Raw genomic sequence first — 115343 nt, 5'->3', positions numbered from 1 at the left:
GGACGTCTCGGCGCTGCTGGCGAGCCTTTTGCAGTCATCCCCCTGGGGGTGTTGCGCGACGGGGCGGCATCCGACGCCACTTTAGCCGGCTTGGCCTTGACGATGACCGGTTGCTTGCAGATTCTGCCTGAGCGCAGAAAGAGATCGCCGAGCAGTCCGACGCTCGGCTCAGTCGTTGCTGCGACCTGCTTGGTGTTTTTGTAGTAGTCAGTGAGAGCACGAGTTGAGCCCGTGCCCCAATCCCCATCAACCTGCATCCGGTAGCAGCCCAGGCGACGAAGTTCCGTCTGAACGTTGCGTGCAAGATCGGCCGTCTTGTCCTTGTCCCCCACGCCCGCGGACGCGCCGATTATAAGCGTTTCGAGGCCGGAGACGACACTTTGGCGAGCGTCTTCAACCCCTTCAGCGGGCGACAAATTGGCAACGTGAGTGCCAACAGGCTGCGCCAAACTGGACGACGGTGCGGGAATCTCGACCGACCGCAACGTCTGTCCAACGATGACCACGGCTGTTTGCAGGTCATTTGAGGCAAGTTCGACCTGCAACCTCTTCTTTGCTGTGGGATCTGCCAGGATGCGTGAAAGGCTTGCGCTCAACTGTCCCGGATCGAGCACCTGTTGCTCGGTGAAATAGAACTGCTCGCGCAGGTTCGATTGATCCCAAGGCACTTGACGGCCGACCGTCAGCGCCTCAGTTTCGTTGCGCACGCGGATCATCATGTCCGAAATGCTGAGCCCGGGGATCTCGACATTCTTCAGCAGTGCGGTGGTGAACGGGCTGTTTTCGCCGCCGCCATCTGCCGTGACATTTCCAGGCTGAGTGGCAAAGGCAACGAATGTATTTTCACCGACTTCAACTTGCGCCAGACCATTGCTCGCGCCGCTGCCGGAACCGAGCGGATTGTTGCGGCAGGCGTCCAGGAATATGAATGTCTGGCGGTCGCGTCGCGCGAACCGCGCGATCACATCATTTAGCTTGATGGCGCTGCCCGTCAGTTTTTCCAGGCTTTCAGGATCGGGCGAATCAACCGAGAGCAGGTAGTTTTCGCCATTCAGTTGGACGCCGTGACCGGCATAGAAAATCAAAACGGCACTGGCGCTCGGTAACCGCGCTTCAGCGTCTTGCAGGAGTTTGGCAAAACCTTGGGTCGAAAGATCGGTCCCAGTCAGGACTTCAAAATTCAGCCGCTTCAAGCTCCCTGAAAGCCTTATGGCATCGTTTGTTGCATTGGGGAGATGCTCAAGCCGGGTGCTTTGATAGTTCGAATTGCCAATGACGATCGCCAGCCGGTTGCGTGGTTGCGGCGACGCGGTCTGTTCGACCGCCGCGCGAGCGCCGGCCGAGCCAAGGAGCATCAGAAGCAGAAGCAGCGGGATACGAAACAAGAGTCTGAGGCGATGGGTCATGTCAGCATGCTCGGTCCGGCCTGCGTCAATGTTGATCTCGCAGCCTTCCAAACAGCGCAACACGACGCAAAACGCAATCCTGCCCGAGCGTCTGGACCTGCGCCCCCAAAGGCCAGCAGATTTTTATACCAAGAATCATATCAAAGATAGGTGAAAGGGATTTGTATGCGCTCAGTCGCTGGATTGTGGAGGACAAAATGCCAACCAAGATCAACCTTGCGCTACCGGTTTATGGGGCCGCCTACAAAAGCGTGTTCGTCCGCAGCCTGTTCGCGGCCCTGACCCACAAGGGCCTGTCCAGTTACGCCTTCACGCTGTCCGAAATCGAGTACACGGATATCCCATTTTCCCGGAATTATTTGCTGACGAATTTCTACTACAACAAACCGGATTGCAGCCACATCCTGATGATCGACAGCGATATGGGCTTTTCGCCTGATCTCATCGCCGCGATGCTGGCACTTGAAAAGCCGGTGGTCGGCACTTTGTATCCTCGGCGCCTGATCGATCTCCGCAAACTTCACTCGCTGTCGAAACTGCCCTTCCAAAAGGCCTTTGCACGGAGTCTGGAGTTCGTCGGCACCATTATCGAACCCCGCCAGGAGATGAGCGGCTTCGTCCGGGTGTCGCTATGCGGCACGGGCGTCTTTTTGGTGTCCCGCGACTGCGTCACCGAGATAATCGAGAAACTTCCAGAAACGGTGAACCGGTCTCGCTACAAAAACAACAAATACACCGCACAGTTCGACAGCTTTCTGACGCCGTTTTCAAAGATCGTGACGCCCGATGTGGATTTGCCGACCGATTTTTCTTTCTGCCACCGCTGGGCGCAGCAATGTGGCGGCGAAATATGGGCAAGCTTTGACCGCAAGGTCGCCCATGCAGGAGATATGACCGTTTCGGCAGCCTATTCTGAGCTGTAACAGTCTCCTCTGACGTTGATGTACTGCCATGTCAGCAGTTCGATCGGAGTTTTCGATAGTGACCTTGTCGCCACATATGGCGTTACAATGGTCTGAGGGCGAACGCCTTTCCATTGCCATAGGGCAGCGCGCCGCGTACACTTCCGGTCAGCAAGGCATCGAACCCACCAGATGGGTCGCCGAGCGATTTTAATAGCCTAATTTGTGACGGTATCGATTTCTCGTAAGTGAGGTCGAATGAGAGTGCCGCGCAGGGTTTATCAACTGGGGGGTGTCCCGTTGCTTGCGTTAGCGGCAGCGTCCACGTTCCAAATGTCTGGCGCGGCAGCCTGCACCGCAACCGCCGAGGGCGCCTCGACAACAGTCGGGTCAGGCACCTCCGCCGTAACGACCTTCCAAACGACGTCGGTCACGGCCTCGTGCAACACAGCCGGAACTGTCCAGGACGTCGGCGGCGTATTCACGACGGCGTTCGAGGGTTACCAAGGGCAAGACAACAGTTCGTCGACTGTCATCGTCAACGACTATGACGGCAATGGCGACGACGTTGTGAACATCGTTGGCGGCATCCTGAACAACAGTACGGCGACACCCAGCGTAAGTGGCCTGCCGCCGATAAGCTCGGAGGTAACGACCTCCTTGCAGCCGGGCACGGGGACCATTCAACTCCTTGGCGGCAACGACCGGTTCGAGATGTCCGATGGGGTTTTCAACAGTGAGCCGTTTGCGCCGCAAGTCGATGCCAACCTCGACGCTGGGGCGGGCGATGACACTGTCACCATCCACAGCGGCAGCATTCTGAGCATCTACCTTGGCGAAGGAAACAATTTGCTGGAGATGACCGGCGGTGAGATTGACGGCTCAGTCATAGGTGGCGGTGGCATCGAAACCATCACCATAGGAAACGATACAAGCGTCGCCGATGGCGATGGCGGCATTGTCGCGGGTTCTGTTTTGACAAATGGTGGCGCCGACAGCGTCACCATCAAGAATGGCGCCATTGTTCACGGCCATTCGGAAGGAGGAGGTGCCATCGGGCTTGGCGACGGCGACGACCATTTCACCATGACCGGGGGCGTCCTCGACGCTAGTCTGAGCGGTGACAATGGCAACGACACGCTGGCTATCAGCGATGGCACGGTCCACGGCTCCGTGACCGGAGACGCAGGCAATGATACGATCACGGTCTCAGGCGGCACCGTCGACGGCAATGTCAGCGGCGGAGCCGGGTTCGACCAAGTTTCGGTTTCCGGCGGCACCATCAAGGGTGGCATCGACGCAGACCACGTCCAGCTCTCCGGCGGAACCATCGGCGGTGACATCACCGGCCTTGGACCCGACACGCTCATCATCAACGGATCCGGCGCGGTCGATCCGCTCAATCTGAGCGATCACGTTCTTTTCAGCGGAACCAATGCCAATGGCACCGTCACCGATACCGACCTTGCTGCCGGCGGCAAAAGCCAGAATTTCGCAGGGTTCGATAGTTTCTCCGCCGACCATTCCACGCTCCGTTTCAGCGGTGGCACGCAAGGCATCAACCAACTCAATCTCGGCAATGGCTCGACGCTGTTCATCAACGGCAACGTCACTATGCCAGGTTCGATCATCGCGACGAATTCGCTGATCAACCTGACGGACGGTGCCGCCGATGACGTGTTGACGCTGGGCGGCCTCACCCTCAATGGAGCAAGCATCGGCCTCGACATCAATCAACAGACGCTGCAGTCGGATCAACTCGTCGCCAACGCATTTTCGGCCACCGGGGTCAACACAATCATCGTCAACCTGCTGGGCACGCCCCAATTCACGCAGGCGACCGATATTCCGATCATCGTCTCGACCGGCGGGCCGATTGCCGGGATTTTCAACATCCAAGGCACTCCAGGCACCCTGGGCTCACTTTTCACCTATGCGATCGTCACTGGCCCGAATGGGGGCTTGTTCCTGCGCGCAACGCCGGCCAATTTCGGTATTGCGGCGGCGCCGATCAGCGCCACCAACGCCGGGGCGGTGACGGTGGCAATCGATGCTCTCTACGGCATAAACCGCGACGCGATCGATGCTGACCTCCCCCTTTCGCCCGCATCGGGATCTGGAATGGTGCCGGTTTCGTCCAGCTTCGGCGTCTTTGCCTCCGGCCAATTCGCTCATACCGAGCATGACGGCTACACTATCAGTGGCGGCGTTTTGAATGGCCCCGGTCCGAGCTTCGATGCCAATGATTCTTCGGCCGCGATCAGCCTGGATTTTAATGCCGCCAAGCACTTCCAGTTCGACAATGAGTATGGTCTCAACATCGGTGTTTTCGCCGGCTATGCCTCGACAGATGTCAACCTTGGCGCGTTGCGAGGATTTGACGCCATAGGCGAAGGCACCAACAAGGCCGGCATGTTCGGCGGCTACGCGCTGTTGCGCAAGGACGCCAATTACGCCCTGGTCTCCGCCTCCGGTTTCTTCGGCGGAAGCGACGTGACCAACGGCGTGCTCGGCACCACAGGCAGCTATGACACCGAGGGCTATGCGGTTACGGGATCGGTCGGCCACATCTTCACCTTGGGCGAGCGCACCCGTTTCGACCTGCGTGGTGGCCTGCTTGGCGTGTCATTCCGCGGCGATTCCTTTACCGACAGCGGCGGCAACCAGTTCGGCAAGAGCCGGCTTTCCTTTGGCGCGTTTAAGATCGAGCCTGGGATCTATGGCGACTACAAGCTAAGCAACGGGATGGTGTTCAGCCCCTATGCACGGGCCGAATTGCAGCAGCGTTTCGGTTACAAGAACACGACCGAAATCGACACCAGGACGATCTCCTTTGACGATGCCGATTTTTCCGCGGCGCTGTCGGCCGGCTTCAACCTGAAGGTCTCGGAGTTGACGACCGTCAACGGCGAAGTCCGTGGTAAGGTGTCGTCCGACAGTTCCACCATCGGCGCCAAGCTCGGACTGAAGGTCGCCTTCTAGTCGCGTGACGTATCCGCGATCCGAATGACCGTGGCGCGGCGCGCGCATTCGCGCCAGCATTTCGCCACTGCTACCAGATCGCCACCTCCCACTGCTCATTGAGCCGCGCGAACCGATTGCTCGGCCTGCGGTGTCGCACCCGGGTGAAGGCGCAGGGATCAGCCGGGCGCTTACGCGTTGGAGGGAGAGGACGGCCCCCATGGTTCGAGCGCGTCCGTCGAGAGTGAACGCTGGTCCAGCACTGCTCAAGGGTGAGCGTATTTGTCTAGCGTCGATCCAGAGAACGAACATCATACGATACGAGTTACCGATGGCGCTCCTTTGTTCGTTGATTCTGTGACAGTGCGGAGAGGAATTGGGCTGAGGCTCGCCTGACGAATGAGACGCCGTTTCGGCCGGGATGCGAGCCGACAGTCCAAGCCGCAAAGGTGGCGGGCACATTGAACTGGGATGATTTGAGATTTGTGCTCGCGGTCGCCAAGCACGGCACGCTCTCTGCGGCTGCGCGTCATTTGCGGACCACGCAGAGCTCCGATTGGCGGCGAAGGTGCGTTGATCAACGGCGTCCGTGCCATGAATGGTGCTTCAAGATCTTAGATTGCGCGAATGCGTGACCGCGAATCTCATCTCAAGGTCTATTCGAACAAGTAGGTAAATCCTTGCGCCGAGGCGCCGACGGTGACTTTCGTCATCTTCTTGCCCTCGAGCGTGCGATTGAGCACGCTGCGGCTGAGTTCCGGCAGCAGCGTGTTGGTGAGAATGGCGTCGATCATGCGCCCACCAGATTCGATCTCGGTGCAGCGCGCCTTGACCATGTCCATGACACCCTCGCCGATCACCAGCTCTGCTTGGTTGCTGGCTTTGAGACGCCGCGCGATCTTGCCGAACTGGTGTGTGGTGATCGCCTCGATCATCGTGTCCGAAAGCGGGTAGTAAGGGATTGTCACCACGCGGCCGAGGAAAGCGGCCGGAAAAACTTTCAGCAGCGGACCGCGCAAAGCAGTGTCCAGATCGTCGATGCCGGTGCGCAGGGTGCCGTTCCTCGTGCGGTCCATGATGACCTCGGAACCGACATTCGAGGTGAGCAGGATCAGCGTGTTCTTGAAGTCGATCCTGCGCCCTTCGCTATCGTCCATCATTCCCTTGTCAAAGACCTGGAAGAAGATCTCGTGCACGTCGGGATGCGCCTTCTCGACCTCATCGAGCAGAATCACCGAATAGGGCTTGCGCCGCACGGTCTCGGTCAGGATGCCGCCCTTGCCATAGCCGACATAACCGGGCGGCGCGCCCTTCAGCGTCGAGACCGTATGCGCCTCCTGGAACTCCGACATGTTGATCGAAATCAGGTTCTGCTCTCCGCCATAGAGCGTCTCGGCCAGCGCCAGGGCTGTCTCGGTCTTGCCGACGCCCGAGGGGCCGCAAAGCAGGAACACGCCGACCGGCTTTTCCGGTGCGCCGAGACCGGCGCGGCTGGTCTGCACGCGCCGCGCGATCATCTCCATCGCATGGTCCTGACCGACCACGCGCTCGGACAAGGTAGCCGCGAGCTTGAGCGCTTTCTCGGTCTGGCTGGACAGCATCCTTCCGGTCGGAATGCCGGTCCAGTCCTGGACAACCGCCGCCACCGCGTTACGGTCCACCGAGGGCAGGATCAACGGCGTCTCGCCCTGCGCTGCGGCGAGTTCCGCCATCAATTCGCGAAGCCGCGCCAGATCAGCGGCCGAATCGGGCGCAGGAGCAGGCTCGTGGGCAGCCTGTGTCATAGGCGCCTTGCCCGCTGGGGCGTCGACAGCTTGCCCCGGAGCAGCTTGCCCGCTTTCCTGCGCCTCAAGGGGCATGCCCTCGCCACGGAGTTTGGCGCGCAGGTCGAGAATCGCGCTCACAAGCGCCTTCTCTCGGTCCCAGCGCTCTTGCGCTGCCGCAAGCGCGGTCTCGGCTTCCGCCAACCCGGCCTTTACGCGCGCCTGTCTGTCGGTCACGTCGATCCCGATCGCCGCCTCGCGGGATATGATCCCTTCCTCGACCTCGAGCGCCTGGCGACGGCGCAGAATGTCCTCGACCTCGGCAGGCGTCGCGTGCTGCGAGATGGCGACGCGTGCGCAGGCGGTGTCAAGTAGGCTGACCGCCTTGTCGGGCAACTGCCTGGCCGCGATGTAACGGTGCGAAAGCGAAACCGAGGCCTCGATCGCCTCGTCGAGGATCTGCACCTGGTGGTGCTGCTCGAGAACGCCGGCGACACCGCGCAACATCAATACGGCGACCGTTTCGGAAGGCTCGTCGATCTTGACGACCTGGAACCGACGGGTCAGCGCCGGGTCCTTCTCGATGTGCTGCTTGTATTCGGCCCAGGTCGTGGCGGCGATGGTGCGAAGCTCGCCGCGCGCCAGAGCGGGTTTGAGGAGATTGGCGGCGTCGCCGGTTCCCGCCGCGCCACCGGCGCCGATCAGCGTGTGGGCTTCGTCGATGAACAGGATGAGCGGGATCTCTGACTGCTGGACCTCGTCGATGACGGCCTTCAGCCGCTTTTCGAACTCGCCCTTGACGCTGGCGCCCGCCTGCATCAGCCCGACATCGAGCATGCGTACGCTGACGTTCTGAAGCGCCGGCGGCACGTCGCCCTGGGCAATGCGCAGGGCAAAGCCCTCGACGACCGCCGTCTTGCCGACGCCCGCCTCGCCGGTCAGGATCGGGTTGTTTTGCCGGCGCCGCATCAGGATGTCGATGATCTGGCGGATCTCCGCATCGCGTCCGACGACCGGATCGATCTTGCCGTCGCGGGCGCGCTGGGTGAGGTCAGTGGCGTATTTGGCGAGTGCCGAATCGCGCCCCGGGCCCCGATTCATCGACGTTTCGGCGGCGACTGCGGCAGGCGGTGAGCCGGCTTCGAGAGAGCCTTCGACGACATCGGAAAAGCGGGCGATAACCCCATCCGCGTCGATCTTGTCGAATTCGGCGCTGATCTTCGAAACCAGCCCTTCCAGCACCGGTGTCTTCAGGCATGCGAGAAGAATATGCGCGCTGCGCACCTCCTCGACCCCGAATTCCAGTGTGGCCACGTTCCAACCTTCCTGGATGGCGTGGAAGATGTGATCGGAGAATTCCTCCAGCGAGGTCGCGCCATAGGGCAGCTTGTCGACGGAACGGGTCATATCCGCGGTCAGCCGGCTGACATCCAGCCCCGCATCAGCGACGATCATCTGCACGTCCGAGCGCTCGGACAGCACCAGTTGCTGGACGAAGTGGACCAGCTCGACATAAGGGTTTCCGCGCAACTTGGCCGTGTCGGCGGCGGCCTTGAAGGCGCGCACCCCCGTGGGATTGAGCTTCGCAACGAGTTCCTTGCGCTTGAAACTCTGCGACGACCGGCGCTGTTCCATTCGAACCTGCCCCCGAAATCTGCTGACCCTACCCTGCCACAGAAGCGGCTGCTTGACAAAGCCATGTGAAGAGCGGGCCCTTTTTGCCCCGTTCGGGCGGCACCTTGTGGTTACACAAGGCTAGCAAACTCCCGCAAGGAACCAGCACTGCGATGCCAACGACGTGACCCATTGCGCATACCCGGTCCGCCGATCGCCCAGGGGTGTCGTTGAAAGATAACCGAGCATTCAGCTTCTGTGAGTTTTCGAGCATCTGCTCAATTGTCGTGGCACGGGACCGATGATAACGTTACGTCACATGGGGGGCACGGGGCGGCTTGCGGGGGGTAGGTGTGATTGATCTCGCACTCTGGCTGAATCCTCTGGACGGTGACAACCCGTCGGGAGCGGATTTGCGCAACGACCCGGCTTTTCACGAGCTGGAGCGGCTTACGGAAGCCCAGATCAAGGTCGTTCATGAGGGCGGCAACAAGGCTTCGCAGTCAACCATTTCGGTCGACTGGGCGACCGTCCTGCAAAAAGCCGAAGAATTGCAATCGCGCGGCCGGGATTTGCGCCTTCTGGTGATCGTCACGCGCGCGCTGGCCAACGAAGAGAGGCTCGCGGGCCTCGCCCAGGGGCTGAACCTGATCGCAAGGACGTTCGACCAGTATTGGGATACGATGCACCCGGCTTTGCGCACGGCCGCCACGCGGCGCGACGCGGCGCTGCGACGCGTCAATGCGCTGCTTGACCTCCAAAACGGCCAGGACGGCCTGTTGGCGAACCTGAGGCAGACCGTGTTCTTCTCACCGCGTGCGATCGGGCCGATCAGCGGGCGAGACCTCGAACAGGCCGCGCTCGACGAGCGCGTCATGCTCCAGGAAGCTGCCTCCGGCCTGGGGACGAGCGAAAGGGCGGCGCTGACTTCGGCCCACAACCAGATGCAGAACCGGGTACGCACGGGATGCGCGGCGCAGGCCGATCAGGACGCCGACGCCATCATGACGATTTTAAGCGATGCGCGCGCCGCCATTTCGGGGTTGGAGGCGGTGGATGCTGCGCTCAATGCCCGCATCGACGGCAATGGTGCAGCCGTTCCGGAATTGAAGAAGTTCCTGCAGCGACTGCTGACGACGCTGGAGTGGAATACCAGTGCCAGCGCGGTCGCCAACGGTGCCGCAAAGCTTGCAGCGCAGCCGTCTCAATCGGCATCGACGCCCACCCGAAATGGCCATGGAGCCGAGACGATGGCAAGTGTGGCAAGCTTGGCGGAAACCAGCATCGGTCTGCCTGAGCGCCTCAATTCGCGCGACGAAGTCGTCAAATGCCTCGACCTCGTGGTCGCGTTCTACGATCGCACCGAGCCGTCCAGCCCCATCCCGCATCTCGCCCGGCGCGTGCGCCGCATGGTGCATATGGATTTCGTGGAACTGATGGAAGATCTCGCCCCGTCGGGGCTGAAGGAATTCCGGCTGCTTGCCGGCGTTCCCGATCCCAAGAAGCCGGCCCAGAAGGATGAAAGGTAACAATCATGCCAGCAGAGAGCAAAGCGAAGGTCATCGAAAGAAACCGCGCCCCGCGCGTGCAGATCGCCTATGACGTCGAAACCTACGGCAGCCCGACGACCATCGAGTTGCCGTTCGTCATGGCTGTCATTGCCGACCTTTCCGGCGCCTCGCAGACCAAGGAAGCCTCAAAGTCGGTTCTGGATCGGAATTTCGTCGAAACCGACGCCAACCGGTTTCCCAAATTCATGGAAGCAATGGGACCGCGCGTGAAGGCGCGGGTGAAGAACACGTTGCCGCAGGCCGAAGGTGCCGAGCGTGACGAGGAAATGGCGATCGATCTCACCTTCTCCAAAATGGGTGATTTCGCGCCCGACAAGATCGCCGAGCAGGTGCCGCAACTGGCCGAGATCCTCAAGATGCGGCGGCAACTTGAGGAACTGCTGGGCTTCATGGATGGCCGCGTCGATGCTGAAAAGCGCATTGCGCAGCTTCTCAACAACGAGCCTTTGCTGAGCAAGATCGCCAGCCAGGCGATGTCCGACGGCAAGGGCGAGGAGTAAGTCATGGCTGAACAGCAAAAGACCGCAGTCGCAACCGCCGAGGCGGAAGCCATAGATCTGGGTGAATTCAGCGGCCTGCTTGAAAAGGATTTCAAGGTCAGGAAGGACGACACCGAGAAGCTGCAGCAACTGGTGCACAACCTGGCCCTGGCCGCTCAGTCCCGATCCGAGACGACCACCATCTCGTCCAACGCGATCAAGTCGATCAAATCGCTGATCGCGGGCATCGACAAGATGCTGACGACGCAGGTCAACGAGATCCTGCATGCCCCCGAAGTGCGGGAGATGGAAGGCACCTGGCGGGGCCTCTGGTACCTCATCAACAACACCGAGACGGATACCAAGCTGAAGATCCGGGTGATGAACATCTCCAAGGAGCAGTTGGCCGACACGCTGGAAGACTATGAAGGCCAGATGTGGGACCAGAGCCCAATCTTCAAGAAAGTCTACACCGACGAGTATTCGATGCTCGGCGGCGAGCCGATCGGCTGCATCATCGGCGCCTACGAGTTCTCCAACCATCCGCGCGACGTCGGCCTGCTGCGCAACATCTCGGGTGTCTGTGCCTCGGCGCACACGCCCTTCATCGCGGCCGCCTCGCCGCGGCTGTTTCGGATGGACAGCTGGCAGGAACTGCCGAACCCGCAAGACCTGCAAATGATCGTGAACAACCCGGCCTATGCCTCATGGCAGTCGCTGCGCGAGAGCGAGGACGCCCGCTATATCGGCCTCACCATGCCGCGCGTATTGGCACGCCTGCCCTACGGCTCGGAGACCGTTCCGGTGAAGGGCTTCACCTTCGAGGAAGAGGTAAGCGGCGACCACAACAAATATGTCTGGATGAACGCCGCTTTCCCGATGGGCGTCAACATCAACCGCAGCCACAAGCTCTATGGCTGGGGAACGCAGATCCGCGGCGTGGAGAATGGCGGCACGGTGCTCAACCTGCCGGTGCACGCTTTCCCGACGGACGACGGTTCAATCGCGATGAAATGCCCGACCGAAGTCGCCATCGACGACCGGCGTGAGGCGGAACTGGCGAAGCTCGGTCTGATGCCGATCTTGCACCGCAAGAACACCGATCTCGCAGCCTTCATCGGGGCGCACTCGCTTCAGGACGACGAGACCCGAGCCGGGCGTCTGGTCGACCCCGACGCCCAGTCGAACGAAAGGCTGAGCGCCAACCTGCCCTATCTCTTCCCTGTCTCGCGTTTTGCGCATTACCTCAAGGCGATCGCGCGCGACAAGATCGGCTCGTTCAAGGAACGCACCGACATGGAGACATGGTTGACCGAATGGATCAACCGCTACGTGCTGGCCAATCCCGCCTTTGCCGACGACAAGGCGCGAGCCAAGCGACCGCTTGCTGCGGCCGAGGTTCAGGTCGACAGCGTCGAAGGCAGACCCGGTTACTACAACGCCCGTTTCTACCTGCGTCCGCATTATCAGTTGGAGGGCATCAACGCCTCGCTGCGGTTGGTGTCGGAACTGCCGTCCGTGAAGGGCTGAAGCGCAGCGAAGTCATCATCCAGTTTCATTTAAAAGCGGTGGAGAAAGACAATGCCGACCACAGACAGAAGCGATGCTCCTTCAATGAAGATTGATGGTTTTTTGAAAGTTCCCGACATCAAGGGCCCCAGCAAACGCGACGGGCATGAAGACGAGATCGAAGTGCATGGCGTCGATTACAAGATGATGGCGCCTTATGATCCGAATTCGCTTTCGCGACGCGGCCGTGTGTCGATGGGAATGATCAAGTTCTTCAAGCACTACGACAAGTCGTCGCCATATCTGAAGAAGGCGTTGTTCGAGAACAAGGCGCTCGACGAGGTGGTGTTTTCGGCACGCCGCACCATTGACGGCGAAACCAGCGACTATCTGGTCGTGACCCTCACCGATGCTTCGATCATGGAATACGACATGCGGCAGGCTCCCGACGAGGCGGACCTGATCGAGGAAGAAGTCAGCTTCGCCTACAAGAAGATCAAGTTCGTCTACGACAAGGACGACGAGATCGAAATGGACGTCTATGTCGGCAAGTGAGACCAGGTGGGCTGGCGCGAGAGCGCAGCCTGGCGGCAGTTCGCGGGCAAGGCGCGAGGCGGTCCAGCCTTCCCTTTGGGATCGCCTCGTCAACGACTTGCCTGGGCTGACGTCGGAGATCGAGGCGCTGCGCCGTCTCTTGGATGAAGAACTCGGCGCCGAGCGCGTCGAGGCTCTTCTGGCCGGCAGCGCACGCGCCATCGACACCGACGCCGAACTCACATCCGAGCAAAAACGGCGCCTGCACCGGCTGGTCTTCCAGAGCCAGCATCGCGCCGAGATCGAAGGCCGCGGCGTGGTCGTTTCGGCACGAGTATTGAGAGAGGCCGTGCGCCGCGACATCGAGGCCCTGTTCAACACCGAGCGCTTCGAATCCGTACCGATGCTCTCCGACGCCGAACACGAACAGCCCCTGGACGAACTGCCCTCGCTCGCTGACTTTCCGCAGGTGCGCCGCAGCGTGGTCAATTTCGGGGTGCCGTCTTTTTCCGGCCGTTCGTCGCGAGATTTCGACCGCGATTCCCTGGCACGAGAGATCCGCGCGGTGCTGGCCACCTTCGAGCCGCGCCTGAAGGAGAGTGCCACGATCGTCAATGTCACGCTCGGCGACAAAAACATCGGCCTCAAGATCGAGATCGACGCGGTGCTGATCATGGCTCCCACACCGGAGCGTATGCGGCTGCGCACCACGATCAATCTCGACAACGGGCTGGCACGAACCGAATTCAGGGAGACCTGAGATGGATCGGGTCTTTGTGGAGTATTACGAAGAGGAGTTGACCCATATCCGCGCCCTGGCGGCGGAATTCGCAGACATGCATCCGGCTGTCGCCCGCAATCTTTCCCTCGACACGGTCCCATGTCCCGACCCTTATGTCGAACGGCTGCTCGATGGCGTCGCCTTCCTGGCGGCGCGGACCCGTCTGAAGGTCGACGCGGAGCGCTCGCGTTTCTCGCGCGCCGTGCTCGATGTGCTTTACCCCGATCTGGTCGCGCCAGCGCCAGCGACGGCGATGGCGGTCCTGAAACCCGGCCAGCAAGTGCAGTCGATGCTCGCAGGTCACGCCATCGCGCGCGGCACACGATTGGTCTCTGCCCTGCATCCAGGGCTTTCGACACGCCCCACCTTTACCACCGCGCAGGAGGTGACGCTGTGGCCGATCGCCGTCACCTCGGTCAGCTATTTCCAGGATCGCAGTGCGCTCGCCGCCGCCGCAATCACGCCGATCGGCGACGTCCGCGCCGAGGCGGCGTTCCGGGTCACGCTCGCCCGGACAGCAAAAGGCAAGCTCAGCGACTTGTCGCTTGACTGTCTCGACCTCTATTTCGCCGGGCGCGCCAAGGCGCCGGTGCTTTTCGATGCAATCTTCGGCGCCTGCTCGGCGCTCGGCGCGCGCGCGCAGGGCAAGGCCAATCCGCTGTCAGCGCTGCCCGACCCCGAAATGATAGGCATTCGCGACGACGAAGCATTGATGCCACGAACCCGTGCGACCTTCGAGGGCTATCGGCTGCTGCGCGAATATTTCATGATCCCGGAGCGCTTTCATTACGTACGGGTCGCTGGCCTCCAGCCGGTGGTGCGCACATGTGAGGCGGCGATCGAGATCATCTTCCTGTTCCGGCGTGCGGTGCCCGAACTCGCCGATGTGACGGCTGCCGATTTCGAGCTGTTCGTGACGCCGGTCATCAATCTCTTCGAACGCGAATGCAACGACATCGAGATCGATCCGCGCAAAACGCGTCAGGTGCTGCATGCGGACCGCACCCGGGCGCGGGATTTCGAGATTTTTCGGGTCACACAAGTCGAGGATGCCGACGCCGAAAGCAGCGAGGCGACGATTCCCGAATTGTTCAGCCTCGGGCAGAACCGCGGCAGCGGCTGGGTCTATTCGACCGAGCGGCGTCCGCGCCGGGCCACCGAGGACGAGCGGCGCGACGGCCTGACCCGCACCTCCTACACCGGCGACGACGTCTTTATCGCCGTCTCGCGGCCGGCAGGAAGCGTGCCAAACCGGCTGGTCAAGCGTCTCGGCATCGTGGCGCTTTGCACCAATCGCGACCTGCCGATCCTGGACGACACGCCGACGCTGACGCTGGAGACGGCAGATCCAGTCGAAGCGGTGCGCTTGCTTGGAGCGCTGCGGCCGCCGCAGCCGGCCATCCCCGCATCCCTGCCGGGCGGTGCAGAAGGTGAATCGCGCGCCGACAATCTCGCCTGGCGTCTGGTGGCCCAGCTCTCGCTCAACTTCCTCAGCCTTGCCAAGGAAGGCCGGGGTGTCGATCCGCTGCATGCCTTGCTCGACCTCTATGCCGATCGGGGCGATCCGGCCCTTGCCCGCAACGTGCATTCGATCGTGCGCATCGATTCGCGCCCGGTGATTGAGCGGCTGCAGATTGACGGGCCAATGTGTTTTGGACGCGGCACCGAGGTAACGCTGCATGTCGACCAGTCCGTGCTGGCGGGGCAAAGCTCACTGCTGCTTTCGGCCCTGCTTTCGCGGCTGTTCGCCCGCCATGCGGGGATAAACGGTTTTGTGCGGACCCGTACGCGGTTGCTGCAGAAGCAGGAGGATGTGCCATGGCCGATGACGCCCGGCAATCGCTACCTGATCTAGCGCAGCCCGCAACGGTCGCGGCCGAAATGTTGTCGGAGGACTTCGACTTTTTCGAGTTGCTGCGACGGCTGGAGCAGCGCCGCGGGTTGTTCGGCCATTCCGGAACGGCCGAGCGCGAGCCGGCGAGGCTGGGCCAGCATGTGCGGCTGAGCTTCTCGGCGCGCGACGTCGTCAAATTCCAGGAGGGCGGGGACAAGGCCCTGGCAAGGGTGACCGTCGCCAATCTGGGGCTGCTTGGACCGGAAGGACCGATGCCGCTGCATCTGACGCGCTGGGTGCTCGATCGGCTTTCGCAGCGCTGGTTCACCGGAGCCGACGCCGAGCAGACCAGCGACACGACCTTCGTCGATTTCGTCAACATCCTGCAGCACCGCATGATGGCGCTCTACTACCGCGCCTGGGCCGACGCGCATCCAGCGGTGCAGGTCGAGCGTTCCGTCGGCGGGCGCGTTCGCGCCATGCTGGAGGCCATGTCCGGCATCGGCCTGCCCGGCACGCAGGATCCCGAACTCGACGCTGTGCGACTGCGGCAGGCTGGGTCGCTGGCCAGTCAGGTCGACGGCGTGGAGCGGCTTACTTTGTTCCTTACCACCGCCTTCAAGGTTCCGGTGCGGATCAAGGAGTTCGTTGCCGCCTGGATCCCCGTACCGACCCCATTGCAGACGCGTCTCGGCAAGGCCTATGCCGGACTTGGACGCGGCGCGACGATCGGGCCGCGGGTGTTCAGCCCCCAGAGCAGGATCGAATTGCGCGTCGGTCCGTTGAGCCTCGACGAGTTCAAGTCGTTCTTGCCTGGCGAGCGGCGTCTCGGCCTGTTCAAGAAGGCGGTGCGCGATATGATCGGCGAGGCGCTCGATGTCGATTTGCGCATCGTGCTGGCGCGCGATGCCGTACCGCCGCCCCGGGTCGGGACCGTCCAGCTTGGCCGCACGGCCTGGCTGGAACGGCCCGCGAATATGGGCGACGCCGACGATCTGACATTGCACACTATCGTCGGCTGGCGGCCGCAAATGCCGGAGGCGGCCGCATGAGCCTGCTGCTGACCCTGGAACAGGGCCCCCGCTCGCAAGTGGTCCGGCAGAGCCGGCTCGACGAGGGCGAGTTGGTGATCGGGCGCAGCGCAGATGCGGGCTGGCAGATCGACGACCCGGATATGTTCGTCTCGCGCGCGCACTGCACGATCAAGGGCGACCGGGACGGCTATTTCGTGACCGACACGTCGAGCAGCGGATTGTTTGTCGACGAAGCCGACAGCCCTCTTGGACCTGGCAGGTCGATGCGGCTGCAGAACGGCATGCGGCTGCGCATGGGCGACTATGTGTTTCATGTCGAGGTTCAGTCCAAAATGAGCCAGACCGCAGTCGGCCAGGCCCCGGCCGCCAACCATCCCACGCCGGCATGGTCGCCTCCGGGAGCACGAACGCCAGCCAGCATCGGCGGCGACGACTTCTTCTCGGTCAAGATCGAGGAAGAGCCGCGCAAACCCCGCCCGGCGGATCTGCCGAACCCGTTCGAGCAGCCTGTCCCTGGGGCTTACGATCGCGCATCGAACCAGCGCAGTTCGCCTGCCTTCGATGACCCCTTCAGCCTCGATCCGGTGGCCACGCCGCAGGCCGGTGACGGCCCTGCTGCGGGTCAGCCGGATCCGTTTGGGCTGGGTGACATGTCTTCGCGCAACGATGCGTCCTGGCAGCCGGCGAAGCCGGCCAGCTTCGATGACGATTTCAGTTTCGGCCCCCCCGCTGCGCCGCCTGTCACCAACGGCGCTGATCCGGCAGGACGTGCCCGGCACCACGTTGAAAAGCCGCGCGCCGACAATCCTTGGGACATGCCGGTGCAGGCAGCCGCATCGCCGGCGCCGCGCCGCGCAGCGCCAGCGTCGAAGCCGGCGCCCGCTGCGCAGCCAGCGCAGAGCGATATGGCGCTTCGTGCCGCGTTCTTGCGCGGCATAGGCGTCGAGGAGGCTGATTTTCCCGGGCGCGATGCGATCGCCGAAATGGAAAAATTCGGGCGTGAATACCGGCTGATGCTGGATGGCTTGATGCAGCTGCTCCGCAAACGCGCCGAGGAGAAGGGAAGCGCGCGCGTCGCCCAGACTGTCGTCGGCGCCTCCGAGGTCAATCCGCTTAAATTCCTGCCGACGGTCGAGGATGTCGTCGTCACCATCATCTCCGAACGCAGCCCGGGCTTTCTCTCCGGCGAGGCGGCGATCAGCGACGCGGTGAAGGACCTTGCACAGCATCACGTACGCGCCTGGCGGGGCGTTCAGGCGGCACTTAGACGCATGATCGACCGTTTTGATCCTGCCGCCATCGAAGAAGAGCTTAAATCCAATTCCGCCATCGGCAATCTGCTCTCGGGCGGGCGCAACGCCAAGCTGTGGGAGCTCTATCAGAAACGCCATCGCGACATCGCCCAGAGTGCCGAATCGAGTTTTCTGGGCGAGATCGGCGCAGACTTCAGGGACGCATATGAGGAGGAGTAGAACATGATCGACAGACGCGAATTCGTCGTTGCTCTCGGCGCTACGGGGCTGCTTGCGGCGTGCCAGAGCGGCCCGCCTAAACCATCGGTCATCTCCGTCAATGTGACCGGCGGTGCGGGGATGAATCCAGGGCCGGGCGGCGGCGACCGGCCGGTAACGGTGCTGGTGATGCGGCTTGCCAGCACCGGCAAGTTCAACTCGGCCGACTATTTCGCGCTGCAGGGCGACGCGGGCTCGGCCCTCGGTGCCGACCTCATCGGCTCCGACGCCATCTCGGTTGCGCCTGGCAAAACGGTGGCCAAGACCATCACGGTCGAGCCGAACGCGACGGCGCTCGGCTTCGTGGCGCTGATCCGCGAGCCAGGCGGACGCAACTGGCGCACCACCAAGTCGGTGTCGCCAGGGTCGAAATTCACCGTCAACGTCAGCTTGGGCAAGGGCGGCATTTCCGCCTAGCGGCAAGGCAGCTATAGTTGCGTGCAGAAAGTAGCGGCATGAGCGATGCAAACAGGGTGCTGTGGTCGGAGGGCCTGTTTCTCAGGACCCAACACTTCCAGCAGCAGGATCGGTTCTTCGAAGGCATGGTGCGCGGCGCATTGCGGGCGGGCCAGCTCCATACTTTCGGGTTCCAGCAACTGACCCTCGACCAGTCGCTGCTCGACGCCGGTCAGGTTTCGATCGTGTCCGCCCGGGGCATTCTCCCGGACGGCACGCCTTTTTCCATTCCCGACCTGATGGATGCGCCGAAGCCGCTGCCGGTGACGCCCGACACGGGCGCTGGGCCGGTGCTGGTCGCATTGCCGCTCGAGCCCCCCGGAGGCGTGGGATTCGACCCGGCGCATGCGGCGTCGACGGGCGCGCGTTACCACGGCAAGATCGTATCGGTGCGCGATGCCGTCCAAAGTGGCGGCGATCCCGAGGAGATCGAGATCGCAAGGCCGCGAGCGGCGCTGCTTGCGCCCGGCAAATCGGTCGGCGGCTATACCGCCTTGCCGATCGCCGACATAAAAGGTGTACGCGCCGACGGCGGCATCTTGCTGGACGAGACGTTCCTGCCGCCGACGCTGATCACCGGCGCGGTCCACTGGTACAGGCAATTGCTGCAGGAGGTCGTCACCGGCCTCGAGCAAATCGGCGAAGCGCATGGCAAGATGGTGATGGGCGGCGCCGGCCGCAGCGTAGAAGACCTCTTGATGCTGCACCTGGCCAATGCCGCTCGCCCGCGCCTTGCCCATATGTTGGCGCAGGATGTCTTTCATCCCGCCGAACTCTATCTCGAACTTGCCGGACTCGCCGGCGAGATGGCAACCTACGGCTCGAGCTCGCGGCGGCTCGGCGACCTGCCGGCCTACGACCACATGGCCCCCGGCCCCGCCTATATGGCACTGGCCGACGCCTTGCGTTCGCTCATCCTCAGCCTGCGCTACATCGAACCGAAATCGCGCGCGCTGCCGGTCATGCGGCACGCGACCAATGTCTGGAAAGTACGCATCGACAACCCCAAGCTTTTGCTCGCCAGCCGGATCGTCATCCGCGTCGGATCGGAGCTTTCGGAAGACGCGCTGCGCAAGATCTTCGTCAACCAGGCAACAGTCGGCGCCGCGGACCAGTTCGAAGGGCTTTGGAAGTCGCGCCTGCCGGGCATTCCGCTCAAACCGCTCCATTCGCAGCCACGCGAGATTCCTTATGATGGCGACCGACTGTGCCTGGAGCTCGATCAGAAGAGCGAGCATTGGGCCTCCTTGCTCGACGCGCCCGGATTCGTCATTGGCGTTTCCGGTGTCCTGGACAGCGAGCCCCAGGTCGACTGCTATTCGGTGAACAGGTGATGAGCCGGGATGATCCTTTCGGCCTGTCGGAGGATCGCGAGCGCACGCGCATCAGGCTGGCGGGCGTTACGCCGCGGCCGCTGGCGCCCCTGACGCCAGGCGCACCGGTCAAGAGGGCGCGCGTCCATCCCAACCCGCTCATCAACATCTTCGCGCCACTGCTCGAATTCGCCCCCGAGCTCGAAAGCGCGCTGGCGCCGGAAAACCCCGAAGCAATGCGCACACGCCTGCTCGACGAGTTGGTTCAGGCGCGCGACGCCGTTATGGCAGCGGGCTCCTCGCTGGAGCGCGCCGATCAGGCGGCATGGGCCGTGGCGGCATTGCTCGACGACCTCGCGCTCAACACGCCGTGGGGCGGCGCCAGCGCCTGGCCGCGCCAGCCGCTGGTGGTCATGCTGCGTGGCGACGTCGATGCCGGCACCCAGTTTTTCACCCGCCTCGACGAGCTCGAGCGCCACCCCAACCGTGACCGCGAGATGCTGGAGCTTCAGTATTACTGCCTGGCGCTCGGCTTCCGCGGCAAGTATCGGGTGCCCGGCCGAGCCGGCGACCGCTCGCTCAATGGCGTGCGTGTGGCAGCCGCGCGCGTCCTGCGCAATGCGGACGCCGACAGCGCGCCACTGTCGCCGAACTGGAAAGGCGTGATCGCTTCCGACGAGCCACAGCGCTTCATCGTCCCGATATGGGTGATGGCCCTTGCTGCAATTGCCATTGCCGCCGCCGCTTATATCGGCCTATCGGTGAGCTTGAGCAGCCAGGCGGTTGAACTGTCGGCACTGGTCCGCACCCTGCCGCCGGCTTCTCGGCCGGACGTTACCCGCGCCGCACCAAAGCAGGATGCGCCCGAACCTGAACCGCCACAAGCGGTCGATTTCGCGCTTTTGCCCGCATTCAAGGCCGAAGCACCGGCGGGCCTTAAGGGCGCGCTCAGCGGCACCGAGAGCGTTTCGCTGGCCAAGCTGATCATCCAGTCCTCCAACCCAGAGCTCTTCCAGTCCTCCCGGCCGACACTGTCCCAAGGCTATGAGCCGCTGATCGCCTCGATCGCCAAGGTGATCCTCGCCAACCAGGAGCTGACTGGAAACATCACCATCATCGGCCATACCGATAATGTGCGCCTGCAGCGGTCAAACCCGCTGGCAAGCAACCAGCGACTCTCGGAGGCACGCGCGCAGACCATAGGAGACCTCCTGGTGCAGGCTGGCGTGCCACAGGGGCGCATCCATTCCGAAGGCCGCGCCGACACCGATCCAGTGGCCGACAACTCGACGCGCGAGGGCCGCGCGCTCAACCGGCGCGTTGAGGTCCTGGTCGAGAAGAGGCTCTGAGATGTTCATCCTGCGCTTCCTGTGGGCGGTCATCACCTCGCGATTTCTGTGGACCCTGATCGGCATTGCACTGCTTTCGCTGTTGATCTGGGTGTTCGGCCCGATCGTAAAGGTCGGTCCTTACGCGCCATTCGAATCCGACAATGTGCGCATCGCCATCGTGGCCGGACTGATCATCTTATGGCTGATCTGGCTGATCATCGCGCAGCGACGCGCCATCCGCGCCAATCGCATGTTCGTCGCCGAGATCGCAGCTCCGGTAGCCGAAAAACAGCTCACCCCTGGCGAGGAGAGCGTTGCAGCCGTCGGGGCCAAATTCGGCGAGGTGATGGCCGAGCTCAAGCGGCGCAAGCTCGGCGGACGCAAGTTCCTGCGCGAGATGCCGTGGTATGTGATCGTCGGACCTCCGGCCACCGGCAAGACCACGGCGTTGCGCCAATCGGGTCTCAATTTTCCGATCGACCTCACCGATGATTTGCAAGGCGTTGGCGGCACGCGCAATTGTGACTGGTTCTTCTCCGAAAACGCGGTGCTGATCGACACCGCGGGCCGCTACGTCCAGCAGGAGAGCCAGCCGGACGTCGATGCCGCGGAATGGCTGGGCTTCCTTGACCTTTTGAAAAAGCACCGCGGCCGCCGAGCGCTCAACGGCGTCATTGTCGCGCTGTCGATCGACGCGCTCTCGGAGGGCGAGGAAGCGATCAAGGCGCACGGCCGCAAGATCCGCCGCCGACTGGCCGAGCTGAATGATCGGCTGGAGATCCGCCTGCCCGTCTACCTGATGCTGACCAAGGCAGATCTGATCAAAGGCTTCGAAGCCTTCTTCGGTGGCTTGTCGACAAGCGCGCGCGAGCAGGTGTGGGGAACAACCTTTCCGCTCGAGGCCCAAGTCAACGCCGGCACGATCCAGGCGGAGCTATCCAGGCTCGCCACCGAGCTGGAGCGGAGGTTGGTGCCACGCCTGGAAGACGAAGACAAGCTCGCCTCGCGCGCCGAGATCTTCCGCTTTCCAGCCCAGCTGGCGACCCTCGGCGAGCCGATCAAGACATTGATCGAGGCAATATTCGGCGAAAGCCGCTATGAGGAAGCCGCCTGGTTGCGCGGCCTTTATCTAACATCGGCGACCCAGGAAGGCGCTCCCATGGACCGGCTGACCGCGGCGTTGTCGTCCTCCTTCGGCCTGCCGCCGCGCCGCGCCATGCCGGCGGCGCGCGTCGAGAGGCGCAGCTTCTTCCTCAGGAACCTTCTGACCGAGGTGATCTTCAAGGAGGCCGGCCTTGGTACATTCGATCCCCTGGCGCAGCGTCGCCGGGCCTGGATCTGGCGCGGGGCTGCCGCCGCCTGTGCGCTCGCGGCTCTGCTGGCTGGCGGCCTGTTCACCTGGTCCTACCTCGACAACCGCAATGCGATCGCCGAACAGGCCGGCCAGTTCGAAGCCCTGCAGCGGCCGCTCACCGAGGTGGCCGCCATGCCTGCTGCGGTGGAGCAGCCGACCTTGGATGGCGCGCTGGCGGCGATGGGCGCAGTGGCGACGGCTCGAACGCCGCCGCCAGACGGCGTCCATAACCTGCTCGGGCCGACCGCTTCGGCGGAGTTGATGCGCGCACAGACGGATACCTACGACCATGCGCTGCGCAACGTGCTCGAGCCGCATATGGTCGCCCTGCTCGAGGCTACGATGTGGCGGCAAATCCGCGATCCGGATTTCATGCTTGGCGCGCTGAAGACCTACCGGATGATGACCGGCCTGTCGCAAATGGACACCGATTTCGTCCAGAACTGGTGGGTGAACAGTCTGCCGCAATTCGCGCCGGCTCCGCCCTTCCCCACGGTCGACGCCGAAGAGCACCAGCTTGCCGCTATCGGCCGCATGGCAGTCGATGACAGCTACATCGCCCCCGACAAGCAACTGGTCGCAGAGGCGCTGAAGACTGTGTGCACGATCTCGCTGCCCGAGCGCGCCTACAGGCAACTCCTGGCCGACCCGGAAGTGGCAGCCGTCAAGGAATGGGTGCCGGCCAATTTCGCCGGGCCGAACGGCGCCAAGGTGTTCGCGCGCCGCTCCGACAAAACACTGCGTGTCGGCGTTCCAGGCCCCTATACCTATGCCGGCTTCCATGACGCGGTCCTCGACCGAGTCGAGGATGTCGCCGGCCAGGCCGCCTTGGACCGGGCGGTGTTTGCCGGCGGCTGCGCGGAGAATTCGGAGACGTCGGTCTCGGCGCTCTCCCAGGACATCCTGAAGCTCTACTACGACGACTATATCGCGCAGTGGGACTCTTTCCTGCGCGACATGCGGCTTTCACCGCTGACCGATCTCAACATTGCCAGTGAGAACCTCAAGGATCTGTCAAGCGCCGACTCCGCGCTGAAGCGCCTGTTGACGGCAGTGGTGCAGGAGACTGACCTCACCCGCTCCGACGAGGCGCCGGCCGAGGGCCAAAGCGGCGCTGCCGCCAAGACCGGTTCGAAGCTGCTGAGCAAGCTTGGCAAGCTCGGCAAGGTGGTGACCTCAGGCGCCAAGCTCCTGCCTCGCGCCGGCTCCGCCAACCAGGTGGACATGACCGGCAGCCTGGTGGCTGACCATTTCAAGCCGCTCAAAGGCACCATCGCACAGGTCGACGGCCAGCCGCCGGCGCTCGACGCGGCGATCGTCGCGCTTACGGCTCTGTCTAACGTTCTGCAGACGGTCACCGCCAATCCCAACCCCCAGGATGCGATCAAGAAGCAGGGCGGCCTTGCCGAACTGACGGGCGCGGTTGCGAGACAAGCACAGATCCTGCCCTCGCCGGTCAACGACTGGCTGGGAGGTATTGCCGGCGATACCAGTGGCTTGTCGCAAAGGGCTGTAACCAACGAGCTCAATGCCATCTGGCGGGCCGACATACTCCCCTTCTGCCAGGCGGCGCTCAACAACCGTTATCCATTCAGCGCCGACAGCGCAGTTGACGTCAACGTGCGCGACTTCCAGCGCCTGTTCGGGCCGACCGGCCTGATCGATGCTTTCATCAACGACCATCTGATCAACTATGTCGACACCGCCAGCGAGCCGTGGAAATGGCGGGCCGATTTCGGCCTCGACCCGGCGGCGCTCGCAGCGTTCGAGCAGGCCAGGCATATCCGCGACGACCTGTTTCCAGGCGGCACCGGCCCGGTGATGAATTTCACCCTGGAACCCAAGGACCTCGCACCCGGCGCGGCGCGGGTGACGCTCAACCTCGATGGCCAGAACCTCGTCTACTACAACAATGCGACCAGGCCGCAGCCGATGACGTGGCCCGGCAAGGATGGGACCGGGGTGATCTCGCTCGCCTTCCAGCCGGTCGACGGCTCGCCCGAAGTGATGCTCAACGAGACCGGCAGCTGGGCTTGGCTCAGAATGCTGCGCGGCGGCCGCTTCGCGGCGACCAAGCTCACCGATGTCTATAGCCTGCGGCTCGGCACGAAGGGGATGTGGGCCGACTTCGAGCTCAAGGCGGCCAGCGTCGAGAATCCATACACACTCGAAATGTTCAAGAAGTTTACATGTCCGCCGCAGATCTGATCATCGGCTTTTTTGGCAAAATCCCGGCGACAGGAGATTTCGTCGCCTGGAACCTGCCGCGGCTATTCATCGACCGCTGGGACCGATGGATGTCGATGGAATTGCGCGCGCGACCCGATGAGCACGAGGAGGTTGACGATCGGACCTGGCGGTTCGTCGTCCAGGGCGCGATCTTTGGCGAACAACCATGCGCCGGAGCCTGGCGCATGAGCCGGGACAAGGTCGGTCGCCGCTATCCGTTCGCCGTTGTGGGTGTCGGTGCGATGCCGGACACAGCCGACCCCTGGTTCGAGGGTATGGCCAACATCGCCAAGTGGGCGGTCAACGAACTGTGGGACCAGCAACATATCATTGCGCGCTTGAAGACGCTGGAGCCGCCAAGGCAATTCAGCACGCTCGACCGCATAGTGTTCTGGACGGACGACTGGGAGGTGCGTGAACTCGCCTTCGCCGACATTCATGACCTTGCCGACAACGCGCTGCCGGCCATGCGTTGGGCGCGCGCCGTACCTCAGGAGTTCTGACAATGGCTCTGAGCGTCTATGCCGAGAAAATGGGCTTCTTCCACAAGGGTAGCAACGGCCAGGGCATCGCCCCGGGCGACGTGTGCCTCTCGCCGCCCTCCCCGCCGGCGGGTCCTGTTCCGGTTCCTTACGTCAACATGTTGTCGTCATCGGACCTCACCAAGGGCACCAAGAGCGTCAAGATCGACGGCGAGCCGACGGCAATCGAAAATGCATCGGAAATCTCAACCAGCACCGGTAACGAACCGGCCACACAAGGCCTCGGTGCAGGCGTCATTACCCACAAGATAAAGGGAAAAGGCGTCTTCAAGCTTTGGTCATTCGCCGTCAAGGCGGAAGGCAAGGGCGTCGACCGCCATGGCGATACCATGGACCAGAATACTGCGAGCGACCCGCCGCCCAACTGCATCAACCCAGCCGCCTTCAACAAGTTCCTGGCTACGTTGACCAAGGATCAGAAGACCACGAAGTGTGCGCAAAAATATGACCGTGTAGCACACCGTCCCGCACGTACGGACGACCAGGCGGCCAAGGTGAACGGCAAAGCCTGCTGGCAATGCAAAAAAGCCAGACGGGGCCGCTATTCGAAGCTGGTTTCAACCCCACCGTCGGGCGAAATGAAACAGGAGATGGTCCATGATCATCAACCGCCTCTTTGCGTTGCGTGGGAGATGGGCGGATGTAACATGCAGAAATCACCGGACGCATTCCTGGCTCATTTTTCGACGCCACAATCGGTCAAGCCCCATTGTGGCAGGTGCTCAACGTCGCAAGGCTCCCCGGCAGCGAGTTATGCAAAGAACTTCATTGACGACGTCCCGGTGAAGATTGGATGACGCCCAATGCGCAGCATAGAGGAAATCAGAGACAGCTATATCGCCGAATTGCTCGCTATCCAGCCCGAGCTGGAGGATTGGTGGGATGACCTGATTGCCAAGGAAGGGGAGGCTGTCTGGAAGCGCTGGCCGACAGGAATAGCGGGGCACCCGCGGATCATAGCGATCTTTCGCAAGCATTATCTCGAGATTGTTGCCTGGAACAATGCGCAACGCGCCGAGGGCGACGAGCCGGAGGAGAAGTGGGGCATCGACAGCGGTGGCAAGAGCCAGAATTTCGAGTGGCCTATCGAAATCCTGATCATAAACGTCCGGCATTTTGCGCCGGAGCTCCAGCCCATTACCGATGGTTTGTGTTTCGTGCCGATGGCGATGAATCTCCAAGACGAGGTCGAATAATGGCTCTCATCACGCGCTACAGTTCCGAACTCGGCATCAGGCGCCTGCTCGCGCAGCCACTTGACGTGGCGCCACCGTCGGACGTCCGTGCCGTCCACAGTCACGGCGAGGCCAGCCCGGCGCACAGAACATTGTTCGTCGAGTATGTGGCGGAGCTGAGGGAAGCCTACGACGTCGCGTCCGATTGGTGGGCAGATATAGTTGCCACAGAAGAAGAGCGTCAAGGCGGGCGCGAGAAGGCTCTGGAGAAAGCCTTCGATGACCGAGTAGCCGGAGCTGCGTCCAGTCCCAATGTGGTGTGGGTCATACGCCGCTACTGGTTGAAATGCATCGCGGCCAACGACGCTGCAGGCGAGGAGGCCGGTGTGGCCGCCGAAATCTTCCTGCTGCAATGGCTTATCGACGCGGAGGAGAAGGAACTGGTCAAGCTGGTCGCCTGCATGCCGTATTGGCCGATTGGCCAGGACGAAAACGGCAACTGGTGCTGACCACATGTTTGCGGTTTGGGTCGAGAATCGCACGCCGTTCCTTGCCGGCACCTTTGTGCAAGCGAATGCCGAGGGCAACGAAATTTTCCTGGCCGTTTTCTCGGCCAGCTTCGATGTCGCGCAAGGGGCCACCCAATTTCAGCCGGCTGTCGACCAACTGCCCGTAAGCTTCGGCGACATACCGTTCGGCAACCCTGCTTGCTCGTCGGTCCGCTATGAAGGTGAGATCGCATGGGTTAAGCCGGGTGTCGATGTTGTCTTGAACGGTCAAGCACACGCGCCGCGCGACAGACCTGTCCATGAGATGCAAGTCGGGTTGAAGGTCGCTGGCATCCGCAAGGTGCTTAACGTGACCGGCGATCGCCTTTACGATACGGGCGCCTATAGCAAGCCATATCCGTTCACCAGGATGCCCGTCATCTACGAACGGGCGTTCGGCGGAACCGACGACAAGGGCAGGACCGATCCACGCAATCCGCTGGGCGTCGGCTTCAACCATGCCCGCTCCGCGGACAAAACAGTGAAGACGCATGCGCCCAATATAACTTACGTTAGTGAGCCGTTCCTCAGCGTATCCGATCGTCCAAAGCCGGCTGCGTTCGGGGTGATCGGCCGCGGCTGGCATCCAAGGCTGCCGCTGGCGGGCACATATGACCAGGCTTGGATCGACAATCAGTGGCCGCTGCCGCCGACGGATTTCGATCCACGCTATAATTTGTGTGCGCCAGCTGATCAGCAATTGCCGGGGCTGAACGACGGCGAAGACGTCAGCGTCATTGGCATGACGCCCGATGGTCGCTGGAACTTTCGTCTGCCGCGTGTCGTGGCGCCGATCCGCCTCCTTTTCGACGACCGAGCGGAGGATCGTGTCTTCCAGGTAGACACGGTCATCATCGAGCCGGACCTGCGTCGCGTCACGCTGAAGTCGCGCTTGGCAATGGTCACCAAGCGGAACGCGCCGGCGCTTAGGGAGATCATTTTCGGCCATGTTACACCCGCGTTTCTGCTCGCGCGGCGCAAGCGCAAGGTCTATGTCGGTCCACGCGGCGATGGCGGACTGACTGCGCGGAGGGCGACGTGGCTGGCCTAAAGGCCCCGATCTACGTCACAGGCGGTGGCGCGGTAACGCCCGCCGGTCTCAATATGCGCCAGACACTGGCCGCCATCCGGGCCAGTCTTTCGGCGTTCCAGCGGCGCACGCTCGCGGACCCGTTCGGCGAAGATCAAACCGTTTCGCGCATACCCTCGCATTACTCCCTTCGTCTCACGGAAAACGCCTGGTTAACCAGCATGGCCGCGCGTGCGGTCGAGGAGGCGCTGCAAAAGGGCGCCACAGCCGCCAGTGCTAGCGCCCTGCTGCTCGTGACACCTGAGAAATTCCGGGAACATCCGGCCTTTTGGGAGGTGCCGGCCAGCGGGTTCCTCGCAGGTCTGGAACGCAGTTTGGGCAAAAGCTTCCATCCTACTTCGCGCATTGTCGACGGGGGCGCCGCGGCTTGCCTCGGATTGCTGGATCATGCGGCGCGGCTCCTGGCATCCCCGGGCGTCGAGCAGGTTCTGCTGGGCGGCGTCGACAGCCTAGTCAACGACAAGGATATCGCCCGACTGATGGCCGCTGGCCGGTTGAAGAGGGAGGACAATGCGCAGGGTCTCGTGCCGGGTGAAGGCGCAGCCGTTATCTGCCTGCGCCGCACGCCTGGTCGCGATTTGACGGCCCAATGTGCCATTCACGGCGCTGGAGCAGCGCTTGAGGAGAACTCAGTGCTGTCAGAAAATTACAGCCAAGGTAGGGCCTTGGTGGCAGCCTGCCGCGCCGCTATGGAAGGCAGAGGGCCGACGGAGTCCGACATTGCATTCATCGTCAGCAACGACAATGGCGAGCGCTATAGCGCTTGGGAGGGATTGATAGGCCGTCCGCGCTTCTACCGCACGCGCCGCGAAACCCTACCAATGGCCTATCCGGCGATGACGGTTGGGGACATCGGCGCCGCGGCCGGCGCGCTCACATTGCTCATTGCCGCCGACAGTTTCGCCAAGGCCTATGCTCCCGGCCGTGTCGCCATGTGCGAGGCCACATCCGAAGCCGGCATGCGTGCCGCGGCGCTTGTCAGCGCGGTCGTCAACGCCTAGCCACAGCGCTTCGCTGTCACATGGCAAGCCGCTCTCCCTCTCTCCTTCCGTTTGCGCGCAATTCCGGGCGGAGATCCACGTCACACTCTCTCCGTGGTTGCCCAGGGCAGACCTTGTGGGACAACTCGCTTCGAGGCCCATAGTGGATTCTCTTATGCGGTCCTCACATCCACGCCGGAATCGGGCGCGAGTGGCGCCAGTTGGTCAGCGCCATCTCGGCATTCGCAAGCGCAGCTCTCATAGCGTCGAGTTTCAGGCGCCGCATCGAATGAAATCGGTCGAACCTGGACGGGCCTCTCCCCTCCTCCCACCAAGCTGCCGCCCGCGACGCGGAAGGTAGCGGCGTCGCTTCGACAGTGTCGAATTCCGGCCCGAGTTTGGCCGGATCCGTGACGAAAACGTCAGTGTCGTTGAAGTCGATCTCGACCAGGTCTCTCAACGCGAGCCCAGCCGCATAGGCAAGGTCTGGCGAGCGCATCATCTCGATCAGCCAAGGCATGATCCCCATGTCGCCCAGCAGCCCGCTGGAGGCCACGGCCACTTCCCGCGCAGCGGCATAGGAGATGCGTTTGTGCCACCACGATCGCGCCTCGATCGGCGGTGTGGCAAGCAGCCGGACTTCCATCGCTGCGGCCGCAAGCTCCGGATGATTGGTGAGCATCTTGTCGAGCACAGGTTGGGCCAGCCGGACCTGCCCGAGCAAACAGGCCGCTACAGCAGCTTCTAGCCGTTCCCGTGCGTCACGCGCTTCCAGGCAAGCAGCAACCTGCACTATCACATCGCGACGCCGTCGCGCACCCGCGAGCCTCAGAGCCCTGCGCCGCACTTCGCTGTCACCGTCGTTCAGCAACTCCTTAAGTCTGGGGCCGGGATTGGCCCCGTGATGATGCAGCGCGCCGACGGCCAGAGCTCGCTCCATCGCGACCGCCGAATCCAGCCAGCGCGCAACAAACGGCTTCAATCGATCCGGCGAGCTGCGAGCGACGGCGCCCGACAAGGCCGACAGTCCGGCCCCCCCAAGCAACATCGCGCTGTCAAAGACAAACTTGATGGCGGGAGCTGATTGCCATTCCAGCGCCAAGGCCGCCAACACGAACAATTCCGGTGGCTCCTGGTAATCGGCGAAGCGAGCCGTCGCGAGATCCCATGCCGCCCGGCCGGCGGCGAACAATCCGTCAAGATTGGCGTCGAGCCGTTGATCGATGCGGCCGATGTCGAACGCGCCCATCACGGGTCCGTCGATCTCGCGCGCGCGACGATGCCACAGGAACGCGGCATCCTCTAGATGCTGCTCGATGATCGATGGGATCGTCGCGGTCCGCTGCATCGACTTTTCAGTTGAGGTGGACAGCCGCACCCCGCACGCGGTTTACGCCGCTTGCCTGGCTGCTCAACTGACTGCCCCGGATCGAGATGCGGCCATTCTTCTCAAGAATGATCGAGGCCAGGCCGCAACGCAGTTCGATACGCTCCTTGGCATTTAGCGTCACCGCTTCGCCGTCGCGCATCACCTGCACCTGCTCGCGCGCGTGCACCGGATCCACAATGCGCCCTACGACGAGCGGGCGGCCCGGATCCCCGCCTTCGAACAGCAGCGCCACTTCAGCGCCCACAGCCGAGGCGTCGAGATTTGCCAGGCTGCGCGCCTTGAGCGCTGTCTCGCCGGGGTTGCCGACAAACACAACCAGCGGCGCCCCCTCCTCGAAGCCGATCAGGAGCCCGATGACGACGCCTTCGATGCATTGGACAGGTTCTTCGCGTCCCGTGATTTCAGTTGTTAAAGACATTGCTACCCTTGATCTTGACATCGCCGTCAGCCTTGACCTGGACATCGCCGCTGCCCTGGATGCGGATGTCCTTGCCTTTGATGGAAATCGTTCCGTCCTTCTTCATGTTGATCGACGCATCCCCGCATACCAGTGTAATCTCGTCACCGGCGTCGATCATCAGCTTTTTGCCGACCTTGTGGGTGCTGTCTTCCGCAATCTGAACGCCGCTGCCCTTGCCGACCTTCAGGGCATGAGCGCCGCCGACGTCGGTCACATCGTCGGCACCGATGGCGGCGCTCCTTGCCTTCCCGATCTGGGACGACTGTGCCCCGCCAACCGCGAAACTCTGATCCGCGCCGACATTGACGGTCTGCGCGGCACCGATGTCCCAGCTGTCCGCCGCGCCAATACTGTGACTTTGGCTGATACCTACGCTGACCGACCGCGAAGCCCCTATCGTGTTCGTCTGCGCTGCCCCGACGCTACGTGTCTCGGTGGCGCCCACCGTGTCCATGCGCGCTGCGCCCACCGTGACGGTCTGCACCAGGCCAACCGTCTGAGAATGGTTGGAGCCGATTGTTTCCGACGAATTGGCGCCGATATGGATGGTCTCATTGGCGCCGACCGTCAGCGAACGGTTCGCGCCCACCGTCTCTGTGTCATTGCTGCCGATGTTGGTGGTCTGGTCGACGCCGACCTTGACCGTCTTGTTGTTGCCGACGTCTTCATCAAGATTATGGCCGACAGAGTGCTTGGCGTCGTGGTCGATGCGGTCGGACTGGTCGTGCTGAACGGTCTTGTTGCGATCGTGCTTGATCAGCAGGTGGTGGTCCTTCTGCGCCTGGAAATTGACCAGCTCGGAACCAGCCTTGTCCTCGAACATCAGCTCGTTGTAGCCGCCGCCGCCTTTCGAGGAATTGGACTTCCAGCCTGATTGCGTGGCGTTGCCCGGCAGCGCGTAAGGCGGCATCTCAGCGGCGTTGTAGACGCGACCGGTGATGATCGGCAGTTCGGGGTCGCCTTCGATGAAATCGACTATGACCTCCTGCCCGATGCGAGGAATTTGGATGAAGCCCCAGCCGCTGCCGGCCCAGGTCTGCGACACACGCACGAAGCAAGACGAGTTCTGGTCTTTCTTGCCGAGGCGGTCCCAATGGAATTGCACCTTCACCCGAGCGTACTTGTCGGTGAAGATCTCCTCGCCCGACGGGCCTACGACGGTCGCGGTCTGCGGCCCGCGCATGATCGGTCGCGGCGTGATCCGCGGCGGCCGGTAGGGCAGTTTGGTGGGCGCGATGCCAAGCACGACCTTGAAATTCTCGCTGTGGGCTTCGTTTTGGGTCCGGTAGCCCGGATCGAACAGCCGGTATTCGGCGCTGATCACGAGATAGTCCTGGTTCTGGTCGTCGCGCGGGAAACTTTCGAGCGTGAACTTGCAGCCTGAAAAAAGGCCCCGGACGGTTCCCACCGCCGTGCTGTGCTGGTGCACAGCCTGGAGTTCCTCACGGCGGATACCCGCAATCTTATCGCCCCGCCCGACATCGAGATGCGCGCCGGGCTGACGGTAGTTTTCGCCCGAAGCCTCCTGATGGGCGAAGGGCTGAGCGGATTTCGCCATCAGGTCAGCGCCGGGCTTCTCGAAATCATAGTCTGTATGAACGTAGGCGCCTGGACGCACGGCGCTGCCCGGAATCCATTCGGTAATGTATTCAACATCACGGCGCGAGCCGTGGCCTTCGAAATTGTAAAGCACCTTGTCGTAGCCTGGCGCCGGCTTCAGCTTGCTCATGGCATCGCACAGCACCAGCGTGTGCTTGCCCTCGTTGTGCTCGAAGAAATAGAAGATCCCTTCGTGCTCGAGCAGCCGCTGCACAAAATCGAGATCGCTCTCATCGTACTGCACGCAATATTCGCGCGAGGGATAAGACCCCTGCAGCCGCTTCTCGAACTTGGCGATGCCGTATTTCGAGAAGATCTTTTCAACGATTTCGACAGCGGTCATGTTCTGGAAAATGCGGCAGTCGGTGGTGTTGCCGAGGAACCAGAGCCATGGCCTGACACTGGCCTCGTAATAGGTCAACCGATCCTCTATGCGGGTAAGTTTGAAATCCGACACCAGACCGCTGAACCAGCGCTTTGGATCGGATTCGCCTTCGACGGAAACGACGCCGCCTAGCATCTTCAGCGGATCGATCTCACGGCTCTTGCTGACGAACCCCACGGTATAGACGAAACATCGGCTGATCTCATCCCGGCCGACGAGATGGGTAAAGGTCAGCACATCGGCCCCAACCGGCGTCTGTAGAACCGTGGCACGTTCATTCGGCATGGGTCGTGCCCCTCCTCGACGCGGCCGCCGGAATGATGGATTGAAGCCCCGCTCCGTGAACGGCATTACGTTCACAGCATCTGACCGCCGCAAGCTAGCATACCTTCGACGGAGACCAAATAAAAGCAACGCATGAACCTGGCGAGCATTGTTCGTGAAACCCGCCTCTCCCACTGCGCCGGCAAGCTGCTAGAATGCCTTGGGATTTCAGCGGACAGTGGCTTTCAATGTTCATCTCGCTTCAGATCAGCAATGTCGACCGGCTACCGCCAGGGGTCGCCGCGAGCTATGCCGCCCGCGACCGTGGCTTCGAAATCGGGCGCGAAAACTGCGACTGGACGCTGTCCGACCCTGCCAAATTCATCTCGGGGCGGCATTGCGAAATCCGCTATCAGACGGGATCGTTCTGGCTATACGACCTGTCGCGCAACGGCACTTTCGTCAACGGCTCCAGCCAGCGCCTGACTGCGCCGCATCGATTAACCCGAGGCGACCGGCTGCTGATTGGCCACTATGTCATCGCCGTTTCGATCGACGAAGAGCGCATTGGCGCCGGTCATCCGCAAGCCAGAATCGGCTCGACGCAACGCGAGTTGCCGGCCTCGACGGGACGGTCGCTTGAGCCCGGCAGCGCACCGTTGCCCACACCGGCAGAACACAGCCCGGGCCAGGCAGCGAAAATGTCGATGTCGTCGGCGCCGACGCCCGGCCCTGATGTCCCAGTCAAGCAGCCGGCGGAAGCCGACAGGATACTTGGTGATATCGCCAGGGCGGCCGGCTTGTCGCCGGAGCTGTTGGCGTCGCGCGCTCCGCACGATGTCGCTGCCGAGATCGGCGCCGTCTTGCGAACCACAGTCGAGCAACTGTCCTTGCTGCTCAAGGCGCGCGCGGCGGCCAAGGTCCTCGCGAAAAGCGCGAATCGCACGATGATCGGCGCCGCGGACAACAACCCGCTGAAATTCGTGCCGGGCACCGACGATATGCTGGAAATCATGTTTGCCAAGCGGCGGGCGGGTTATCTGGATGCCAGACGCAGCATCGAGGATGCGTTCGACGACCTGAAGACCCACGAAATCGCAACCTACGCAGCCATGCAGGCCGCGCTCTCAAGGCTGCTCGACGACCTGTCACCGGAGGCAATCGCCAGAAGAAACCCACCTGCCTCCTTTTCATCGAGGAAGAGCCAAGCCTGGGATGCGCTCGTCGCGACGTGGCGGACGATGGAAGACAAGCACGAAAACGGCATGCTGGATGTCTTTCTTGCCTATTTCGCCGAAGCCTACGCCAAGGCTGGCAAACAGAAATAGCCTTGCGCCATATCGCGTTGGCAGCACTCGTTAATGAACCTCAAGGAAAGCCATTTCCTTGACATCCTGCTTTCCGATTTCAATCGGCTTCCTGTGCGACTAGAATAGCATAGGAGCGCTTGCCAAGGCTGGCAGAGCGGCGCGGCTTGGGGCGTGTGCAGGAATGTCATGTTTCGGCAAAATCAGACCTTCCATCCGGCTCGCTGCTGATACTGAGCGTCGTATGCTTTCCTCCTGCCAGAGAGACGCCCGTTCGATATCGGCGGTGGTGCGCCGATGAGCTCGAAGGACGATTCCTCCGAGTCTCCGGATAAAACCGTCATCCGCGCGCCACGGCCAAGGCAAAAGCCCGCTGGTTCCGGTCCGCAAAGCGTGCACCCTCTCCCCTCACTCACCAGGGAATCGACCGTGTTCGACCCCGGCGCCGGCCGCCAGTTGCCCCCCGGCTGGTCGTCGGGAACCGTGGTTGTTCAGGACAACGAAGCGGTTGCTGCAAAAAGACCGGTGTTGCAGCAGGATGCCTTGCTCCACGCCACCGCTGGCGTGAAGTATGCCGCAGCCAATCCCATCCTTGCCGCCGCAGCCCCCTTGCTCATGCTGTTCGGCGAGTTGCGGCTGATGCCGGTCGAACGCCAAGCGGCCGCGTTGGCCGAGCATATCGCGGACAACATCGATAGCTTCGACCATGCCACGGCCAAAGCCGGAATTGCCGAACAAGACGCGCGGATCGCCAAGTTTGCGCTTTGCGAAACCGCCGACGACCTCATCGGCAATCTGCCCTGGCCGGACAAACATACCTGGCTGCGGCACAGCATGGTGATGAAGTTCTTCCACACGCAGCCGACAGGGACCGGCTTTTACGAGGCGCTGAACAATATCCTCGCCAAGCCTGAAGGGCATTGCGACCTGCTCGAATTGATGCATGCCTGCCTTTCGCTAGGCTTCCAAGGCCAGTATCGGGCCTTGTCGGGTGAGCGCAACACGCTGGAGCGCGTCCGGCGCGATGTATATGACACGCTGCGCTATTTCAGGCCACGTGCCGCAGACGAGATTTCGCCCAGGTGGCAAGGCATGGCGGCGGCGATGCCCAGGCCAGCAAGGCGGCTGCCGCTGTGGGCGATCGCAGCCGCCGCCGCGACCCTGGTCACGGTAGCCTTTTTCTGGCTGAGGATATTGATCACCGACGAAGGCGATGTCACTGCCAGCGAGTTGCTGGCGCTCAATCCATCCAGCCCGGTTATGATTGAACGGGCCAGCGTAGAGGCGCCCGCCGAGCCGGCGCGAGCCGACCCGCCACCACCTGCGCCTGCGAACACCACGCAGATCGACCGCATCCGCACCGCACTCGCCAAGGAGGTCGCGGGCGGTGGACTGAGCGTCGGCACCAAGGGCGACTTCATCGTCGTCGAGATCAGCAGCCAGCTCTTGTTCCTATCCGGCCAGGCCGGGGTAACGGCACAGTTCCAGCCGATCGCGACAGACATCGCCTCGGCGCTCGATGCCGAACTCGGACCGATCAAGATCGTCGGCCATACCGACAACGTGAAGCCGAAGAAATCGAGCATATTCAAGTCAAATTTCGATCTTTCTGTTGCACGTGCAAAAGCGGTGCAGGCCATGATGGCCAAGCAATTGAAGGACCCGTCGCGCCTGAGCGTCGAAGGCAAGGGCGAAGACGAACCCATTGCCGACAATGCGACCGCGGACGGCAGGGCCAAGAACCGCCGCGTCGACGTGATACTCCCAAAGCAGGACGCGTTATGAGCGGGCCCGGCGAGGAGCTGATCGGCTGGGTGCTGCGGATCTTCAGCGCGCTTGCCCTCGTCGGCTTCTCGGCCGCCGTCTGGTATGCCGGACCCCTGATCCGCTTCGCCGACACCCGCCCGCTTGGGTCGGTGTGGCTCAGGGCACTCATCATCGGCACGACCGCCATCGTGCTTGCGTCTTTCTATGGCATTCGCTTCTGGCAAAGACGCAAGGCGCAACAGGCGCTCGAAACGGCCATTGTGCGCGGCGACGAGCGCAACGACGATTCACTGGTGCTCGAAGTGCGCATGAGCGAAGCCATCGCGACGCTCAGGCGGACGAGCCGCAAGCGCAACTTCCTTTATGATGTCCCCTGGTACATCGTCATCGGTCCGCCAGGCGCCGGCAAGACGACGGCGCTGGTCAACTCCGGCCTCAACTTTCCGCTTGCGGGCTCCGGCAACGCCCAGCCGGTGACTGGCGTCGGCGGCACCCGGTCATGCGACTGGTGGTTTACCGATGAAGCCGTGCTGATCGATACGGCTGGCCGCTACACGACCCAGGAATCGGACCGCGAACGCGACCAGGCGAGCTGGCTTGCATTCCTGGGATTGCTCAAGAAAAACCGCCCCAGGCAACCAATCAACGGCGTGATCGTCGCCATCAGCCTCGCCGATCTCATCAGCCTCGACGACCAGCATATCGATGCGCATGTCACCGAGATAAGGAGCCGTCTGCGCGAATTGCACGAGACGCTCAAGATCCAGTTTCCCGTCTATCTCCTCTTCACCAAGGCCGACCTCTTGTCGGGTTTCATGGATTATTTCGGTGGCTTTGATGACGCGCGCAGACGCCAGGTATGGGGCGCGACGTTCCAGACCGCAGATCGCACAAGGAACATGGCCGGCGAGGCAGTGGCCGAATTCGACGCTCTGGCGCAGCGCTTGGCAGAAGAACTCGTCGACCGTTTGCAGCAAGAGGCCGACCCGGTGGCGCGCATCGCCATCTTCGACTTCCCGGCGCAGTTCGGCGCCCTCAGGAACCGGACCGCGCATTTCATCGGCAGTTTGTTCGATGCCTCCCGATCACGGGTGAATGTCAGCTTGCGGGGCCTCTATTTCTCCTCGGGTACTCAAGAAGGAACACCGTTCGACCAGGTACTGGGCACGATCGGGCGCAGCTTCGGCACGGCCTCGCAGGCGCATCTTTCGGGCACCGGCAAGAGCTTCTTCCTGCACGATCTCCTGACCAAGGTGATCTTCCCGGAATCAGGTTGGGTATCTTTCGACCGGGCGGCCGGACGGCGCGCCAGACTTGCGAGATTTGGTGGCCTCGCCGCGATTGTGCTGGCGACGTTGACGGCGCTCGGCGTGCTTGGGCTGAGCTTCTTCGCCAACCAGTCCCTGATCACGTCCACCAGGCAGTCCATGGCCCACTATCGCGACAGCGCCGATGCGCTGCTCAAGAGCACTATGGTGAGCGACGTCGACCTCGAAAATGTCATCGGTCCGCTCGACCAGTTGCGCAACCTGCCAGCGGGATTCGAGACCGGCGACCAGGGAAAGCCGATCGAGGAGACGTTCGGGCTCGGGCAGCGCGATAGGCTGCTGTCGGCCTCCAAGGATGCCTATCGGCAAGCGCTCGAGCGGACATTCCGCTCGCGGCTTCTGGTGCAGGCGGAGCGGACCATCCAGGCCAAGATTGCCGATCCAATCGCACTCTACGAGCCGCTGAAGATCTACCTGATGCTCGGCGGAAAGGCTCCTAAGGTCGATAACGAGTTGATTGTTTCCTGGATGAAGCAGGATTGGGAAGTGAACCGCTATCCGGGCGAGAACAACCGCGAGGGCCGCGCGCAGCTCGAAAAGCATCTGCGCGCGATGCTTGCCCTGGACGACGCCTACGATCCCGTCTTCGAGCTCAACCAGCCATTGATCGAAGCTGCGCAGCGCTCGCTTGGCCGCATGAGCCTTGCCGACCGCGCTTCGGCGCTGATCAAGTCGGCGGTCTACGCGGCAAGGCTGGAGAGCTTCCCAGTCGCAGCAAAAGCCGGCCCTGAGGCACAGCTCGTGTTCGAACGCGCGGATGGCGGCGATCTCGCGGATCTCGACGTTCCCGGGCTTTACACGCGGGACGGCTTCAACCGTTTCTTCCTGCCGCAGCTCTCGCGCATCGCGCAGATTCTCGTCAACGACCAATGGGTGCTTGGCGGCGGCGGGGAACAGGGCGGCATTGACCAGGACCTGCCCAAGCTTGGTCCAGAACTGATCGACCGCTACGGCAAGGAATTCTCCGCCGCGTGGAACGGCGTCCTTGACCAGCTGATGTTCAAGGCATTGCTCGAAGACAAGCCGCGATATCTGCCGCTTTCCGCTCTCGCCGCGCCGGACTCGCCTCTTGCTCAGCTCTCTACGGCGATTGCCGACGAGACCGCGTTGACAAAGGATAAGATGGTCGAGGGCGAAGGCGGCGCGGCGCAAGAGGATTTCGCCAGCATGGCCAAAGGCCTGGCTCGCATCGGCCTGCAGATCGCCGGCGGCAAGTCGCAGAGCCGTGCCGGCTCTGGCTCGGCTGTCGCACACAGTGCCGGGGCGAACGTCGAGGCGCAGTTTCGATCTTTCCAGTCTCTGGTCAGCGGCGCAAACGGAGGGCGGCCAATCGATGCGTTGACGCGGAATTTCCGTGATATCTTCCAAAGCCTGAGGCTTTCGGCCGATGATCCTTCACAGACCGAACGCGTCAACGCCAACCTGCAGCTGCAGATCTCCACGCTGCGCGCCAATGTCTCGCGTCTTCCGAAGCCGCTTGCGCGCATGGTCAACGCCGCAGCGGACGAGTTTGCTGGCAGTGTCGCTAAAGCCTCGCTGGCCAACCTCAACCAGAGCCTCGACCAGACGGTCACACGAGCCTGCGAGGAGGCGGTCGGCGGTCGCTATCCCTTCGCAAGGGACGCCACGCAAGAGATCTCGATAGCGGATTTCGCAAGGCTTTTCGCGCCGGGCGGGCTGATTGACCGTTTCTTTGCGCAGAACCTTGCGTCGCTCATCGACATGAGCGGCCAGGAATGGACCTGGAGACAGGATGCCCGCGCCGGCCACGACTTGGCGAAATCGACCCTGAAATCCTTTCAGTCGGCCGCAGAGATCCGCAGCGCCTTCTTTCCGTCCGGCGGCTCAGTGCCCTCGGTTTCGATGACCATTACGCCGTCTACGCTCAATGGAGACGCAGACAACGCCGTTCTCAGCGTTGACGGCCAGACTATCCAGAGCAGCCAGACGGGCAACGCGCCGAGTACGGTGACGTGGCCAAACAGCACTGCCTCGGCTTCCGCCAGCCTCACCTTGATGCCGCAAATGCCCGGCCGCGACTCGGCTATCAATTTCGAAGGACCGTGGGCGTTCAAGCGTCTGCTGGAAAAGGCGACCATCACCGCCAGCGGCGAAGCCCGCTTCGTGATCGGAGGACGCGACGTCGCTTACATGATCCAGACCGGACCGGCGGCAAATCCCTTCCTGTTGCCAGCCCTGGCCGACTTCAGCTGTCCGAAGGCGTTCTGACACGGCTTTGTTCAAGCGCAGCGGCGGCTGCGGCACTCATTTTGGTACTCTAATGGATGCGCTTATGGCAAAGTGGCCTGGGCACGCTGCCCGGGGTTGGTCACAGGGGACGCTCGCGAAGCGCTAGGTGGCAAATTGAGCACTGTCGCCCTTTCCATCGAAAGCTTCGGCGTGACCCATAGAGGCTGCGTGCGCGACCACAATGAGGACAACTACCTGATAGAGCCGCAGACCGGTCTCTGGGTGGTGGCGGATGGCATGGGCGGGCACGAAGCCGGCGAGGTCGCGTCGGCCAGCATCGTCGACCATCTGGCAACGATCGGCATAGCGAGCTCGGCACCCGACCTTCGTGCGCGGTTCGAGGACCGGCTGAGCCGCGCCAATTCCGAGATCCGCGAGATCTCGCGATCCCGCGGCATCACCATCGGCTCGACCTTCGCCGCCTTGCTTGCCATGGATGGACGGTTTGCCGGCCTGTGGGCCGGCGACAGCCGCATCTATCTGATCCGTGACGGGACAATCTTTCAGGTCTCGAAGGATCACACCGAGGTCCAGGGACTGGTGGATCGCGGCATGATCAGCGCGCAAGAGGCGCTTACCTGGCCGCGCCGCCACGTCATTACCCATGCAGTCGGGGTGAGCGACGAGCTCGAGATCGATTTCCAGCAGGGCGAGCTGATGGCGGGGGATGTTTTCGTCCTGAGCACCGACGGACTGACGGCTCATGTCAGCGACGCCGAGATCGAAGCCGCAGTCAGATCGGCAACGCCGCAGGCGGCGTGCCGGAGCCTGCTGGAGACGGTGCTGGCGCGGGGCGGCACCGACAATGTGACCATCGTACTCGTGAAGATCGGCGGCGGGCGCAACGGTGCGCCCCATCCGGATCGGTCCGGACCGGAGAGCCTGGCGAGATGAGCGACGACGATAAAACGCGGATATCGGCGAACGTCACCTATGCCGGCGCCGGCACGCAGCTCAGCGGCATCTACGAACTCGACGAGAGGATCGCGTCCGGCGGCATGGGAGAAGTCTATCGCGGCCACAACATCCAAACCGGCGATCACGTGGCGATTAAGATCGTCCTGCCCGAATTCGCCCGTGACCAGACGATCCTGTCGCTGTTCCGCAAGGAAGCATCGATCCTCAACCATCTGTCGCATGATGCGGTGGTTCGCTATCACGTCTTCACCATCGATCCGAAGATCGGCCGCCCCTACCTGGCGATGGAGTTCGTGGACGGCCAATCGCTGTTTGATGTGATGCGTCACGGAGCGATGCAGGGGGAAGACGTGCGGCGCCTTTGCCATCGCTTGACCTCGGGGCTGGCGGCTGTGCATCAGGCGGGCGCGATTCACCGCGACCTTTCGCCGGACAACATCATCCTGCCTGGCGGGCGGGTGGAGCACGCCAAGATCATTGATTTCGGTATCGCTCGCTCGGCGACCGCAGGCGGTGAAACGCTGATCGGTGGGAAGTTCGCCGGCAAATACAATTACGTATCGCCCGAACAGCTCGGCCTCTATGGCGGCGAGGTCAGTGAGCAGTCCGATATCTATAGCCTCGGCTTGGTACTCGCCGCCGCACTGCGCGGAAAGCCACTCGACATGAGCGGCTCGCAGTATGAGGTCATCGAAAAACGCCGGAACGTCCCAGACCTGTCTGACATCGATCCCGAGTTCCACGATCTCCTCGGCGCCATGCTGCAGCCCGACCCGCGCGATCGGCCGGCCAGCATGGCCGAGATCGCCAGGGCAACGCGTGGCGAGGATGTCGAGCTGACATTGCCGCCCGTATCGTATGGTTCGCGCGAACGCTCGGGCTTGCCGCGCGCCGGCTGGACGGCACTGCCCACCTCCAGGCTCGAGCGTTCGGCATCTCCGGGCGAACAACGCTTTGTCGAGCATGTGCGGCCGGCGCATCTGTCGCAACCAGAGTCGGCGCCGACGCCCGGCACGGCCGTTCCGGCTAAGCCGCGAAAGCCGGGGCGGATGCCGGCCATCGCTGCCGGCCTGGTAACGCTGGCGGTCCTGTTTGGGGGCGGCCTTTATGTCAGTGGCATCCTGGCGCGGCCGCCGGCCGAAGAGATCCCCAAGCCTCTGACATCAAAACCGGTGGTGCAGAAGCCGCAACCGGAAGCATCGCAACCGCCGCCATCATCACCGCTGCAGCCGGAGCCGTCAAAACAAGATAACGCTGCCACCGACCAAACGGCAATGCCACCTGCGCTGCCGGATGCTCAGGTGAAGACCACAATACCGGCCGCGGACCAGGCGGACGCAGCAGGCGAGCAGAAACCGCAGCATGCCAAGCCCTCCGAAATGCCGGTGCCGACCCCGCGCCCCGCGCTGCCATCGGCAACAAAATCACAGCAGGTCGCCAGCCGGGAGCCGACGGGCCAGCCGGTGACCGCACCATCCATGGCTCACCCCGAAGCAACGGCTACTCCGCCGGTCGAGATCAAGCCTGCCGAGACGCCGACCGCGACCCGGTCAAACGCGGTGTCGGTGCCGAAGCCCGAGGCGAACGCGAACCCGCCGCAGCCAGTCGGCGAGCCGCCGGGGACGTCGGCGCCAAGCCAGACGCAGACAGAGGGCAAGCCGGCGCGGGAAGCAAACCCGCCGGCGACGAAACCAAGCGCAACCGAGTTGGTCGATAAGCTTTCCAAAATGGCCGAGCCGGAGGCTTCCTCGCCGACGATTGCGGAAAGCCCAGTGCCGGCGCTGCCGGTCAGCCCGCCGGCTCAGCCGGTGCCGCCGACTGCGATCGCTAGCAAGCCGCTGCCAGCCGCGCCGTCCGAAGCGGCGAACACGCCGCAATCTTCCCAGCAACCGCGGCCGCCGTTGACCACGCAGCCCGAAAACACCACCGTCGCCATCAACATGCCCAAGCCGGCGGTGCCGCCAGCGGCGGCAGTCGACGAGACGGCGCAACGTGCGTCGTGGGTGCGCGACTTCAGTGGCGGCGACTGTTTCTACGCGTCGCTGACATCCCAAAGCGCCAGCGCCGCCGCAATCGAAGGCTTCGCAACCGCCGTGCAGCCCTTCGAGCAGATGCTCAATGACTTTCAATCAAGGTTCCATCTCGAGCCCGATATCAGCGTCCGTGTCATCGACCAGCCCCAGTGTGAAGTGACCAGGTTCCTGCGCTTGCTCGACCGCAACCAGGTGGAAAGGCCGCAACTGGTTCTCGACCGGACGGCGGTGCCGGACGGCGCGCCGATCAGGGGCACGCTGGCAACCCATGGCGGGCTGGTTTCTAACGTCATGCTGATCGACCACAGAGGCATCGCCTTCAACCTTGATGACCGCATGGTGGCGCAAGCCGACAAGGCGATTTTCAGCATACCGATTGGTTTGGGCGCCGCCGACAAGGCGGCCGGCAAAGCCCTGCCGCAGATCATGCTGGTGATCACCGGACCGCACGACATTCGGGCCGCGAGCTTCTCCAGGCCGACACCAGCCTCCGACCTTTTGCCAAAGATCCTCGAAGAGATCGAGGCCGACGGTTCGCAATTCTCCGCCGCCGCGAAGTATTTCAGGCTCGGCGGATAGATATGTAACGCCGATGGACCTTCGCGCCTTGCATTTATTCTGCCCGCCTTCCGCACGCATAAAGCGTAGCTGGTCTGGACGCTTGCTGGCCAACCGCGTCGCGTTTTCCGTGCTGTCGGGCGCAGCACTGCTCCTTGCCGTCTCAACCGACAGCGCGCATGCGGAATTCACCGTCTGCAACCAGACCCTCGACGTCGTCAATCTCGCCGTCGGACAGAAGATCGACGATTCCGACCAGACCGACGGCTGGTGGACCATTGGCGCCAACCAATGCGTGAACGTCATCCGCGAGGAACTGACCAACCGGTACGTATACCTCTACGCAACCGACGTGTTCGGCCATGCGATCCTCAGCGGATCGACCGAAATGTGTGTTGATCGACACCGCTTCTCTATCCGTGGCATCGACGAGTGCTGGCAGCGCGGTCATATCGCGGCCCGTTTCGTCGAAGTCGATACGCTCGAGCAGGTGCGCTGGACCTATTTCCTGACCGGAAACGGCCCGTGACGCACAGTATCGACACGAGCTTCAAACAAAAGAAGCTGGCGCGCCAGAGCGAGCGCAGGCGCAAAGTTCGGCACCGCTTTCTTGCCGGCCTTGCCGCGCTCACCGTCATCGCGATCGCCACCGGGTTTTATCTCACCCGGGATGATTGGTCGTTCGGCGACGAGAATGAAGAGCTGCATCCCGTCGAAGGTATGGATGACATACCCCCCGACGCCTCGGTCTATGTGCCGGCCATCATCGATCTTGCCGGCGACCCGATGTGGATCACGCTGGCACCCGATGACGAGACCGCCACGAAGGGCCGCACGATTGCGCGCCCGGCCGAACTCGACAGTTCCGGGGCTTCGCCGCAGATCGAGATCCTGTCCGACGTGATGTTGAGCGCCAGCGAGAAGTTCATGACGACGATCCCCTCCACGCAGGAGGATTTTGCCTTCTTCCAGGCGCAGCGGCAGGCTGCTCCGAAGCCCTCCGCCGCGGCACCCGAGGGCCACGAGCCGACCGCGCCCGAACCTGCCGTCGCGTCCGAGGATCAACGCGATGATCTGGCGAACGACCTGCAGGCGGCGCCTGAAGGGGGGGAGATGTCCCCAGGTTCGGCGCTCAAAGCTGACGCGGACGACCCCGAGGCCGGCTGGGGCGAGACCATTGACCAGGGCGAGAAAGCGCTGCCCGCCTTTGAGAAGACCGCCATTGAGAACAACACGACGGTCGCGACCGTCATCAGCGATTATCAGCGCTACGAGGCGACAGAGGACACTTTCGTGAAAGTCCTCAACGAGCGCAGTCTGGACAGCGTCGCGCTCGACGCGCATTTCTCCGCGGATGATGCCAGGCTTGCGGGCGAGGCGCTGAAAGCGGTGTTCAACCGCGATCGGCTGGAGCCTGGTTTTGTGGTCGCCCTGCGCGGTTTCCGGCCGAACGGTGAGACGACGACCATGTCGCTGATGCAAGTCTCCGTCTACGCAAGGAACCTTTACGTCGGCACACTGACCCGCAACGCCGGGGGCGCCTTTGTTGCAGGCGTCGATCCCTGGGTGCGCGAGGACCTCTTCAACTATTCCGGTGGCTCGGATCAGGGTGGGCCGAAGCGGCAGTACCGTCTGCTCGACGCAATCTACTCGACGGCGGCGCGCAACAAGGTGCCGACGAGCGTGATCGGCGAAGCCATCATGTATCTGTCGAGAGGACAGGATCTGGACGCCTTCGCCGGCGAGGACCAACGCCTGGTGCTGATCTACTCGCAGACCCCGCGCGGCCAAGGCGAGATTTCCGGACGGGTGCTTTACGTCGGCGTCCTGGGTAAGGACAAAAACCTCGACTGCTTCGTCTACCAGCAAGCCGACGGGCAGTATGCCTGCGTCACCGGCGATGATCAGGTTCGTTCGCAGACCGTCACCAACGGCATGATCACGCCAGTGAGCGGGGTGATGACGTCGACCTTCGGCCCGCGTAGACATCCAATCCTCGGCACGGTTCGAATCCACAAGGGCGTCGACTGGGCAGCCCCGGTCGGCACGCCCATCATGGCGGCCTACGACGGCGAGATCAGCTTCCAAGGCGACGGCGGCAGCTATGGCAATCTGGTCAAGATCACCCATTCAAACGGGCGCGAGACGCGCTACGCCCATATGCAGAAATTCGCCATTGCCAGCGGCGTCGGCACCAAAGTGAAGGCAGGCGACGTCATCGGCTATATTGGCACAACCGGGCTCTCGACCGGACCGCATCTGCATTTCGAACTTTATCAAAACGGCGAGGCGATCGATCCGCTCGGCACGGTCACCACGGTTGCCAGCGCTGAGTCCCTCAGCTCTGGCCGATCCGCAGGCTCTGGCGATGCCGCGGTCGAAACGCTAACCGACCGGATCGTACATGTTGAAAGCGGCGGCAGCGCCCGCGCCAAGAATCCCAACTCGTCGGCAACCGGGGCTGGCCAGTTCATCACCAAGACCTGGATCCGGATGATGAACACCTATCGTCCCGATCTAGCCCGTTCGCTCTCGACCGCCGACCTGCTCGCGCTTCGCTATGACGTGACGTTGTCGCGTGAGATGGTGCGCAATCTGGCGCGCGAAGGCGAAGCCTATCTGCGCGCCCGCGGCCACCAGATAACCGCAGGTCGCCTTTATCTGTGCCACTTCCTTGGCATGGAAGGAGCGCATCAGGTGCTGGCCGCGTCCGGCACGTCGCAATTGAGCGCCGTTTTGGGTTCAGCGGTGATCGAGGCCAATCCCTTCCTCATCCGCAAGACCGCGGGCTATGTCATCGACTGGGCCGAGCGGAAGATGGGTCAAAAAGTGCCGCGCCTGGTGACGGATGCGGGCCAGCCGGCGACGACCACGACCGAAGTTCGGCAGACGTCACCGGAGTTCGAAAAATACAAGCAGGCGATAACAGCGCTGCTCAATTCGATCCAAGGTGTGCTTGAGCCAAGCTAATTAAGGATCGGCCGGTCGGCGAGCCTACTCGGTCCTGACACGCATCTCCACGCGGCGGTTGACCGGATCGTAAGGGTTGGCGACCCGCGGATGCGATTTGCCAACGCCGATTGCTTCCAGTCTGGCAGGTTCTACCCCGTTGGCTGTCAAGAATGCCGCCACCGATTGCGCCCTTCTCTGCGAAAGATCCTGGTTGTACCGATCCGAGCCGGTCGCATCGGTATGCCCCTCGACGACAAAGCTGAACGTGCTCAGCCGATTGTCCTTGAGGGCCTTTGCGAACTCATCGAGTTCGGTGCGCGCGATCTGGTCGAGTTGAGCCGAATCAAGGGCGAAATTGATCATCATGTCGAGACCAGCTTTTTGTGGGGCTGAGCCGGTCTTCTCCGCCTTGCTCTTGCACTCTTCCTCCGTACCGACGCAGATGCCGCGCGAGGCACCGAGATTGCCGGGTTGATTGGCGAAGAACTTCACGATGTCTTCCGACTTTTGAAGCGGATCGGCACAGACTTGCGTTGCAAGAAGCATGGCCGCCAATGCCAAGGCTGAACTGACCCATCGCATGACCGTCACTCCAGTGTGAGTGGATTTCGCTGGCGCCTACCATAGCAAATCAGGAAGCGATTGTCTGTGAACAAACGCATGCTGCTTGTGACGACCACCTGTTAATGTCGGCCGCTTGACCGGCGCTCGCTCACGGGCTTGAGTGCTTGTCTGCTGGCTCGTGGGGATGTGGCAGCCATGGCTAATGAACTCGGGTACAGAACGGCACGGGATCTGTTCATTGCTTGTCCCGCCATCGCCAGGGACATGAAGTCGCTGGCCACGGGTCAGCCGCCCCTGGATTTTTGCCGTAGCCTGCTTGCCGGGCGCGTGCCGGAAGAAGCAGTCACGTTCTGTGCCTACCTGCTACCCGAGCGAGCCGCCGTCTGGTGGGGACATGAATGCTTGAGCAATGTCGCCGAGCTGCTCGCTGGCCAGGACCTCGAATTGCTGGCGCTTGTCCATGCCCGCGTCGGCGAGCCTGACAATCCTCAACATCAAGCAGCCTTGAGCAATTCCTTGCAGCTGCCGCCGGCAACCCCGGCCGCCTGGATCGCACTGGCAGCGGTATGGCGTCACCCGACGCTCAAAATGGAGTCCAGCGGATTCCCCGCCGCCCATGCCGTCAACGCCGCAATCCTGGCGGGACTGGCCCGCGCGGCGCTGGCGGACCGATTTACCTTGCTTTCCGCCTTTGTCGAAATGGGCATCGAGATGGCTCAGCTTGAGGCGTAACGAGTTCGCCGTTCGCCTCCCCTGCTTGCCCTCCCTCGTCGCTGACACCAGCCCAGCACTACTACTGGCAGCCGCCTTGCGCCCATCTGGCCAGCGCGACCTTGAATCGGGTACCCAGCGGATGCTGCAGGCGAAGGACCGAGACGCCGTTGGCAGCGAAATTCTTCGCCTGGTCGCAAAGCCGGGCCTCGTTCCACTCATGGCAGCTGTCGCAGTGCTTGCCTTCCCACACCGACTTGTCGAGACCTTCGACCGGACTGAAAAGCGGTTCGCCCTTGATCAATTGGGCGATGCTCTTGCCGTCGATCGCCGGATCCCCGAACGTGACCGGGCGATCGAAAAAGATTGGCCCGTCAGTGGCAAGCTTCGGGATCTTCGCTCGAAGAACATCGAGCGCAAGCTGGTCGTCAGTCTGGGCTGACGAGCCGCCGGTGTTGCGCGTCCCGGAGCTGGCTTCATCAGGCGGGGTGCTCGCTTCACCCACGATCAGCGGCGCGTTGAGATCGACCTTGTGCAGGACAACCTCGGTGGTCAGGGAGACATTGGTCCAAGGGCGCTGCTTACCGCCTGTCGCCCTAAAAACGTCGCTGGTCACCCTGTTCATCGCTTCGCTAATGGAGACATTGGATTCGCCAATGTGCTGAAGCAACGCGGTCGTGAAGGGCGAGTGGTCGCCGGAGCCATCATAGGCGAGCTGGTTGGGACTGGCAGCGAACGCAATGAGCGTCCCGGCACCGCCATTCTCAATCCCAATTTCCGCAAGCCCGCGGCTTGCACCTTTGATGCCCGCGGTCTTGGCCAGCAGATCGACCAAAGGATTGTCCCGACAAGCGTCCAGAAACACCAGCCTGATGCTGGTCTCGCGAGACATCTGGCGCAAAACGAAATCGACCGACACGGCCTCAAAGTCGAGCGAGGTTTCGTCCTCGAGTGCTGCATCGACCGGAAGCAGGTAATTCTTGCCGGAGACCTGCAAGCCATGTCCGGCATAGAAGAACAGGGCGATATCGGCGCCGCGCACCTGCTTGGCGAACTGGGCGACGGTCGCTTGCGTCTGCTGCTTGGTGAGGTCGAAACCGGAGACCACCTCGAAACCAAGGTTCTGCAGGCGCTCGACCATGGCCTGCCCGTCGCGCGCGGGATTGGCGAGCGGCGCGGCGTGCTGATATTGCGAGTTGCCCAGCACCAGCGCGACACGGCGCTCGGCAGTGGCGGCGGTCAAGGTCAAAAGCAAGACCATTGCGACAAGCCCAGTGCCGCGAAACAAGCTTGCGCAAAACGCCAATGGACGGGAGCCCACCCTGCCCTCAGTTCGCGAGCTTCGTGGCGGAGAATTCGATGCGCCGATTGAGCGCCTTGTTCTTTGCCGTATCGTTGGCGGCAACCGGCCGCTCCTCGCCGTAGCCGGTGGCGCTGATCTGGCGGCGCTGCACGCCATCGGCGACCAACGCATCGGCAACCGCCTTGGCGCGCCGTTCCGAGAGCGCCTTGTTCGCCTCTGGCGAACCGTCCGAGTCCGTGTAGCCGGCGACCTCAACATTCAGGGTCGGGCATTTGCCGACCACGCCCTCGACCTCGGCGAGCAATGGACGGCTCTTGGCATCAAGTCGGGCGCTGGCTGCACGGAAGTAGATGGCTCCGGTGCGCGACAAAACAGCAAACCGGTTGAGACACTCCTCGTCGCTGAAGTTGGATTTCGCAGCGTCGGTGGCCACGGGGCCGACTTCGGCGGCGTTGGCCGCGACTGTCTGCACAGCACCCGGCTTGCTGCCCTCGGCAACAAAGACGAAGTCGAAGGACACTGACGCAGTGGGCACTATGTTCGTCACATTGGCGGCCTGCTGCAGCTTGTCGACGTTCGGCAGCAGGCCGAAGTCCTCCACATGCACCGCAACGGGAGCCTCGGAAGCAACCGAGACCTGAGTGTCGCTGATCATGGTTACGACGACGCTCGCCTCCAGATCCTTATCGACGCCATGTAGGCTGAGCCGGAAGGGCAAGCTTGCCTTGATGCGGCGTTTGGCTGGCAAGTCGGCAAAGGCCGCCGGGTCCACCTTCGCGGTCAGCTCGGCCGTTGGGTACTTGAACGTTTCGAAGAACAGGAAGCGCATGCGCACATTGCGGAGGTCGACGCCGGTGTCGACGGAATTGAGATCGAAGCTGACCTTGGCATCACCGGCGGAAGTCAGCGTGCCGGTGATATTCCTGATCTTGTTGGTTTCGACGATCGTGTTCTTCTTGACCGACTGATAGGTAAGCACCGAAGCGTCCGGATCGAGCGTCCAGTTCGGCGCGGCACTCGCCGTCTGCGGTGCAAGGAATAGCAGTCCCAATATCGCTACGACGATAAGCCCAGGACGCTGCGCTTTTGCTCGCGCTCGCCAGAATGCAACGACTTCGAACATGGAACGCCCCCGCCAGGCAACCCGATCCAACTAACGGCATCGGCGCAACCATAGAGCACTTGTCCCTGATTGGCGAGCGCTTCGAGTCGGCCATGGCAGCGGCAATGCCAGAATATGAAGTTAGCTGCTGGTGACCGCCGTCACCAGCTGCTACCGCCGCCCGAACTGCCCCCACCGCTACCGCCACCCAAAGGAGTGACGACCGGCGGGGATTCGTTTTGGGCCGGTTTGATCAATTTCGTGGCCGTCACCTTCTTGCGCTTGATGGTTTTCGGTGCAGTCGTCGTCCGAACGGCCCTGGCCCGATGTTGGTGTTTCGTCGCCGGGGTCGGCTCGACCGTGGGCGTCACCGTTGTGCAACCCGCCACGGCCAGAGCGCCGGATAGAACTGTTGCGACAATTGCCTGCTTCAATGCCCAGCCCACCACATTGCCTCCTTGTTGTTCAGAACAGGTCTCGGCGCGGATTATCTTGCTCCCAGACGGCTCTGGCCGTCTTGACTAGTTGCTCGTCGACAGAGCCGCCCGCCGGAATTTTCGATCTGAGTTCCGAGCGCAGCTGCTTCAAGGCGGCTGTTTTCGGCTTCGCACCGAATTGCGCCAGCGTTGTGCGAGCACTCGGCAATTCGTTGCGAAGATCGAGCCCTATGCTGAACGCCAAATAGCGGACAACCAGAGCCTGATCGGCCTTGTCGCCCTTCTGCATCTCGATGGCCGCGCGGTCATACGCGCCGGAATAATCTCCGCGAGCGCTTGCAAGCTCGAAAAGCCTTGTCGCCTCATCGAGGTTCTGCGTCACGCCAACTCCATCCCGATACATGCGGCCGAGACTGCCCGGCGCATAGGGTTGGCCGAGATCCATCGCTTTCTGGAAAAGCGCCTGTGCCTGCTTCGGATCCTTCTCGACGCCACGTCCGCTGAGATAGCTGCGGCCTAGAAGGTTCATCGAGTACATATCTTGCCGTTCAACTCCCGCTTTGAGAAAGGCGACTGCGCGATCATAATCCGCGGGCACGCCGCTACGACCTTCGGTGAAGATCGAAGCAAGCTCGTTCATAGAATAGGTATGCCCCATAGCGGCCGCCTTCAGCAGTAGATCCAATCCCTTACGGGTATCGCGTTCTACTCCCAAACCATTGAACAGAGCACGTCCCCAGGCAGTCATCCCATAGGGGTCGCCTTTGTCGGACGCCTTCGCATAGAAGCCATTCGCCTTTTTGGGATCCACGGCAGCCCCTATCCCTGAGGCGGCAATATAGCCCAGCTCGAACACTGCGCGCACATGCCCCTTGTCGGCAGCATCCTGGATCGCCTTCTTGGCCTCGTCGACCTTACCAACTGCAAGCAATGCCCGGCCGAGCTGGTAGTGGAAGCGAGGGACATCGGGATAGGCTTTCACCGCCGCTCGGCAGACGTCTACGGCGTTGCTGCTGATCTCATTCGGCAACAGGCCGGGGACGACGCCCTGCAGGTCAAGTGGCTCACCCGCCTCCCTGTCGCAGGGGTCGACGCTTGGCGAGAGCTTCATCGTCGCCGGCTTCGACGACGTGTTGTCGGCCCTGATTTCGAAGCCGACGATCAGTGGCTGGACGGCGCCGATCTGGGGTTCATAGCGCAAGTGGTCGACTTCATCGGCCATCAGGCTCGAATCTGGCGACAAGGTCCGATCCGGCAGCGACAGCGTTCCCGTTGCCGGATAGCCTGCAAATTTCAGGCTGACTGCCGGATCCGCGGTTGGGAAATCCAGTTGCAACGGGACCGGGCCGACGCCAACTGGAACATGGACCTCACGATTCTCGATGGCTTCGGCGGCGCCGGCAATGTGAATGCCGCGTTCCACCGCTTGCTGCTTCTGTTCGGACTCCAGCGAGGCTATAAGTTGCTTGCCCTCGGCACCCTCACCATTCTTGACCCGGAACACCAGGATGCCCTGGGATTCGCCACCCCAATTGTCGCGCGTTGAATAGGCCAGCATGTCGACTTCTTCCTGGGCACCCACACCTTTGGGCACGTCCATTCGCAATCGCGGGAGATCCTTGCCGGCAATCGGCTCCCCCGCCGCAACCGGCTTCCCGTCCAGAATCAGATGCCCCAGCGCCGGCTGCCTGTCGATGCTGACGGTGACCGCACCGCCATCGACATCGACCGGCTCCGGCAGGTCGAGCGCGACAGGCCCGACGCCGGACGGCACGACCTTTTCCAAGACGGGCGGCAGTGCAGGCCGGTTGGCGCGACGCATGAGGACGACCTCGTCGATCAGCGATGAGTTTTCCCAAGGCACTTGCTTACCGGCCGTAGCCTCGACCACATCCCTGCGAACGGCTGCCATGACCGAGCGTATCTCCTGGTTCGGCGCCAGCGCGCGACGAGAGAAGGCGGAGGAGAAGGGGCTGAGGTCGCCATTTCCGTCATAAGCGACAGCACCGGGCTCGGTGGCGAAGGCTATAAGCGTGTTCAGCGAACTTTTCACCTGTGCAAGCCCGGTGTTGCCAGCAACGATCAGCTGGTCTCGCAACCAATAGTCCTTGCGCGGAAACGGATTGTTGCGGCAGGCATCGAGGATGATCACCTGGATCTTTGATTTCGTCCGCAACTGCTGCAGCACATCATCGAGCTTGACGGCCTGGACCTCAATGTCGGCCGCGTTCTTGAGCGACGCATCGACCGGGATCAGGAAATTTTCTCCGCCGATCTGAAAGCCGTGGCCGGAATAGTACACGATCGCCAGATCGGCACCGTCCGCCGCCGCGAGGTAGTTGCGGAACTGTTTTTCGAATTCGATCTTGGTGAGATCCTTGGCGACGAACACATCGAACCCGGCCAGACGAAAGGTGTTCGACACGTCCTCGGCATCCTTGTCCGGGTTCTTGAGGGCCGGAATCTCGCGGTATTCGGAATTGCCGATGACAAGGGCCACCCTACGATCGGCACAAGCTTGGAATGCCGTGAAGCTGGTGAGCATCAGGGCCGCAATGAACGCAAAACGTCGCAGCATGGCGCATCCTTAACTGCTCACGACCTGAAGGGTACAAGACACAGCTTGCGACAACCAGGTCTGTTAAAGACTTCACAATCTGCCCAAACGGCAAGGTCGCACCCGCGATGGATGGCAGGTGCTGTTCCCACACTCCTAAAATAACCCAGTGGCGTGGGTACCGCAATAAGCCGGGCGAATGCGAACCAGTCTGCGGCGTGATCGGACTGCAGGGCCTTGCTGTCGCCCGGTCAGCTATGTCGACAAAGCACCGGGCCGGTTGACACTATCTCGCCTCGGCCCGTTGCTTCGCGGGCGGAGCCCTCCCCGCTTTGGGAGCCATTTAGACCAGCCCAGGCTTCTCGCACGTCCTGTGTCCGTTTCCTCGCCTTCGCGGCCGAGACGATCCCGCCTTCGCGCCGATCAACGAGCGCACCGTCGCGAGCATCCGCCACAGCTCGGGTCGACGACCGGTCATCTGAAACTGCCCAAGCGATCTGGCAGGTGGCCAAACGATCCCTGTGCGCCGCTGCGCATCGCAGCCGCTGCCGATGCGTGCCCGTGGATGGCAGCGCGCTCGGGCTGCCAATTGGCAGGAGAAGCTATCAACGCGCCTGCTCTTGCGGGGAGGACTTCTTCCGGCACTCCTTGGCTGATTACGAGATGCACGAGCGGTCGCGCAGACGCACCGGCACTCGGGGCGGGGCTGCAGTTCGGCACAGCTCACCTGGCGCGTTGCTTCAAACCGTCCAAGGCCTGCTCGGGACACCCGCCCTGCCCTACCTCTTGACTCTTGATCCGTGTTGGAACAAATAGAGAACAAATTCCTATTCTGCTGAAGGTTCGATGAACGTGCGGCGACAACCCGCTATCGGTACATTGCGCGCGTCGATCGAGAAAATCGAAGGCCGGAGCCGACCTACTAAGTCGGTTCTTCCCTTCGGAATCCCCGATCTCGACAAGCGGCTCCCCGGGGGCGGGCTGGCGCTCGGTGCCCTTCATGAGATCGCCGGCGGCGGCACCGGTGCGATCGATGCCGCCGCCGCGGCCCTTTTCGCCGCGGGCATCGCCGCCCGTACCAGGGGCAAGGTTCTGTGGGTCATCACGCGCTCCGACCTCTTCGCGCCCGCTCTGGCGCAGGCAGGCTTGGCGCCCGACCGGGTCATCTATGCCGAAGCCGGTGACGATAAGACCATTCTTGCTTGCGTGGAGGAAGGCTTGCGGCACGGTGGGCTCGGCACCGTGGTCGGCGAAGTCGCCCGGCTCGACATGACGGCCTCCCGGCGGCTTCAGCTTTGTGCCGAAGAGACCGGCACCATCGGCATCGCCCTGCGGCGCTGGCGACGGCAGGCCGAGGCGGCTGATTTCGGGCAACCGACTGCGGCTGTGACCCGATGGCGCATCTCGGTGCTGCCTTCGGCTTCATTGCCGGTGCCCGGGGTCGGCCGTCACCGCTGGCTGGTCGAGCTTATCCGGGCGCGAGCTGGCGGAAGTGCGGATTTTGAACTGGAGGCCTGCGATGGCAAGGGTCGTCTCGCTCTTCCTTCCCAGCTGGTCGACCGACAGGCTGCGGCGCCTGGCTGGCGACGCCGCACCGCCCGCTGAGGCGCCGCTCGTGCTGACTGGCCTGCACGGGAGGCGGGAGGTGGTGCTAGCCGCGGACGCGGCGGCCTGGGCTGCGGGCGCGCGCGTCGGCATGCCTGCCACCAAAGCCCGTGTTCTTGTCCCCAAGCTGGTCGTTCGAGATCATGATGCTGCGGGTGACGCCGAGGCGCTCGGCCGGCTGGCCGTCTGGATGTTGCGGCGTTACGCCCCGATCGTCGCGGTCGACGTGCCGGACGGCATTGTCCTCGACACCACGGGCGCCGATCATCTGCACGGCGGCGAGGAAGCGATGCTCGCCCGCCTGGTTGACCGGCTGGCTACGTCCGGGTTCACCAGTCGGTCGGCGATCGCCGACACCTGGGGAGCAGCGCACGCGCTCGCGCGTCATGCGACCAGACCGGCAATCGTCGCCCCGCCGGGACACAGCGCCTCAGCGATCGCACAACTGCCGCTTTCGGCGCTGCGCCTGCCGGCTGATACGATCGAGGGCCTGCGCGTCCTCGGCTTCGAACGCATCGCTGATCTGCTTACGCAGCCGCGTGCGCCTTTGACGTTGCGGTTCGGCCCCCAGCTTGGGCGGCGGATCGATCAGGCACTTGGCGTCCTCAACGAGCCGATCGATCCGATACGCGGCGAGGAGCTGACCGAGGTCAGACGCAGCTTTGCCGAGCCGATTGGGGCGGCCGAGACCATAAAACGCTTCATCGGTGAGCTCGTCGCTGCCCTGCGCCAAGCGTTGGAAGCCAAGGGGCTTGGCGCCAGGCGTCTTGATCTCATCTGCCACCGCGTCGACAGCAGCGCCCAGGCCATTCGCGTCGGCACCGCCCTTCCCGTACGCGATGCCAAGCGCCTGACGCGGCTCTTGACCGACAAGGTCGAAACCATCGACCCCGGCTTCGGGATCGAGGTCATGACACTGACGGCGATACTTGCCGAGCCGCTTGCCGCCAAGCAGCTCATGACCTCGCTGGTCGACGATGCGGCACCGGACGTGTCGGACCTGATCGATGTGCTGGCCAACCGTGTCGGCGAGCGCTCGCTCTATCGCGCCGCGCCGGTCGCCACCGATGTTCCGGAGCGATCGGTGCGCCGCATTCCCGCAATGGCGCCGGACTCCGGCGCCACATGGCCGGGTGATTGGCCGCGCCCGGCCCGGCTCCTGCCCTCGCCCGAACCGATCGAGACCGTTGCGCTGTTGCCCGATCATCCACCGGTGTCCTTTACCTGGCGAGGCATCCGACGCCGTGTTCGCCGCGCCGATGGACCGGAACGCATTTTCGGCGAGTGGTGGCGTTGCGACGCGGAACTGGTGGCTGTGCGCGATTATTTCCGCGTCGAGGACGATGCCGGCGAGCGCTATTGGATCTTCCGCTCCGGCGATGGCGAGGACGCGGCCACCGGCTCGCATCGCTGGTTTTTGCATGGGGTGTTCGGATGACCGACCGCCACCGCTACGCGGAACTACAGGTCACCTCGCATTTCAGTTTTCTGCGTGGCGCCTCATCATGCGAGCAATTGTTTGCCCAGGCCGCGGTGGCCGGGATCGAGGCGATGGCAGTGGTCGACCGCAACTCGCTCGCCGGGATCGTGCGCGCCCACGAGGCCGCCAACGCCACCGGCGTCCGCCTCGTCGTCGGCTGCCGGCTCGACCTCGCCGACGGCATGTCCGTCCTGGTCTATCCAACCAATCGAGCCGCTTATGCGCGGCTATGCCGGCTGCTGTCCCTCGGCAAGAAACGCGGCGGCAAGGCCAAGTGCATCCTCGACTGGGCAGACCTCGTCGCCTATGGCGAAGGCCTACTCGCCGTGCTGGTTCCCGACGAGGCCGACGAGTGCTGTGGCCTGCGTCTGCGGCGGCTGCGCGACGTCTTCGGGGACGGCGCCTTTATGGCGCTGACCTTGCGCCGGCGGCCGAACGATCAGCTGAGGCTGCATGATCTGGACACCCTGGCAGATGATGTCGGTGTGGCGACTGTTGTCACCAACGATGTGCTCTTCCACGCACCGGACCGCCGGATCCTGCAGGACGTCGTCACCTGCATCCGTTATAACGTCACCATCGATGAACTTGGACACCGACGCGAGCGCCACGCCGATCGCTATCTGAAGCCTCCGCAGGAGATGCACCGGCTGTTTGCGCGCTACCCGGAAGCGGTGGCTCGGACAGTGGAGATCGTGTCACGCTGCCGCTTCGATCTCGCCGAACTTGCCTATCAATATCCAGAGGAACGCAGCCACCCGACCCTGACGCCGCAGCAGACGCTGGAGAAGTTGACCTGGGAGGGCGCCGATGAACGCTATCCCGAAGGCGTGCCCGACAGCGTGCGAGCCTCGCTCAGGCACGAACTGCGGCTGATCCAAAAGCTGCGCTACGCGCCCTACTTCCTCACCGTGAACAGCATCGTGCGCTTTGCGCGATCGAAAGACATTCTGTGCCAGGGCCGGGGCTCGGCCGCTAATTCAGCGGTGTGCTACGTGCTCGGCATCACCAGCATCGATCCCGGCCGCAACGATCTGCTGTTCGAGCGCTTTGTCTCCGAGGAGCGACGCGAGCCGCCCGACATCGATGTCGACTTCGAGCACGAACGGCGCGAGATCGTCATGCAGTGGGTTTACGAAACCTACGGCCGCGACCATTCGGCGCTCTGCTCGACGGTGATCCGCTATCGCACCAAGGGAGCATTGCGCGACGTCGGCAAGGCGCTTGGGCTCACCGAGGATCTAATCAGAACCTTGTCCGGGCAGGTCTGGGGTTGGTCGCAGGAAGGTGTCGAGGCCAGGCATGTCGAGGCGCTCAACCTCAATCTCGGTGACCGACGCCTGCGCATGGCGCTTGATCTCGCCCGCCAGTTGATGGGCGCGCCGCGCCATCTGTCGCAGCATCCTGGTGGCTTCGTGTTGACCCGTGACCGACTTGACGAGCTGGTGCCGATCGAGCCCGCCGCAATGGATGATCGCCAGGTGATCGAATGGGACAAGGATGATATCGATGCGCTGAAATTCATGAAGGTCGATGTCCTGGCGCTGGGCATGTTGAGCTGCATGAAGCGCGGTTTCGATCTTCTTGCCCATCACAAGGGCATCAAGCTCGATTTGGCGACCATCCCCGCCGAGGATCCGCGCACCTATGCCATGATCCGCAAGGCGGACACCCTGGGCACCTTCCAGATCGAGAGCCGGGCGCAGATGTCGATGCTGCCGCGCCTCAAACCCCGCACCTTCTACGATCTCGTGGTCCAGGTCGCGATCGTGCGGCCCGGACCCATCCAGGGTGACATGGTCCATCCCTATCTTCGGCGCCGCCAAGGCTTGGAACCGGTCCATTATCCCAAGCCCGAACTCGAGAAAGTTCTGGGCAAGACGCTCGGTGTTCCCCTGTTCCAGGAGCAGGCGATGCGGGTGGCGATCGAATGCGCCGGCTTTACCCCCGGTGAAGCCGACATGCTGCGCAAATCAATGGCAACTTTCAAATTCACCGGCGGTGTGTCCTCCTTCAAGCAAAAGCTGATCCGCGGCATGGTCGACAAAGGTTATCAGCGGGCCTTTGCCGAAAGTACGTTCAAGCAGCTTGAGGGCTTCGGTTCCTACGGTTTTCCAGAAAGCCACGCAGCCTCCTTTGCCCTTATCGCCTATGCCAGCGCGTGGCTGAAATGCTGGCACCCAGATGTGTTTTGCGCGGCCCTCCTCAACGCCCAGCCAATGGGCTTTTACGCGCCTGCCCAGATCGTGCGCGATGCGATCGAGCACGGCGTCGAGGTTCGCCCCGTCTGCGCCAATTCCTCGCGATGGGACTGCGTGCTCGAGCCAACGGAAAATGATAGCCGCTTTGCCGTTCGCCTTGGACTTCGCATGACGCGCGGGCTCGCCAACGCGCATGGCGCCGCGATCGTTGCCGCGAGAGCCGATCGGCCCTTTGCTTCGATAGATGATTTCTGGCGGCGCGCCGGCGTGTCCTCAGTAGCACTTGTCCAGCTTGCCGATGCAGATGCATTCCGTCCGTCCCTGGGCCTGGCACGCCGCGAGGCGCTCTGGGCAATCAAGGCGCTGCGCGAGGAGCCGCTTCCTCTCTTCGCCGCCGCCTCCGCTCGCCAGGCGCGCGCCGATCCCGAAATCGAGGAGCCGGCCGTCTCGTTGCGGCCGATGACGGCAGGTGGCGAAGTGGTCGAAGACTATGGCCATGTCGGCCTGTCGCTGCGTGCCCACCCGGTATCCTTCCTGCGCGAAGATCTGCGCCGCCGGCGTCTGGTCACCTGCAGGGAAGCGATGGAGGCGCGCGATCGGGCCTGGCTCGAGGTTGCGGGCATCGTGCTGGTGCGTCAGCGCCCCGGCAGCGCCAAGGGGGTGATGTTCATCACGCTGGAGGACGAGACCGGCATTGCCAACCTGGTCATCTGGGTCAAGGTGTTCGAGCAGTATCGGCGCGTTGTGCTTTCAGCCGGCATGATCGCTGTGCGTGGCCGCATCCAGCGCGAGGGCGACGTCGTCCATCTCGTCGCGCAGCGGCTCACCGACCTGTCGGCCGACCTCGCCAGCGTCGGCCATCGCGAGGGCGCATTTCCGCTACCGCACGGGCGCGGCGACGAGTTCCATCATGGCAGTCCGACGCTCGATCCGCGCGGTCGTCCCGCCAGCATGCGCAGCCGCGATATCTATATCCCGGACCTGCATATCGACACGATTCGCGTGAAGCCTCGCGATTTCAAATGAAGTCCTCGCGTTTGGCCGCAAATCGCCAGCGCCGAGCAGGGCTCGTCAGTCGCTTCCTGGCCGAACCGTTTCAACGTGCAGCGTGCCTGCAGGCGACGGTTGAAGCAGCTCCGCTTCGCTCTTGGTAAGGTAGATCCAGTGCGCCCAGTCCTGCGGGCGCAACACGACGACCTGCCGGTCATGATAGGGCCCAACGTCTGGTCCCGGATCGGTCGTCAGCATCGTGAAGGCCGCTGGCGCTGTGCCCTGCCCTTCCCGCCAGGTGCCGGCGATGGCCATGAACGGCTCATCAGTCATTGTGAAGCGATGCTTGGCCTTGGGATATTTCTTGCCCGTGAACTCGAAGAAGGCCGAGGCCGGAATGAGGCAGCGATTGCTCTTGGCAAAGCTTCGACCTTCGGAGCGGAAGTTGAAAACCGGACCGCTGCGCGGGTTCGATGGCGGGAAGCTGAAATTCATGGGCACCAGCTCGATGCCGTTGCCCGCTGCGCGCATCACCGGGCCGACATCGTTGACCTTGATGTCGTCTGCCTGGGGGAGATCGCCTTCGCTCTGCTGGGTCGGTATCCCGAGTTCGAGCCTCTGCATCATCTTGCAGTATTCAGCCCAAAGAATGTGTTGCTCGTAGTCGTTGCACATAATGATTGATCCGGCTTTGCGTGATGACGATACGACCTTACATCCGTCCGGCAAACCTGATGCCACTCGTATCCTGCCACTGAAGTGTGGCCAAACCCACCACAGTTGACGCCATGGTTGGCGCCCGTGCTTCAGCCACCTGCTTGTACAGCACCATCGGCGGATGGCTGCCGCGTCGTCATCTCCCGTCTCTCGTCCCGCGGACCCTGGCGTAATGGCGCGAAGCCTTGGCGCGATTGCCGCAATCTCCCATGGAACACCAACGCCGGTTTTGTGCCCGGCTCCCGTCGACGAACAGCCAGCCGCAGCCTCGATCGTCCTGGCATTGCTTGACCCGCCCTGCCTGCGGGCCGGTCATGAGCTCAGCCGCGGAGACGGCGATCGGCGTGCAGAAAATGAACACGCCTGGTTCGGAAGCGTTCCAGCCGAATTTCCCGCCCTGCCATTCCAGCAAGGCCGCTGGCCTGTGTTGCAGAAAGCGATTGAACGCCTGGACGTGGTCATCAGCGGGTGGGATCTTTCTGATCTGTGCCACCAGGAGTTCATAGATCGTCTCGCGCAGCGCTATGGCGCTTCCATAAACGGCTTGGGCCCGTTGGAGGTGCCCTCCCCTCCCCGGCGTCAGTTCAGCAGGATCGTTGGAAATGCGCACGCCGTTTTCATCAAGCCAATCCAGCAGTGCGGCCGGCGTGGGAAGCCGCTCCTCGGCGGCTTGCCGCAAGCGCCAGGCAGCCGTGTTGACAAAGCGGATCGCCAGATCCTCTTTCGCGACATTGCCGGGCTGCCGCAATTTCAGGAGGTGCGGGGAACTCAAGCTCGATCTCCGAATTCTAACCTCATAAGAGGTTTTAAGCCAATGAAGCTCTCCAATGCAAGTTTTCTCGTGATTGCGGCCTTCGGCGCCATCTACTTTATCTGGGGGTCAACCTACCTGGCACTGGCGCTGGCGCTGCAATCACTGCCGCCGTTCCTGCTGATGGCGGCGCGCTGCCTGGTTGGCGGCCTGATCCTTTTCGTCGGTGCCGCCGCCTCCGGTGCGAAGGCCCCATCGAGAAAGTCCCTGCTCTATGGCATCGTATGCGGATTGCTGTTCTTCGTCGGATGCCACGGTATCCTTGCAAACGTTCAACAGCGGGTTCCAACGGGCCTGGCTGCAATTATGCTGGCGACCATTCCTTTGTGGATTGCTGCGCTGCAGACAGGCCTCAGACGCCCCAATCGTCCGAGCGCGCTGTCCTTGACCTTTCTCGCCCCAGGTGTGCTTGGAGTTGCGCTGATAGCCTGGGAAGAAGTTGCCGGCGGAATTGAGAAGGTGCACCTGATCGACATCTTCTTGCTGCTTGGTGCGTCCCTGTCCTGGAGCATCGGAACGGTGGTCTCCGAACAGTCTCCAACCTCCAGCAGCCCATTGGTGATGTCGATCGTCGAATTATGGGCCGGCGCTGCCGCATTGGCCATTGTCGGTGCCGCCGACGGTGAAGCGAGCCTTGTTCACCCCTCCTCCATCACGGCGTGGTCGATCGCTGGATGGGCATACCTCACCATCGCCGGAACGGTGATTGCCTTTGCTTCCTACATCTGGCTGCTCCGCAAAGTCACGCCGACCTTGGTAGCGACCTACACCTTCGTCAACCCCATCATCGCTGTGATGCTCGGCTGGGCCATTCTCGGCGAGGTCCCGTCGATGTGGATGGCGAGCGGCGCACTCCTTGTCATCCTTTCCGTGAGCGGCCTGCTTTTCACCAGCTCCGCTCGACGCTCCAAGCAACCAAACAATGCCGGGGCAGAATTTGCTGTCGACTAGCGGCACGTCGCGATTGAGGCTCGACATCGCAACGCCGCTGTCGGGCGGGACTGGGCTGCTCGGCGCCGCGATGCGAACGCGGGCCAGAGGCCGCAGTGAAGCGTTGATCCGGACTGCAGCAGCTCACCGTCGAGGCGATTGCAGATGACAGAGGTGAGGAGGCACAAGGCGACGATCGCCAGGTGCTTTAACGTCCACAAGTCGGTAGTCGCCTTCAGCGGCCACGACAGCAGCAATGCTATCTGCGCGTAGCGCCGGCTTATGACACGGCGGCAACCGCTCTCGCCGGCACGTGTCGCACGGGCTGCCAAAACGCAGGGCAGTAATCGTCGCCACAGACACCGGGGAAAGAGTGTGTGAGCCATCACTTGGCAACGAGCGCATTTGTGAAAGCCGGCAGGGTGGTGAGCGCGTCGCACAGCTCGATGCGCGGGTGTTCCCCGACCCGATGGCCCGATTTCCATCACAAGGTGATCTGATCCCCTGGCAGCATTATAGAGGCGCTCCATCTCCGTGCTATCCGCGCGCCTGCTACAAGCGGCTTCTGTCAGGGGCGACGGCTGCCGAGACGCTGGAAAGTTTCCTGGCCTGGCAGGCGGAGCGGGGAGAAGGGAGAAAGAGTCCTTGTTCTGTCCGCCTGTCAGGCAGCGGGATACCTGCCGCCGGCACGCGTTCGCGCTGTTATGCCATTCGTCGCTTCAGCCGCGAGCTTGCAGGGCTGCTCCTGATCACGCGCGTGGCCGCCTGGCAATGGCGTGGGATGACACCAGGACCCGCTGCCCGCATCCACAGATGTCTCGACCCTAAAGCGGGGTCGAATGACGCCGTCTTCCTCCCTCGCGCGGCGACTGTGGTGGCAACATCCACCATCTGTACTTTACTGCCGTAAATTTCGGGAAAAACATGAATCGAAACAGTGCGGTAGCTCTTTCTGGCAGACGTTTTTTGCGGCGTGTTGACGGGACAGGCCGTTAACTTCCTGTTAACCCAAAAGCTCTTGCCCGGGATGGCGAATCGGAGCTTAATGGCGGTTGTTGGTCTGTTTCCCAGCAAAAAGCGCCAATTCAGGTTTCCGGAAGTATGAACATCGCGATGCGGCTGCCCAGCTTCGAGTTTGACGACAAGATCCTCGAGCACGGGGCGGAGATATCGCGTCGGCTCAATCAGCTGCGCATGGAGAAGTTTCCTCCCAACGCCACGAAGACCCTGCGCACCTTCTCCATGGCCGAGGTCGCGCACTATCTTGGTGTGTCGCAAAACAATCTGAAGCGGCTCCATCTCGAAGGCAAGGGGCCCCTGCCCGAACAAGCGCAGTCGGGTCGACGCTCTTATACTGCGGACCAGATGCTGGAGCTCCGCCATTTCCTCGATCAGCATGGCAGGACGGAGGTCAAGAAATACGTCCCTCACCGCAAGCCCGGAGATAAGCTGCAGGTCATCGCGGTGGTCAATTTCAAGGGAGGAAGCGGCAAGACCACGACCGCGGCTCACCTCGCCCAGCACCTGGCACTTACCGGCCATCGTGTGCTTGCCATCGATCTCGATCCGCAAGCGTCTTTGTCGGCACTCCACGGCTTCCAGCCGGAACTCGACCGGAACCTCTCGCTCTATGAGGCGATTCGCTATGATGCGGAGCGTAGGTCCATAGCCGACGTCATCGTTCCGACGAATTTCCCCGGCCTCGACATTGTGCCTGCAAATCTCGAACTTCAGGAATATGAGTACGATACGCCGTTGGCGATGCAGGACAAATCATCCAATGCCGGCCGTCAGTTCTTCTTGCGCATAGCCAGGGCCTTGAGCGACGTCGACGATCGCTACGACGTCGTGGTCGTCGACTGTCCCCCACAGCTCGGCTATCTGACCTTGACCGCCATGTCGGCCGCGACGTCGGTGCTGATTACGGTTCACCCGCAAATGCTCGATCTCATGTCCATGAGCCAGTTTCTGCTGATGCTCGGCGGCATTCTGAAAACCATCAAGGGAGCCGGAGCCGAGATCCAACTCGACTGGTTTCGTTATCTGATCACCCGTTACGAGCCCACCGATATCCCGCAGGCCCAGATGGTGGGCTTCATGCAATCGATGCTGGCCGGCCAGATCCTTGAGCATCCGATGCTGAAGTCGACCGCCATATCGGACGCCGGGCTGACCAAGCAGACACTCTACGAGGTCGAGAAATCATCGTTCACCCGCACGACCTACGATCGGGCCATGGAATCGCTCGATGCGGTCAATTCCGAAATCGTCTCGCTCGTCCATCGCGCGTGGGGGAGGGCGTGATGGCGTTGAATTTTACTGCAGTAAAAACGCAGGTTTTTGTCCACAAAATCAGACGAGTAGCTGATTTGAGGAGGGGCTGAATGGCGCGCAAGGACGTTTTCGATAGCGTGATGGGCGCCACTGCGGTGGAGCAGACCAGGGATGTGTCGAGCTACGCTGTTCGCGGCGCGTCGCGATCCATTATCCAGTCCTTTGAAGAGCTGTCGAAAAGCTCGGTGGTCGATCTCGACCCAGAGCTGGTCGACACCTCGTTTGTGTCGGACCGGATTGGCGAAGACGAGCAGGAGTTCTCCGAGTTGGTGCGGGCGATCCAAGAGCGCGGACAGGATTCGCCCATTCTGGTCAGGCCGCATCCGGCGTCCCCCGGCCGCTACCAGACCGTGTTCGGGCATCGGCGCGTCAGGGTTGCACGTGCGTTGGGGCGCCCAGTGCGGGCTGTCGTCAAGCAAATGGACGATCGCGATCACGTCGTCGCCCAGGGCCAGGAGAATGCGGCGCGCGCCAACCTGTCCTTTATCGAGCGCACGCTGTTTGCCGAGCGCCTGCTCAAGCAGGGCTATTCGGCCGACATCGTCAAATCGGCCTTGGCGCTCGACGATACGACCTTCTCCAAGATGCGGTCCGTGTCGAGCAACGTCTCCGAATCCATCATCATGGCCATCGGTGCGGCCAAGGGGATCGGCCGTGACCGCTGGTGGCAGTTGGCCAAACTCATGGAGCATCCGGCCAATGCCGCCAGGGCGCAGGCGCACGTCCGGTCCGGCCAGTTCCAGCAAGCCAGCAGCGATGCGCGGTTCCAGGCGCTCTATGAACTGCTGGCGGCAACCGTCAACGGTGCGAAATCGGTGCCGACGCGCGCGCGGGAAAGGGCCTGGGCGACAAAAGACAATTCCGTAAAGGCAAGGATCACCGATACGGGGAAGGTTTTCACCCTGGCTTTTAAATCCAGGGAGGCCTCAGCGTTCGGTGCTTTCATTACCGGCAGGCTCGAGGAGCTGTTCGAGGCGTTCCGAGAGACGGAATCCAGGAAGACAACAGGAGACTGAACCGCAAAAGAAAAAGGCCCCCGAACGTCACCGTCACGGAAGCCCTTCTCAGGTCTGTAGCAAGCCGAGAATCGCAAATCCGCGAATCACTGTCAAGTGCTATTAGGCGTCGTTTGGCGAGCAGATTTCTTTTGCCTGACTAGAGGCAGAGGGAAAATGGTTACGCATATTTCGACGACGCCATTTGGGCGGCGGCCGATGACGCTTGCCCAGATGGCAAGCCAGGCAGGTGCAAAGGCGATCGACCGAACGACGGCTGTGCCGAAATGGCAGGCGTTTCGAGACATCACAGAGGCCAGGGACGCCATAGGCGCGACCGATCGTTCGCTGGCGATCCTCAATGCGCTGCTGTCGTTTCACCGCGAGGACGATCTTTCCGGGGAGGGTGGGCTGGTCGTGTTTCCCTCCAACGAGCAGCTGATCCGGCGTGCCAACGGCATGTCGCCGGCGACGCTTAGGCGCCACCTGTCGGTCCTGGTAACGTGCGGGCTGGTGATCCGTCGTGACAGCCCGAACGGTAAACGCTTTGCTCGCAAGGGGGAGGGCGGGCAGATCGAGCAGGCCTACGGCTTCGACCTGGGGCCGATTGTGGCGCGCGCCGAGGAGTTCAAGCAGTTGGCTGCGGCCGTGCAGGCGGAGCGGAAGGCCTACAGGTTGGTCAAGGAGCGTCTCACCATCTGCCGGCGCGACATCGTCAAGATGATCGATGCAGGGGTCAATGAACAGGTTCCGTGTGATTGGCGCCGATTTCAAACACGGTATGAGGCGGCCGTCGCTCGATTGCCGCGGACAGCCTCACGCCAGTTGCTGGAGTCTGTTGCCGACGAGTTGGAGGACATCTGGGCCGAAGTGCATCAGCTGCTGGAAACGTTCGTTAAATCACAAAATATGAACGCCAATGAGTCCCATTTCGAGCGCCACATACAGAATTCAAACCCAGACTCTCATTCTACCGATGAAACTGAAGATCGCTACGAAAGCGAGCAAGAAGCGAGCGGCAGTGCCGGGTACGATAACAATGTGCATAGCCTGCCCAAACGGGAGTTGCCCCTGGGAATGGTGCTGGACGCCTGCCCGGAAATCCTGAACATGGGCCGCGGCGCCCAGATTCGAACCTGGCGTGACTTTGTTGCGGCGGCCGAACTGGCCCGGCCGCATATGGGGGTCAGCCCCAGCGCATGGCAGGAGGCGGTCCAGGTGATGGGGCCTGAAAACGCGGCCATCACGATAGCTGCGATGCTGCAGCGAACCGACCAGATCAACAGTCGGGGCGGCTATCTCAGGAACCTGACGGAGCGGGCTCGCAACGGCCAGTTTTCGGTGTGGCCGATGGTCATGGCGCTGCTGCGCGCAAGGCTTGATGCAAAGACCAGCCAGAACGCCGGCAAGCCGCTCTGGAAGGACAGCGCGCATCAGGATGGGCTGGCCAGCGCCCCAAGATCCGCTGAGATCAGCGAGGCGCTGCGGCTCAGCATGAAACGGAAAGGCTGGGATTGATTGAGGAGGGACGGCCTCGTCGTGCCTACCGATCAATCCCGCTCAAGGCCCAAGCTGTTGGCCGGTGTACTGGGTCGCGTGCTGTCACGTCATAAGTCGAGGCAGGGGAGTGCTTTGATCGGCCGGGGACGGGCCATCCAGCAGCCTCGTCGGTGGTCGCCTTGGTTCCGAGACTTGATGCTAGCCGTAAAGTGCCCTATGTTTTGCCTGGTATTTGTGACGTCGGATATGACAGGATGTGAGCTGTGGGCCACGCACTCAGAAAAATAGCCCCGAATGAACCGTTGGTTTTGCTTTATATGGATCCGGCCGGGAACATTGCTATCGACCAGGTGGCGGATGGCTTTGGAATGTCCAAGGGTCAATTGGCCGACACGGCCGGCCTTGCCCGCGAAACCCTGTATCGATTGGAGCGCAGCCGCGCCGCCAAAACACAGGGGCGACTTCGTGAGATGCTTGAGATCATCAGCCGCGTGACGGATTGGGCGGGGGGAAAGGACCAGGCGATGGCGTGGTATCGAGCCCAGCCGCTTGCGGCATTCGGCGGGCGCACCGCCGAGGCGCTGGTGAAAGAGGGCAAGGCTGGTGCCGTTCGTGACTATCTCGATCACATGGCGCTTGGCGGCTTTGCTTGAGGTTCGTTGGAACCTGCTATAGGGCACATGATCCGCGTTGGGCTTTCAAACCGACTTCCGGTGAGGGAGCCGCGATCAGGGGGGCGCGCTTCAATCCCAAGGGGGTGCCAACGCTGTACCTGGCGCTGACCATTATGACGGCGGTCAAGGAAGCCAATCAGGGCTTCGCGCATCGGATCGATCCGTGCGTGCTGTGTTCCTACGAGGTCGATTGCGAGGCCATTGTGGACCTGACAACCGAGAAGGGGAGGGGAGAAGCGTCCGTCACGCTCGACGAGATGTCGTGCGCCTGGGCGACAGCGCTCAGCAACGGGGAACGCCCGGCTTCTTGGAACGTCCATGACCGCCTGCGTTCTCGAGGCATTGCCGGCATTCTGGTTCCAAGCTTTGCGCCGGGCGCCGAGGCAGAAGATTGCAACCTCGTGCTTTGGGATTGGGGGCCAGATCTGCCGCACAAGGTGACCGTATTCGATCCGAGCGGACGGTTGCCGAAAGACCACCTATCCTGGCTATGACAGCCCTTCAAGGAGTTTGACGGCCTGCGGCGCCAACCCAAACCAGATTGTCATCTGTCTTGCTGGGACGTCTGGTTCGGGGCAGGGGAGGGCGCTTTTTCCTCCTACAACCCGCTCGCTTTGGTGAGATTGACGCGGAACCGATCGCGACGGCGCTGGTATATGCGGGTCATTTCAGCCGAGGTGTGGCCGAGCTGCTTTTGCACATGGCGCTCGTCGACCTCGGCTGAGGAGGCCAGTCCGGCTCGCAGCGAATGTCCCGAAAACCTTTGGCCGCGTTCGCCTTCCGGCAGATCACCCCGCACGCCGGCAGCAAGTGCCGCGCGCTTGACCAGCCGTGCCACCTCCTGGTCATTGAGCCGCTCGGCGCCGACCGCCTTGCCTTGGGCGGTGACACGGCGAAACAGCGGCCCATAGCCTACTCGTGCCAGTCTCAGCCACGTCTCCAGGGCCACGATAGGGCAGGTGGCGTCCGCCGAACCGCGGCCAATCTCAACTTCGCGCCAACCGGTCTTGCCGCGCAGCGTGACCAGGACGCCTTTGCCAGGGAAGAATTCGATCCAGCCACGACCGTCTTCGGTCTGGCCACGGGCCACGTCGAGCCCGACGATCTCCGAGCGGCGAAGTCCGCCCGCAAAGCCAAGCAAAAGCATGGCGCGGTCGCGCAAGCCGCGCAGCGTGCCTCGATCGAGCGTCTCCAGCATGGCAATGAGATCTTCGGGCAGAATGGCCTCCTTCTGCACTGGTGGCTTGGCGTGGCTGTTGCGAATGCCGGCCAGCACAGTGGCGATGTGCCGGTCTTTTCTGTCCAGCGGCTGACCGCGCTGGGCATAATTCCAGGTCAGGGAGGACAGACGCCGTTCAATCGTCGCAACCGTTTTTTTATCCCCTCCAGACCCAGAAGCCAGCGCCGTGATGTAGAGCCCGACCAGCTGCGGATCCGGCGGCATCGGGTCAAAATATTGCCGGCGGCACCAGGCGCAAAAGTGCTTCCAGTCTGCGGCGTAGGCGCGGCGGGTGTTGGCCGCGCTTGCCGCCTCGACATAGTCACGGGCGCGGCCAGCAAGCGCCTCAAGATGCGCCGGCAGGCGCGGATTGGCGACGGCCGGAAGAGGGGAGGGAGCTTCGGCCGGCGGTTCTTCCGGCGTTGTGCCCATCGCCAGGACGACGTCGATGATGTCGGGCAAGTCCTCAGCGATCGCGTCCTGCGGCTCGACCGACAGCCGCGCGCCCGCATCGTCGTGCGCAGCCGTGCTGTGGGACGGTCGGGAGCTCTCCTGAGAGTGCTTTGTGGGCTTTTGCTCGATGAAAACAGCCATTTCTCCCTTAGAGAGCAAAACGAACGATAAGGCAACATTATCGTTCGTTTTGTTGCTCCGACAGGCTGTGCGTTTTAACGCAAAAATGATGGCCAAAAGCGCACTCGCGATTTACCCTCCAGGATCATGATTCGCCTTGATCCCGCGACCGCCAGCTCCACCGCGCCGCCAACCGTTCCTGCTTGGGCGCTCGCAAGCGCTGGCACCCAGAGCGACGGTGATGCCGCTTTCCGGGCCGGCGCCGCCTTGGGTGCGCTCGACAGCCTCGCCAGCGCGCAACCTGCCTGGGCCGGCGCCTGGCGCCAGCGGCTGGCGCTCAACTGCGCCGGCGCCAGCATGCGGCTCGCCGGCCGCTCAGAGGACGCGGCCGCCTTGCGCGACGCCTGGCAGCTTTGCCCGGCCGGCGCCGATCCCGGTCCCGCCGGCGCCATTCTTGGCGCCTGGCGGCAGTTGGCCGGGCAGCCGCCCATCGCCAACGCCGACAGGCTGGCGAAGGTGGTCGAGCTGCTCGGACTCGCCTGGGGCGATGAGGCGCTCGTCGATCTGTGCGCGGCGATCGACGACGCGGTCCGAGCTGGCCGACCGGCGCCGTTCGCTGCCGCGGCAATCGCCGCTCATGTCGCTGCCATGCGGCCCGATGCCGAGCTGTTGGCCTGGTGGCTCGCCGACCTGGTGCTGGCGCAAAACCTGCGCTGGCCGCGGCCGCTGCCGCTGCTGATGACCCAGGTTTTTTCGCCGACCTTCCGCTCCGAAAGTGGAGGCAAAAGAATCCGGCCGGGCGAAAAAAGTTTTGAGCGCGCGGTCTGCAGTGCGCTGGTTCAGGCGGCGGCGGAGGCCTGCCGGCTGGCCGCCGAGTTGTCGCGCCGCGCCGAAAAACTCATGGCGGTGGCGCCGAAACTGCGCGCGAAAGGCGCCGGCGACGTGATTTTTTTGCTCCTGAATGAAGATGCCGTTTCCGGCTCGCTGGTGACAAAGAACCTGTCGCGTTTTGCGGCGCGACGCCTGTTCGAGCGGCTGCAACAGCTCGAGGCCGTGCGCGAGCTCTCCGGGCGCCCAACCTTTCGGCTGTTTGGGTTGTAGCGATGAGCGAAGCGTCCGCCCGCCGCAAGGCAAACGGCCAGCCGGCTTTGCTGGACACAGAGCTCGACCACCTGCCGCCGGAACTGCGCTGGCGCGAATGGATGGGCCGCGTCGAAGCAGTGATCTTTTCCGCCAGCGAACCGGTGCCGCGCGAGGTCCTGGCGCGGGTGGTGGGCAAGAACTGCAACGTCGAGCTGATCATCGACGACATCCGCGTCGAGCTCGCCGGCCGCCCTTACGAACTGGTCGCGGTTGCCGGCGGTTGGCAGCACCGGACCAAAAAGGCTTTTGGGGACGTCATCCGCAGTGCATTTGGCACAGCCGGGCAGGAGGCGAAAGAATTATCGCAGGCGGAGGCGCTCGTGCTCATGTGCATTGCCTATTTCCAGCCGATCACGCGTGGCGAGCTGTCGAGCTTTTTCGGCAAGGAGGTGTCGCGCGACCTGATCGGCGTGTTGCGCGCGCAGGAGCTGATCGCGTCGGGTCCACGCTCGCCGCAGCCCGGCGCGCCCTACACCTATGTGACGACCAAGAATTTCCTGTCGCAGTTCGGGCTCGACACGCTGCGCCAGCTGCCGGATTTCGAGGCCCTCGAGGACGCAGGACTGCTGAGCAAGGAAAGGCTTCTGGCTGGCGACATTCCAATTGCGACAAGCGGAGTGCTCGAGGAGCATGATGAAATCGAAGGCTGCGATCTCGAGGTCTTATCCGAGGCATCTGAATGAGGATCCCTCCAACCTACCCTTACGCGGCATTCGGCCCACGGGACAAAAGGTTTGCCTAGGCTAATGCCCCTCCGCAAATGCGTCGGCGGAGTCAGTCAAGCGAAAGGTCGGCACCTAGGCCGCGACTTTGGATGAACTGGCACGCGGGCTCGACGTCGTCATCCTGGCGTCCGCGGGCAATCGCGCTCCTGGGAGTGGCTACAGGATAAGGATTATCCTACTGCGCTGCTCTCCTCAAATCTAAGGCCTTCACGTAGCAGCCAATCCATGTAGGCGTCGCCTTCCTCTAGATCGACGTCTTCCGCCTTTGCGTGCTCGTAACCCATGAAGTCGCGTGCCTTCTCAAAAGAACATGGAACGGCTTTCATGAGCCATTTGGCACGAGCCAACTTTGCAAGAGCATCGCGTGCGTGCCGGTGATACTCGTCCACGGCTGCAACAAGATCGCGGTTGTTCCGCGCTGTCTCGATTGCCCACTCATAGTCAACATCGTGCATCTGGTTAGGGGCAATCGCGACGATAGCAGCCTCTACCTCTCCGATCGTCAAGCTCGACTCCTCCAAAGTGCCATCACGACGCTGGACCTCAGAAATGATATGCCGGCAGTCTTGGCAGATGAGCACAGTGACATGGGAGCCGATTATCATTCCACCCGTCATGTCGCCACCGCGCCAATAGAGGTTGCTGTCCTCCTCCTCCGCGATCCAATCCTGAATGATGTGGATGCGCGCCGTCCATTTTCCCTTGTTCGACCTCCTGCATATCTCCCGCTTGGAGCGCTTACAGCACCCGCACGTCCAATCCTCGCTTACAGCATTCCAATGCTTTTGTTCGCCGTTCTGACTCCCTACATCGGCGAACTCAGCATCGGTGGGCGGCTTGCCGGCACGCTTCACCTTCCGTTTCGCTGATTTGCCAACGGCGTCCCGCGCAACCGATCGGGCAAGTACTTTCATGCCGATGCTGCCACGGTCTAGGTGCGGCAATGCGTCCGTAACCTGCGCCCACACCAGCGCCCGGTCATCGATCCAGAAATCGGCCCGCATCCCGATCGCCACTTCGCGACGGTTCTTCCCCTTGGCGAACCGTATTGCCATCCGCTCAGCAAAATCGAGGCGATCCGCGATGTCTGCCTTCACCTGCTCCCACGTCGTGCGTGCCGCCTCAAAATCGACTGTATGGACACCGTTGTCGGTGGCGCGAATAAACCCGGTGATCTCTTTAGGTGAGAAAGTGAAGTCCCAATCCACTGCGCTGTCGAGTGCCGCCTTAGCGCTTCCGTCTGCCAGATTGCAGTCGATACAGATGAGCGTTCGTTCGAAGCGTTCCACGAACTGGAGCATGCCGTACTTGGCATGCGACACTTGGATGTTGAACTCGCGATCGTCCGACTTCTTGTTAATTTCCTCGAATAGCTTCCCGGCCTTATCGCCTAGGTGGTCGTGGTGCAATTCAAGTTGACATAGCAGCACGCCGGATGTCGTGAGTCTCGCAATCTGCGGTTTTGTCCTCCGGCAGCATGGGCATGTCCAGCCCTGCCAGGTGCCAGCCCATGCCCGATTAAGATTGAGCTTATTAGTGTTGAACCGGCGCATAAGCGCTTTGGTCTGCGCACTCCATCGGCCATCTCGCATTCGCGCAAGCTGTTCTAACTCGTCGTCGGCCATGCTTTCGACGTCTGGGATAGTGATCGTTATGGAGCGGCCATTCACGACGATTCGAACCTAGCTGGTGATTGAGAATCCTCTTCACCGTATAGAACAATTGAAGAACGTCGCCAATCTGAACACCTTGGCGCGCATCATGGCTTTTGGGTGTCGACTGCCCTAAGATTCCCGTGGGGTAGGCCGCTCCCGGCCAGCACGGAGGGGAATATGGCAATTGATTCAATCGCGAAAATTCCACGACTTTATCACTTCACTGACAGGAGCAACCTGCCGTTGATCCGTGAGTTAGGCGGTTTATATCCAATTGCCGAACTCGAACAAAAGGTCATCAAAGTGCCTGCGCCGGGAGGCAATCAAGTGAGTCGGGATGCCGATGCCAAGAATGGCATGGGGAAATATGTGCACCTATGCTTTCTAGAGACCCATCCAATGGAATATGTGGCGCGGCAAGATGGACGGATCAAGAACTCGATTTTCCTGCGAATACACCCGTCAGTGCTCCAGTTCAAAGGAGTCCAATTCACTCCAGGAGTTTCCAACAAGAACGGCGTCGAAGCGGTCCCAATTGATCAGTCGGACGCCCTAATCGATTGGGAGGTACTGTACACACGTATGGAGTGGAAAGACCCTGAAATCTATCTCCGTCGCCAACGGGCCGAAAAGTGCGAGGTTCTGGTGCCCTGTCTCATTCCTCTTAACCTGATAGGAAACATCGGCAATGGCTGAGAGACCAATCTTTATTCCTGCGACCGAGGACAAAGGTTACGTCACCCGATTGGATTTCGAAATTCCGTGGGCTGGTGGCTTCGCGGAGGTTCAGAAGAAGAAGAACATCCGGGCGCTTCACGATGCCGCGAAGAAGGCTGGATATGCCCCGCTGCTAGAAGTGTCGAGCAAGTCCGACGAAATCGCGGGTCGGCATCTTAGCGCGTTTCACCTCCGCGTGATGACCAGCATCGGCGAGATACCGCTGGAGAACGCCTTTCAGGGAAGTAAGGTATTCGAGCGCGGTGGCCCGTACACCGACCTGTACGAGGTTGAGCCGCGCGATGCGAAGCGCGACCCACGACTCCGCGATTCCGGCGCACTGGTGGGCTTCAAATTCGATCGCTTCGAGTTCCCGCTAGAACCTATGACCGTGTTCTATGATTGGCTTTATCTCAATGCCATCTTTCCCCACCGTGTATGGCTCAAAAATCGAGTGGACGGCGAAATACAATATGCCGGGTTCACGGACATAGAGTTCAACCCCAGCAAGTCAGTCAATTGTCAGGCGAAAACGTGCGCTCTGTTCGTAGTGCTCATGAGGGAGAACAAGTTGGAGCGCTACCTGAAAACGCCCGAGGTTTTCATTGCCGCGATGGCTGCTCATTCGCTTCGGCCGACGGAGCATCAACCTCATTTGAAGCAGGCCAGACTTAGGGTCGGCTAGGAGGCGGTATGCGCAATTTCGAGGTCGCGAACGAACGCTTGGCTAGTTTCGACGGTCACTTCCTGCGGCACGATAATGAACTGCGCCTTGTCATCATGAACGTGCGAGACAGGAAGGTCGATGCGCGCGGCTACAACAGATCTGCGAGCCGGTGCGCCACCACACGGTCCAGGAGTTCAGCAAAGCGGTCATTGTCCTGTGCCATCTTCCAGAAATTCACGAAACGACAGACGAGCTGAACATTGCCGATGGAATAGTGGCCGTAGCTGTCAATCCGGTCCGGAGAAACGAGCATATCGCTATCGCAATCGTCCTGCCCATGCAGATGCATCGTAAGGCCGGTGATAGCGCATTTCCCCTTCTGCTCCTCGTAGAGCTTGGCAAGATGAGCCATCATCTCGGCCTCGGAACAATGGAGTTCCTTGTTTTTCAAGGTTTTGAAGATCTTCTGGCCATTCGAATTCGCAACCGCGCCCTTGATCGAGTGCATGAGGTTTGCGAGAGTGAGCTCATGCAGCGATATGCTCGATCCGAGCGCCTTCCCTTTATGCACGCCGAGGCGTTCTTCCCACTTTGGGCGCGAATGCCAAGGAGTGAGGTCACCTCCGTCGATGAGGGCCTGTACATAGGCCTTCATATCCGCATTGGCGACGCTGAACATCGCTGCCATTGAGGAGATATAGTCCTTCGCCACGGGATGGAGACTCTTCCATGACAACGGCTTCATTTTCTTGTCATGGCGGGACCACTTGGTGACAGGCTTCCCGAGCATAACGCTGTCGGGATCGGAGTGATCAAAAACCGGATCGGCACTCGTCGTTTGGGCCCAATAGAGACTATCGCTGTCCTTATCCCTGTGGAGCCAGAGATCGCCTTCGCTGCGCGTCAGGTCGTTGCCTCGATTGAACCAGAGCGTCGCTCGACCTTTGATATCGGCCTCTGTGTCGTCTTTGGCGGCGTCAGCTTTCGTAACCTCAAGATAGCTATCGTAGTCTTCTGCGTGCCATGGATCAAAATAGGTCTTGCCAAATTCGAGGGCTACTAGGCTCTCGCTGAGGCACCGAGACCAAAGGCTGTTTTCGTTCCCCGTCATGATGACATAGATTTTGCCTGCCAACTCGCTCCCCCAAATGTACCAGCCTTCATGCCTTTTACGGACGGCGTGCTGGAGGCTCGGTTAGGCCGACCAATCAATCCAGACATCTCATGCTAATGTATCTGTTGCTCTTCAAGTCCGCCGTCGTGGGTATCTGCGACAGAACTCAATCAGTGAGATCACGGCAGCCGGTAATGAGCCTTCGCATTCGCCAAAAAAACCGAGAGGAGGCCGGCAGATCGTCGATAGCGGCGGCAAGCCCTCAATGCGTCGAGCGTCGCTAGACGTTGATGGCATGCACAGTCCCTCCGATCAGGCCGCCATCGGCTGGGCGGTCGGCCCGACACCGATCACCGCGCCTGTGGTCATTAGCACGATCAGACCGCGCTCGGCTCCGGTCATATCGAGATAGGCCCGAACCTGCGCGCGGTACTGGTCCAGTGTCTGAGGATCGGGCGCCACATCGCTCTTCCAATCCACGACGACGGCGGGACGGCCTTCAGACGTGAGAGTTAGGGCGTCTGCGATCCCGGCCGTTACCGTTTCCACCCCCTCGGCCGCATACGCGGCATAGACGGGAAATTCGGCGAAAAGATCCGGTCTTAAGACCACGATGGCGGGTAGTGCCAGGGTCCGGACAACACAGCCCGCTAGCTCTTCGGCCGATAGTCCCGTAACCGGATTGGCGACCGAAGTTCGGCCGAGGGCACGGATGAGTTCGGCGGCCCGTTCGGCAAGGGCGGCCTCGGCCTCATGGGTTTCGCCGGTTAGCACCTCTTCCATGAGCTTGTGTAGGATCAGTCCGCGTTCGCGGCCTCCCTGAACCAGAACAACGGCTTCCAGTTCGGGTGGCTGGCCATCAGCCGATCCGGTCCAGATCCTGGGCTCGTCTTCCTGCAGCACGGCTCCGGCGGCGGTCTCATCGCGGCTGGGCGCAAGCCAGATCAGTCGCGCCTGCCGCGCGGCAATGGCTTCGGCTTCCGTGGCGAAGATCGGGCGAGTCTGGGTATTGGCCGCTCCAGTGCCAGCCGGCGCGAACTCAGCGGGCAAATGCGAGAGGTCCAGGCCGGGGAGTTCGGCCAGTGACAGATCGACCAGACCGATCCAAGCGGACTTCGACGGAGTTGTGTCGAGCCGGGGCAGGATGAGAAGTTCGCGCGCGCGCGTGGCGGCCACATACCAGAGCCGTATGCGCTCCCGATCCAGCTCGTCTTTCTCAGTCTGACGCGCGGCTTCGTAACCGTCCGGCGCCACGCCCAGGACAGGGCAATAGAAGGTGTCTGTCTGGCGCTCGATGATCGCGCTGTCAGGCGCCATGACCCCCGTCATGGTGTTGACAGGAATGACGATCGGCCATTCGAGCCCCTTGGCCGCGTGCATGGTGAAGAGCGCGACGGCTTCTTCCTGTGCATCGGGCCGGCCCTCGACGGCCCGCGCCTCGTCGGCCCAAGCTGCCGTCATCGCCTCGGCAAAGGCGCGGAGGCCGCGCACAGCGTAGCCGGTCGACAGGCTGAGATAGAGATCGACATTGGCAAGCGCGCGTTCGGCCTGACCACGATGGCGCTCAAGGAGGAGAGGGCGCACGCGCATCATATCCACGGCCTGAGAGAGCAGCTCGTGCGGGGTCGTGCTGTTGCCGCGCCGGTAGAGCGATTGCAGTCTCTCGATGATCTCGCGTGCGAGCGGGTGCGCGATGGCAGCAGGGTCGACGCCAAGGTCGAGGCGCGGAATCCGAGCCGGTTCTTCCTCGGAGCGCGGCAGTCTCCAGACGACATCCAGCAGCTCTTCTTCCGTGAGGCCGACCAAGGGCCCGCGCAGCAGGGCGCCGAGCGCGAGTGTGTCGCGACGATCGGCGAGGACGCGCGTCAGTGCGATCAGGTCCTGAATTTCCTGGCGGCGAAACAGTCCCTTGCCGGCCTGGGTCGCCACCGGAATGCCGCGGCGTTCCAAGGCTTCCTCATAGCGCCACAGCTCCGCGCCGGTCGGCGCCAGCAAGGCGATGTCGCCCGGCTGGCAAGGGCGCTCCGCTCCGCTGCGCCTGTCAATGATGGCGTAGCTGTCGATCAGCCGGGCGCACAGATCGGCGATGGCGTCGGCCTCCGCGTCACGCTGCTGCTCGGCGCTGGCCTTGCCGTTTTCGTCTGCGACCGCGATGTCGAGGGCCGCCACGCACAGGCCGTCGCGATCGTCGTGGAACGGGTCTAGGGCGGAGAAGCCTGGCTGCCCGTCAGCCGAGAGCACGGCCTCGAAGCGCTCGTTGACGAAGGTCAGGATGGAGGCGCAGGAGCGGAAATTGGTGGAGATCGACAGGAGGCTGTCGGGGTCCTGGGTGCGGAAGGCGTTGCGTGCCTGCACATAAGCGCCAACATCGGCGCCCCGGAAGCGATAGATCGCCTGTTTGGGGTCCCCGACCAGGAAGAGCGCTCCCGGCCGGATTCGGAACCGCGTCCAGTCGTCATCGCGATCGGCCGGCTCGCCGCACAGCCGCCAGAAGATCTCTGTTTGCAGTGGATCGGTGTCCTGGAACTCATCGACGAGCACATGGGCGAAACGCTGGCCCAGTGCGCCGCGGACGACGTCATGATCGCGCAGCAAATCGCGCGCGGCGAAAATCAGATCGTCAAAGTCGAGTTGGGCGCTTGCACGCTTGTGGTCGCGATAGCGCTGCAGGACCGGACGCGCTTCTTCGATCAGCGCCTTCAGAGCCTGACCTGCCGCAGCCTGGAGAAGCGAAACCCAGGCGCCGCAGCAGGCGGTGTAATGAGCGTCGGCGGCGTCGTTCAGCCGGTCGCCGTCGGCCTTGGAGAGACCGGCCTGCTTTGCCGCGGCGAGCCATTTACCCTTCTTGCGGTAGGATGCGAAGGCACCAGCCTTGGTGAAAAGGTCCGGGTGTGGACGCGAGGTCAGGAGCCGGACGAGGCCCGTGGGCGTTGCGGGGTCGGGACCGCTCGCCAAGGCGGTCGCCATCTCGGTCAGTCGCTCGACGATCATCACAGTTTCCGGCTCGGCCGCCGCCGTGGCGCCCATGAAACCCGCGAAATCGGCCGCGGCCCGCCGGAACGCCTGCAGATGGTCGTCAAGCGGCGAGACCGGCGGAGCCATGAGCGTGGGGCGGCGGCGCAGATTCTCGGCAATCTTGTGGAGGAGGGCCACGGTTTCACCGGGGCTGTGCAACACCATCTCAGCGAGAACGCCGCCCTGGCTGCCGGACAGGCTGCCGGACAGGCTCTCGCGCAGCCAACCGTCGACAATTTCGAGGAAGGTGAGATCAGCCTGATTGCGATCCATGACGCTGGCGCCTGGATCGATGTCGGCCTCCGCCGGATAGGGCTTGATCAGGCGCTGGCAGAAGCCGTGGATGGTGGAACAGGTGATTTCGTCGATCGCGGCGCTGGCTGCAGCGAGATTGTCGCGATGGGCCTGGGTCAGCCCATCGGGCAGCGCCACGCGCAGTTCTGTCGCGATCTTGCCAGCCGAGAGGTCGGCGACGAACTCACGGACACGCGACAGCAGCTCACTCGCGGCGAGTTCGGTGAAGGTGACGGCGGCGATGGAACGCGGCGAGACGCCCTCTGCGAGCATGGCGGCGATGCGGCCGGCCATGACGGCTGTCTTGCCCGAACCCGCGCCGGCCTCGACCAGGACCGAATGATCATGAAGGCTGATCGCATCGCGGCGCGCGCCGTCATCCTTCAGCTTCTTGGACAACTTGCTCATTATTCCACCTCCCAGACCTGAGCGACTTCGCCAAGCCGTTCTGTCGCGGCGGCCATCTTGCGTTTGTAATAGGTGGCGCTGGCATTGGCCGGTAAGGCGAAGGCGAGGTCGTCATAATCGCCCCCGGTGTCGGGGCCTTGCAGGGCCGCACCTCCAGCAAGACTGGTCCTTGCCGCGCTGAGATAGCCCGTAATCTCCGCGAGCACCGCCTCGGGATCGTCGAGCTGCAGATCGATGGGCTCGCGCGGGTAGAGCAGCGAGGCGCTGATGGCGACGTCGTCGCCGAGGAGCGCCTTTACGGCGAACGCGTAGAGGCAGCGCTGAAGCTCGCGTCCGCCGTTGAGCCGGATGTCACCCCGCGGTGGGCGGCCGGTCTTGTAATCGCGGACAAGCGCGCGCTTACCGTCGCCCGAGATGTCGAGCCGGTCGATATAGCCGGCGATGTTGAAGCCGGTGTCGGGGATCGTGACGGGTGTGCACGTATCCCACGGCGTCTTTGCATCGGATTTTGGTGCCGAGCCGCCGAAGGGGACTTCGCCATAAGCGCGCGCGCCGGGCAAGACATCGTCGCCATAGGACAGGGCGCGGCCAGCCATCACGCGGGCGTCCTCGAGGCTGCGGCCCCAGATGACGGCGGGAGGAAGCGGACGCTCGCTTTCCCAATCGATGGCGACCGCTTGCGCAGCACGGGCCACCGCCGCTTCGACGGTCTCCGCGCCGGCGGATGCGAGTCCGTCTCCGGCTTCGAGGTCCCTCAGCGCACGGTCGAGAACCATGTGGACAAGATCACCGGTCCCGAGCGCGTCGAGCACGAGCGGTTCGGCGGTGCTGTGCGGTTCGCGCCATCCGAACGCATAGACCCACACGAAGCTGAGAGGATTGCGCAGCAGGCGGCGAAGCGAGCTGGCCGACTGGGTGCGACCAAGGATGGCGAGCACCAGCGGATGGTCCGCGCGCACGAGCCCGTCATGGGGGGTGATCTGCGACTGCCGCCAGTCGCGCCAGCAGCCTTGTGCGCCGATAGACTGCGGATCGGCGGCGAACTCCTGAGGCCGGGCCATGAGGCGGTCGGTCTCACTGAATGCATGAACCGGCGTCGCGTTGCGGCGAAGGTAGGTTTCATCGCCATGTCCAGCGAGCAGCGGGCTGCGTCCCAGGAGGCGCCCGTCACTGTCGCGCCGGGCACGAGAGAGGACGACTTCAGCAGCCGTCGTTGCGAGGATCGTCTCGAAGTCGCGGCGGTCGGCGAGATTCACCGGAAGCGGATCGAGCACGGAGGTCGGGATGATGTGGTCCGGGATCAGCCGGTCCTCGGCAAGCCCTCGCGGCCAGCGCGAGGAATTGAGCCCGAGGAGCCGAATGAAGCGGCGGGGCGACGCCGCGAGCGCACTGGCCGGCATCCAGGCGACAGAAACGCACGCTTCCAGTCCGTCGTCCAGTTTCAATGTCTGCAGTGTCGCGTCGATCGAGGCGGCGGCGCCGGCGAGCAACGCCTTGCGCCATATTGCAAGCGCGCGGCCCTTGAGGAAGACGTCACCGATCTCGCTGGCGGCGTCCGGTCCTTTTGCCAACGTCTCGACCGCTGTGCGCAGCGCCGCGGCATGGTCCGTGCCGCCGGGCCAGTCTTCCGGCGTCAGCCGGGCCAGCAAGCGGTTCCAGGCGCCGGTCGTCGAGAGCGGGGCATCTGCCGGCAGGACGCGCAGCCAGCCTTCGGGCAGCACCTCGAAAGGGCCCGTGTCCCGGCACAGTGCCGCGAGGCGCCGTAGGCGCGACTGCGACAATCCGCGAACGACGATGTCGGCCAGCGCCGCAGCCGCCTGCCCGTCGCGGGTGGTCACGGTTCGGACGCCGTGGACGAAATGCAGGTCGATATTGGCGTCGGCGCGTAGGGCCAGGAAATGATCGTCATACTCGGCGGGAGACGTGGTCGCGATGGCGATCTCGGATGGCGACACGCCAGAGGCGAGCAGGCGCCGCGCCCAGCGCATCGCTTCGATGGCCTCGTGATAAGCCGTCGCCGCGCTCACAGCACTGATCTCCGGCGTTTGCGCCGGCGCGCGTGAAACGGCAACGCCGGTGCCTTCCAGCCACGCGGGAACGCTCCTGGGGCCGGCCGTCCACTGCACCGGGATCTGCGCGGTAAGGGCTCGGAGCAACGGCCTCCAGCAGGGCGAGAGTTCGGTCAGGCCGATGATTTCCATCGGACCGATGATAGCCGGCGCATGGCTGACACGGCCGGTCGCCGCGGCGACGATGTCGACAGGGCGCATCATGCCGGCGGGAAGCTGGTCGAGGACCGCAGCTTCCAGGCGTGCGATGGCCTCCAGGCGCGGATGATCGACCGCTCGCGCAGCTAGGTCCATGCCCGCGCGCCACGCCTTGTGCAGGGTGCCCGCAGCTGCGTCGATCATGCCGGGCAGCGATTTGATGCTCTCCAGTTCGCCCATTGGCGTTGCCGGCAAGACGGCCTGGATCGCGGCGCTCAGGCTTTCATCATCAATCGGCCGGACGAAACCTCCGGCGAGCCGCACCGCCGCCTGCTCGAACGACATGACCTGCAGGCCATGTCGGCGGTCGCGCGCCGCCGCCAGGCGGCCTTCCCGCATGGCGAGGCGGCCGTGAACGACGAGGGTGGATCGGCCCGAGATGGCCATTGGGGGTCGCCTCCTTTCGAGGTCAGTTCTCATTCGGGCGTCGGCCCAGGGCCGGCGCCGCCGCGCGCGTGACTGTTGCGTTGCAATATTTTCTGACGGGCTGTTTTGTGAGAAGTCTGTCAAACCCGTTCATGAAAGCTATCTATAGCAGGCAAACACTAGAATTCCGGGTGAGATGCTCTGATGGAATGTAATCCACAAGTTTATCGTTAGAATCGACTGGATATCCGGTTCCAAAGGCGCTGCCAGAAGCCTGGTGCCACCTTGGGCGGAAGGGGTTGAGCGGGAGGTTCGGCCATGGGCGGCTGCCCGTAGAAACGAGCTTTGGCGGCGCGATCACGCCGACGCTCGGCGTCCACCTGCTCGTCGCTCCAGGGGCCGGCTTCGACCACCTTGCCGCGGTCGATCACATAGTGCGACCGGCAAGGCAACGTCCAGTTGCCGATCGACGGATAAAGCGAAATGGTCTCACCGTCGAACGTCATCTTCCAGTCCGTGGGGGTGAACGGCGTGACAACTTCCTCGCCGCAACCGCAGCAGCAGCTGTGGGCCGACGTCGCATATTCCATCGACACGTACAGCACGCCTGTCCCAAGACGCTCGGGAATGTGGTCGACGAAACGATGCTCGAGTCGCTTGTGGCGTATCACGTGAGGTCCCCATTGATCAGCATGTTGCCGTCGGTGGTGTAAGTGCAGTGATGTTCGCGCTCGAGGTCTCGGTAGAAGCTGCGGATTTTCTTCCACTTCACCACGGCAAGGACAGCATTGAGGGCATTGAGATCCGCAACCTGAATGTTGGACGCATAGATGTCTTCCTCGCCCCCACCGGCGAATGAAATGCGCTGAGGCACATGATCCCGCTTCTGAGGCGTGCCGGCGGTCACCCGCAGGATGCCGCCCAGTGATCCTTCGTCGAGCTCAAGGCCCATGCCGACATCGATGAACGCAGCGCCGGTCGCCTCGAGCTTCTCGACGATCAGCCGCTTCGCATCGCTAGCATCGAGCGACAGGAACGCGAAGGTAACGCCGTCGAGAAGGTGCAGGTTATCCGGCCCGAGCGCCACGTCATGCGCCACGATATTGCGATGCATCCGGCTATAGATATCCTTCAGATATTCGACTTTCTTTGGCGCTTGTCGCAGTTCCTCCAGGCTCGGAGCGCCCGGTGCCCTAAACGCGTTGTGGGTCAAGAACTCGTCGCTGTCGAAGAGGCGGATCTCGCGAACCGGCGTCTTGGCGACGAAATCCAGGATGTAGCCGCCAGTGCCGCCGACGCCAATGATGGCAACCCGGTCGCTGGCCAGCCGCTCGGCCAAGGCGCCGATCCCGACACGGTCGGAGGCGGTCTCGACATAGTTGAAGACGCTGTCTTCCTCTGCTTCAGGCTCACGGATGGCGCGAGCCGTCATGCCGGGGTTCAGCACCGCGGCCGGACCGGCGATGATGTTAGCGTAGCTGGTCATCTTGTGGTGATAGTCCACGTAGCCCTCGGCCGGTTTGCTTGAGAAGGCATGCGTCGCCTTCAGGCCATGGCCGAGATCGAAGGCGCCGGTCTGGTGCGCGATGCCCTGGATGGGCGACCTGTCGGCGTGACACGGGAAGTCGCCATCCCAGTGGGCAACATGGGTGTCGGGCTTGCGCGTCCGGTCCCCGGCCAGTGTGAGGCTGGAGATCAGGGTGCCAATGCGCAGCTGCCGCTGTGCATCGACATAGGGCACCTCGCGCATGACGAGATATCCACCGCGCTGCTGGACGAAGTAGCCTTCGTCCCTCAGCCGCTTGAGGTCTGGGTTAAGACTGAACAGTGCGTGTGACATTAAACACGGTCCCCTTTTTCTTGACATCGACAGAGCCGCCAGCCCCGAGCTCACCGGCGTGCGGCGTTGATGCCGCGTGGCGGTAGGTCATCGAGAACACGACGTTGGGCTCGTGCTGGCCCGGAAAGGCGAGATGGACGATCTGCTCGAACGTGACCGTGTCGTCGTTCACCGTGCGCGGCCGCGAATTGACGACGATCTCGAACGTTGGCGGCCGCTTCGGCGCGGTGATGAAGCGCTCGATGCCGGGTTCGGCCAGATCGATCAGCTCCCCATGTTCGATCTGGCGATCTTCACCGCCGGGAACTTCGAGGAAAACGCCTTCGCCCTCGCCAGGTTTGGCCAGGCTATAGAGCACCGCGCCGCTGACAACGGGCTTGCCCCAGCGCAGCTCGTCGTCGTTCAAGGTCAGCTTGAAGTCGCGATCCGTCAGGAAGGCGACGAACCGCTCGGCGCCGTGCTCGCGCAGATCGAAGGGTTCGTTCAGCCGCACATCCTCGAAGTCGCCCGAGGGCAGGATAGCGAAGAGGCTGTAGCCGTCCTGCGGGTCCAGGGCGCCGGCCTCGAGCAGCTGACGGCCAAGCGGCACGGGATCGCTCACCTGACGGGACAGGAAGTTGAGATCGCCCTGGGCGAGGAGGAAGCGATATCCCCGCGCCGGACGCAGAGACCGCCCTTCGCGCAGGGCGTCACCGACGTCGTCATAGTCAAGAAGTTCTTCAGTGTTCATTGCGATTGGTCCTTAGGTTGGGGCCGGGGCGGGGCCACGGCTCTAAGCGACCAATCGGATTGAGTTTCGCCGACCGGTAAGGTCAGGCGAACTTTTTTTGCAAGGGTCCGTCGGGTGTCGGTCCGCAGATGAAGAAAGCCGGGCAGTTCGGACAGGTGCGCGATGAGATTTCGGCCGGGAACCGTCCAGCGCGGATGTCGCCAAGAAACTTTGAAAGCTTGTCCGTGCGTCCCTTCAACTCGCGGTCTGAAAGGGAAAGCTCGGATGCCTCGCCGTCGGAGAGATGGACGAGCTCGGCAACAGCGCCGGGATAGGCCTGATTGACCGCTAGGATCAGCGCCGCGGCGCCGACATCCTTGCTCTCCGCCGATCGCATGTGACCCGTGCGGACGCGGCGCACGGCGCGGATACCGTCAGGCCGCATCAGCACCTCGTCCGGCTCGACGAGGATCTCTTCGCCGCCGAGGTTGATACTGACCGCCACAGGCGCCTCAGCGATCGCTCCTACGCGGCCCGACAGAAAGAAACGCAGCATCGCCAATGCGAGATCGCGGAATTCAGCGCGGTAGCCATGCTCCCCCAGTCCCTCACCGGCAAGCGCTGCATCGGTTCGATCAGTGAGTTCCTGCTCGGTCATAGGCAGGTCCGACGCGATAACCGCCTTGACTACCAAGCGAACCGCCTCGTGCAAGTGCATAAAGGCCGTAGTGGTTCGGCGCCCACCGACGTGCAGGACATGGGTGTAGAAAAAGCGGCGCGGGCAGGATTCATACAAAGCGATTTGCGGAGCTCCGAACTGCAGCCGTCCCTCGACGATCAAATCGATGCCCTGCGCTTCCGCCGCCATAGGAAGCGGTCGCGCCGGCACGACCGAGCCGCGCGTCAGGGTGGCTCCGAGACGGTCGAGGAAGGGCGACAGCGCACGATTGTAGCCGTTGCTCTTCTCGGTCGGTGCATAAAGGATCAGGCGATCGCGGGCGCGCGATTGCGCCACATAGAACAGGCACTCCTGCTCCTCGGTCTGGCCCGCGCGGAACGCCTCCAGCGCGCTGCCTGCGGCCCCCGCGATCATGCCGTCGGGCGCCGGACAGGGCGGCGCCGGCGGTGTGCGCGGGATGGTGTCGCTGTTGAGCCCCGGAATATGGACACCGCCGAACTCCAGGCCCTTGGCACCGTGGATGGTCATGAGCCGCACGGCGTCGAGATGCTGGGCGGCTGCCGGAAGCTGACGCAGGTCGCGATCGTCGCCGAGACGGACAAGCCTGCGCACCCGGTCGAGCACACGCGTGATCGGCAGGCCGCGGCCGGCAGGCTGGACGCGCATGAAGTTGAGGAACTGCCAGATCGCGATGCCGCGCGTACGGTCGGCGAGCTCTGCGGATGCGCCAAGGTGCGCGACCATGCGGGTACGATCAAGCAACAGCGTCGCGAGCACGGTCCAGGGCGAGGCTGTCTGGTCGAAGCCGTCGAGCGCAATCGCAAGCCTGGAGAGTGCCTGACGGCCGGCGTCGCTTACGCCGGGGATCGCATCCACCTGCTGGAGCCAGGCGCCCGGCGCGTGGTCGGCTGCCCGCAGGTGCTCAAAGATCGCCGCCACGTCAGAGAAGGAAGTTGTGAAGTCGGGCCAGCACGCGATACGCAGCAAGCCCATGGCGCGCCGATCGACGAGAATGGACAGCAAGGCCAGGAGATCCTTGACCTCGGCCCGCTCGAACAGGCTGCCCAGAAACAAGACGGGAACACCAAGCCGTTCGAGATCCTGCCCGATCGTCGACAGCTTCTCATTGCCGGTGCATAGGACCGCCTGGTCACGGTAGGCAAAGCCCTCACCGCGAAGCTGCTCGATCGCGTCTGCAAGAGCAACTTGCTGCTGATCGGCCCGCTGCACAGTCCGCAGTTCGGGCTTTTGACCTTTACCGTCGCGATGCGCTTCAAGGCCGCTGTCCGCATCTCCGGCGCACATGGTGGTAGCGAAGCTGGAGAAGCTTTCGACAATTTCTGGCACCGAACGATAGTTGCGCTTCAATCGGCCGCGCTTGCCGTTAGCGAAGTCCTCTTTGCCGAACCGTGCCATGTTGAAGGAAGAGGCGCCGCGAAACCGGTAGATCGACTGCTTGGCGTCACCGACCATCCAGAGGTTGCGGCCATCTGGGCGCAACGCATGCAGCAACCGCACGCTGCTGCGGTTCACGTCCTGATACTCATCCACCAGGACATGGTCATATTGCGCTTGTAGCGTTGCACAGATGGCGACGTCCTTCTCGAGCAGTTGCACCGGCAATGCGACAAGGTCGCCGAAGTCGATGCAGTGTGCGTTGCGCTTGAGCTGTTCATAGGCGGCGTAGACGCGGGCTACCTCGCCGGCGCGTTCAGCGACGTCGCGCGTGTCCCCGGCTTTCGCAAGCATTGCGCCGGCGAGTGCGGCGTAGGCTTCGGCGTCGACCACCTCGTCTTTTGCCCGGGAAACGGCGGCCAACATGTCGGCGATGATCTGGGTCGGATCGTAGAGATTGCGGTAATGAGTAAGCCTCAGGCGCGGGAACTCCTCCTCGAGGAGCTCGGCCGCCTCGGTCCGATCCATCATCCGCGGATCTTTCGGCAGGCCGAGTTCTGCATGGAAACGACGGATGATATCGAGACCGAATGCGTGGAACGTGCCGATCCACATCGCGGCGGCAGCCTCGGGTCGCTTGCGGGCGATCCGCTCCGCCATCTCTCCCGCCGCCTTGTTGGAGAAGGTCAGAAGCAAGAGGCGCCGCGGATCGACACCCTCCTCCAGAAGGCCTTCGACGCGAGCGATCAACGTCTGCGTCTTGCCAGTGCCAGGACCCGCTTCAAGCAGATACGCCTCGCCGCGATGAGCCGCCGCCGAGGCTTGCAGCGAATTCAGCGGCCGCTCGATATGCGTCGCCGCCGTCACAGGTGGCACTGGCGGCAGCAGCAAGGCATCGAATAGCTGTTGCGCGATCATCTCGAATGGCGCGCCGAGCTTCGCGGCAATGGCGGACGCGGAGAGCCCTTCGTCAATATGAAGTGTGCGGACGAGCGGGCGCGGTAGCAGCAGCTCGCGTGCAAACAGGTCCATCTGGACCTCACGGCGTTGCCTGCGGCCATAGTCGACAACCCGATCCATTCCAACCGGCGACGGCTCTGCGGCGCGGCTGGGATCAATCGCCGGTACTGGCTCGCCCTCAGGATCGTCGCCGAGTTCGGCATGACCAATCTCGTGGGCGACCAGGAAGGCTTGCTCGAACCGCGAGCCGACATTCTCGTGAAGGATCAGGTCGTCGTCGGTGACGAAGGTCGCACGGCCGCCATTGAGGACGGCTGCCCCAGCGGCCGTCGGTTCGACATCAATCCCCCGTCGCCTGGCCTCGGCGACAGCAAAGTCATAGGGCGACCAGCGATCGGCGCCGGAAGCAACCAGGCGAGCATGAAGCTCGGCGGCGACTTGCCTGGCGAGCTCCACGCTGTCCATTTCAATCCGCCTCTGCCAACAACCGGGTGCGCTTCTCTGCCGGGACGCCTGCGTCGATCAGCACCTGCTCGAAAGTGACCTGCCCGCCGATCGCGGGCTTGCCGTCGGCCTTGTAGCTGCGCCCGGCGGCCAGCTGCGCGGGGCCCCAGGACAATTCCAACTGTGTGACCGAACTGCTCACCGCCTCGGCCAACATCCCGAGAAACCGTCGCGGGATACTGATGAGGGAGATCCGTCGCTCGCGCAGCGCGGTCACGACCTGCCGGGGCACGTCAAGACGCTGGGCGACGGCACGCCAATCGGCGACCGTCAGCGCCACGAAGGGGTCGGTCATCGGCGCCGGCATGGCCGCGGCGTGTTGCGACCAGGCAGCGTCGAGGAGGGCCTGATCGGCAGCGGCCAGCGGCGCGTCATCGTCGTAGACGTCGCGGCTAAGCTCGCGCGACAGATCGACGAGCTCTCGGGCATATTCCGGATAAAGCCGCAAATAGCGCTCCAAGGTTGACCGGCCAGGCTCGCTCTCGACCGCGAACGCGTCAAGCACAGACTCGCGGGTTGGACGTTCTCCTGCCGGGCTCACCGGTCTTCTCCATCGGCCATGGCAGCTCGCAGGGCGGCGAAGGCTTTATCGCGATAGGTTCGGACGGTCTTTTCGGAGCGGCCTAGGGCCTGGGCGATGGTCATGACGTCCGGCTCCTTTGAGTCGATAGGGAAGCCCTGTCTCAGCATGTGAATGATCCTGCTTTGTTCTATCGGTAGAGCCGCAATCGCCGCATCCAGGCGTAACCGGTAAGCCGGATCGTCTAAATCTGACAAGGCAAACGGGTCGTGAGCCCCGGCAGCCGCCTCGACTTCCGGTGACAACTCACCGGTTTCCTCGTCATACTCGAGCGGTCGGGAACGGTTCTCGTTGCGCCAGGCCTGCTCCTGAGCATCGCGCCGCAGGCTGGCCAGCGCGCCGTCGAAACGCACCTCGAAGTAGTCGATCTTGTCGACATAGGCGGCGCGATCCGCCGACAGCAGCTCGACGAACCGGCCCAACACCTTGTCGCGCACGACCCCGCGCGTCAACGATTCCGTCTTGCCATCAGGGCTTTCCGCCCTGGACAAACTACGCATTACCCGTTCAATCAAGATCCGATAGAGGCGCTCAAACCACATCTCGTTGTTGTCGCGACGGCTCGCGCGGATGAAATAGACGAGACACTCGCTGGGGATGTAGGCTGGATCGGAGCGGTTCCTGGTTGCAGCCCTGGCGATCAACTCGTCACGCGACAGGGCCGCCAGTTCGGCGATAAGCGCTTCTACCCTCTGGTCGCGCTTGTAGAGTTCGCCGCTGAGGCGTCGCTTGCGCAGCGGTGTTACTACCGCTTGGCGCATGCGCTGAGCGTCTGCCTCTTGCCCTGCATCGGCAGCTCCCTCCAGTTGGTTCATCCCGACGCCTCGCTTTCCATATCGCCCCTCTCGTTCAGACGCGTCTCGAGCGAGCGGATGCTGTCGAGCACCGCCTCGAACTCGGGAGGATCGCCGAAGATCATACCCTTCATGGCTCTGTAATCGACGCGCAACTGTTCGATCATGGCGTCATGCGGTGCAAGCGCGAACGAGCCAGGCACGGCGCTCGCGAGATCGAAGTCCGGTCGATTGAAGAACATCCGGGCATGCGCGACGCAGTCCGCGCCGAGCGCGCTATTAGCGATGGCGGCGTCGCCCACCGGCGTCGCGTCGAGTTGGTGCAGATCATAGTAGTGTCGAGACACGCGCTGGCCGCCCCCACGCAGCTCTCCGCGCTTGTCGAACCAGCGTCGCAGCCCATGGAGGATGACGATCTTATCCCAGAAGGTGCGTTCAGGGTCGACCGTTCGCACGGCCGGCACGGTCAGGTCGAGCGCCGGCAGATCATCATCGACATAGGGTTTGATCGGCACTTCGCTATTGGGGTCGAGCGCGGATTTCGCGCCAGACTCGATCTTGATCGCCGCTCGCACATAATCCGATCGCGGCGTCGCCGCTGGATACCAGATCAGCAGCGTCTGCCCATCGGGATCGGCATCGTCGGCGTCCACCCGTCCCGCCCCGGTATCGAGGCCGGCAGCCTTGAGCCTTTCTTGCAGGATCGCAGTCAACTCATCGCGCAGCGGGCCGTTGATGTGGGCTTGGCAGGCGTCCTTGATCGCATCGAGGCGCGCCTTGCGTTTCTTGCCGCTCAGAGCGTCAAGCTCCTCAATGGTCGCCGGTTCGCCAATGTCATCCCGAAACACCGTGACGTCGATATCCTCTGAGAAGCGGTTGATCAGACCGAAGCCTTTGGACAAGGAGGTTCCGCCCTTGAAAAGGAGACGGGGTCCTCCCTCTTTCAGTCCATTGAACAACGCATCCAGCGTCCAGCAGACCCAGAAGTCCTTTTCGATATTCTGAGATGCCGTGCCGAGGCGCAGCGCCGTCGTATCGAAGGCGCTTAACATCGTGTCCGACCCTGCCGCGAGGACCTCGTCGAAAGCCGCATTCATGTCTTCGCGGTCCGGGTTGCGCCGCGCTTGGCGGTTCGTGTCTTGTCGGCAGAGTGCGGTTTCAGCTTCCGTCGGCCGATGGCTGCGTGATCGTCGTCGCCGTCCCTCGTTTGTTGTCGCTGACGATCATGATCAGCATCGGCACCAGCATGATCATCATCACCGACATGCCAACGACCAACGCCAGCGTCGTTTTCGACAAGCGGCTTGAGAAACACCCACATCCAGGTTGGCAGCGCCGTCATACCCGCAGTGATGTCAGCTTTCAGCGGCGGGCCCGCAACGGGATCCTCGAAGAGTTTGGCGAGCTTGCGCTTGACGTGATCACTCTCTCCTTCACGGACCAGGAGATCGCGGAGCCAGTGAAGCGCCTGGACGACGCGCATCGCCGGTCGCCCGGCCCAGAACAGCTTGCTGGCCGCGGTCGGACGGAAGGTGATCGTGACGTTACCGAGCTTGATCGCACGACGGCGGGCGTCTGTGTGCACCACGATTTTTGCGGGGACCGCGTCGGTCAGGCCCAGATCGTTTGCTGCGGTCATGCCATCGACAAGCATCCGGGTTTGGTCGCGTCGACCAACGGCGTCGATGACCGAGCGCGGATCGGGCGGGTTGGTTTTTTGGGTGAGCTTGTTGAAGCCAGGCTGATCGTAGAGCCCTCGATCGATTCGCCTGAGGGTTTGCGCCTTCGTCAACCGCTGCAACGCCTTATCGACGGCGTCCCGCGATGCGAGATCCACGAAATCACTCGGCGTCCACACCTTGCGCGGCGCGTCGGCACGGATGCGGTCAAGCATGGCTGTCTTCAGATCGGGTGAGTCGCTGCTCATGTCCGAAAATTGTAGAGGTTTTTCGGACGATCTACAAGCAGTGTGTCCGAAACACATATACAAATTTCGGACGGAGGCTCCCGTCTCCGCTTATGACCGACTCGGTTGCCAGTCGCTCATCTGCAAAATGTTTCCGCCGAGTTTTGCGAACGCGCGTTGGCGGCAGGAGAAAACGAGAATCTGTTGATCGCGTGATTGACGATGCAAAGCATCGAACATGCGCTCAATGCGATCGTCATCTGAATAGACCAACGCGTCATCTAGGATGACCGGTGTGGGTCGCCCGTCGCCGGCGAGCAGACGGGCGAAGGCCAGCCGGGTCAGAACCGAAAGCTGCTCTCGCATGCCGCCACTCAGCCTCTCGACATCCTCGTCCTGACCATTGCGGCGGACGGTCTGCGGCAACAGTGTGTTCTCGTCGAACACTATGGAGATGTCATCGAATAACAATCCAAGCAGCGGTCGCAGCTCGGACATGACCGGCTTCAGATAAAGATCGCGTGCTGTCGAGCGCGCAGCGACCAGCGTCGTGCGCAGCCGGTCGAGGACGGCTTTTTCGAATTCGAAGCGTCTCGCTCGCTCTCCAGCGACTTCCAATTTTTCTGTGGCCTCGCGCAAAGCTTCTTCCACCGCGTCGTCGGACCGAGTGCGAATATGGCCATTGAGATCGGCCAGGGTTACACGCAACTGACTTGCTTCCTGTGTGGCGGCATCCTGAACCGAACGGGCGCGGCGTAGAACGGCTTCGGCGCTGGTGAGATCGTGAGCGCCATCGCGCAGGGGAGCAGCGCGCATCCCGGCCGCTTCGTGCAGCTTTTGTCGTGCTGTGGCCTCGGTGAGCAGCAAGCGCTCCTTTTCCTCGCACGCTGCATCGGGTCCCAACATAACCTCGAGGCTGGTCAGTTCCGCCTGGATGGTCACGTAAGCAGTCTCCGCGGCCATGACAGCCTCGTCGGCATGGCTGCGCAAAGGCAAGGCCTCGCGCACGCTGTTACGTGTTGTCGCCACACGCAGTTCGGCTGCGGCATGATGTTGCCGGATCTGTTCCGGATCGACATTGAGTTCGAGGTCCACGCCCCCGAGGGCACTCAGACGAGCAAGCTCCTCGTGCAATTGCTGTATCCCCTTGGGCGCCAGATCGGCAAGCCGCTGACACGCCAAGCCCAGTTCGGCAGCCTTGTCGCGCGCTTCCACCAGGCGCTGGCGTGCCGTCCTGAGGCAGTCGACACCGAGGGACGCAAGCAGGCTGCGGTGCTTCGCTTCGACGTCTTCGATGGTCCGCTCGGCCAGCTGCGGCCGATTCGATCGGAGGGTCAAGGCTCCGATGCCGGCAATATCCAGGCGCACGGTGCCAGCAAAGCTTTGGTCTTCTGCATGGGGCAAGGGTCTGGCATCGATCGTCACCAAATCGGCGGCGCCGTCCCGGTATTCCATGCATAGCGTCGGCAGGGTTGCCAGGTGAGCTGCACGAAGGCCGGCGATCTCGATTTCGAGCGCTTGCAGCTGCTCGACAGCCTGTTCCGGCACCGCCAACATCGCCAGTGCTGCCTCTCCATCTTCGATCTGGGTTCTGGCGACTTCGGCTTGTTTCAACCGGTTGTCCAAGCCCGCCAGTTGTTCGACAGCGTCACGCGCCAAAAGTGTCGCATCCAGCCGCGCGAGCAATTCGCGAGCTTCGCGCTCTTGCTGTTCGGCTGCTTGAACCTCGGCCATCGCCTGTTCGTTTTCGGCGATGGCTGAAGCGCGACGATCGAGAACCTCACTGCGGCGAAGCTGCGCAATAGTCGACTGCTGGTGCAAATCCGCGGCTCGTTTGAGCGCGGCCCGAAAACTATCGAGGGCCTGCTGCGCCGCGTCGTGGTGAATTGCAGCCAGGGCAGCTTCCGCCTCGGCTGCTTTCAAGGCTTCGCTGTGCGATTTGGCGGCCTCGACTGCGGCTTCCGCGGCCGAGATGGCTTCCCGCCGGGTGGCGCCTTCTTCGGGGTTTTCAAGCTCAGACAGACGCGCTAACGCCATGCGCCGCTTGTCGAGCGCATCGCGCAGACCGGTGACTTCGGCGCTGAGACGCTGCTCGTCTTTGAGCAGCTTATCACGCTCATCCAGCGCTGCCGCATAGAGACCACCACTCTTGGGACGCAGCGTTGATGTGACCAGGCTATAGAGTTCTTCTTCGCACGCCGCGGTGATTTCGGCCATGCGCCGCCCGCCGGTCAGGGCTTCAACTTCCCCCTGAACCGAGGACAATAGGCTTTCGCGCACGCGTTTTTCGCCGTCCTCCTCGTTCTTGCTGCGCCTTTCGATGCCGGTGACCCCTTGGCGAACCCAGAGCAATCCTGCCGGTCCTGCGCTTCCGCCATGGATTAGTTTGCCGATAAAGGCTTCGGCCTCATCGGCTTGAGCCAACAGTCGCCCGCCGTCGAGGTCAATAACGCTGGCCAGCTTGCCGCCATAAAACTGTTTGGCAAGCCGATAGCGTCCTTCTGAAGTGGTGATGTCGGCCTCCACCACCGGATTGCCCCCACTATAAGGCCGCAACAGTCGCACGCCTTCGGGTGTGCCCGTATGAGGCTGGAAAAAGAGTGCGTGCAGCGCTTCGAAGAAGGTTGATTTGCCGAACTCATTGACCGCGCAAAGGACGTTGACGCCGTCGCCGATGTTTTCGATGGCGACGCCTTGCCCGGCGAACCGTTTGACGTTGTGGAGCCGAAGGGCCGTAAGTTTCATGATCCCATCGCCTCGCAATAGCTGAACAGCCGAACCAGTGCTTCTCGCGATATGTCGCGTTCGACAGCCGACCGGGTTTCGTCGCTGCTTTCATCCAACAGTGCCTGCGCTGCCTCGCGAAGGGCACCAGAGCGATCGATCCGATCCAAATCGCCACTTTCGCAGTCGGTCGCGAGCCCGTCCCCGTCCAGCTCCAGATAGGCGAAATCGGGCGCGGCTGCCGCGATCGCCGCTTGAAGGACGGTTCGCCCACTTAACCGCACCCGGCCAGACGCGGCAATTCGCACCAAAGTCTGACGCCGCAGATGTGCCGGTGGAAGCAACGTTTCAAATGCCGCCGCGCTGTCGTCACCAGACAGCAGATGCAGAGGAGCGGTTTTCCAGGAAAAGCTGGCCGTCTCGACGGCCGCGATCTCCGGCATGGCGCCGGGCCCGGCAATGGAAACGACAAGGGCTTGCCCGGGTGTGTCATGTTTGAAACGGTCAGGTTCTGGCGCACCGCTATAGCGGCTGCGCTCATTGATGACGACGGGGCCGTGCCAGTCGCCCAGCGCCAGGTAATCGAGACCGGCCTTGGCCGCGCGATCTGGCGCAATGATGTCGGACGCTGCGGAATCCTCGGAAAAGGTCTGAATGGCGCCATGAGCAAGGCCAAGCCGGATGGCGCTTTGCGGCGTCACGGCGCTGTCCATCCACTCGGTAAGGTCGCGACCGGGCCGGCGGGTCGTACACGGGGCAGGCAGTAGCGCCACGCCTGCGGCAATGGTCGAGACTTCGGGCCGGATCGCCAGCAGGACATTATCCGGCACAACGCTGCCCGTTGCACTCCACAATTGATCAGCCAACAGGGAATCATGGTTGCCGGGCAGCAATATCCAGCGCAGGGGCGCGCTCTGGCTCATCTCGGCCATGGCCTGCCGCAACATCGCTGGAGTGGGCGTTTCGGTATCGAACGTATCGCCGGCCAGAAGTATCGTGGATGCACCATGGATGCGTGCCTGCTCTGCCAGGCGGCTGATCGCGCCATGGCGCGCTTCACGGAGCCGCCCGCGTAGATCCTCTGGCATGTTGCCGAACCGCTTGCCGATATGAAGATCGGAGCTGTGGATGAATCGAAACATGGAGTCTCCGAGACTATGCCGATGCCAGGTTGCGCCGGGCGCGATCGATGGCTTCATCCAGCCGGGAGCGTGATATCGCCGCAAGTCGCTCGACGCCGAGCAGACGTGCAAGGTCGAGAGCGGGGTCGGACTGTTCCAGAATGTCTTTGTCCGCAACGACGACAGCGGCCAGCTCGGCGATTGGAATGTCGGCAATGGACCGGCGGGCATCGGCATCGAACGGCATGCGATAGTCAAGCAGGTCGACTACCGTCCCTCTCTTCCACAGGAAGCTGCCGCTGGATTCTTCAGTTCTATCGAACTCGCGTAGATGCAGGTCGATCCGCTCCCGAATCTTGTTGCCCGTTCTGAGCCAGCCATGCGCCCGTGCGATGCGCTGCGCAAGGACGTCTTCTCGCAGAGGCCCTTCCTGTTCGATCACCGCGTCGACCATGGTCCGCAAAGTGCCTCGGTAGGCGAAGTCGTAAAACTGATCCGGGCTGGTGGAAAATCCGGTTAGATCAGTCAGGCGATAACGGCCGCCCGTCGGTACGGAATCATGCGCCGAATGAGCGGCAGCAGGCAAAATTGCTGCAGATGCCGATGGGTGCTCTACCGACTCGACGGGAGCGGCGACAAGTTCTGGCTCTGATTTTATCGACGGATGTTCCGGTTCTCCGGCCGATGCTAGGTCTTCGGCTGGCAATGGGTCCATGGGGTCGACCTTATGTCCCATGTCCCAATGGATCGCGGCTTCACTTTCCTGTTGTCCAGCCTGTTTGCAACGGCTTTTCTCGAGCAGCGCGGCCAGGCTGGCATGAAGCCTCTCGGTGCAAACTTCGAGATCAAACCACCAATCGGTTGACCATACCCGGACAATGTTCCACCCGAGGCCTCGCAGGACCTGCTCGCGGACCTTGTCTCGATCTCGCGCCGTGGCAGAACTGTGATAGGTCGCGCCGTCGCATTCGACCCCAGCCAGATAGGCGCCGGCGAGGTCGGGATGCCGGATTCCTAGATCCACTCGAAAGCCAGAAATGCCGACTTGAGGAACGATGGTCCATCCGCGCTTCTCAAGCTCGGCGGCTACGGCCTCCTCGAAAGGGGATTCCAGGGCTCCGACCGATCCGCGTTCCTGCGCCGGCAATGCCACAGCACCGCGTTCGGCAAAATCGAGGAAGGCTTTAAGATGCTGTACGCCGATCGCCTTGGTTCGGTTGGGGTCGATCTGGTCGGTGGTAAAACCTGAAAATACGATCAGTTCCTGCCGCGCACGCGTCACCGCGACATTCAGCCGGCGTTCGCCGCCGTCCCGATTCAGCGCGCCGAAATCCATGCTGCGCTTGCCGGCATTATCTTGCGAAAAGGTGATCGAAAACAGGATTATGTCACGCTCGTCGCCCTGGACATTTTCCAAATTCTTGACGATGGCGGGTTCAATACGCTCGTCGGCAAAGAACCATTCAAGCTCCGGCTCCGTCTGTCGCGCCTTGTCGAAAAAGTCGAGGATGAGCGACTGCTGTTGCGCGTTGAAGGTGATGACTCCGAGCGTGGGTCGGTCCTTTTCTGGAAGGGTCAGCCAACGCCGCATCCTGCTGACCGCCTCATCGGTGACCGCTTGGGCTTCAATGCGGTTGGTACGACTTTTTCCACGATCGTAGATGCCGTTGCTGACTTTTCGCAGCTGCACTGCCCGATCTTCCACCGTTGGGGACGGGAAGGTGATGAGCCGATTCTGATAGTAGTGATGGTTGGAAAAGGCGATCAGCGACTCATTGCGGCTGCGATAATGCCAGCGCAGGTCACGCACCGGGATGCCGGCCGCCTTGGCTTCGTCGAGAATGCTTTCCAGGTCCTTTTCGTGCTCGACGACTTCCTCGTCCTCCACGTTGCGGCCAAAGAAATTGGTGGGCGGCAACTGCTTGGGATCGCCTACGATAATGGTCTGACGGGCTCGCGCGATGGCACCGACCGCGTCCCAGGTGGTGATCTGCGAAGCTTCGTCGAAAATCACAACGTCGAACAGCGCTTGGTCAGGAGGTAGGTATTGCGCGATTGAAAGAGGCGACATCAGCATGCAGGGCGCGAGCTTGGCAAAGCTCGTCGGCATCGCGCCAATCATCTCGCGGATTGACCGGCTGGGCCGCTGCAATTCCATCTGATGACGCAACAGGCCCAACTCGGAATTGCGAGGGACGCTTTGCACAGCCGGCAAACTATGAGCGATGGCACTGATGACGCGAAGGCTTGCTTGAGCGCGGACAAGATCGTCGATTTCCCGGAAATCTTCGATGGCATGCTCGTGTTGGAAGCGCCGGAAATTCCGCAGCACCGGATCGGCATCGAGCGTGGCCGGCAGCCACCAGCGCACATAGGCTAGCCGGAACGCGGATTGAGCCTCGCTTGGCTGCACCAGACCCACCTCTATATCGTCGACCAGCGCTCCCAGATTCTGGCTCACGGCCCTGCGACGAATGCCGCACCACGACGTCCAGTCTCGCAAGAGATGTCGGGCATCGAGCAAGTCTCCCATCGTGCTCATCAATTCGGTCAGCGGGTTGTCATGTCCTGCCCACGGCGGCGCGTTTCCAGCGTGGATTGCAAACTGGGCCTTTGCAGCCTCGAATGCCGCAGTGGCCGCAAGGAAGCGGGCTGCCCCTTGCCTCATCGTACTATCTGCTGCACCGCTTCGCAGGCTCGGTGCGGTTGCTTGTAGAAGTGCCCTCAGATCCTCAGTGCCAAGGCCGGGCAGCCGTAGCGTCTGTCGAAGCCTTTCGGCCATCGAGAGTATCTGGCCGATACGGTGGGTGTCGGTATCAAGTCCAACAAATCCGATCGGTTTGCCGGACAGGATATTGGCTTCGACAGCGGCGCGGCGGTCCTGCATCACGCGCAACAGCGGCAAGTCCTGCTGAGGATCGGCCATGCCTTCTGTGACGTAGAACTGAAGCAGCTTTTGGACTTTGCGTTTGCCCAACTGACTGTTCGGCCAGAACGCAGCGACGGCTCGTTGCCATTGCTGCTCGATGTCGTCTACCGGTATGCGCGCAACAGCTTCCTGGTCATAGTGTGCTGACAGGCCTGAATGAGACGTGCGGTAGCTCCCGATTGCGTCATTGAGAGCCGCCACGGCTTCCCGCAACTGGGCGAAATCTCGATCAAAGGCGATGCTGAGGTCATAACCCGCACTATCCTGGAGCACCCCTGCCAGTTTTCGCAGCGCTTCGAGCTCGGCTTTTGGCGCATCGCCTTTGGCGCGCAGGCCTATGCTCGCCAGGAAGGCGTCCAGTGCGGTGGCTAGAACCTCGGACGCACTTCTGAGCGCCTTTGCCGCTTCGAGCAAATTGTCCTGCCAGCCCGACGTCCACTCGGTGACATCTATGAGACGCAAGATCGGTCGCATCTCCACCGACTGAAATGCGAGACCTGTTTCGGCGGCAATATGCTCCAGGGCTAGCCGGTTTGCCTCGTCATGGGAATCGCGCGATGGCCAGGACAATTTCGGAGCATGGTGCCGCTTATTCTTGAGCGCAATGCCGAGCGCCAGATAAGACGTCAGACCATTGACATGGCGCCGATGCAGCGCTTCGACATAGGCGTTGAGTTCGTCGCGGCGGACGCGAAGCCGCTCGTTGACCGCGATCCATTCGGCTCCGTCCACGCGTATGCTGCTTTCCCAGCTGTTCCTGAGCTGGTTGAGAAAGTTGCGCCGGTCCGCCTTGCTGGAATGGAGTTCGAGACAGTGCGCGCCCAGGCCATGTTCGCGAAGGCGACGATAGACGACATCGAGTGCTGCCGTCTTTTCGGCGACAAACAGCACGGTTTTGCCGACTGAAAGACAGTTGGCAACCATGTTGGCAATGGTTTGGCTCTTGCCAGTGCCGGGAGGGCCGATGATGACAAAGTCGCGACCTTCGGCGGCGGCAAGGCTTGCGGCGGTCTGTGAAGAGTCGGCCGGCAACAGCGAAACGATATCCGACGGAGCATAGTGGTGATCAAGGTCACGTTCGTCTCGGAATGATGCGCCATTGCCCTCGAACGCTATCTCCGGCGTGTCGATCAGATGGCGCACGACACGGTTTTCGCGCAGCGCATCGGTACGCTCGACTAGATCCTTCCACATGAGAAACTTGGCGAAAGAGAAGGTTGAGAGCGCCGTCTCGTCCACCACCTCCATGCCGGGGACATCGCGCACTGCCTGGCGCATAAGACCGAGCAGCCGCGGCACATCAACGCCGCTTTCGTCCTCGGGCAGCTCAGCGGAAAACTGTGGCAGTTTGAGCTCGAAGTCGCGTTCAAGAAACTGCAACAAGGTTGCGTTGAATCGCGGTTCATCTTCATGGAAGCGCAAGGTAAAACGCGATGTCGCACTGCGGCGCTCGATTTTGACCGGTACGAGCAGCAATGGTGCGCGATAGCTGCGCTCGTCCTCCGGCTTCTTCTTCCAGCGCAGGAAGCCGACCGCCAGGAAAAGCGTATTTGCGCCGCCCTCGGCAAAGTCGTTGCGCACTTGCCGGTAAAGATCAATCAGCCGGGATTCCAATTGGCGCCCATCGAGCGTCGACGGGAGCTCGTCGCGCAGGAGCGCTTCTGCTGCGAAACCGCGCTGCAGGTCACGTCCGTGCACCTCGCGATAGAGGGCAGCATCCCGCTCGCCCAGTGGATTCTGTTCGGGCAGCGAAATCAGCCGGATCGAAGCGCCCGCCATCAGGCGGTCCTCGAGGTAGCCGACGTCAGTACAAAGAAACGGAATTGTCTTCTTGGAGTCCGGAAAATTGAGCAGGCGATTCCGCAGTGTCAAATCAAGAAGTTTTTTCTGCCAGCGGTCGATCCGTCCGGCCGCTGTCGTCGGCTTTACCTCGACGATCTCGACCGGCAGGGCTACCACGGCCGGTGCGGCTGGCAACGGCAACGCGATTTCGGTTGCCACCTCTGCATCCACGCTGCGACGCATCGGTTCGTGCGAGGCAAGCGGCGTAATGCCGCCGCTGCGCGAGCGGCGGATATCGATAGCGGCGACAAAGGTGCCTACCTGCGTTTCATCGAGCCGCTGCTCGATTGCCCGTTGCGCAGCCTCCAGCGTCATCGCCGGCCGATGCGTTACGCCGGTCGTCTCGAATATGATCAGTTCGCGCGATGCCAGCGCCTTGCGGATCTCCATGGCATCGGCTTCGATGGCGTTGGCGAGCGTCTTTTGCGTCATCCAGACGCCGACAGCAGCATGGCCCTGGAACATAAGCACGACTGGGTGCAGCCCCGTCGCCTCCAAGGCGGAGGCGAACAACAGACTGGCATCGAGACAGGTAGCCAGCCTCTCCGCAACAATTGTCGAGGGACGTCGGATTTTTTGGCCTCGGCTTTCGAAACTGGCAGGTGGCTCAGCATAATGCAGAGATAGACCGGCAACGGCCGAATAAATTGCGGCCGCCAGCATGAATGCGCGTTGCGGATTCCCGCTTTGATAGCCATCGAGGCTGGAGGCATGACCATGCGCTGCGAGCCGCTCCGCTGCGGAACGCAGCAGTCCTGCGATCGCCGGGTCGTTCGGCATGACGAACGCAGGCAGCAATTGCGCCATATCGATGACGCCACCCCATTCGTCGCGGGCAAGCAGGCGCACCGCAACGCGCTGCTCGGCCAGTACTGCACCTCCCGAGGTCAGGCGCAACGTTATCTCTCCGCGCTCAGCCTCGTTGAGCCCGGCCAGATAGCTGGCGTCGAGATCGATCTTTCGATCGCTTAAGGGAAGCCGGTCGCCAACAACGATCCGATCAATTGTCCAGCTTTTGGCGCGCAAAAAAGGGGGGTTCGATGTCAGCTCGAGAGTGCATTTTTCGAAGCCCTGCTGGGTTGGGTTATTGAGAGAGATGGACCGGATCACCGGAATGGCATTTTGGAAGGATGCATATGTAAAGCTGGCCGCGATGTCAGCCACTACTTCTATTACGGGCGCGGCTGATATACCGGCGGCGTCGCCAGTGTCCGAACTCGTTTCCATGCCCCATCCCCTATTTTCATTCACGATAGAACTTTGCGACCAGAATTTGAAAGTAAATTCTCGCTATGGTGTCCGCTTCGTTTTTCAGCAGCGTAAATATATACGAAATACGAGGCGCATCCGTCACTCGACAGTTGTCGGCCGCTGAAGGGATGTAATCTTTGCCGCCGGTACAGTACGCTTCTGGCACCTGGCTGAGGAAATTTGCCTGTCTGCAGGTATTCGTGGTGAGGCGACTGGTCGATGAGGGCGGCCGCGCTTGCTTCCACGTTTCGCTGAGCTGCGCGGCTGCCGTTTGGGGCCGGACTGCGCGTTCAACTGGGGGGTCTTTGGTCCGCTCCTTTCAAGACCATAAGTGGTCGCCCCTTTTTTGGCACGAAGCAAACAATCGCGGTGATGCCGTGCATAGCCGCATTGCGCCCAATGTCAGTCATTCCAGAGATCACCGCGAAATCTGGAGCCGGACAATGTTGGTGACTTGCACGTCCATTTCTGATCTCGTCAACCCACCCGATTCGGGCCGTGGCATAAGTTCGTTTCAATGCTGCCGCACCAAGTCACAATCCTCGCTTGTTCATGGGCCGGCCAGAACAATTCATGCTCCCAACACACCAAATGCCTGACGACGAGGCACCAATGACGACTGCCCTCTCGACCATGAATGTCGGGGATATAGAGGGGCAATTCCGCATCTGCGCTTATCAGCGCGGATATCGCTGGGGCAGGCACGAAGTCCACCAACTGCTCGAGGACATTTGGGAAAGTAAAGGTCAACCGTATCGGCTGCAGCCGATCGTTGTTCGGGCCATCGGCGAGAACGAATGGGAACTAATCGACGGACAGCAGCGCCTGACAACGCTCTACCTGATCTATCTGTTCATGCAGAGATCGGAGCTGAAAAAGTTCGGCCCCCAGTATTCGATCGTTTACGACACGCGTAACAAGAGCGCCGAGTTTCTCAGGGCGCCGGATAATGCGCAGGCCGAGGATAATATCGATTTTCATTTTCTCTACGCGGCTTATGCTGAAATCGAAGCCTGGTTCGGTCCGGACGAGCACAAGCAGCAGGAACGGGCCGACAAACTGTTCATCTGGCTCAAGGACGGGGTCGAGGTGATCCGGTATGAGACGGGCGCCGAAGAGGATCCGATTGCCCTGTTTGCCCGGCTCAATGTCGGGCGCATTCCGCTTACCGACGCTGAACTGGTTAAGGCTCATCTGTTGACGCAGGTACAGGCACCGCAGCATCGTGCGGACCGCGCCTATTCGGTCGCCGCGCAATGGGACGGCATCGAGCGCGACCTCCGTCGCCCCGACATCTGGGCCTTCATCTCCAATCGGCAGGGCGACGATTACCCCACGCGGATCACCCTGCTGCTCGATACGCTCGCCGATCAGCAGCAATTATCCGATGCACAGCATGGCCAGCGCCAGACTTTCGAAAAGCTGAGGGCTGCGATCACGCGCGATCCCATGAACTTCTGGAACGCGGTGGTGGAATTGCACGCCCGCGTGCTGGGCTGGTTCGAGGATCATCATTTGTATCACCGGATCGGTTTCCTGATCGCCAGCGGAGACAGCTTTGGGGAGATACTCACCTTGGCACGGGGCAAACTGGTCAGCGAATTCACCCGAGCCCTGGTCGGACGGATTGGAGAAAAGCTAGACCTCAGCCGCAAGGCGCTTGCCGAGCTCAGCTATGAGGGTGGGGCCGGCCGTAACAAATGCCAGCAGGCATTACTGTTGATGAATGTCGAGACCATACGCCACCGCGACATGTCGGGCGAGCGCTTTCCCTTCGCGGCGCATCATGGTGACAACTGGTCGCTAGAGCATATCCACGCCCAGAATTCGGAAGTGCTGCGGAACGAGGAGGAGTGGTACAGCTGGCTCGCTCTGCATCGCAAGGTGCTGGCCGACCTGCCGATCAGCGACGAGTTTCTGAATCAGCGCGACAGCCTGCTCGCCGAACTGATGGCTGTCTCCCGGCCCATCACCAATTTGGTATTCCAGCGGCTTTCCGTAGCGGTGACCGACCTGCTGACCGCGACGGACCAGGCCGTGGGCGCTGCCAATATGGCCAATGACATGCATGGCATCGCCAATCTCGCCTTGCTGCAGAGCGGCAAGAACAGCGTGCTGAGCAATTCGGCCTTTGAAGCTAAGCGGCAGGCCCTGCTCGCGATGGACAAGGCAGGCGCTTACATCCCTGTCTGCACGCGGCAGGTCTTCCTTAAATATTTCGGCGACCATAGCGCCCGCAAACCCTATTTCTGGAGCCTGCAGGATCGGGAGGCCTATTCTGCGGCGCTCGAAAATCTGCTCGGTCCCTATCTCAAGGCGCCAGTCTAATGCGGGAAAGCTTCATTACTTCCTATGCGCACTTGTTCGAGGCGCGGGACGGCGGTACGCAGATCGATCAGGTTGAGGTGCCTCTCATCCAGCGCGACTACGCACAGGGACGTAGCGACAGCACCGCGTCCCAAATCCGCAGTTCCTTCGTCAAGTCCCTCCATAAGGCCATCGTCGACGACCACCCCATCAGCCTCGATTTCGTCTATGGCGACCTCGACCATGGCACGTTGAAGCCGCTCGACGGTCAGCAGAGGCTGACCACGCTGTTTCTGCTGCATTGGTATCTAGCATCCCGCACCGGACGGCTATCGCCGGATGACAGCTGGACGCGCTTCCGTTATTCCACCCGTCCGACGGCCGAACTGTTCTGCGAGTTGCTGGGCCGGCATGCATTTGCCGGGCCAGACACCGTGTCTCAATGGCTGACCGACCAAGCTTGGTATCTGCACACCTGGAACCATGATCCGACCGTGCAATCCATGCTTAGAATGCTGGACACCATCCATGCTCACTTCGGCGGCGCGGATTTCCAACAGGCATGGGCGCGCCTGACTGACAAGGCGCGGCCTGCGGTATCGTTTCACGTCTTGCCGCTCAAAAGCGCCGCGGAGGGCAATGCGCTCTACATCAAGATGAATTCGCGGGGAAAGCCGCTAACGTCATTCGAAAACTTCAAGGCGCGGCTTGAGCAAATAACGACCAGTCTGCCGAAGGCAGATGAATTCGCCCGGAAAATGGATACGGCCTGGTCGGACCTTTTCTGGGTCTACCGCGGCAGGGACAATCTCGTTGACGACGAAATGCTGCGGTACCTCGAATTCGTGATGGAGATTGCGCTATGGCGGCAGGGCCAATTTGCCCGGGACGACGCGTTCGAGCTGACCGTTCAATTGTTCGGGCCCGCCAACAATACGGCGGCCGCGGACAATCTGGACTGGCTCGCCCGGTCCATCGACATCTGGAGCGATATCGACATTGCTGCCTATTTCGGGTCGCAGATGCGCAGCAATACGTCGGACGCGACCTTCGGCCTGCCAGTTTTCCGTGATCAGGTGGACCTGTTCGAGCAATGTTGCAACAGTTATGAGCGACGTGAGGGCGGTCGTCGCTTCGGCTGGCCCGAGACGCTCCTGCTGCATGCCTTTATCATCCACCGTAGTGAGAAAACCACGGACTTCCCGCGGCGGCTGCGCATGCTGCGCAATCTGATCGAGGCCTCGCCCAACGAGTTGCGCCTCGAAAACATGCCCGGATTAATCAAAGACGTGGAGACTCTTGTCAGCGAACCCGACATTACAAATGCCTTGCGGCTGACGACGTTCAATACCGGGCAAGTCGGGGACGAGAATGATAAGGTCGCCGCCATCATCCGGGAACCGGCCATTGAGGCGGCACTGCTGCGCCTCGAGGATCATACCCTGCTGCGCGGCTCCCTGATCGCCTTCGACCTCGATGTCGATGCGGCGACCTTCAATGCTCGCGCCGCAAAATTCGAGAGCTGCTTCTCTGACAAGGCCCTGTGGCCCACACTGACGGCAGCCCTGCTGTCGGTGGGAAACTACAGCAGGCCCAAGGGGGCACGGTTTTATTTCGGCAGTGCCAAAGACAATGCGACATCCTGGCGTGAAGTATTGACGCGGGGCAACCGCGAGGATGCCAAGCGGACTCGGGACATCCTGGCGATCCTGCTCGACCGGCTGTCGCAATCGACGAGTGAGCCAAAGACCTTGCTGGAGGGCGTGATTGCCGACTACCTGGCCGCCGCACCAGCTTCGGATGGCTATGACTGGCGCTGGTATCTGGTCAAATATCCCATCATGCGCGACGGCAATTCGGGTATCTATGTCGGTAATGACCGTGAACTGGGCTATGGCCTATGCATGTTGGACAAAACGCAACTTAACAGCAACTACCGCGATCCATTTCTTTCGGCGATCATCAAGCACGCTGGCGCGCCCGAAGATTCCGTGCGTGACCGGTTCAACGGTTACGCGCACATTCCGCGGCTGATGGTGCTGACCAGGAGCGGAACGAAGATCCAGTGTATTCCTGACGGCTACCAAGTGGTTCCGCCAGAGGATGCGGCGCAGAATATCAGTTATCTCGCCATAGCCGCAAAATATGGCATTTCCAATAACCTGCTCTCTATACCCAAGATGTCGGCCAATAGCCCCATCGATGCGGTGGACCGGATTGTTATTGGCGGAAAAATTCTGGGCGAACTAATCGATGCCGGACTTTAGTTCGATTACGTATCTTGCAACTTCCGATGCCTGTGACTGTCGGAACCTGAAGTTCAACGGCAGTTGGACGAACGTCAGCTCGGCCCGTCCCTGAAGCCGCCAGGCAGTTTTAGGCCTTAATCCGGTCATTTCGGAACATGCGACGCCGACTAAGTGGCGATTAGAAATCCAAAAGCACTGCGCCGCAGTGTTCATGGTTTGTGCCTCGAAAGTCGCATAATTGGCAGTCCGGAACTGCGGCTGCTTCGTCTCATATCGCCGACGCGATACCGACCTTGATCAGGACTGGTTCTGTCGTCTCGCCGAGCGTTATGAGGTCGGATATGACCCCATGGGCGAGCCAGGCATAATCGTTGGAAACCGCACCACCCCAATCTGCAGTGACGCCTTTCGCCCGCATTGTGGTGACGTCCTCAGCTCAATGCGTGGCCGGCCAATCCATAAACCCACGGTCCGTTTTCTTCCCGGTTCAGGAATCGGCGCCCTTTGGACATGGTCGTGACAGTCTCGGCAATGCCGAGGCCGCTCTGCTCGAGAAACGTGGCAAACACGCCATCCTTTTCCCTGGTATCCACTCGGACGAAGCGTCCTGCAAGATTTCTCATATGAACGCCGGTGAGATGGACCGCGTCCAGATCGCTGCGCGCGACCATCGGCCCGATCACATAACCACGTCCAAACTCGCGACACATAGAATAGCCGACGATCTCGCCGCCGCGGCTCAAAGTTTGGATTGAAGCATTCGCTGAAAGCAATGCGAGCAGCCTCTCGCGGTCTGTCCCAAATGCGCGCCTGTCGAGCGCAATGATCTCCGTCAGCCTCTCGCTCGGCAACGCCTGCAATTCACCGTCCAAGGCCGGCGGGGCCGAGAGTGCCGGCGGAACCTCCCCTTGGCGCATGAATACAATTCCCTCGGTCGTGAAACCGAGTGAGACATAGAGGGGATAGGCGGCATGGGTGGCGTTGAGCGCCAAATTGCGATCGCCACACTGCTCGAGCACCTGGTCCATGAGCCATCGGCCGCCGCCTTGCGCTTGTGTGCGGGGCGTTGTGATCACCACGCCGATGGTGGCGAAATCATCCCCTTGCGGAAACCACATCGCGCTGCCGAAAACTCGGCCAATGCCGTCTACGGCAACGATGCCGCGGCCCGCGCGGCGCAGAATGTCCCAGTCCTTCGGCCGATGCGGCCAGCGGACTGAGATCGAGAGCGCGTGGAGCAGATCGACTTCGACTTCGTCGATGTCCCGCGCGACCAGTTCGAAAGACTTCAGGCGCACTGATCTCTGCATTTCAGTCGACCCGCTCCTTATCCAAGTCCCGTGCTCGCGCCCCACGTCCTGACGCCGCTGGCGGTTCCGCAGCCGTCTTTTGCCCTATGATTGCATCCGAAAGCCAGCAGGTTTCGCTGGTTACAGACCGATATTCGAAATCTTCGGCCAAAGCATAGCTTCATTCGGCACGGAATGCTCTCGCCTGCTGCCACACTTGTTGCATCCAGCGAACTGCGAGTGGAGCGGCGCCCGGTGAATGTCGAAGAGATTCTTGCGAGGCTGATCGCGTTCCCCTCGGTCGTGGGCTCGCCCAATGGCGCGATCGTCGACTGGGTGCGTGAATATTGCGAGGCGGTCGGTGCAGAAGTGACTGTCCTTCGCGGCCCCGAAGGCGATCGGTCCAACCTGTTTATCACAATCGGACCTCGGCGCACCCGCGGCTACATCTTGTCAGGCCACATGGATGTGGTGCCGGCCGGGGAACGGGAATGGAATTCGGATCCCTTCGTACTGCGCCAAGACGGCGCCAGGCTCCATGGTCGGGGCACCTCCGACATGAAGGGCTTTCTCGCTTGCGTGCTGGCTGCCCTGCCGCGGCTTGCCGCGATGAACTTGCAGCGGCCCATTCATCTCGCATTCTCCTATGACGAGGAAGCAGGTGCCCGTGGTGTGCCCCATCTCATCGCCGCCCTGCCAAACCTGTGCGAGAAGCCGCTTGGCGCGATTATCGGTGAGCCGAGCCAGATGGAAGCCGTGCGGGGGCACAAAGGCAAGGCAGCTGCGCGGCTCGAGGTGATCGGACGGTCCGGCCATTCTTCACGACCTGAGCTCGGACTGAATGCAGTGCACGCTATGGCAGGTCTCGTCACGCAGCTCGTGGCCTATGGCCAGACCCTCGCAAACGGGCCGTTCCACACGGATTTCGCGCCTCCATACTCATCATTGCAGGTCGGGGTTATTGCCGGCGGCCAAGCCGTCAACATCATACCCGATCGCTGCACCGCCGATATCGAGGTCCGCGCCGTGCCGGGTGTTTCCCCATCATCTTTGCTCGAGCCCGTAAAGGCCGAACTCGCCGCTTTACGCGACAGAGGCTTTGAGGTGGCGTGGCATGAATTGAGCGCGTATCCGGGGCTTTCGCTCGCTCAGGAGAGTGACTTGGCAGCCCTTCTGGTCGAGTTAACGGGGCGGGAGCCCCTGTCTGCAGTGAGTTATGGGACGGAGGCTGGCCTCTATCAGCAGGCTGGCATCGACGCGATCATCTGCGGTCCCGGCGATATCAGCCGGGCTCATCTTGCCAACGAATATATCGAAATCGGCGAACTTGCTGCCTGCCAGAGCATGATCGAGCGTCTCGGCACGCGCCTTGCCGCATAGCAGGAGGGAGCGGTTTATGGCCTTTCTTTTCAATTCCGACCCAGTGCGCGCAGCAGTCTTCCGCAAGGTTTTCGCACGTGAGCTCCCGGACGTCGAACTTCTCCACAGCAGCGAATGTGTCGACCCGGAGAAGGTGCGCTACCTCCTGACCTGGACGGCGCCGGACGATATCGAGCACTACCGCAATCTCGAAGTGCTGTTTTCGCTTGGCGCCGGCGTCGACCAGTTCAAGCGTGAAAGCCTGCCTCAGCAGGTGAAGCTGGTGCGCATGGTCGAGGACGGCATCATTCGCATGATGCAGGAATATGTCGTTCTCGGCGTACTGAGCCTCCACCGGGATATGGTGGCGTATCGTGAACAACAGAAGCGCCAAGCGTGGCTCGGTCTTGCCGCTCCGCAAGCCGCCGAGCGCCGCGTGGGCTTTCTGGGCCTTGGCATGCTGGCGCAGGCGGCTATCGAGCGATTGATGCCGTTTCGCTTTCCTCTCGCCGCCTGGAGCCGAAGCAGGAAGGAGCTCGACGGCGTCACCTGCTTTCATGGCGCGGACCAGCTTGCCGGCTTTCTCGCGCGCACGGACATTCTCGTTTGCCTGCTGCCATTGACGGAAGAAACCCGCGGCATTCTCGATGCGGAACTCTTTTCCCTCCTGCCGGCCGGGGCGAGGCTGCTGCATGTCGGCCGCGGGCCGCAGTTAGACCAAACCGCCCTGATCCAGGCTCTCGACAACGGTCACCTCGCCGCCGCGATGCTCGATGTTACCGATCCCGAGCCGCTGCCGGACGACCATCCACTCTGGCGGCACCCGAAGGTGGCGATCACGCCGCACATTGCTTCCATAACGCAAGCAGATTCCGCGGCGCAATCCGTCGTGGACAATATCCGGCGCCACCGCGCCGGAGAAGAACTGATCGGCCTCGTCGATCGGACACTCGGCTACTAACCAGGGAAGCATGACATGTCACTTCTGATCACGATCGACACAGATCCAACCTTCGCGCCCAAGCAGGCTTTGCCAACTCCAGAGCGGCTCATTTCGGGCAATCCATCCTTCAAGACTTGGGCGCAGGATGCTTCGAAAGGCGACAAGGTCCTGACCGGCGTGTGGGAGGCGACGCCCGGCGAAACGCATTCGATCAAGGGCACTACCTGCGAGTTCTGCCACATCGTTTCAGGCCTCGTCGAGATCGAGGAGACGGGCGGTGAGACCAAGACTTATCGTACCGGCGACAGTTTTGTGATGAAGCCCGGCTTTGTCGGCGTCTGGCGCACGATCGAAACCGTGCGCAAGATCTACGTCAGCGTTTACGACTGAGCTCAACGCTCAAGGTCCGGCCGAATAGCGTGCGTAGTGGCTCCAGAACAATCGACTTTCCAAGTCCCGCCCGACGCGATTCGACGCCGTCGGGCGGCTCATCCTCGGCGGAAAATGCGGCGCGCTGTCGACTACTGTCCCGATGAAACCCGGTAAGAGATGCCGAATGTCGCTGCCGTGTTGAGCAAGCTGCGACCATCGGTGCCCATCGGTCTCCAGGAGGATCTCAATGAAGGCTTACACGATAGCGCACATCCCAGGCGACGGCATCGGCAAGGAGGTGACTGAGGCTGGATGGGAGGTGCTTCAGGCCGCGGCAAAGCGAGGCGGTTTCGCCCTTGAAGATACAAGGTTCCCATGGTCGTGCGCCTACTACCTGGAAACCGGTGCGATGATGCCGCCAGACGGGGTCGAGATCCTACGGAAGTTCGATGCGATCTACCTCGGCGCTGTGGGGTGGCCAGCGAAGGTGGCCGATTCCGTATCGCTTCACGGACTTCTCCTGCCGATCCGGAAAGGCTTCACGCAGTATGCCAACATACGGCCGCACAGGCTGTTGCCAGGCGTTCAGGGACCTCTTCGCCGTGATGGTTTCGACATCCTGTGCATCCGCGAGAACACGGAAGGCGAATACTGCGGCGCCGGTGGGCGCATTCATTCCGGCACGGCCAATGAGGTCGCGATCGAGACGGCAATCTTCACGCGTGAGGGTGTCGAAAGGATCCTCCGCTTCGGATTCGAACAGGCGCGGACGCGCCGCATGAAGCTCGCATCTGTCACCAAGTCCAACGCGCAGAAACATTCCATGGTTTTCTGGGATGAGGTCACGCGCGAGGTGGCGAAAGACTATGCCGATGTGGAGGTCTCGCACTACCACGTCGACGCCATTGCCGCCCGCATGGTCCTGGCGCCTGAAAGCCTCGACGTGATCGTCGCCTCGAACCTTTTTGGCGACATCCTCACGGATATTGGAGCGGCCATTCAGGGCGGACTGGGTTACGCCGCCTCCGCCAATATCAACCCCGATCGCAGTGCGCCCTCCATGTTCGAGCCGGTCCACGGTTCGGCGCCTGACATCGCGCATCTCGGCATCGCCAATCCGATCGCCGCAATCTGGTCGGGCGCCATGATGCTGGGGCATCTGGGCGAGGGGCAGGCCGCGGCCGAAGTAATGACGGCAATCGAGTCCGCAACCGCACGCGGGATAGGCACGATTGCGGGCAAGGACAGCACTGAAGCAATCACGCAGGCCGTGCTGGCAGGATTAAGCTGAAAGAGCAGAGGAAAAGAATCATGAACGCAATAACGAAGATTGGTTTCCTGAAGGATGCGGACCTGTTTCGCCAGCGGGGGCTCATTGGCGATGTCTGGCAGCATGCACACAGCAACGCGACTGTCGATGTCATCGATCCGGCCAGTCTGGAAGTGCTTGGAACCGTGCCCGACATGGGCCGGGATGAGACAAGGGCTGCAATAGATGCAGCGCACGCGGCGTTCAAGGACTGGAAGGCCAGGACCCACGCCGAACGCGGAGCGCTTCTGGAACGCTGGCACAGCCTGATACTGGAAAATGAAACGGACCTGGCGTTGCTGCTGACGCTGGAACAGGGCAAGCCTCTGGCGGAGGCCCGCGGTGAAATCCGCTATGGCGCCTCCTTCGTGAAATGGTTCGCCGAAGAAGCACGCCGGATCGGCGGCTCGACCATTCCGTCTCCCACGGCCGATCGCCGCATTCTGGTGCTGAAGGAGGCCGTCGGCGTCTGCGCCATCATCACGCCATGGAATTTCCCCAACGCGATGATCACGCGTAAGGTGGCGCCGGCGCTGGCCGCGGGTTGTACGGTTGTCATCAAGCCGTCTGAATTCACGCCATTCTCGGCGCTGGCGCTCGGCGTCCTGGCGGAACGGGCGGGTATCCCTGCCGGCGTGATCAACATTGTGACCGGCATGCCCACCGAGATCGGCAACGAATTCATGGCTAACGAGACGGTACGCAAGATCTCGTTCACCGGCTCGACCCGCGTCGGAGCGCTGCTCATGCGTGGCGCGGCCGATAGCATCAAGCGGCTCAGCCTCGAGCTCGGCGGCAATGCGCCGTTTATCGTCTTTGACGACGCCGATCTGAGCAATGCAGTGGAGGGTGTGATCGCATCCAAGTTCCGCAATGGCGGTCAAACCTGCGTCTGCGCGAACCGGATTCTCGTGCAAGCGGGCGTTTACGACGCTTTCGCCGAAAAGCTGAGCCAACGTGTCAACCGCATGAAGGTTGGCGCGGGGACCGACGACGGCACTGAGATCGGCCCGATGATCAATGCGGCGGCCATCGACAAGATCGAGCGTCACATCGCGGATGCACAGGCGAAAGGCGCGCGGATCATCGCCCAGAGTGAGACGGTGCCGGAGGGCAAGCAATATGCACGGCCCGTCGTTCTGGGAGGGGCTACGACCGAGATGCTGCTGGCATCGGAAGAGACCTTCGGCCCGGTGGCACCGCTGTTCCGGTTCGAGACGGAGGACGAGGCCATCGCGATCGCAAACGGTACGCCGTTTGGCCTTGCCGCCTACTTCTACACCGAAAATCTCAAGCGGTCATGGCGTGTTGCCGAGGCGCTGGAGTTCGGTATGGTCGGGCTCAACACGGGCATGATCTCGACCGAAGTTGCGCCTTTCGGCGGTGTCAAGCAGTCAGGGGTGGGGCGCGAAGGATCCCAGCTCGGCATCGAGGAATATCTCGAGGTCAAGACGCTTCATGTTGGCGGGCTGAACTAGTTTCTCTTGCGAGCAGGTTGAAACCCCTGCAGCTTCCAAAGTGTTGGAACAACAAGAAAGGGGCGGTGAAAACCGCCCCTTTCTTGCTGCAACCGGTGATCATTAACGTGGTGGAGCGCGCCTCAGCCTGGCGCGGCTGCAGTAGCAACAGACGTTCAGGCGAATTCCCGAACGGGCTCCAATCCGACGGCGCCGGCCAGCCCGCCGATATCCTTGATTTCGGTGTACTCGTAGTAAGGGTTGGCGGGTTCGTGGCCGCGATTCACCCACACCTTGCTCTTGATGCCAAGATCGTAGGCGGTCATGAGATCGTAGCGGAATGAGGACGACACATGCGTGATGTCTTCCGGGCCGCAGCCGAGCTTGTCGAACATGTACTCGAAGCCCTTCATATGCGGCTTGTAGGCGCCGGTCTCCTCGGCCGTGATGATCATGTGGAAGGGTGCGCCAAGTTTCTCCACGTTCGACATGATCAGGCTCTTCATGGAGTTCGACAGGATCACCAGCGGAATCTCCCTGGCGATCCTGGCCAGCCCCGCCGGGACATCCGGGTGCGGACCCCATGTCGGTATTTCCGAATAAATGCGCTGGGCATCCCCGGGGCGGAACGTCACATGGTTGCGCTTGCAGGCGCGCTCCACGGAATTGTGCACGACCTCGCTATAAGGCTTCCAGGCGCCAAGAACCTCATCGAGGCGATACGCCGAGAAATCCTTGATCAACTGCGTCATTACGGCGGGGGAGAGCTCCGCACCGTAAACTCGTCTTGCCGCGCCGGCCATGTCGAAGTTGGTCAGCGTACCGTAGCAATCGAAGGTGATGTATTTCGGTCTGAAACGCGTCATTGGCGTCTATCCTTCCAATCCTGGCGGCACCGCGTGCCTTTAACGACAAGGATCATAACGAGCAGCGGAAAGGACTAGTCACCGCATTCTTTGCCGCTTGAAGCAGATTGTTTTGTATCGTGGCAGGGCTTTGGCAGAGAGTTGCGCACGACGTGGTTCCGAGCTTGCCAGGCGTTTCCCTCGTCCGCCGGCTGGTCGGCATAAGATGCGGCGCGGGCGGCAAAGGAAAGTCAAAACACCTATGGCTCAGGTTCCGGTCGGGAGGAACTGCTGTCGGCCGCAGCCTAACTTGGCATTGAAGAATTCAGGCCGGGAAACGACCCATGACCGCAGAGCGGGTCACGCTCAAAACGATGACAGCCGAGCATCTGAGCGATGCTGTCGAATTGTCCCGTCATGTTGGATGGCCGCACAGTCGTGAAGACTGGGAACTGATGCAATCGCTCAGCCAAGGCGTCGTTATCCAGGAGGAAGGACGCGTGGTGGGGACGATCTTGATGACGCCCTATGGCGACGATGCCGCTACCGTCAACATGGTCATCGTCGATGCCGCACTGCGCGGTCGCGGGCTCGGCCGCAAGCTGATGGAGAAGGCGCTTGCCAAGGCAGGCGGGCGCGCCTGCTATTTGGTGGCGACGCAGGAAGGACTCCCGCTCTACGAGAAGCTGGGATTTGTCGCGACCGGCAAGATCGTGCAGCACCAGGGCCTGGCGCCGTCTGTCGACGCGCCGGCACATGTGTCATGGGGCGAGCCCGGCGACCACGCGCGCCTTGTTGCTCTGGATCGCACGGCGTTTGGTCATGACCGGTCGGCACTCATGAGCTCATTGCGCGAGCGCGCAAAGTTCGCCGTCGTTCGCGATCAAGGTGATGTTCAGGCGTTTGCGGCAATTCGTCGGTTTGGCCGAGGGCTGGTCATTGGGCCGGTGGTGGCAAGGAAGCTTCACGAAGCGAGATGCCTTGTCGACTTCCTGCTGGCCGACAGTGCGGGCGAGTTTGTCCGCATCGACACTGATGAATCCACAGATCTCGGCGAGTGGCTTACCCGCCGCGGGCTGGCCCGCGTAGGCGGTGGCATAACGATGCGACGAACCGCAGGCGAGCCGAAGGACGAAACCAAACCACACCGAACTTATGCGCTCGTCAGTCAGGCGCTACGCTGAAATCGGAGGAAGAAATGCTTGCAAACTCCCTGATCGAACTCGATCGCGCACATCTGGTTCACCCGTTTTCATGCTACCGGAGCCACGAAGAGACGGGCGTGCGTGTACTCAAATCCGCCAAGGGCGCGACAGTGACCGAGGCAAGCGGGAAAACCTTGCTGGACGGATTCGCGGGTCTATGGTGTGTAAACATCGGATACGGGCAGGAAAGCGTCGTCGAGGCGGCGGCCAAGCAGCTAAGAGAGCTTCCTTATGCGACGGGATATTTCGGGCTTGGGTCTGAGCCGGCCATTCGTCTTGCCGCCCGGCTTGCCGAACTGGCGCCTGGCGATCTGAACCATGTCTACTTCACGCTGGGCGGGTCCGACGCGATAGACAGCACGATCCGTTTCGTTCGCTATTATTACCACGCCAAGGGCACGCCGCGAAAAGACCAGTTTATCTCGGTCGAGCATGGCTACCATGGATCCTCGACGGTAGGGGCAGGTCTGACCGCGCTGCCGGCTTTCCATGCTGGCTTTGGCGTGCCTTACGACTGGCAGCACAAGATCCCCTCGCACTACGCCTATCGCAATCTGGTCGGTTCCAACCCGCAGGCGATCATCGATGCATCGGTCGCGGCGCTGCGGGCCAAGATCGCTGAACTGGGCGCCGATCGCGTCGCGGCCTTCTACGCCGAACCCATCCAGGGTTCGGGGGGTGTCCTGGTTCCACCGACAGGTTGGCTAAAGGCCCTGCACGCCGTGTGCAAGGAACACGACATTCTGTTCGTCGCCGACGAAGTCATCACCGCGTTTGGCCGCACGGGCCCCCTTTTCGCCTGTGAAGAGGACGAGGTCGTGCCGGATCTGATGACCACGGCGAAAGGACTGACGTCGGGCTACGTGCCGATGGGCGCCGTCTTCATGACCGACCATGTCTACAATACGATCGCGGACGGAGCCGGCAAAGCGGCTGTCGGCCACGGCTATACCTACTCAGCCCATCCGGTGAGCGCGGCAGTCGGGCTCGAATGCCTGCGTCTCTATGAAGATGGCTTGCTCGAGAACGGGCGCAAGGCCGGGAAGCGCCTGATGGACGGCCTCCGCTCGCTCGCCGATCACCCGCTGGTTGGCGATATTCGCGGTCGCGGCATGCTGGCTGCGATCGAGCTGGTCACGGACAAGGAGCGCAAAACGCCGCTGCCGGCGGCGGCCGACCCGGGGCGCCGCATCTTCGACCGCGCCTGGGAGAACGGCCTTGTCATTCGCGCCTTCAACAGCGGCATCCTCGGCTTTGCGCCGCCGCTCTGCTGCACCGACGACGATATCGATGGTATCCTCGAACGCACCCGGATGACGCTCGATCAAACACTCGAAGACAAGGATGTGCGGGAAGCGATGAAGGGGTGATCCTTGCCATCGCCGAGCCGCCTCGGTGGCGCTGCTCTCCAGACAACAAAAGGGTGATGGTTTCCCGGGAAAAGCGCATAGCGCTTTCCCTTGGGAATTGCGTCAAACCGAAGAGTTAGAGCGGTTAGCCGTTTTCGTGAAACGGTGAGATGCTAGGTCCAAGACTGCGGAGCGGCTGTTCATTTGTCGAAAATGACATCGA

Annotated in this window: 82 protein-coding genes (2 of these 82 cut by a window edge); 51 read left to right on the top strand and 31 right to left on the bottom strand. The window is 62.1% G+C overall.

Annotation, left to right across the window (positions count from 1 at the left end; translation table 11 throughout):
• Window positions 1-1406: the 5' portion of a caspase domain-containing protein gene (locus LB555_RS00945; RefSeq protein WP_140877580.1), read on the bottom strand. The gene continues 55 nt to the left of window position 1, outside the view; only the first 1406 of its 1461 coding nucleotides appear in the window; its start codon is at window positions 1404-1406; its stop codon lies beyond the left edge, outside the window.
• Window positions 1407-1603: 197 nt separating this feature from the next.
• Here LB555_RS00945 and LB555_RS00940 point away from each other — a divergent pair, with 197 nt between their 5' ends.
• The 3 genes from LB555_RS00940 to LB555_RS29445 all read left to right on the top strand — a co-directional run bounded on the left by LB555_RS00940 (window position 1604) and on the right by LB555_RS29445 (window position 5904).
• Window positions 1604-2329 (top strand): hypothetical protein, encoded by a 726-nt coding sequence (locus tag LB555_RS00940; RefSeq protein ID WP_224682133.1) that lies wholly within the window; start codon window positions 1604-1606, stop codon window positions 2327-2329.
• A 312-nt stretch (window positions 2330-2641) separates the two neighbouring features.
• Complete coding sequence (locus tag LB555_RS00935; RefSeq protein WP_224682132.1) at window positions 2642-5290, top strand: autotransporter; 2649 nt, start codon at window positions 2642-2644, stop codon at window positions 5288-5290.
• Window positions 5291-5718: 428 nt separating this feature from the next.
• Window positions 5719-5904 (top strand): LysR family transcriptional regulator, encoded by a 186-nt coding sequence (locus LB555_RS29445; RefSeq protein WP_140877586.1) that lies wholly within the window; start codon window positions 5719-5721, stop codon window positions 5902-5904.
• Window positions 5905-5925: 21 nt separating this feature from the next.
• Here the strand turns inward: LB555_RS29445 and tssH are convergent, their stop codons facing one another.
• The gene (gene tssH, locus LB555_RS00925) at window positions 5926-8667 is read right to left on the bottom strand and encodes a type VI secretion system ATPase TssH (RefSeq protein ID WP_224682131.1); all 2742 of its coding nucleotides are present in this window, start codon (window positions 8665-8667) and stop codon (window positions 5926-5928) included.
• 332 nt (window positions 8668-8999) lie between these two features.
• Here tssH and tssA point away from each other — a divergent pair, with 332 nt between their 5' ends.
• The 18 genes from tssA to LB555_RS00835 all read left to right on the top strand — a co-directional run bounded on the left by tssA (window position 9000) and on the right by LB555_RS00835 (window position 28938).
• Window positions 9000-10175 (top strand): type VI secretion system protein TssA, encoded by a 1176-nt coding sequence (tssA, locus tag LB555_RS00920; protein ID WP_224682130.1) that lies wholly within the window; start codon window positions 9000-9002, stop codon window positions 10173-10175.
• A 5-nt stretch (window positions 10176-10180) separates the two neighbouring features.
• Complete coding sequence (gene tssB, locus LB555_RS00915) at window positions 10181-10717, top strand: type VI secretion system contractile sheath small subunit (RefSeq protein ID WP_140620028.1); 537 nt, start codon at window positions 10181-10183, stop codon at window positions 10715-10717.
• A 3-nt stretch (window positions 10718-10720) separates the two neighbouring features.
• Entirely contained in the window at window positions 10721-12226 is a 1506-nt protein-coding gene (tssC, locus tag LB555_RS00910) for a type VI secretion system contractile sheath large subunit (RefSeq protein ID WP_224682129.1), read from the top strand.
• Window positions 12227-12310: 84 nt separating this feature from the next.
• The gene (locus LB555_RS00905; RefSeq protein WP_181166515.1) at window positions 12311-12760 is read left to right on the top strand and encodes an Hcp family type VI secretion system effector; all 450 of its coding nucleotides are present in this window, start codon (window positions 12311-12313) and stop codon (window positions 12758-12760) included.
• Window positions 12747-13499, top strand: a complete 753-nt coding sequence (tssE, locus tag LB555_RS00900; RefSeq protein WP_224682128.1) for a type VI secretion system baseplate subunit TssE — start codon at window positions 12747-12749, stop codon at window positions 13497-13499. The genes LB555_RS00905 and tssE overlap by 14 nt, the downstream gene beginning before the upstream one ends.
• Window position 13500: 1 nt before the next feature.
• Complete coding sequence (gene tssF / locus LB555_RS00895) at window positions 13501-15375, top strand: type VI secretion system baseplate subunit TssF (RefSeq protein ID WP_224682127.1); 1875 nt, start codon at window positions 13501-13503, stop codon at window positions 15373-15375.
• The gene (gene tssG, locus LB555_RS00890) at window positions 15339-16406 is read left to right on the top strand and encodes a type VI secretion system baseplate subunit TssG (RefSeq protein ID WP_224682126.1); all 1068 of its coding nucleotides are present in this window, start codon (window positions 15339-15341) and stop codon (window positions 16404-16406) included. The genes tssF and tssG overlap by 37 nt, the downstream gene beginning before the upstream one ends.
• Window positions 16403-17860 (top strand): type VI secretion system-associated FHA domain protein TagH, encoded by a 1458-nt coding sequence (gene tagH, locus LB555_RS00885; RefSeq protein WP_140877599.1) that lies wholly within the window; start codon window positions 16403-16405, stop codon window positions 17858-17860. Before tssG ends, tagH (LB555_RS00885) begins: the two co-directional genes overlap by 4 nt.
• Before the next feature lie 3 nt (window positions 17861-17863).
• Window positions 17864-18316 (top strand): type VI secretion system lipoprotein TssJ, encoded by a 453-nt coding sequence (gene tssJ / locus LB555_RS00880; RefSeq protein ID WP_140620055.1) that lies wholly within the window; start codon window positions 17864-17866, stop codon window positions 18314-18316.
• A 38-nt stretch (window positions 18317-18354) separates the two neighbouring features.
• The gene (gene tssK / locus LB555_RS00875; RefSeq protein ID WP_140877601.1) at window positions 18355-19689 is read left to right on the top strand and encodes a type VI secretion system baseplate subunit TssK; all 1335 of its coding nucleotides are present in this window, start codon (window positions 18355-18357) and stop codon (window positions 19687-19689) included.
• On the top strand, window positions 19689-21017 hold the full coding sequence (gene tssL, locus LB555_RS00870) for a type VI secretion system protein TssL, long form (RefSeq protein ID WP_140877603.1): 1329 nt from the start codon (window positions 19689-19691) through the stop codon (window positions 21015-21017). Before tssK ends, tssL (LB555_RS00870) begins: the two co-directional genes overlap by 1 nt.
• A 1-nt stretch (window position 21018) precedes the next feature.
• The gene (tssM, locus tag LB555_RS00865) at window positions 21019-24561 is read left to right on the top strand and encodes a type VI secretion system membrane subunit TssM (RefSeq protein ID WP_224682125.1); all 3543 of its coding nucleotides are present in this window, start codon (window positions 21019-21021) and stop codon (window positions 24559-24561) included.
• Window positions 24543-25085 (top strand): type VI secretion system-associated protein TagF, encoded by a 543-nt coding sequence (tagF, locus tag LB555_RS00860; RefSeq protein ID WP_140877607.1) that lies wholly within the window; start codon window positions 24543-24545, stop codon window positions 25083-25085. Before tssM (LB555_RS00865) ends, tagF begins: the two co-directional genes overlap by 19 nt.
• A gap of 2 nt (window positions 25086-25087) precedes the next feature.
• On the top strand, window positions 25088-25921 hold the full coding sequence (locus tag LB555_RS00855) for a PAAR-like domain-containing protein (RefSeq protein WP_140877609.1): 834 nt from the start codon (window positions 25088-25090) through the stop codon (window positions 25919-25921).
• Window positions 25922-25927: 6 nt separating this feature from the next.
• A complete protein-coding gene (locus LB555_RS00850; RefSeq protein ID WP_140877611.1) occupies window positions 25928-26320 on the top strand; it encodes a hypothetical protein in 393 nt (130 codons plus the stop codon).
• Window positions 26320-26808: a hypothetical protein gene (locus LB555_RS00845; protein ID WP_140877613.1), complete on the top strand. Its 489-nt coding sequence runs from the start codon at window positions 26320-26322 to the stop codon at window positions 26806-26808. The genes LB555_RS00850 and LB555_RS00845 overlap by 1 nt, the downstream gene beginning before the upstream one ends.
• Window positions 26809-26812: 4 nt before the next feature.
• On the top strand, window positions 26813-27898 hold the full coding sequence (locus LB555_RS00840; protein WP_140877615.1) for a DUF2169 domain-containing protein: 1086 nt from the start codon (window positions 26813-26815) through the stop codon (window positions 27896-27898).
• Window positions 27899-27951: 53 nt separating this feature from the next.
• A complete protein-coding gene (locus LB555_RS00835; protein ID WP_140877617.1) occupies window positions 27952-28938 on the top strand; it encodes a beta-ketoacyl synthase N-terminal-like domain-containing protein in 987 nt (328 codons plus the stop codon).
• Window positions 28939-29101: 163 nt separating this feature from the next.
• On the opposite strand, the gene LB555_RS00830 is transcribed toward LB555_RS00835, so the two are convergent.
• Genes LB555_RS00830 through tssI form a run of 3 tightly spaced genes read right to left on the bottom strand, consistent with a single transcriptional unit; the run spans window position 29102 to window position 33036 of the window.
• Window positions 29102-30265, bottom strand: coding sequence for a hypothetical protein (locus tag LB555_RS00830; RefSeq protein WP_140877619.1), 1164 nt, complete (start codon window positions 30263-30265; stop codon window positions 29102-29104).
• 7 nt (window positions 30266-30272) lie between these two features.
• Entirely contained in the window at window positions 30273-30725 is a 453-nt protein-coding gene (locus tag LB555_RS00825) for a DUF6484 domain-containing protein (protein WP_140877621.1), read from the bottom strand.
• On the bottom strand, window positions 30709-33036 hold the full coding sequence (gene tssI / locus LB555_RS00820) for a type VI secretion system tip protein VgrG (RefSeq protein WP_224682124.1): 2328 nt from the start codon (window positions 33034-33036) through the stop codon (window positions 30709-30711). Before tssI ends, LB555_RS00825 begins: the two co-directional genes overlap by 17 nt.
• Window positions 33037-33263: 227 nt before the next feature.
• Between tssI and tagH (LB555_RS00815) the strand changes: the two genes are divergently transcribed.
• The 7 genes from tagH (LB555_RS00815) to LB555_RS00785 all read left to right on the top strand — a co-directional run bounded on the left by tagH (LB555_RS00815) (window position 33264) and on the right by LB555_RS00785 (window position 46146).
• Window positions 33264-34343, top strand: a complete 1080-nt coding sequence (gene tagH, locus LB555_RS00815; RefSeq protein ID WP_224682123.1) for a type VI secretion system-associated FHA domain protein TagH — start codon at window positions 33264-33266, stop codon at window positions 34341-34343.
• Window positions 34344-34619: 276 nt separating this feature from the next.
• Window positions 34620-36107, top strand: a complete 1488-nt coding sequence (gene tssL / locus LB555_RS00810) for a type VI secretion system protein TssL, long form (protein WP_224682122.1) — start codon at window positions 34620-34622, stop codon at window positions 36105-36107.
• The gene (gene tssM / locus LB555_RS00805) at window positions 36104-39646 is read left to right on the top strand and encodes a type VI secretion system membrane subunit TssM (RefSeq protein ID WP_224682121.1); all 3543 of its coding nucleotides are present in this window, start codon (window positions 36104-36106) and stop codon (window positions 39644-39646) included. Before tssL (LB555_RS00810) ends, tssM (LB555_RS00805) begins: the two co-directional genes overlap by 4 nt.
• A 135-nt stretch (window positions 39647-39781) precedes the next feature.
• Window positions 39782-40561: a PP2C family protein-serine/threonine phosphatase gene (locus LB555_RS00800; protein WP_224682120.1), complete on the top strand. Its 780-nt coding sequence runs from the start codon at window positions 39782-39784 to the stop codon at window positions 40559-40561.
• Window positions 40558-43197 (top strand): serine/threonine-protein kinase, encoded by a 2640-nt coding sequence (locus LB555_RS00795; protein ID WP_224682119.1) that lies wholly within the window; start codon window positions 40558-40560, stop codon window positions 43195-43197. Before LB555_RS00800 ends, LB555_RS00795 begins: the two co-directional genes overlap by 4 nt.
• Before the next feature lie 13 nt (window positions 43198-43210).
• Entirely contained in the window at window positions 43211-43705 is a 495-nt protein-coding gene (locus LB555_RS00790) for a DUF1036 domain-containing protein (RefSeq protein ID WP_181174059.1), read from the top strand.
• The gene (locus tag LB555_RS00785; protein ID WP_224682118.1) at window positions 43702-46146 is read left to right on the top strand and encodes a M23 family metallopeptidase; all 2445 of its coding nucleotides are present in this window, start codon (window positions 43702-43704) and stop codon (window positions 46144-46146) included. Before LB555_RS00790 ends, LB555_RS00785 begins: the two co-directional genes overlap by 4 nt.
• Before the next feature lie 24 nt (window positions 46147-46170).
• Here LB555_RS00785 and LB555_RS00780 read toward each other — a convergent pair whose 3' ends face one another.
• Window positions 46171-46674, bottom strand: coding sequence for an OmpA family protein (locus LB555_RS00780; RefSeq protein ID WP_140877746.1), 504 nt, complete (start codon window positions 46672-46674; stop codon window positions 46171-46173).
• Window positions 46675-46887: 213 nt separating this feature from the next.
• Between LB555_RS00780 and LB555_RS00775 the strand changes: the two genes are divergently transcribed.
• Window positions 46888-47424: a DUF6931 family protein gene (locus LB555_RS00775; RefSeq protein WP_224682117.1), complete on the top strand. Its 537-nt coding sequence runs from the start codon at window positions 46888-46890 to the stop codon at window positions 47422-47424.
• Window positions 47425-47485: 61 nt separating this feature from the next.
• On the opposite strand, the gene LB555_RS00770 is transcribed toward LB555_RS00775, so the two are convergent.
• The 3 genes from LB555_RS00770 to LB555_RS00760 all read right to left on the bottom strand — a co-directional run bounded on the left by LB555_RS00770 (window position 47486) and on the right by LB555_RS00760 (window position 52823).
• Window positions 47486-48664 (bottom strand): caspase domain-containing protein, encoded by a 1179-nt coding sequence (locus LB555_RS00770; protein ID WP_224682116.1) that lies wholly within the window; start codon window positions 48662-48664, stop codon window positions 47486-47488.
• A 67-nt stretch (window positions 48665-48731) separates the two neighbouring features.
• Window positions 48732-49829, bottom strand: a complete 1098-nt coding sequence (locus LB555_RS00765; protein WP_224682115.1) for an OmpA family protein — start codon at window positions 49827-49829, stop codon at window positions 48732-48734.
• A gap of 444 nt (window positions 49830-50273) precedes the next feature.
• Window positions 50274-52823 carry a caspase family protein gene (locus tag LB555_RS00760; protein WP_224682114.1) on the bottom strand — a complete coding sequence of 850 codons (2550 nt, stop codon included), beginning with the start codon at window positions 52821-52823 and terminating at the stop codon, window positions 50274-50276.
• Between the two features lie 825 nt (window positions 52824-53648).
• On the opposite strand from LB555_RS00760, the gene LB555_RS00755 reads away from it, so the two are divergent.
• Genes LB555_RS00755 through LB555_RS00745 form a run of 3 tightly spaced genes read left to right on the top strand, consistent with a single transcriptional unit; the run spans window position 53649 to window position 59114 of the window.
• Window positions 53649-54407: an ImuA family protein gene (locus LB555_RS00755; RefSeq protein ID WP_140877641.1), complete on the top strand. Its 759-nt coding sequence runs from the start codon at window positions 53649-53651 to the stop codon at window positions 54405-54407.
• Window positions 54322-55845, top strand: a complete 1524-nt coding sequence (locus LB555_RS00750; protein WP_140877643.1) for a Y-family DNA polymerase — start codon at window positions 54322-54324, stop codon at window positions 55843-55845. The genes LB555_RS00755 and LB555_RS00750 overlap by 86 nt, the downstream gene beginning before the upstream one ends.
• Window positions 55842-59114: an error-prone DNA polymerase gene (locus tag LB555_RS00745; RefSeq protein ID WP_224682113.1), complete on the top strand. Its 3273-nt coding sequence runs from the start codon at window positions 55842-55844 to the stop codon at window positions 59112-59114. Before LB555_RS00750 ends, LB555_RS00745 begins: the two co-directional genes overlap by 4 nt.
• A 45-nt stretch (window positions 59115-59159) precedes the next feature.
• Here the strand turns inward: LB555_RS00745 and LB555_RS00740 are convergent, their stop codons facing one another.
• Entirely contained in the window at window positions 59160-59753 is a 594-nt protein-coding gene (locus LB555_RS00740) for an SOS response-associated peptidase (RefSeq protein ID WP_140877647.1), read from the bottom strand.
• Window positions 59754-59931: 178 nt separating this feature from the next.
• Complete coding sequence (locus LB555_RS00735; RefSeq protein WP_224682112.1) at window positions 59932-60567, bottom strand: CGNR zinc finger domain-containing protein; 636 nt, start codon at window positions 60565-60567, stop codon at window positions 59932-59934.
• A gap of 42 nt (window positions 60568-60609) precedes the next feature.
• Here LB555_RS00735 and LB555_RS00730 point away from each other — a divergent pair, with 42 nt between their 5' ends.
• The 6 genes from LB555_RS00730 (at window position 60610) to LB555_RS00705 (ending at window position 67533) form a co-directional block, all read left to right on the top strand.
• Window positions 60610-61557 carry an EamA family transporter gene (locus LB555_RS00730; protein ID WP_140877649.1) on the top strand — a complete coding sequence of 316 codons (948 nt, stop codon included), beginning with the start codon at window positions 60610-60612 and terminating at the stop codon, window positions 61555-61557.
• Between the two features lie 1080 nt (window positions 61558-62637).
• Window positions 62638-63840 (top strand): plasmid partitioning protein RepA, encoded by a 1203-nt coding sequence (gene repA, locus LB555_RS00725; RefSeq protein WP_140620207.1) that lies wholly within the window; start codon window positions 62638-62640, stop codon window positions 63838-63840.
• 80 nt (window positions 63841-63920) lie between these two features.
• Window positions 63921-64886 (top strand): plasmid partitioning protein RepB, encoded by a 966-nt coding sequence (gene repB, locus LB555_RS00720; RefSeq protein WP_140877653.1) that lies wholly within the window; start codon window positions 63921-63923, stop codon window positions 64884-64886.
• 156 nt (window positions 64887-65042) lie between these two features.
• A complete protein-coding gene (gene repC, locus LB555_RS00715) occupies window positions 65043-66383 on the top strand; it encodes a plasmid replication protein RepC (protein ID WP_140877655.1) in 1341 nt (446 codons plus the stop codon).
• Between the two features lie 299 nt (window positions 66384-66682).
• Window positions 66683-67018 (top strand): antitoxin Xre/MbcA/ParS toxin-binding domain-containing protein, encoded by a 336-nt coding sequence (locus tag LB555_RS00710; RefSeq protein ID WP_140877750.1) that lies wholly within the window; start codon window positions 66683-66685, stop codon window positions 67016-67018.
• Window positions 67015-67533, top strand: a complete 519-nt coding sequence (locus LB555_RS00705) for an RES family NAD+ phosphorylase (RefSeq protein ID WP_140877657.1) — start codon at window positions 67015-67017, stop codon at window positions 67531-67533. Before LB555_RS00710 ends, LB555_RS00705 begins: the two co-directional genes overlap by 4 nt.
• A 104-nt stretch (window positions 67534-67637) precedes the next feature.
• Here the strand turns inward: LB555_RS00705 and LB555_RS00700 are convergent, their stop codons facing one another.
• The gene (locus tag LB555_RS00700; RefSeq protein ID WP_140877659.1) at window positions 67638-68852 is read right to left on the bottom strand and encodes a site-specific integrase; all 1215 of its coding nucleotides are present in this window, start codon (window positions 68850-68852) and stop codon (window positions 67638-67640) included.
• A 126-nt stretch (window positions 68853-68978) separates the two neighbouring features.
• Between LB555_RS00700 and LB555_RS00695 the strand changes: the two genes are divergently transcribed.
• Both LB555_RS00695 and scpB read left to right on the top strand, forming a co-directional pair.
• Window positions 68979-69932, top strand: coding sequence for a DUF1403 family protein (locus tag LB555_RS00695; RefSeq protein ID WP_224682111.1), 954 nt, complete (start codon window positions 68979-68981; stop codon window positions 69930-69932).
• A gap of 2 nt (window positions 69933-69934) precedes the next feature.
• On the top strand, window positions 69935-70657 hold the full coding sequence (gene scpB, locus LB555_RS00690; RefSeq protein ID WP_224682110.1) for an SMC-Scp complex subunit ScpB: 723 nt from the start codon (window positions 69935-69937) through the stop codon (window positions 70655-70657).
• A gap of 212 nt (window positions 70658-70869) precedes the next feature.
• Here scpB and LB555_RS00685 read toward each other — a convergent pair whose 3' ends face one another.
• Complete coding sequence (locus tag LB555_RS00685) at window positions 70870-72324, bottom strand: hypothetical protein (RefSeq protein WP_224559264.1); 1455 nt, start codon at window positions 72322-72324, stop codon at window positions 70870-70872.
• Window positions 72325-72531: 207 nt separating this feature from the next.
• On the opposite strand from LB555_RS00685, the gene LB555_RS00680 reads away from it, so the two are divergent.
• Window positions 72532-73050 (top strand): DarT ssDNA thymidine ADP-ribosyltransferase family protein, encoded by a 519-nt coding sequence (locus LB555_RS00680; RefSeq protein WP_224682109.1) that lies wholly within the window; start codon window positions 72532-72534, stop codon window positions 73048-73050.
• The gene (locus LB555_RS00675) at window positions 73043-73756 is read left to right on the top strand and encodes a DUF6977 family protein (protein WP_224682108.1); all 714 of its coding nucleotides are present in this window, start codon (window positions 73043-73045) and stop codon (window positions 73754-73756) included. The genes LB555_RS00680 and LB555_RS00675 overlap by 8 nt, the downstream gene beginning before the upstream one ends.
• Before the next feature lie 130 nt (window positions 73757-73886).
• Here the strand turns inward: LB555_RS00675 and LB555_RS00670 are convergent, their stop codons facing one another.
• The 14 genes from LB555_RS00670 to LB555_RS00605 all read right to left on the bottom strand — a co-directional run bounded on the left by LB555_RS00670 (window position 73887) and on the right by LB555_RS00605 (window position 100412).
• The gene (locus tag LB555_RS00670) at window positions 73887-74873 is read right to left on the bottom strand and encodes a hypothetical protein (RefSeq protein WP_224682107.1); all 987 of its coding nucleotides are present in this window, start codon (window positions 74871-74873) and stop codon (window positions 73887-73889) included.
• Window positions 74874-75164: 291 nt separating this feature from the next.
• Window positions 75165-78569 (bottom strand): UvrD-helicase domain-containing protein, encoded by a 3405-nt coding sequence (locus LB555_RS00665; RefSeq protein WP_224682106.1) that lies wholly within the window; start codon window positions 78567-78569, stop codon window positions 75165-75167.
• Entirely contained in the window at window positions 78569-81223 is a 2655-nt protein-coding gene (locus LB555_RS00660) for a PD-(D/E)XK nuclease family protein (RefSeq protein ID WP_224682105.1), read from the bottom strand. The genes LB555_RS00665 and LB555_RS00660 overlap by 1 nt, the downstream gene beginning before the upstream one ends.
• A 209-nt stretch (window positions 81224-81432) precedes the next feature.
• Complete coding sequence (locus LB555_RS00655; RefSeq protein ID WP_224559257.1) at window positions 81433-81873, bottom strand: DUF6527 family protein; 441 nt, start codon at window positions 81871-81873, stop codon at window positions 81433-81435.
• The gene (locus LB555_RS00650; protein ID WP_224682104.1) at window positions 81870-83042 is read right to left on the bottom strand and encodes a ThiF family adenylyltransferase; all 1173 of its coding nucleotides are present in this window, start codon (window positions 83040-83042) and stop codon (window positions 81870-81872) included. The genes LB555_RS00655 and LB555_RS00650 overlap by 4 nt, the downstream gene beginning before the upstream one ends.
• Window positions 83017-83772 (bottom strand): multiubiquitin domain-containing protein, encoded by a 756-nt coding sequence (locus tag LB555_RS00645; RefSeq protein ID WP_224559255.1) that lies wholly within the window; start codon window positions 83770-83772, stop codon window positions 83017-83019. The genes LB555_RS00650 and LB555_RS00645 overlap by 26 nt, the downstream gene beginning before the upstream one ends.
• An 82-nt stretch (window positions 83773-83854) precedes the next feature.
• Complete coding sequence (locus LB555_RS00640; protein ID WP_224682103.1) at window positions 83855-87250, bottom strand: UvrD-helicase domain-containing protein; 3396 nt, start codon at window positions 87248-87250, stop codon at window positions 83855-83857.
• A 1-nt stretch (window position 87251) separates the two neighbouring features.
• On the bottom strand, window positions 87252-87830 hold the full coding sequence (locus tag LB555_RS00635) for a hypothetical protein (RefSeq protein WP_318012967.1): 579 nt from the start codon (window positions 87828-87830) through the stop codon (window positions 87252-87254).
• On the bottom strand, window positions 87827-88684 hold the full coding sequence (locus tag LB555_RS00630) for a DNA-binding response regulator (RefSeq protein WP_224559252.1): 858 nt from the start codon (window positions 88682-88684) through the stop codon (window positions 87827-87829). The genes LB555_RS00635 and LB555_RS00630 overlap by 4 nt, the downstream gene beginning before the upstream one ends.
• A complete protein-coding gene (locus LB555_RS00625) occupies window positions 88681-89760 on the bottom strand; it encodes a nucleotidyl transferase AbiEii/AbiGii toxin family protein (RefSeq protein WP_224682101.1) in 1080 nt (359 codons plus the stop codon). The genes LB555_RS00630 and LB555_RS00625 overlap by 4 nt, the downstream gene beginning before the upstream one ends.
• Window positions 89757-90557: a DUF6088 family protein gene (locus LB555_RS00620; RefSeq protein WP_224682100.1), complete on the bottom strand. Its 801-nt coding sequence runs from the start codon at window positions 90555-90557 to the stop codon at window positions 89757-89759. The genes LB555_RS00625 and LB555_RS00620 overlap by 4 nt, the downstream gene beginning before the upstream one ends.
• Before the next feature lie 123 nt (window positions 90558-90680).
• Entirely contained in the window at window positions 90681-93314 is a 2634-nt protein-coding gene (locus tag LB555_RS00615) for an AAA family ATPase (protein ID WP_224682099.1), read from the bottom strand.
• Window positions 93311-94435, bottom strand: coding sequence for an exonuclease SbcCD subunit D (locus LB555_RS00610; protein WP_224682098.1), 1125 nt, complete (start codon window positions 94433-94435; stop codon window positions 93311-93313). The genes LB555_RS00615 and LB555_RS00610 overlap by 4 nt, the downstream gene beginning before the upstream one ends.
• A 13-nt stretch (window positions 94436-94448) precedes the next feature.
• Window positions 94449-100412 (bottom strand): DUF3320 domain-containing protein, encoded by a 5964-nt coding sequence (locus tag LB555_RS00605; RefSeq protein ID WP_224682097.1) that lies wholly within the window; start codon window positions 100410-100412, stop codon window positions 94449-94451.
• A gap of 636 nt (window positions 100413-101048) precedes the next feature.
• Here LB555_RS00605 and LB555_RS00600 point away from each other — a divergent pair.
• The gene (locus LB555_RS00600; RefSeq protein WP_224682096.1) at window positions 101049-102764 is read left to right on the top strand and encodes a DUF262 domain-containing protein; all 1716 of its coding nucleotides are present in this window, start codon (window positions 101049-101051) and stop codon (window positions 102762-102764) included.
• Window positions 102764-105010 (top strand): DUF262 domain-containing protein, encoded by a 2247-nt coding sequence (locus LB555_RS00595; RefSeq protein WP_224682095.1) that lies wholly within the window; start codon window positions 102764-102766, stop codon window positions 105008-105010. Before LB555_RS00600 ends, LB555_RS00595 begins: the two co-directional genes overlap by 1 nt.
• Before the next feature lie 250 nt (window positions 105011-105260).
• Here the strand turns inward: LB555_RS00595 and LB555_RS00590 are convergent, their stop codons facing one another.
• A complete protein-coding gene (locus LB555_RS00590) occupies window positions 105261-105410 on the bottom strand; it encodes a hypothetical protein (protein ID WP_224682094.1) in 150 nt (49 codons plus the stop codon).
• A gap of 13 nt (window positions 105411-105423) precedes the next feature.
• Complete coding sequence (locus tag LB555_RS00585) at window positions 105424-106302, bottom strand: GNAT family N-acetyltransferase (protein ID WP_140876864.1); 879 nt, start codon at window positions 106300-106302, stop codon at window positions 105424-105426.
• Window positions 106303-106536: 234 nt separating this feature from the next.
• On the opposite strand from LB555_RS00585, the gene argE reads away from it, so the two are divergent.
• From argE to LB555_RS00560, 5 genes are all read left to right on the top strand, one after another.
• The gene (argE, locus tag LB555_RS00580; protein WP_140876866.1) at window positions 106537-107661 is read left to right on the top strand and encodes an acetylornithine deacetylase; all 1125 of its coding nucleotides are present in this window, start codon (window positions 106537-106539) and stop codon (window positions 107659-107661) included.
• A gap of 16 nt (window positions 107662-107677) precedes the next feature.
• Window positions 107678-108601: a 2-hydroxyacid dehydrogenase gene (locus LB555_RS00575; protein WP_140876868.1), complete on the top strand. Its 924-nt coding sequence runs from the start codon at window positions 107678-107680 to the stop codon at window positions 108599-108601.
• 15 nt (window positions 108602-108616) lie between these two features.
• On the top strand, window positions 108617-108973 hold the full coding sequence (locus LB555_RS00570) for a cupin domain-containing protein (RefSeq protein WP_140876870.1): 357 nt from the start codon (window positions 108617-108619) through the stop codon (window positions 108971-108973).
• A 229-nt stretch (window positions 108974-109202) separates the two neighbouring features.
• Entirely contained in the window at window positions 109203-110246 is a 1044-nt protein-coding gene (locus tag LB555_RS00565) for a tartrate dehydrogenase (RefSeq protein ID WP_140876872.1), read from the top strand.
• 20 nt (window positions 110247-110266) lie between these two features.
• Window positions 110267-111742 carry an NAD-dependent succinate-semialdehyde dehydrogenase gene (locus LB555_RS00560; protein ID WP_224682093.1) on the top strand — a complete coding sequence of 492 codons (1476 nt, stop codon included), beginning with the start codon at window positions 110267-110269 and terminating at the stop codon, window positions 111740-111742.
• Window positions 111743-111897: 155 nt separating this feature from the next.
• Here the strand turns inward: LB555_RS00560 and LB555_RS00555 are convergent, their stop codons facing one another.
• Entirely contained in the window at window positions 111898-112587 is a 690-nt protein-coding gene (locus LB555_RS00555) for a haloacid dehalogenase type II (protein WP_224682092.1), read from the bottom strand.
• Window positions 112588-112910: 323 nt separating this feature from the next.
• Here LB555_RS00555 and LB555_RS00550 point away from each other — a divergent pair, with 323 nt between their 5' ends.
• Together LB555_RS00550 and LB555_RS00545 are read left to right on the top strand one after the other, a co-directional pair.
• A complete protein-coding gene (locus tag LB555_RS00550; protein WP_224682091.1) occupies window positions 112911-113750 on the top strand; it encodes a GNAT family N-acetyltransferase in 840 nt (279 codons plus the stop codon).
• 14 nt (window positions 113751-113764) lie between these two features.
• The gene (locus LB555_RS00545) at window positions 113765-115141 is read left to right on the top strand and encodes an aspartate aminotransferase family protein (RefSeq protein WP_224682233.1); all 1377 of its coding nucleotides are present in this window, start codon (window positions 113765-113767) and stop codon (window positions 115139-115141) included.
• Window positions 115142-115320: 179 nt separating this feature from the next.
• On the opposite strand, the gene LB555_RS00540 is transcribed toward LB555_RS00545, so the two are convergent.
• Window positions 115321-115343 carry the 3' portion of an Lrp/AsnC family transcriptional regulator gene (locus LB555_RS00540; protein ID WP_140876882.1) on the bottom strand. The gene runs 454 nt beyond the window's last position, so 23 of the gene's 477 nt are visible here — the last part of the coding sequence; its start codon lies beyond the right edge, outside the window; its stop codon occupies window positions 115321-115323.

Origin of the sequence: Mesorhizobium sp. BR-1-1-10, assembly GCF_020165595.1 — a bacterium.
In the GTDB taxonomy this organism is placed as follows: domain Bacteria; phylum Pseudomonadota; class Alphaproteobacteria; order Rhizobiales; family Rhizobiaceae; genus Mesorhizobium; species Mesorhizobium australicum.
Note: the sequence above shows the minus strand (reverse complement) of the source record. Positions and strands in the feature narration are given on the sequence as shown.

Bases quoted from the DNA above. Each gene is read 5' to 3' on its own strand.
- LB555_RS00940 (WP_224682133.1), top strand. From the start codon at position 1,604: ATGCCAACCAAGATCAACCTTGCGCTACCGGTTTATGGGGCCGCCTAC.
- LB555_RS00935 (WP_224682132.1), top strand. From the start codon at position 2,642: ATGTCTGGCGCGGCAGCCTGCACCGCAACCGCCGAGGGCGCCTCGACA.
- tssH (WP_224682131.1), bottom strand. From the start codon at position 8,667: ATGGAACAGCGCCGGTCGTCGCAGAGTTTCAAGCGCAAGGAACTCGTT.
- tssB (WP_140620028.1), top strand. From the start codon at position 10,181: ATGCCAGCAGAGAGCAAAGCGAAGGTCATCGAAAGAAACCGCGCCCCG.
- tssC (WP_224682129.1), top strand. From the start codon at position 10,721: ATGGCTGAACAGCAAAAGACCGCAGTCGCAACCGCCGAGGCGGAAGCC.
- LB555_RS00905 (WP_181166515.1), top strand. From the start codon at position 12,311: ATGAAGATTGATGGTTTTTTGAAAGTTCCCGACATCAAGGGCCCCAGC.
- tssE (WP_224682128.1), top strand. From the start codon at position 12,747: ATGTCGGCAAGTGAGACCAGGTGGGCTGGCGCGAGAGCGCAGCCTGGC.
- tssF (WP_224682127.1), top strand. From the start codon at position 13,501: ATGGATCGGGTCTTTGTGGAGTATTACGAAGAGGAGTTGACCCATATC.
- tssG (WP_224682126.1), top strand. From the start codon at position 15,339: ATGGCCGATGACGCCCGGCAATCGCTACCTGATCTAGCGCAGCCCGCA.
- tagH (WP_140877599.1), top strand. From the start codon at position 16,403: ATGAGCCTGCTGCTGACCCTGGAACAGGGCCCCCGCTCGCAAGTGGTC.
- tssJ (WP_140620055.1), top strand. From the start codon at position 17,864: ATGATCGACAGACGCGAATTCGTCGTTGCTCTCGGCGCTACGGGGCTG.
- tssK (WP_140877601.1), top strand. From the start codon at position 18,355: ATGAGCGATGCAAACAGGGTGCTGTGGTCGGAGGGCCTGTTTCTCAGG.
- tssL (WP_140877603.1), top strand. From the start codon at position 19,689: ATGAGCCGGGATGATCCTTTCGGCCTGTCGGAGGATCGCGAGCGCACG.
- tssM (WP_224682125.1), top strand. From the start codon at position 21,019: ATGTTCATCCTGCGCTTCCTGTGGGCGGTCATCACCTCGCGATTTCTG.
- tagF (WP_140877607.1), top strand. From the start codon at position 24,543: ATGTCCGCCGCAGATCTGATCATCGGCTTTTTTGGCAAAATCCCGGCG.
- LB555_RS00855 (WP_140877609.1), top strand. From the start codon at position 25,088: ATGGCTCTGAGCGTCTATGCCGAGAAAATGGGCTTCTTCCACAAGGGT.
- LB555_RS00850 (WP_140877611.1), top strand. From the start codon at position 25,928: ATGCGCAGCATAGAGGAAATCAGAGACAGCTATATCGCCGAATTGCTC.
- LB555_RS00845 (WP_140877613.1), top strand. From the start codon at position 26,320: ATGGCTCTCATCACGCGCTACAGTTCCGAACTCGGCATCAGGCGCCTG.
- LB555_RS00840 (WP_140877615.1), top strand. From the start codon at position 26,813: ATGTTTGCGGTTTGGGTCGAGAATCGCACGCCGTTCCTTGCCGGCACC.
- LB555_RS00835 (WP_140877617.1), top strand. From the start codon at position 27,952: ATGCGCCAGACACTGGCCGCCATCCGGGCCAGTCTTTCGGCGTTCCAG.
- LB555_RS00830 (WP_140877619.1), bottom strand. From the start codon at position 30,265: ATGCAGCGGACCGCGACGATCCCATCGATCATCGAGCAGCATCTAGAG.
- LB555_RS00825 (WP_140877621.1), bottom strand. From the start codon at position 30,725: ATGTCTTTAACAACTGAAATCACGGGACGCGAAGAACCTGTCCAATGC.
- tssI (WP_224682124.1), bottom strand. From the start codon at position 33,036: ATGCCGAATGAACGTGCCACGGTTCTACAGACGCCGGTTGGGGCCGAT.
- tagH (WP_224682123.1), top strand. From the start codon at position 33,264: ATGTTCATCTCGCTTCAGATCAGCAATGTCGACCGGCTACCGCCAGGG.
- tssL (WP_224682122.1), top strand. From the start codon at position 34,620: ATGAGCTCGAAGGACGATTCCTCCGAGTCTCCGGATAAAACCGTCATC.
- tssM (WP_224682121.1), top strand. From the start codon at position 36,104: ATGAGCGGGCCCGGCGAGGAGCTGATCGGCTGGGTGCTGCGGATCTTC.
- LB555_RS00795 (WP_224682119.1), top strand. From the start codon at position 40,558: ATGAGCGACGACGATAAAACGCGGATATCGGCGAACGTCACCTATGCC.
- LB555_RS00790 (WP_181174059.1), top strand. From the start codon at position 43,211: ATGGACCTTCGCGCCTTGCATTTATTCTGCCCGCCTTCCGCACGCATA.
- LB555_RS00780 (WP_140877746.1), bottom strand. From the start codon at position 46,674: ATGCTTCTTGCAACGCAAGTCTGTGCCGATCCGCTTCAAAAGTCGGAA.
- LB555_RS00775 (WP_224682117.1), top strand. From the start codon at position 46,888: ATGGCTAATGAACTCGGGTACAGAACGGCACGGGATCTGTTCATTGCT.
- LB555_RS00770 (WP_224682116.1), bottom strand. From the start codon at position 48,664: ATGGTCTTGCTTTTGACCTTGACCGCCGCCACTGCCGAGCGCCGTGTC.
- LB555_RS00765 (WP_224682115.1), bottom strand. From the start codon at position 49,829: ATGTTCGAAGTCGTTGCATTCTGGCGAGCGCGAGCAAAAGCGCAGCGT.
- LB555_RS00760 (WP_224682114.1), bottom strand. From the start codon at position 52,823: ATGCTGCGACGTTTTGCGTTCATTGCGGCCCTGATGCTCACCAGCTTC.
- LB555_RS00755 (WP_140877641.1), top strand. From the start codon at position 53,649: ATGAACGTGCGGCGACAACCCGCTATCGGTACATTGCGCGCGTCGATC.
- LB555_RS00750 (WP_140877643.1), top strand. From the start codon at position 54,322: ATGGCAAGGGTCGTCTCGCTCTTCCTTCCCAGCTGGTCGACCGACAGG.
- LB555_RS00745 (WP_224682113.1), top strand. From the start codon at position 55,842: ATGACCGACCGCCACCGCTACGCGGAACTACAGGTCACCTCGCATTTC.
- LB555_RS00740 (WP_140877647.1), bottom strand. From the start codon at position 59,753: ATGTGCAACGACTACGAGCAACACATTCTTTGGGCTGAATACTGCAAG.
- LB555_RS00730 (WP_140877649.1), top strand. From the start codon at position 60,610: ATGAAGCTCTCCAATGCAAGTTTTCTCGTGATTGCGGCCTTCGGCGCC.
- repA (WP_140620207.1), top strand. From the start codon at position 62,638: ATGAACATCGCGATGCGGCTGCCCAGCTTCGAGTTTGACGACAAGATC.
- repB (WP_140877653.1), top strand. From the start codon at position 63,921: ATGGCGCGCAAGGACGTTTTCGATAGCGTGATGGGCGCCACTGCGGTG.
- repC (WP_140877655.1), top strand. From the start codon at position 65,043: ATGGTTACGCATATTTCGACGACGCCATTTGGGCGGCGGCCGATGACG.
- LB555_RS00710 (WP_140877750.1), top strand. From the start codon at position 66,683: ATGGATCCGGCCGGGAACATTGCTATCGACCAGGTGGCGGATGGCTTT.
- LB555_RS00700 (WP_140877659.1), bottom strand. From the start codon at position 68,852: ATGGCTGTTTTCATCGAGCAAAAGCCCACAAAGCACTCTCAGGAGAGC.
- LB555_RS00695 (WP_224682111.1), top strand. From the start codon at position 68,979: ATGATTCGCCTTGATCCCGCGACCGCCAGCTCCACCGCGCCGCCAACC.
- scpB (WP_224682110.1), top strand. From the start codon at position 69,935: ATGAGCGAAGCGTCCGCCCGCCGCAAGGCAAACGGCCAGCCGGCTTTG.
- LB555_RS00685 (WP_224559264.1), bottom strand. From the start codon at position 72,324: ATGGCCGACGACGAGTTAGAACAGCTTGCGCGAATGCGAGATGGCCGA.
- LB555_RS00680 (WP_224682109.1), top strand. From the start codon at position 72,532: ATGGCAATTGATTCAATCGCGAAAATTCCACGACTTTATCACTTCACT.
- LB555_RS00675 (WP_224682108.1), top strand. From the start codon at position 73,043: ATGGCTGAGAGACCAATCTTTATTCCTGCGACCGAGGACAAAGGTTAC.
- LB555_RS00665 (WP_224682106.1), bottom strand. From the start codon at position 78,569: ATGAGCAAGTTGTCCAAGAAGCTGAAGGATGACGGCGCGCGCCGCGAT.
- LB555_RS00660 (WP_224682105.1), bottom strand. From the start codon at position 81,223: ATGGCCATCTCGGGCCGATCCACCCTCGTCGTTCACGGCCGCCTCGCC.
- LB555_RS00650 (WP_224682104.1), bottom strand. From the start codon at position 83,042: ATGTCACACGCACTGTTCAGTCTTAACCCAGACCTCAAGCGGCTGAGG.
- LB555_RS00645 (WP_224559255.1), bottom strand. From the start codon at position 83,772: ATGAACACTGAAGAACTTCTTGACTATGACGACGTCGGTGACGCCCTG.
- LB555_RS00640 (WP_224682103.1), bottom strand. From the start codon at position 87,250: ATGGACAGCGTGGAGCTCGCCAGGCAAGTCGCCGCCGAGCTTCATGCT.
- LB555_RS00630 (WP_224559252.1), bottom strand. From the start codon at position 88,684: ATGAACCAACTGGAGGGAGCTGCCGATGCAGGGCAAGAGGCAGACGCT.
- LB555_RS00625 (WP_224682101.1), bottom strand. From the start codon at position 89,760: ATGAATGCGGCTTTCGACGAGGTCCTCGCGGCAGGGTCGGACACGATG.
- LB555_RS00620 (WP_224682100.1), bottom strand. From the start codon at position 90,557: ATGCTTGACCGCATCCGTGCCGACGCGCCGCGCAAGGTGTGGACGCCG.
- LB555_RS00615 (WP_224682099.1), bottom strand. From the start codon at position 93,314: ATGAAACTTACGGCCCTTCGGCTCCACAACGTCAAACGGTTCGCCGGG.
- LB555_RS00610 (WP_224682098.1), bottom strand. From the start codon at position 94,435: ATGTTTCGATTCATCCACAGCTCCGATCTTCATATCGGCAAGCGGTTC.
- LB555_RS00605 (WP_224682097.1), bottom strand. From the start codon at position 100,412: ATGGAAACGAGTTCGGACACTGGCGACGCCGCCGGTATATCAGCCGCG.
- LB555_RS00600 (WP_224682096.1), top strand. From the start codon at position 101,049: ATGACGACTGCCCTCTCGACCATGAATGTCGGGGATATAGAGGGGCAA.
- LB555_RS00595 (WP_224682095.1), top strand. From the start codon at position 102,764: ATGCGGGAAAGCTTCATTACTTCCTATGCGCACTTGTTCGAGGCGCGG.
- LB555_RS00590 (WP_224682094.1), bottom strand. From the start codon at position 105,410: ATGCGGGCGAAAGGCGTCACTGCAGATTGGGGTGGTGCGGTTTCCAAC.
- LB555_RS00585 (WP_140876864.1), bottom strand. From the start codon at position 106,302: ATGCAGAGATCAGTGCGCCTGAAGTCTTTCGAACTGGTCGCGCGGGAC.
- LB555_RS00575 (WP_140876868.1), top strand. From the start codon at position 107,678: ATGGCCTTTCTTTTCAATTCCGACCCAGTGCGCGCAGCAGTCTTCCGC.
- LB555_RS00570 (WP_140876870.1), top strand. From the start codon at position 108,617: ATGTCACTTCTGATCACGATCGACACAGATCCAACCTTCGCGCCCAAG.
- LB555_RS00565 (WP_140876872.1), top strand. From the start codon at position 109,203: ATGAAGGCTTACACGATAGCGCACATCCCAGGCGACGGCATCGGCAAG.
- LB555_RS00560 (WP_224682093.1), top strand. From the start codon at position 110,267: ATGAACGCAATAACGAAGATTGGTTTCCTGAAGGATGCGGACCTGTTT.
- LB555_RS00555 (WP_224682092.1), bottom strand. From the start codon at position 112,587: ATGACGCGTTTCAGACCGAAATACATCACCTTCGATTGCTACGGTACG.
- LB555_RS00550 (WP_224682091.1), top strand. From the start codon at position 112,911: ATGACCGCAGAGCGGGTCACGCTCAAAACGATGACAGCCGAGCATCTG.
- LB555_RS00545 (WP_224682233.1), top strand. From the start codon at position 113,765: ATGCTTGCAAACTCCCTGATCGAACTCGATCGCGCACATCTGGTTCAC.